Origin of the sequence: Natrialba taiwanensis DSM 12281, from assembly GCF_000337595.1 — an archaeon.
GTDB classification, from domain to species: Archaea; Halobacteriota; Halobacteria; order Halobacteriales; family Natrialbaceae; genus Natrialba; species Natrialba taiwanensis.
Genome location: NZ_AOIL01000048.1, coordinates 1 through 115,343 on the forward strand (window position 1 = coordinate 1; position 115,343 = coordinate 115,343).

The following is a 115,343-nucleotide window of genomic DNA, read 5'->3' on the forward strand; positions in this document are numbered from 1 at the left end:
GAGAATCTTCTGCACAAAGACGCCTCTTCCGCTTCACCTCAATCGTTCTGACGACTTACCCCAATGCCGTCCGTGGATTCAATAGAACCCTCTTCATCTGAAAACGAGACAACGACACGCTACTCGACCAGCCACGCAACCCGTCACAACTCCGCATCGCGGAGTTCGATATCCGCCACGAGTTCAGCCGGCGCGGCGTCCTTGCGGATGCCGTCGAGCAGGGTGAACGCTTCGTCCGGTGCCAGGAAGTGCTCCGTGACGACGCGCCCGAGCGGTGTCGGCTCGAAGCCGTCGATGAACTCGTACTGGAGGAGTTTGCCGATGGCGTGTTTCGTCGGGACATCGCCGAGCATGCGGTCGTTGAGCGCCTTCGCGGCTTTGCCGCCGACGGTGATGTTTGCGAGCGTCTCCTCGATTGCGGCGCGTTCGTCGTAGTGGGTCATCACCGACTCCATCTCGCCTTTCAGGAGGGTGAAGGCGACTTCGTCCTCGGACATCTCCATCGAGTTGTGGTAGGCACAGTCGGGTTCGACGAGGACGTAGACGGTCCCCTTGTCGTGGTAGTCGGGGCGGCCGGCGCGGCCGAGCATCTGGTGGAACTCCTGGACCGAGAGCCACTCGATGCCCATCGCCAGCGAGTCGAAGACGACCTGTGAGGCCGGGAAGTCGACCCCTGCCGCGAGCGCGGCGGTCGTGACGACGGCGGACAGCTCCTGCTCGCCGAACTGCCGTTCGACCGTTTTTCGGCGTTTGTAGTCCAGTCCGGCGTGATAGGGCGCCGAGGAGTACTCGAGCTTTCGGGAGATTTCGTGACACCGCCGGCGCGAGTTCGTGAAGATGATTGTCTGGCCCCGGTATCCCTTGGAGGATTCCGTGTCGAACTCGCGTTTGACGAGTTTGTTTTCGACGCGGACTTTCTCCTGGCCGTCGGCGAAGGTGACGTGGCGTTCGATGGGGACGGGACGCTCTTCGAACTCGATGAGCGTCGATTCGAGCGCGCCGGCAAGGTGTTCGGGGTTGCCGACGGTTGCAGAGAGGTAGACCCACTGGGCACCGTGATAGTCGTCGCGGCGCTCGGCCCGCTGCTCACACGTGTGCTTGAGTCGCGAGATGAGGCCGTCCAGTCGGTGGCCGCGCTCCTCTTCTTTTAAGGTGTGGACCTCGTCGATGACGACGGTACCGATATCGCCCATGTCCTTGCCCGTTCGCAGGGCGTGGTCAATCCCTTCGTAGGTGCCGACGATGACGTCGGCGTTGGGATCGAACTGGTTGCCGTTGTCGGTGATTCGGCTCGCCCCGACGCGAATGGAGACATCGACGAGATCGCCGTACTCCGCTTCGAAGTCCTCGTGTTTCTGGTTGGCGAGCGCGACGAGCGGCACGAGAAAGAGCATCTTCCCCTTGCCGTTGAGAACGCGGTTGATCCCGGTCATCTCGCCGACGAGCGTCTTCCCGGTCGCCGTCGCCGAGACGACCATCTGATCCTCGCCGTCGAAGAGTCCGTTCTCGACCGAAAGGCTCTGGACCGGCAGCAACGTCTCGAACCGATCCTCGAGCAACCCCTGTAGTCCTGGGTGCAGGTTCAGCGAATCCACGCGGACGGGATCGACCTCGTCGGTCGTCGCCGAGATGGTATCGAACTTCGTCAGATCCGGATCGAGTCGCCCTTGCAGCAGGTTGACGATCCGATCTAGGTCCTGCACTTCGAGCATGAGGTCCTCGAGTCGGTCCTTGGCCGCCCCCGTCACTTCCCCGCCGCCCGAGTAGGAAAGCTGGCGCTCGAGTTCGCGGCGAGCGCAGTCCTGACAGATCCAATCTGCGTCGTCTTTGACCGCCGTCTCCGTCGTAATCGGCGAGTAGCGCCCGGCGGAGGCGCAGTAGCGACAGGTCCGAACGGTCTTGACTTTGTCCGCGAGCTGGTAGCCCGACAGCATCTCGGTCAGTTCCTGGCGGCCCTCCTGGGAGGTCTGCTCGGAGATCCGAATGCGCTTTGCGCGGCGTGCGAGTTCGATGAACTCGTCGGGTTGGCGCGGCTCTTCGCTCGATCCGTCTTTGAGTCGGAATTTGGCGGGGCGAGGGCCGGCCGACGTTTCGGAGAGGCCGAGCTTCGCACGGAACAGTCGCTTGCCGTCCCGTTGGACGACGAGGAGATAGTCGCCGCCGGTTTCGTGGCAGAAGATCGTTTCGACCTGCTGGACCTGCTTCGACACGAGACGTGATACACGCGTGGCGTACTTGAGCGATTCGGACTCCGGCAGTTGTCGTCGCGCGTCAGGAAGTGAATGCACGTCGGTGTCTTTATCAGATTCGGTCGTTCCGATTCGTTCACGTCCGGCTATCCTGACCCGGTCCCACGAGCGCCATCGTTCTCCGAAGTAGTCGCAGTAATATCGGTCACCGTCTCGTTGACCGCATCGACCGCAACCGAATACGTCGTTTGCTGTCCTTCCTCTTGGAGAACCACTGTTGCAGTTGTCGTATCGAGATTTGGCGGTGTCGTTTGCCGGATTCGGATTTCGTTTTCGCTGGACGCGGTGACTTCGAACGCTGTCTGGTCGCTTTCTGCGGATCGGGGTTCTTCCCCTTCTCTGTACGACAGATCGAGTGCCACCCGCGTCGAGACATCATATTCGCTACTGTTGGCAATGAGTGACTGAACGGTCTCGTTGGTTCGAACGATTTCTTGTACGTGCGTTTCGTTCGAGATCGCTGGTTCGTCTTCGAATGCGGACTGGTTGACCGGTGGCGACTCGACCGTAATCTCGATGCCACCGTCGTTGCGGGCAATTCGGAGCCGTTCGTCTTTCTCGTCCGACATCGTGTATATATCGACTGGATCGGTGAACGGTTCCGACTCCAGAGAGACGGCTTCGTCTGTCACGTGTACTTCTGCTGCAGGGGTTCTATCGGCCGTTCCATCGATACCTGCGCTTGAGAGGACGAGAGCGAAAACCATCCCGACACAGATCAAACTCAGTATCCGAGCTGAACGGCCTCGAAGGATCGACTGAATCGTATTTCTGTCCATTATCTGCCGGTCCGCTCTCGAAGCGTGATCTGTATCTCTGTGCGAAATACTATTTAACAATTTATTTCACACGCGTTTCACTCGTGTTTCGTGGCTGTTTCAGATCGTTTCATTCCCGCTATGGATGCAGTATGTCGCTTCTATCCGCGATATTTGCCTATCAAAACGCGACAACCGTGAAATCCTCAATCTTATAATCATAATCGACTCAACCATCAGTCACGAGCAATGAAGACACGTCTCCGCCTCGGTTCCCGATTGGTTGCGGCGACCCTCGTTGTCGCAGCGTTCTTACTGTGTCTGCAGTTATTACATCCGTCACCAGTCGTCGTTTCCGTTAGCGGATCGAGTTCGGAGACGACACGCCTTCCCGGCTTTTTTGCGTATCGTGATGTCGGTGTCGTCCTCGTTACGTCGTTCGTCCTCGGTGCATGCAGTACATACCTCTTTCTCGACTGGCGGGCAGAAACGGAGCGCTCTCCAGCGGAAGACGACGCGGAGCCGACTTCAAAACAATTGGAAGTTGAAGACGAACCCGGTTCAGTAACGATATCCGACGAACTCCTCGAACGACGACACCGTGAGTGGGACACGATCGCACCGAAGCTTTCTCAAGCGGAACGAGACATCTACGAGCAGATCCTCGGCGCTGATGGCGTCCTTGAGCAGCGTCTCATCGTTGCGCAGACTGACCACTCAAAAGCGACTGTCAGCCGGAAACTCGACCGCCTGGAAGGGAAAGATCTCGTCGAAAGACGGCGTCGAGGGATGGGAAAGGTCGTGTTCCTTCGCTGAGTCCGACATCGTAACAGGTGTAACAGCTGTTTCAGTTGCTCTGCACGAGTTTCGGAACGGCTTTCCAACTATTGTTTATATGTTGTTTCTTCCAAGACTTATTTGAGGTCGGTCCGGAACTGACGAGAGTGGCAGTAGGTGACGAGATCTGGTCACGGGTTGCTGCGGTACCGGTTCGGGTCGATCTCAAGTATATTGACAACCATGAAACGAAATCGACGCTCGCTGATGCTCGCGCTAGTCACGATGATGACGCTCGCGCTCAGCGTTGGCGGTGTTGTTGCGAGCGATAGTATCGACGCCGACGTTTCGATCGTCGGTGCGGACGATGCCAAGACGGGATCCGATGACGAGTTCACGACCGAGCGAGTCGACGAGACCGACTTCGAGGAAACGTCGATATCGGTCATCGATGCTGATACGAACGCGTCCACTGATGAATCAATAGCCATCACGACCGACGACGAAACGACGGTCCTCGAACCACCAACGAACGATACCCGGACGATCGCAGCCGACGAGTTCGACGTGACAACCGTCGACGGAGACGGTGCGGACGACGCCGGTCCGACTGCAACGTACGACATTGACGGGACGATCGATCCGGGTGAGGGGACCGCATACGGTCCGCACTCGCTGGCTGCAGGTGAGTCCCTGACAGTGGACGTCTCGTGGGACGCCGCCGATTCCGATCTCTGTCTCGGTCTCATGACTCCCGATGGCGAGATCGTCTGCGCCGAAGAGTCGAACGGACAGGGCTCTGTTACCGTCGAGGTCGAGGAGTCCGGTGACTACTACGCGTTCGTCGGCAACGAGGGACCGTACACGGCCGCATATACGGGTCACTCTCGGGTCTGAAATTCGATCGCCGCGAAAAACGTCTCCGTTTTTGCGTTTTTACCGCCGAACGGCCACCGGTCCACTTTCGAGTTCGGCGTTACGACAGTTCGCCGGCGACGATATCGCCGACGCGGTCGCGGTCGAACAGTTCCTCGTCGACGCCGTAGACCTGCTGTGCTGCGCGTTCGGTCAGCACCAGGTTGACGATCGGTCCCTGATGGAGCGGGCCGCCGCGGTAGACATCGCCGTTCTGGACGGCCGTCAGCTCACTGGCGACGTTGTGGTTCTCCATGTGCGAGACGACCGTGTCGCTGAACTCGTCGGCGCTTTTCTGCTCGTGGGCGCGGATCAACAGCACGTCCGGGTCGATCTCGAGAAGCAGTTCGTAGTCGACCTCGGTTCGGCCGTCGTGGAAGTCCTCGACGTCCGTCGTCGCGAACGCGTCCTCGACACCCAGATCCTGCCACTGCTTGAAGCTCGTCCCCTCGTCGATGAGGTACGGCGAGAACGTCTCTGGCTCCTCGGCCGGCTGGGGCCACATGATGGCGACCGACGGTCGCTCGTCTTCCGGCGGGACGATATCGTCGAGTTCGTTCTGGAACTCGTCGTGGAGGGTTTCGAAGGCCTCGTAGCGATCTTCCTCCTGGAAGACCTGCGAGAGGTACTCGAAGGCTTCGTACAGCGTCAAGTAGTCGTAGTCGTGCCACTCGTAACCCCGCGAGAAGATGCTGTTGCCGAAGAAGGGCGTACCCGTGTTTTCGATGGTTTCGATGTCATCCTCGGTCCAGTTATCGGTTCGACCGCGGATGAAGTTCGGATCCATGATGAAGACATCCACGTCCTCGCTGAGTTCCAGAAACTCCTCTGTGGTCAGTTCGTCCCCCCAGAGCGAGTCCATCCCGACGTCCTCTTTGTCGATGCTCAGGCCGGGAATCTCCTCGTAATGTTGCGTGTGAAACCGCTCGGTGAGGTAGACGGCTTCCGGCGGATCCTGGCCGAGCGCGACGCCCATGCCGGCCCAGGTGCCGTTGTTGGCGGCCCACGTTTCCGGAACGCCGGAGAACTCGACGTCGCCAACTGGCGGCATTGACACCGTGTATTCGTTTTCCTGGTCGGTCTGTCCGAGGGAATCGAGACAGCCGGCCATCGCACCCACGCCGGCAATTGCACCACTGGTTCGAAGGACGGTTCGTCTCGTCCACCGTCGTTGGTCGGTCATCACGATTTAGGTGAGCCTAAAATTATAAAAGTGTTCCGAAGGTGGCCGTCTACCGGTTCGCTTCGTCGTCTCGAACGAGCGCGTCGATAGTCGGGTGTACACACCGATTCTCCCGCTCGGAGGAACTATAATCGATTATCCGGCAGCGCTTGTTTGGGCAGGACTTGGAGTTCGGGTTCGTATTTGACGGTCGCCTCGACGCCGAAGACGTCGGCGAGCAACTGTTCGGTCACGACCTCCTCGGGCGGGCCCCAGTCGTAGAGTTCGCCGTCGCGGATCGCGACGAGGTAGTCCGCAAAGCGGGCCGCCTGCGAGATATCGTGCAGGATGACGGCGACGGTGACGCCCTTTTGCTCGTTCAACTGGCGAATCGTCTCGAGGACGCGGAACTGGTGGTGGATGTCGAGGAACGTCGTCGGCTCGTCGAGCAACAGCACGTCGGTGTCCTGTGCGAGCACCATCGCGATCCAGGCCAGTTGCTTCTGGCCGCCGCTCAGTTGCCCGAGTTCGGTGTCGCAGATGTGGTCGATTCCCGCGAGTTCGATCGCGCGGTTGACCGCACGGTGATCCTCCTCGCTGACCGAGTCGAAAAAGCCGCGGTGCGGGTAGCGGCCGTGATAGACGAGGTCTTCGACGGTGATCGAACCCAGCGAATCGTTCTCCTGTGAGAGGACGCCGAGTTCGCGCGCCAGTTCCTTCTGACTGAACGAGTCGAGGTCTTCTCCGTGGATCTGAACCGTTCCCGCGTCCGGTTCGAGGTGGTTCGAGAGGGATTTTAGCAACGTACTCTTTCCGCTCCCGTTCGGACCGACGAGCGCGGTCACCGCGGCCTCGGGAATGTCGAGGCGAGCGCAGTCGACGATGGTTTCCTCGCTCGCGGGATAGCTGAGTTCGAGACCGTCGCCGACCAGTGCGCTCTCGACTGTCACGCCGTCGCTGTCGGTGATTTGCTTGTGATCGTGTTCGTGTTCATACTCCTGTGCCTGTTCTTGGTCGTGGTCTTGCTCCTCCGTCGCGGAGTGATGCTGGTGTGCCATCAGAGTTCACCCATCGATTGCTGTTTGCGCATCAGGTAGAGGAAGTACGGGCCGCCGATCAGGCCGGTGACGATGCCGACGGGAATCTGAGTGCCGCTCAGCGCGAGCCGCGCGCCGACGTCGGCGGTGACCATCAATGCGGGGCCGGCGAAGAGACAGCCGACCATCAGCCGCCGGTAATCTCCGCCCAGCGTGTTGCGGACGATGTGGGGCACGACGAGGCCGAAGAAGCTGACGATGCCCGCGACAGCGATCGCGACGCTGGCCGCCAGGATCGCGACGGCCGAGAGGAAAAACCGAACTCGTTCGACCTGCATCCCGAGCGATCGGGCGGTGGTTTCGCCCAGCATCAGGACGTTCAACTGCCGCGAGCCGGCGAGTGCAATGCCGATCGCGATGATTGCCGGCACGATCGCGATCCGAACTTCTCCCCAGCCGGTGCCCGTCAGCGAGCCCGTCAGCCAGGCGATCGCCGTCTGGACGACCCCCAGGTCGTCCGCGAAGAAGAACAGTCCCTGCTGGAGCGACTGGAAGATCATGTTGACGATGACGCCGGCGAGCACGAGTCGGACCGGGCTCGTTCCCCCTTTCCAGGCGATCATGTACACGACCACGAACGCGACCGTTCCGCCGAGGGCGGCGACCAGCGGCAGAAGATGCGAGAGCCCGCTGAAAACGACGAGCGTCGCCAGGATGGCGAATCCTGCACCGGAGCTGACCCCCAGTATGAACGGACTCGCCAGTTCGTTTCGCGTTACCGCCTGGAAGATCGCTCCCGAGACCGCAAGCGTCGCGCCGGCGATGATCCCGACGAACACTCGCGGCAGCCGGAGGTTCCAGACGACGACGCTCCCAGTGCTCATGTCCGGGAGTTCAGTGCCGAAGAGAAACGCCGACCACGCGTCGAGACTGAAGATCACCGTGGGGTTGAAAACGGCTTTCCAAGCCTCGACAAACGTCATCGAGTACTCCCCGAAACTCACCTGTACCAATCCGGCAACGACGGTGATACCCACGCTTGCCAGACAAAAGAGGACGAGCCGCCCGGTCACCCATCCCTCCCGCTCCCGGACGGCTGCATGCTCGTCAATCGACTGCGCTTCTGCCATCTGGTTTTAGGTATCCCTAAAAAGATATAGTAGTTGCGGTTGCAAAACCGTATGCCAACGACACGCAATCTTTGCTGGTCCCGGCGGCCGACGTCGGAGGCGTTGTCTGCAGTCGGGCCTGACGGGGGTTACTCCAGCAGGTCGATCTCGTCGTCGCCGTTTGGCACCGCACAGAGGAACGCGCCCTGCTCGTCGCTCTCGTTTCGGTACCAGTGGACCGTTCCCGCAGGGATTAGCAGCGAGTCGCCGGCTTCGACTTCGTACTCTTCGTCGTCAATCCCGACCGTATACGCTCCTTGCAGTACGTACTGCTCGTGTTCGACCTCGTTCGTATGCTCCGGGACTGTGGCTCCCGCCTCGAGTTCAAATCGGCGGATCGCGAAGTTCGGCGCGCCGTGCTCCTCGGCGATCAGGACACCCTTTTCGAGACCGTCTGCGGCGTCCACAGTGTCGTACTCGATTTCGTCTCCGGTACGGATCAGCGGGTCGGTCATAGCCGTCGCTTTGGTGGCCACGACTAAAACAGCATCCGATTCTCTTGTTTCCACTCGAAACCGACCGTGGCCGGACGCCTAGAGGATCGTCCCGTGTTTCTTGTCCGGCAGGTCCTTCTCGACCGTTTCGTAGAACGCAAAGCGGTTCTCGAGTTCATCGCGCAGTGAACTCGGCGGGACGATTTCGTCGATGACGACCTCGCTCGCCATCCGGTGGATGTCGATGTCCTCGCGGTACTCCTCGCGCAGTTCCTGCTCGCGCGCGGCGCGCTCGTCCGGATCGTCGATATCCGCGAGTCGGTTCGCGTAGACCGCGTTGATCGCGGCCTCGGGACCCATAATGGCGATTTCGCCGCTTGGAAGCCCGATCACGCTCTCGGGGTCGTAGGCCGGCCCGGACATCGCGTAGATCCCCGCGCCGTAGGCCTTGCGAACGACGACGGACTGCTTCGGCACTGTCGCTGAGGAAGTCGCATAGATCATCTTCTTGCCCTGCTCTAAGATGCCGTCTTTCTCGACCTGCGAACCGGCCATGAAGCCCGGCGTGTCACACAGGTACAGCAGCGGCACGTCGTAGGCGTCGCAGGTCCAGATGAACTCGGCGGCCTTCTCGGCCGCGTCGGGGAAGATCGCCCCGGCGCGGTGGTTGGGCTGGTTGGCAACGATGCCGATCGGCCGGCCGTCGATTCGGGCGAAGGCCGTGATGATCTCTTTCCCGTACTCCGGCCGGAGTTCGAGCACCGAGTCGGCGTCGACGATGCGCTCGATGACGTCGAACATGTCGTAGCCGCGGTTCGGTTCCTGCGGGACGACGGCGTCGATGCCGTCGGGCGAGAGTCGCGGTGCCGTCCCCTCGGTCTGCGGCGGCTTCTCGTCGCTGTTATCCGGCAGGTAGCCGATCAGCTTCGCCACGAGTTCGCGCGCGTGTTCCTCGTCCTCCGCGATCAGATCGGCGCTGCCGGAGTGGCGGGCGTGCATGTCCGGGCCGCCCAGGTCCTGCAGGTCGATGTCCTCGCCGGTGACCATCTCGACCATCCGCGGCGAGGCGATGGCCATCGCGCTCACGTCCCGGACCATGACGGTGAAGTCGGCGAAGACGGGCGTGTAGGCCGCGCCGGCGATACAGGGGCCGTAGAGCACGCAGATCTGGGGGACGCGCCCGGAGAGCATCGAGTGGTTGTAGTAGTACTTCCCGATGCCCTCGCGGTTGGCGAAGAAGCCGGTCTGCTGGTCGATCCGACCGCCCGACGAATCCATGAGGTAGAGGACCGGGCGGCCGGTCTTCAGCGCGCGCTGTTGCATCCGGAGGAACTTCTCGACGCCTTTCTCGGCCATCGAGCCCGCCTTGACGGTGAAGTCGTTGGCCATGAAGTGCAGGTCCCGACCCTCGAACTCGGCCGCGCCGGTGATGAGGCCGTCCGCCGGCAGGTCGTCGTCGGCGTCGAAGTTGGCGAACGTTCCGTCCTCGAACGTGATGCCGTTCGTTTTGCCACCGCCCGACTCGTCGCCGTCGCCGAACCAGAGGTCGAGCCGATCGCGCACGAACAGTTTTCCCTGCTCCGGAAGGCGCTCTTTGTACTTCTCCGGGCCGCCCTCGAGTATCTCCTCGATCTCGTCGCGCAGGAGTTCCTCGCGTTCGGTCGGTTCGAGGTCGTCCTGCTCGCTCCCTCGATCGCGACTGCGACCGGCGCTTTGTACTGGTCCCGGACCGCTGCCAGCGCTCCCGGTTTCGGTTTCGGTTCCGGTTCCGGCTCCGGTTTCGGTTCCGTTGTCCGGCGGCGATGCGCTCGCGAGGAGTTCGTCGCCCGTCTCGGGGTACAGATCGACGGTTTCGCCGAAGTGTGCAGCGAGCGCTGTCGCGACCGCCTGTATCTCGCTCTGGTCCTGTCCTCCCGTCTCCGTTACACTGAGTCTGAGTTCCATCGTCATTGCTCACTCCAGTACGATCAGCGGGTCGCCCATGTCGACCGAGTCGCCCTCGGAAACGGGAACCGCGGCGACGGTGCCGGCCCCCGGGGAGACCACGTCGTTTTCCATCTTCATCGCCTCGAGCACGCAGACCACGTCCCCGCCACCGATCTCGTCGCTGGGTTCGACATCGACCGAGAGCACGGTGCCTTGCATCTCGGCCGTGATGGCATCGCCGGCCGCGACCTGCTCGGTTGCGGCTGCGCCGCTGTTCGAACCTGAACTCGCCGATCCCGCCGATCCCGAGGGCGCACCTGCGTCGGCTCCGCCGTTGTGCGCCACCCGCGGAAGATCGTCCTCGACGAGCACGTCGAACCGCCGCCCGTCAATCTCGACGACGAGTTCGTGTTCGCTCGCACTCTCGCCACCGCCCCCGCTTCCGGTTGCCGAGCCCCACCGCTCGACCGCCGCATCGAGTTCGTCCGCACCGACCTCGCTGTCGAGGTAGTCGGTCGTGTGCTCGCCCGCGCGGAAGGTCGCATCGTCTAGCATGAGCCGGTGGAACGGCACGATCGTCTCGGGACCCGAAATGTCGAAGTGTCCGAGTGCGCGCCGGGAGCGTTCGAGACACCGCTCGCGCGTCGGCGCGCGAACGATCAGTTTCGCGATCATCGAGTCGTAGTCGCCCGCGATCTCGTCGCCCTCGGTAACGGCGTCGTCGACGCGCACGCCGAGCCCCCCGGGCGGAACGTAGGTCTCGAGTTCACCCGGAGTCGGCGCGAACTCCGCGGCCGGATTCTCGGCGTTGATCCTGAACTCGATGGCGTGGCCGTTGATGTCTACATCCGCCTGCGCGTCGGGGAGTTCCTCGCCGGCCGCGATTCGAAGCTGTTCCCGGACGATGTCGATCCCCGTCACCTCCTCGGTGACGGTGTGTTCGACCTGAATCCGGGTGTTGACCTCCATGAAGTAGAACTCGCTGTCTTCGACGAGGAACTCGACGGTGCCGGCGTTCGTGTAGCCCGCTTCGCGGACCCCGCGGCGGGCGGCCTCGCCGATCGCTTCGCGCAGCGCCCCGTCGAGTGCGGGACTCGGCGCTTCCTCGATGACCTTCTGATGACGGCGCTGGAGCGAGCAGTCCCGCTCACCGAGGTGGAGCACGGTGTCGTGCTCGTCCGCGAGGATCTGCACCTCGACGTGCTTCGGAGACTCGAGATACTTCTCGACGTAGACGGTCGCGTCGTCGAAGTAGGCCTCGCCCTCGCGTTTCGCGCTCTCGAGGGCGTCTTCGGCTTCGTCCGCGCTGCGGACGATCTTCATCCCGCGACCGCCGCCACCGCCGGCGGCCTTGATCGCGACCGGGTAGCCGAACTCGTCGCCGAGTTCGCGAACCTCTGCGGCGGAGTCGACGGGGTCGCTCGTTCCGGGGACGACCGGCACGTCGGCCGCCTGCATGACCTGTCGGGCCGTCGTCTTATCGCCGAGGGCTTCCATCGCCTCGCTCGGCGGACCGACCCAGGTGATTCCCTTTGCGTCCTCGACGCGGGCGGCGAACGCGGCGTTTTCGGCGAGGAAGCCGTAGCCCGGGTGGATCGCATCCGCGCCCGCCCGGTCGGCGGTCTCGAGGATCGCCTCCTGGTCGAGGTACGATTCGCTCGCCGGCGCGGGGCCGACGTTGTACGCCTCGTCGGCGAACTCGACGTGGCCGGCGTTGCGGTCCGCGTCGCTGTAGATCGCGACGGTCTCGATGCCGAGTTCTTCGCATGCTTGCATGACGCGCACGGCGATTTCGCCGCGGTTCGCAACGAGTAGTTTGTCGAACATGCTAGTAGATCAGTAGGACTTCGGGAATCCGAGCTGCTGGCTGATGTGGTTGTACGCCATCTGCTGGGAGACCGGTGCGAGCCGGGTCAGGTTGATCTCTCGCCACCAGCGCTCGACGTCGTACTCCGTGGCGTAGCCCCAGCCACCGAAGGCCTGCATGGACTGCTTGACGGCCTCGATGCCGGCTGCGACAGCGGTCGCCTTCGCAACGTTAGTCTCGTAGCCGCACTCCTCGCCCTGATCGTAGCGCCAGGCCGCCTTCTCACGCATGAGTGCGGCGGTCTCCATCTGCGCGTAGGCCTTCGTAATCGGGAACGAGACGCCCTGGTGGGAGCCAATCGGCGCGTCGAACACCTCCCGCTCGTTGGCGTACTCGATCGCCGTGTTTGCGGCGAGTTTGCCGATCCCCGTCCCCGCCGCGGCGAAGCCGATTCGTTCGGGGTTGAGCATGTCGACCAGCACCCACCAGCCGTCGTCCTCGTCGCCGAGCATGTTTTCGGCAGGGACGCGGACGTTCTCTAAGAAGACTTCACAGGACTTCGAGTAGTTGATCCCGTGCTTCTCGATCGGCGAGACGTCGATGTTCGGGTCGTCCATATCGACGATGAACAGGCTGATCCCGTCCGTCCCGCGGTCGACCTCCTCGCGGGGCGTCGTCCGCGTGACGATGATCATGTTCTCGGCGCGATCCGAGAACGTGATCCAGGCCTTCTGGCCGTTGAGGACGAACTCGTCTCCATCTTTTTCGGCCTTCGTTGCCACGTTCAGCGTGTTCGTCCCCGCCTCGGGTTCCGTGATCCCGATCGAGAAGTTGCGCTTCCCGTTCGCGATGTCCGGGAGGTAGGTCTCCTTTTGCTCCGCAGTACCGTACTCGCGGATGCCGACCGCGGCCATCCCCGCCGTAAGGACCAGGTACCAGGTTCCGGCCATGCCACAGCCCTCGGCGCAGAGGGTCTCCATCGCCAGTCCCATTTCCTGCATCCCCATGCCAGCACCCTCGTACTCCTCGGGGATCAACAGGCCGTGAAAGCCTGCGTCCGCGAGTTCAGCCCAGAAGGCTTCGGAGAACTCGCCCGCTCGTTCTTTCTCGCGCCAGTGCTCGGGTCCGTACTCGGCGGCGACGTCGGCCGCCGTCTGTCGGATCATCTCGCGTTCCTGCGTGGATTCGAAGTTCATGGTGTTCTTCGTTGTGTCTGATTTCGTCGTCGCTGTCTCGCGTCGATTGCGGGTCTCGGTAGTTGTTCCTCAGGACCCGCCATCCGCTGCTTGCTCCTTGCGACTCGTTACTTGCTTCTCGCTACTCGCTACTCGCTATTCGGCCTCCGCAGCCGCCTCGTCCTGTAACTCCGTCCGTCGAATCTTCCCCGTCACCGTCTTGGGCAACTCCTCGCGGAACTCGACCTCGCGAGGGTACTCGTGGGCGGAGAGTTCGGACTTGACGTGGTCCGTGATCTCGTCTTTGAGCGATTCCGAGGGCGTCGCGTCGCCGCCCGGCACCACGTACGCCTTCACGATGTTGCCGCGCTCGCGGTGGGGCTTCGGGACCACGGCCGCCTCCGCGACTGCCTCGTGCTCGCCGAGCGAACTCTCGACCTCGAAGGGGCCGATGCGGTAGCCCGAGGAGAGGATCACGTCGTCCGCCCGCCCCTCGAACCAGAAGTAGCCGTCTTCGTCCTTGTGCGCGAGGTCGCCCGAGAGGTACCACTCGCCGCCAGCCGTCTCGTCTGGCGAGGATCGCATCGTTTCACTCTGCTCACCGCCGTCGGGACCGTCAATGAAGCAGTCGGCCGTCTTGTCGGGCTTCTCCCAGTACTCGGCGAAGAAGCAGGGGTAATCCCCGCGCTGGGCGATCTCGCCGGTCTCGCCGGGGTCGAGCACCGCGCCGGTTTCGGGATCGACCACGTCCGCCTCGATGCCGGGCAGCGGTTTCCCCATCGATCCCGGCCGGACCTCCATCGTCGGGTAGTTGTTGATGATCATGTTCCCCGTCTCGGTCTGGCCGTAGGTGTCGTGGATGGTGACGCCGAGGGTCTCCTCGCCCCACTCGACGACGCCGGCCGAGAGCGGTTCGCCGATCGACAGCGCGTGGCGCAGGTCGAGTGCCGTTCCCTCGAGAACGGTTTCGTTCTCCCGGAGCATCCGGTAGGCCGTCGGCACCGAGAAGAGGACGCTAATCGGGTAGGTGTCGAGCAGGTCGGCCCACGTCTCGGGGTCGAACTCGCCCTCGTAGGTGAACAGGGCGGTGCCCCGGAACCAGGCCCCGAGGGTATTGATGGGGCCGGTCAGCCAGCCGAGGTCGCCCGTTGACCAGTACAAATCACCCGGCTGGAGGTCGGCGGCGTAGCGCTGCGTCGTGGCAACGCCGACAACCCACCGGTGTTTGTGCAGGACGCCCTTCGCCAGTCCGGTCGTTCCGCTGGTGTAGTACAACAGCGCGTCGTCCTCGCCGCTCGTCTCGGTCGTCTCGTACTCGCGGCTCGCTCGCTCCATGGCCGCGTGGTAGCTCACGTCGCCGCGGCGCAGCCCCGTTCCGTCGTCGCTGACGACGATGACGTGCTCGACCGACGGCGCGTCTTCGAGCGCGGCCTCGACGGTGTCTCGGTTGTCGGCGGTCGTGATGATCGCCTTCGCGTCGCAGTCGTCGAGTCGGTAGGCGATGCCGTCCGGCCCGAACCGCTCGTTGACACCGCCGAAGACGGCACCGCGTTTCAGCGTCCCGACGAGCGCCACGTAGTGTTCGGGAATCCGTGGCAGATACGAGAAGACCCGGTCGCCGCGCTCGATCCCGAGTTCAGCGAGGAGATTCGCGAACCGGTTGGTTCGCTCGGCGAGTTCCCAGAAGGAAAGCGTCGTCAACTCGCCGTCCTCGCCGACCTGGTAGAGCGCCACCTTCTCCTTGTTTTCGGCGTGGCGATCACAGACCTCGTGTGCGATATTTATTCGCTCCGGGGCGTCCCAGTCGGCTTCCTCGTAGCTGTCGTCCCACGAAAACGCCTGGCGCGTCTCGTCGTAGGCCGGCAGGTTGTGGTCTGCTGGCATACTCCGAAGCGGTTACTCCGGTCGTGATAACTGTTCCGGTAATTTTTGCGCCATCGAGCGGAACAATGAATTGTGTTCATTGCCGAGCAGCCAGCATACCCCGACGCCCGCTTGCGTAAACAGTTTCGTATACGCAAGACTCGACCGCAATTGCCCGCAAACTGATCACGAATCGAACTCGCAGAATCGGGTCGACGCTACTCGTCCAGTCCTCCCACCGATCCAGCACTGACGGCACACGCTAGCTCCCGGAGTCGCTCACTTCTTCGAACGCACCGTCGGACTCGAAGCCGAGTTCAGCCCATGAGTCGCGAACCGCCGTGCGAATCTCCGGCGGATAGGAGTCGGTGACCGACACGCGCGGCGCGACGAACTCGTCCTTCCAGCGGGGGTCCCAGGTGGCATCGACGTACAGTCGCGCGCCCGTCTCGTCGTCCCGGCTGTAGGTTGGCAGCCGGGCGGCCGGGGCGTCGGCTTCGCTGAACAGCCAGTCCCGAGAGGGGTGGGCTTTGACCCAGCTATCGCCGAGCACTTGCCCGAGATTTCGCGGCCCGGTTTCGGTGTCGACGACGATCACCTTGTCGAAGCAGTCGGACAGCGAAAACAGCAGGTTCGCCAGTTGCCACTCGAAGCCGGCGTAGAGGATTTCCGAGGCGACCAGACAGAGCCCGAGTCGCCCCTCCGCCGGGAGCAACAGCCAGTCGACCGGTGACACGCCCCAGTAGCTGTTGACCCGATCGTACAGCGTCGCCGACAGCGAGAGCGCCGCCAACTGGAGGTCGTCCGACAGTGCCGCTCCGAGCGGCGTGTACGGCACGACAGGGTCCTCGCGGGAGAAGACGGCCTCGGCGTTGATCGTCAGCGTCGTACTCGGGACCAGGTGCTCCCAGAACTCGCGCTTCTCGGACCGGGTGTCGGGCTGGCGGTCCGCAACGGCGGTCTCGATGATGACCTCCGCTGAACTCGGGACGACGCCGCCCGCGGTGGGAATGAGCGGGACCGTCGCACCGACGCCGCGGTCCTCGATCGGCGTCGCGAGCCGGTCGGTGATCGCAAGCAAATGCGCCGCCGCGAGTGCTTCCGATGGGACACCGAGCGCGATCGTGGCGGACACGCCCGTTGAGAGCCGATCGTGGGCGGCGATCGCCTCGGGAACGCGGGCGCGGATCGTCCGTCCGTCGAGGATCGTGCCATGAATCGGTGCCCAGTACGATCCCGCGTCGGTGCCGATCGAGAGCACGCCGAGCGTGAACCGCGGCCAGGCCTCGTCTGGCGGCGTCGGCAAGTCCAGTTCCCGCACGCCGAGTTCAGTCGCCGCGGCGGCGCGCTCGACGTAGGTCACGTCGCGTTCTGCCCGTCGCTCGCCGAGTGCGAGCAGGGTCTCGAGTACGTCGACGTACGCCGGATCGCGGTCGACTCCGAGGCCGAGCCCGAGACGGGTCCAGGGATACTGGCTGCGGGGCTGTCCCCGCGTTCGACCGCGCGTCTGGTCGATACCGCCGTAGACGCCGCTCGCGAGTTCAACGCCGGCTCGCCCATCGGTCGTCAACTCGATCGCGGGACCGTCGGCTCGAAGCGCCTCCGCGGCGACGACCTGCGGGGAGAGATCATCGGGTCGGTCGAGCGCGCAGCAGTCGTCGGTTCGACGGAGGAACTCGAGGTGATTCCGGAAGGCGGTCATCGGTTTGATCGCTGGGTTGTGGTCTCAGTGTCGGTGGTAGTGCTGGTGCTGGCGTCGGCGCGGATGTCGGTGTCTGTGTCGGTCACACAGTGGGGCTCGATCGTCACATCGACGCCGGCCGCCGAGAGCAGGTCGCGGGCACGCTCGCGGTCCTCAGGTCCGCCGATCGCTCGCATCGGTCGGTCTCCGTCCGAACATGCATCGACGTACGCCTTCGCCGTCTTCGACTTCGAGGTCCCGACCGCTGCGTTGCCTTTCTCTTCAGGCGTCTGGTAGATGTTCAGGGGCACCTTCGGCATCCGCTCGACGCCGAATTGGTGGAAGTCCGCCGCCGGATCGGCGTGCAGCGCGAGCGCTTCCACCACCGCGCGCGAGTTCAGTGGATTAACATCGGCGTCGACGAAGACGAAGAAGTCGATGTGGAGCATCCCCCAGGTCGTGAAGATGAAGTTCGCGAGTTCGTGCAGGTAGCCCGCGTAGGGGCGGTCCGTCGCGATCACCCAGACCGTCCGCTCGGTGAACGGCCAGGGGGCAGCCATCGCCACGTCATAGCCCGCGGCGCGCAGTCCGAGGGTTGCGTCCGGCCCGCCCGCTGCAACCTGGAGCGAACTCGTCGAGTTCTCGGCATCGCCGACGCCCGATCCGGCCACACAGAAGGGGAGATACGGCTGCTTGCGGTGGGTAATCGCGTCGACTGCGAGGACGGGCATCGATCGCCGCGGGCCGTTGACGTAGCCGAAGTAGTCGCCGAACGGCCCCTCGTCGAGGCGTTCGTCCGGCAGCACGCGGCCCTCGATGACGAGTTCGGCCGACGCCGGGACGCGGAGGTCGTTCGTCTCGCAGGGGACGAGGTCGACCGGCGATTCCTGGAGGCCGCCGGCGAACGTCGCTTCCTGGCGGCCGACCGGAATCCACATCTCGCTTGCGGCCGTTACGGCTGGCGGCGCACCGACCGTGAGCGCGACCGGCATCGCCTCGCCGCGGCGCTCGAACTCGTAGTAGTAGCGATTCGGCAACTGTTCGCCGGCGAGAAACAAGAGACTCGCCTGCGAGCGGCCGTGGATCATCGCGCGGTGGCGCGACCACCGGCCCCACGCGCCGTCCTGATCGGGCGCGACGAGCGTCGTCAGGGTCGCGTACCGACCGCCGTCTTGCTGGTGGATGTACGGCCAGGGGAACTCAAGCAGGTCGGCCGCCGAGCCGGTTCGGATGACTTCCTTGCAGGGAGCCATCGCCGGATCGACGACGGCCGGTTCGCGCTGGTCTGCGAGTCGATCGATCACCCGTTCGTAGTACGCCGGTCCCGACAGCCCCGCCGGATCGGACAGTTCGAACGCCCGCGCGAGGTGCTCGAAGACGCGCCCGCGCGGCCCTCGGTAGGGATCGCCGACGAGGCGGGCGTCCGCGCCGTCGAACTCGACGGTTTCGAAGATCGGAATCCGCTCGTCGGTGGTGTTCGCCCGCATCGTAATCGCGCTCGCCTCGAGATCCCACGAGACCGACGTCTGGATCTCGTTGACCGCGCCGGCATCGGTGAGCAACCGCAGAAAGTCTCGAAACGTCTCGGCGGTCATCTGGCCCCGGATCGGTCGGTTTCCGTCTCCTGCTCCGTCACCACGACGGCGGGCTCGTCGGCGTCTGAGCCGGTGTTGCTATGGTTCGCATCCGCGAGCGCCTCCCGCAACGGATCCGCGTCGTAAGCCGTCCGGATCTCGTCGTAGGCTTCGAGCACCGCCGGATCGCGGTCGGCGAGGTGCTCGAACAAGATCGCTCTGACGGCCGCCGACGTCGACTCGTAGCGGCCGGTCTCGACGAGATACCGCAACAGAACCGTCAGATCGTCGGACCGGGTGTTGACCACGTTCGAACGCTCGCGCTGTTCGCGCGCGAGTCGCTCGAGTTGCTCCCTCTCGACCGCCTCGTCGACGAACTCGACGTACCACTGTTCGGTCGTGTTCTCGTGCGGCCCCCTGACGACCGACAGCGGCTCCGGGTCGTCGAGCCGAGCCGACTCCCTCGCGACGTGAACTCGCGCCTCGAAGATCTCCTTCGTCTCCGGGTCGCGGATCTGAAGGTGCGTTACGGTCTCGTCCGCCACCGTCTCCGGCAGATGCTCGTCGGCGGTAATGTACTGGTTCGCCATAGTCGAGTGGATTGGATCGTAGCCGCGTGTGCGACGCGATCCGCAAGTGAACTACCTCGGGAGTACAGAGCCGAGCGAGATAAAAGGTCGCGTTCACGTCTGTGCGGGGACGCTCGTCTGTCGCTTGCAAGCGCCGTCGCTCACCGGAAGTAAAATACTGCAGTCAAGTGCCGATACCGTACGAATCCGCCTTACAGGCGCTCGACGTTCGTCGCGCGCGGGCCCTTGGGGGCCTGCTCGATCTCGAACTCGAGTTCCTGTCCTTCCTCAAGGTCCGGGCCGCCGATGTCTTCCATGTGGAAGAACACGTCGTCGTCCGCGTCCTCAGTCTCGATGAATCCGTAGCCGCCAGTGTCGTTGAAGAAATCAACGGTTCCTTGCGCCATTGCCTCTAAAGAGAACGCCCCTGTATGCATAAACCCTGCGACTCGACGGATCTCCGGATAGATCGTTCGTACGTCCTCTTTTGGCGAGTTCAGACGAATCGCGGATGCTCCGATGCCCTGGTGCGGTGAACTCGAGTACAGTCGCCCAAACGCACTCGCCGTCTTCGAGACGGTGGTTCGGTATCGGACGCTACCAGCACAAACGGACAGGCCAACCGCGTCGTAGCACCTCGTCTCGAACCCGATAGCGCTTCATCGCCCTCGCTTTCGATTCGACTGGCCAACCGATACCGCGTCGCAGAACGCGGGTCGCCTACGTACTCCGGGACTGAAACTATATGCTTTGGGAGTGCTACCATTTGACATGGACGGGGTCTTAAACGAAACAACGAACACTGTTCACAAGCACAGGACCGGCCGCTCCGACTTCAGAACACACTGCGGCGCGACATCGCACGTTACTCACGACCGACTCCGCCTCGTCTCGATCGACCGGACGACGACGGACCGAAACGTCTCCCGGTGTGGTCGCTGTTTCGCCGATGCAGGCGGGTACTAACCGAGTCGCTGCTGTCCTTCTCTTCGAGTCGAGAGCGAGACGTGCGAGGCCGGCTCGAGACCGGCGAGCGCCGGTCCGTCGGACTCGGACCCGGACCCGGTCCGCGGGACGCAGGCGAAGTCCCTTATATTCGCCGGTCGAAACGACGCGGTATGTCCGAGTACGAGCTCGACGCGGTCGACCGGGAGATCCTCTACGCGCTCCAGGAGGAGGCCCGGAACCTTTCGTCCGGCGAGATCGCCGAACGGACCGACGCGTCCTCGAGTACGGTCCGCAAGCGCATCCAGCGCCTCGAGTCGGAGGGCGTCATCAAGGGGTACAGCGCCAATATCGACTACATGAAGTCCGGGTATCCGATCCGGATGCTCCTCTTCTGTACGGCGCCGATTCCGGACCGAGGCGACTACATCGACGACACTCTGGACATTCCCGGCGTCGTCTCGGTGCAGGAACTGGTAACGGGCGAGGAGAACCTCCTCGTAACGGCCGTCGTCAAGAACGACCGGGACATCACGCCGATCGCGCAGGAGATTTCGGACATGGGCCTGACGATTACCGACGAGGTGCTCGTGCGCAGCCACGAGTCGACCTCGTTCGACGAGTTCTCCGCGGAGTGACCGCACCGGTGCGGATTCCCGGCTCGATTTTTATACCACCTCTTCTCGCCCGCCTTCGACGATAATGGCGGGTGAGCGGCGTCTCGGTCGTGCCAGCGCGACTGGCCCTCCGGATCGTCGTCGGATCGGCAGGTTCGTTCACGGCACTTTTTGCGGCAGACCATGGTGTTCACTCACACGGTATTTGACGAACGATTTGTTCGAACAGCAGGATATAATAACCAGGGTGTTCAAAGAGCTGGTAACGCGACCAGACGGATCGACCCGTATGAACGCCCGCGCTGGTCGAAGGTGATACTCGACACATGACCGACGAACGCTCGATCGACGCCGTACAACTCTCGGAACTGACGACGACGGACGATTCGGTCGTCCCCCGGGCGTCGACGCGGCTGGTTTGGGCGCTGTTTCTCTGTAGCGTCGGCGTCCTCGCGCTGACGGTCAACCGCGGCGAGCCGTGGACCGGCGTCGACTACGTGGTCGTCGACGGCCTGACCGCGGTGCTGTGGATCGTGGTCACCTTCTTCAGCGGCATCGTCCACAGCTACTCCCGGCGCTACATGGCGGGCGACCGCGACCTCGAGCGCTTTTTCGCCCGCGTGCTCGGGTTCACGCTCGTCGTGATGGCGCTGACCGCGGCCGATCACGTCGCGCTGTTCGCGGCGGCGTGGCTCGCGATGGGGCTGCTGATGGCCGGCCTCATCGGCCACGTCCGCGACTGGGAGCAGGCCCGGGCCGCCGGTTCGCTTGCGCGTCGCTACTTCGTCGCCAGCAGCGCGGTACTCGCCGGCAGTCTGGCGCTGCTGGCCTGGGACACGGGAACGACATCGATCGCCGGCATCCTCGGCGGCCTCGAGGAGGTTTCCGCGACGGTCGGCCTCGTCGCCGCCAGCGGGATCGTCCTCGCGGCACTGATCCAGTCGGCGCTAGTCCCGTTCCACGGGTGGCTGCTGTCCTCGATGACGGCGCCGACGCCGGCCTCGGCGCTGATGCACGCCGGCTTCGTCAACGCGGGCGGCGTCCTGCTGACCCGCTTCGCGCCGCTGGTTTCCGACCACCTCGCGATCATGTCGGCCGTCGTCGTCCTCGGCGCGGTCAGCGCCCTGCTGGGGCAGGCGATGTTGCTCGTCCAGACGAACGTCAAGCGCAAGCTCGGCAGCTCGACGATGGCCCAGATGGGCTTTATGATCCTCCAGTGCGGTCTCGGCTTCTTCGCGGCCGCGATCGCCCACCTGATCCTTCACGGCTTCTACAAGGCCTACCTCTTCCTCTCGTCGGGTGCCGCTGTCGAGGAGGCCGCGCCCGCATCGACGGCCAAACACGCCGGCCACACCGAGTTCGGCTTCGCGAGCGCCGCCGTCAGCCTGGCGACGGCCGTCGGCGGCGGCGTGCTCTTCGGCGCCCTCACCGGGAAGGCGACGGGCCTGGCGTTCGACAGCGGGACGATCCTGACGCTCGTGGTGGTCCTGACGACGCTGACCGCAGCGCGGGACATCCTCAACCGGACGACCCTGCCGCGGGCGGTTCGGTTCGTCAGCGTCCCGCTGGTCGTTCTCACCGCGATCGGCGGCTACGCCCTGCTGTACAACGCGATCTCGTCGGTGGTCCCCTCGGCGATGACCCACACGTCGACCGACGTGACGATCGCCCACGGCCTCGTCGTCGCCCTGTTCGTCGGGGCCTACCTCGCGACTGAACTCGGGTGGCACCGCTCGAGTGAGCGCCTCTACGTCTCGCTGGTGAACCTCTCGCAGCCCGATTCCGCGACCGTGCTCACGACCAAGGAAGAGTACAACGATGTCTAAGCAGCCTTCCCAATCCGAACTCGAACGCGACGCCCAAGCCGAACAGATGCTACAGCAATCCGATCAGGTGACGGACCGCCTCGAAACTGGCCCCGACGCCGATCAGGACCCCATCGCCGCGACGATCGAGCGCGCGGTCGATCGGGTCGGGGCCGTCTGGCCGCTGTATTCGTTCGTCACGGCCAACCCTCTTTCGGGGTTCGAGGACCAGCCGTTCCATCGAGCCGTCGCCGACGGCGAGCGCCTGTTCGGCGGACGGGGGTATCCGCACCCCGACATCTTTCGCACGGCCTGGGAGCGCGGCCAGATCGATCCCGACGTGCTCGCTGTTGAACTCGAGGCCCACGGGATCGATCGCGATCCTGAGGCCCTCCTCGAAGAGATGGCCACGGCCGAAGCGGAGCGCGACGCCGACACTGAGTCCGACGAGGCGACTGAGATCCTTGACCGCGTGCTCTCGAAGTGGCTCGCCGCCTTCCTCGACGAAGGGCAGGCCAAGTGGCCGATGCCGAACCGCGAGGAGGGGTTCTATGCCGCCTGGCGCTCGGTGGTCCCCTACGACGGCGACGTGCCCGGCTGCGACGACTCGTCGGACCTCCCGGAGACGGCGACCGAGGCGCTCGAGTCGGTCCTCGACGAGTATCCCGAAGGCCGGTGGATCGACATCGCCGAGCACCACTTCTCCGCGCTGCCGGGCTGGACCGGGTTCATCAAGCAGCGCGTCGACGACGACACCGACCCCTGGCAGTCGACGTATCCGATCACGCTGCGCGAGTACCTCGCGGTGCGGCTGACGCTCGCGGAGTTGCTGGACGCGCCGATCGAGCCCTCGAGCGACGACGAGCGCGGCGCCGATGCTGGCGACGAGAGTGAGGGTGAGGACGAGGTGCCCCCGCTCTCCGAACGTTGGCTGACCGCCTGGGAGAAAAGCTATCGCGAGCGCCTGCTCGAGCAAATCGACGGGTCGGTGACCGACCCTGCTGACGCGGGCGAGTCATCGCGGCCGGCCGCCCAACTGGTGTTTTGCATCGACACGCGCTCGGAGATCATCCGCCGTTACATCGAGGGGCAGGGCCGCTACGAGACCCACGGCTACGCCGGCTTCTTCGGCGTCCCGATGCGGTACCGCGGCTACGACGCGACCGCCGCCGTCGACGCGTGTCCGCCGATTGACGACCCCGAACACCGCGTGGTCGATCGGCCCGACGACGAAGAGACGGTGACGAAACGCGACCGCTGGACCGGCCTCGCGACGGCGACCCGGAAACACTTCAAGCGGCTCAAGGCTAACGTCGTCGCCGCCTTCCCGTTCGTCGAAGGCGGCGGCGCCGCGTACGGCTCGGCGATGGCCGCGCGGACGCTCGCCCCCTCGGCGATCGCCTCGCTCGAGAACGCCGTCGAGGAACGTGTTCCGAGCCAGCACGAGTTCTGTTCGCCCGCAATCGACCACACCGATCACGATGACCACGCCCACGCGGACCACGACCTTCCGCAGGGCATGCGCCCCGAGGAGAAGGTCGAGTACGCGGAGAACGCCTTCGCGCTCATGGGCTGGACGGAGTTCGCCCGCCTGGTCGTTTTCACCGGCCATGCGAGCGAGACGACGAATAACCCGTTCGACTCGAGCCTCGACTGCGGGGCCTGCGCCGGCAACCCCGGCGGCCCGAACGCACGCGTGCTCGCCGAAATCTGCAACGATCCGGACGTGCAAGCCGAGCTTCGCGAGCGGGGGTTCACCATCCCCGAGGATACGGTCTTCCTCGCGGGCGAGCACAACACGACGACCGACGAGATCACCCTGTTCGCCGAGGGTGTCCCCGAGAGCCACCGCGAGGACCTCGAGCAGTTGCGGGCCGACCTCGAGCGCGCACAGGCCGGTGCGGCGGCCGAGCGCCTCGAGTCGATGACCGACGATACCGATGTCGACTCCCGGGAGGCCGTCGCCGAAGTCGAACGGAAGGCAGCCGACTGGGCGGAAACCCGCCCCGAGTGGGGGCTGGCCGGCAACGCCTCGTTCGTCATCGGCCCGCGCGAGTTGACCGACGATGAGAACTTAGACGGCCGCGCGTTCCTCCACTCCTACGACTGGACGACCGATCCCGAGGGCGAGGCGCTGGAGGCCATCATGACCGGGCCGCTGGTCGTCACCCAGTGGATCAACAACCAGTACTACTTCGCGACGGTGGACAACGGCGTCTACGGCAGCGGCTCGAAGGTCACGCAGAACCCGCTCGGCAACGTCGGCGTCGTGCAGGGTAACGGCGGCGATCTGATGACCGGTCTCCCGCTCCAGTCGCTGCAGCGCTCCGACGACGAGCCGTACCACCAGCCGCTCCGCCTGACAGCGGTCATCCACGCGCCCCGTGAGCGTGTGACCGACATCCTCCGTCACCACGAGGACGTCAAACGGCTGGTCGACAACGGCTGGATCGGCGACCTGACCGTCATCGATCCGGAGCGCGATAACGAGGCGTTCCACTATCGGGGCGACCTCGAGTGGACGGCGCAGTCACAGACGGCACTGTCGGCCCGCGATCAGGGACAGGGACGGATTTCAACGGCGGCGCAGGATTGATCCGTTGCTTACTGAGCGCTGATTGCTGACTCTTTTTCTCCGTCTTGTCTTCCTCGGTGTTACTCCGCCGTTACAGTTCCTCGCGCTTCTCGAGCCGGTGAATCGTAATCGAAACGAAGTGGACGAGCACGAAACGCAGGAAGCCGACGCGAAGCCGTCCAGCTCTCGAGGCCCCTCTCACCCCCGTCGATTGCAGCACCGGCACTGACTTCCGCGAGCCGGCATTTCATCCGTCGCCGACCGCTACGGCTCAGTATGGCAGAAACCAGACAGTGGCGACTCGCCAGCCGCCCCACCGGCGAACCGACTCTCGACAACTTCGAACTCGTAACCGTCGACCGTCCCGAGCCCGGTCAAGGCGAGGTCCTCGTCCGAACGCTGTACCAATCCGTCGATCCCTACATGCGCGGTCGAATGCGCGACGCCGAATCCTACGCCGAGCCCTGGGATGTCGGTGACCCGATGCAAGCCGCCATCGTCGGCGAAGTCCTCGAGTCGAACCACGACCGATTCGACTCGGGAGATGTCGTCACGGGCGATCTCCTGTGGGCCGAGCACGCCGTTGCAGACGGGGACGAACTCCGTCCCGTCGATCCCGACCGTGGCCCGGTCTCGACCGCCCTCGGCGTCCTCGGCATGCCCGGCGTGACTGGGTACTTCGGCATGCTCGATGTCGCCGATCCGTCCCCCGGTGACACCGTCGTCGTCTCGGCCGCCGCTGGCGCAGTCGGTTCCGTCGCCGGTCAACTCGCCCGTCTTTCGGGTGCGCGCGTCGTCGGAACCGCTGGCAGCGACGACAAAATCGACTGGCTCACCGACGATCTGGGATTCGACGACGCGATCAACTACAAGGAGGTCGACGATCTTGGACAGGCGATGGCCGAAGCGTGTCCCGACGGCGTCGATGCGTACTTCGACAACGTCGGCGGCCCGATCACGGACGCCGTCTGGCGGCTGTTGAACGTCGACGCCCGTGTCGCGGTCTGCGGGCAGATTTCGACCTACAACGCCACTGACGTGCCGACCGGACCGCGAAAACTCGCCAAGTTGATCGAAACCCGCGCACACGTCGAGGGGTTCCTCGTCGGCGACTACGACGACCGCTGGGACGTAGCCCTCGATCGGCTCTCGACGTTCATCGCAGACGACGACCTCCGCTACCGTCACCACGTCGTCGACGGGTTCGAGAACGCACCCGATGCGTTCCTCGGTCTGTTCGAGGGCGAGAACATCGGGAAACAACTCGTCCAGGTTGCTGAACTCGACGCCTAGAGGCGGAAATCCGTCGGCGAACTCCGACAGGGATTTCAAACGGTTATTCTCCTCCCATTGTTCGATGCTGAGTCAGGTGTGCATCGCTCGCTCGACGACTCATACAGATTATTGGAACGAGTTCCCCGCGCAACCGCAGACGTGTCGCGGGTGCGCCGGAAATAACTGACAGGACAGCAGTCCGTGTCAGTCAGTCAACCCGTATCCGATCTTGAACAGATAGACGTCGAGCGCGAGGACGCCTGCGGTGAGCACGACCAGCACGCCGAGCGAGAGTAGCGGGGCGAACTCGCTGGCGGCGGCCGGCATGACTTCGAACATGTCGGAGTGGCCGAGCAGCCCGTACCGGACGCTATCGACCATGTAGACCATCGGGTTCAACAGCGAGACGGCCTGCCAGATCGGCTCGAGCATGGTCAGCGAGTAGAAGACCGCGCCGAAGAACACCAGCGGGCGAAGGATGAACTGGTTCATCACGGTGAGATCGTCGAAGTCGCGAGCGATCAGCCCGCCGATGATCCCGAAACCGGCGAAGAGCGCGGCGATAACGACCATCGTCACGACGAGGAACACGGCGTGTTCGACGGTGACCGGAACGAACAGAGCGCCGATGACGGCGACGATGACGCCGACGATCAGCCCGCGGACCGCACTTGCGGCGACGTAGGCGACGACCATCTCGACGTAGGACAGCGGCGAGGTCAACGTCTCGTGAATATACTCGTTCCACCGCCCGTGGAAGATCGAGAACGAGGCGTTCTCGAAGGCATTGGAAATCACCCCGAGAACGACGAGCCCCGGGATGAGAAAGAGGATGTAGCCGATGCCGTCGACTGGTTCGTCGATGCGCCCGCCGAGAATCACCCCGAAGACGGCGAAGTAGAGCACGTTCGTAATCGCTGGCGGCATGAACGTGTTCTTCGGCCGGCGGACGAACCGCAATACCTCGCGCTTGAAGAGCGCGCGAAAGCCGATGGAGAACATCAGGCAACCCCCTCCTGTTCCCGCTCGGAGTCGTACTCCCCGTCGGGTTCTCGGTCGGTCACCGCTTCCTGCGTTCCACCTGTCCGGCCATCGTTGCGTTCGGATTTCGGCCCATCGGCAGTGTCGGTAGCTGCACTCGGTGCATCCGATCGGGTCACCGAGCGGTCATCCTGTCTCGTCATGTCGACGAAAATCTCCTCGAGCGACGTGCGCGAAATCTCGAGATCGGCGATCTCGTAGCCCATCGTCTCGAGTTCACTGAGCAGTTGCGGGGCGGTCGAGCCGCCGTCGTCGACGCGGACTTCGAGGCGGTCGCCGGTGACGGTCGCGTCGTGGGCGTACGCGCCGAGGTCGTCCGCGACGGTGGCTTCGGTGTCCGGCGGCGACTCGAGGCGTACGTCGACGGTGTCGGTGCCGCGCTGTTTGAGTTCGTCCGGCGTGGCGACCGTGACCTTGTGGCCCTCGTTCATGATCGCGACGCGGTCGCAGAGGCGTTCGGCCTCCTCGATGTAGTGGGTTGTCAGGAGGATTGTCGTGCCTTCATCGTTGAGTTCGGTGACGAGGTCCCAGAGGTCGTGGCGCAACTGCACGTCGACCCCGGCCGTCGGCTCGTCGAGAATGAGGAGGTCGGGTTCGGTGACGAGCGCCCGCGCGAGCAGGAGTCGTCGTTTCATCCCGCCCGAGAGCCAGTCGAATCGCTCGTTGCGCTTGTCGTAGATGCCGACGCGCTTGAGTACCTCGTCGGCCCGTTCGGCGGCCTCGTCCTCCGAAATACCGTGGTAGCCGGCCTTGTGCATCAGCACTTCCTTGATGGGGAAGAATCGATCCACGTTGAACTCCTGTGGCGCGAGTCCGATGGCGTCGCGCGCCTGGCGGTAGTCGTCCTCGACATCGTGGCCGAAGACCCGCGCCTCGCCGCCGGATTTGCGGACGAGGCCGACCAGCGTGTTGATGAACGTCGTCTTGCCAGCCCCGTTGGGGCCGAGCAGGCCAAAGAACTCGCCCGACTCGACGGTGAGTGAGAGTTCGTTCAGCGCTCGGAGATCACCGTAATCCTTCACGAGATCGACAGTATCGATGGCCGGTGGCATCGACACATCGTCGGCCACGGCTGCGGTTAAGAATGTTGGTCTCGGCACGGGAGACGGGGTTTTAGCGGGAGAACGGGGTGTCAGTCCGCACGCTGTGTCTGTGAGAGTCCGACGGCACCGCTCTTCTGGACGATATCGAACGCGGTCATGACGTCGGACCGCGAGATCAGGCCGACGAGATCGTCGCCTTCCTGTGGCTCTCTCGACTCCGTGACGGTCTCCGTGGAGCCATCGGTGCCGAGGGGCTGGGTTTGGGTTCGTGTCGGCGACTGTCGTTCGACGACGAGGAGGCGTCCGATATCGTGCTCTCGCATCCGTTCGATTGCGGTCATCGCGTCCGAGTCTGCCGAGATGGTCTGGAGATCCGTCGTCATGATCTCCTCGACCGTGTAGGCGTCGCGCTCGACGGGTTTGATCTCGCGGGCGTCCGAGAGCGTCACGAGGCCGACCAGCCGTCCGTTATCGAATCCGCTCGTGTCGATGACCGGATAGCCCGTGTGCCGTTCGCTGAACATCCGCTGCACCAACTCTGCGACCGATGTCTCCGGCGATACGGTGTGAAGATTGCCTGCGGGGGTCATGATGTCGGCGACGGTCACGTCCTGAAAGGCGGCTTTCATCGTCACCTGCTGGGCCTCGCTCGAGGCCGCGATGTAGACGAAGAAGGCGATCCCGATGAGGATGATATTGAACTGAAGCAGACCGAACAGCCCCATCAGAACCGCGAGGAACTTCCCGATGCTCGCGGCCTGCTGGGTCGCTTGCGCGTACGGTCTCGACCGGGCGAGAAACGCCCGCAACACGCGTCCGCCGTCCATCGGGAACGCCGGCAACATGTTGAACGCGGCGAGTGCGATATTCAGAATTGCAAGATACGCAAGAACGAACCGCGCGCCGTCGAATCCGACCGGCGTCACGGTAAAGAGCACAAAGGAGCCGACGCCGACGAGAACCGAGACGATCGGCCCGGCGATCGAGATTGCGAACTCCTGTCGCCAGTCCTCGGGCATCTCGGTAAACGATGCAATCCCGCCGAACAGCCAGAGCGTAATCGAGTCGATCGGAAATCCGTACCGCCGGGCCGTCAGCGAGTGCCCGAGTTCGTGTAACACGACGCCCACGAACAACCCGAGCGCCGCTGCGAGACCAAAGAGCCACGGATTCACCCCGGACGTGATGTACCCGATGTCGATTCCGGCACCGAGGGTTGTGTTCAGGATGTCCGAAACATCACTGATCTGGGACCCGATGAGGTACGCAAACAGCGGGAGCACCAGCAAGAACGTGATATCGAGTTTGATCGGTATTCCGAAGAGAGAGCCGATCCGGAAACTCCTCAACATGCCTTGTATTACCCGCGGCGGAACCTTAAAGACGCCGCCGAATTCCACCGACTGTGGCGGTTCCTGTCGCGGCATTCGATCCGCGACTCGCACTGTCGCTGGCCCCGACCGAGCCGTCGTTTCGAACCTCTGATAGATTGACCCATCGGACGACGTACCGATACTGAACTCGAGCGCGTGCTTCGAAGGCTTTATCCGGACGGTAGGCCTGCGTTTTCGTAAGTAATCACAACCATGTCCGACAAACCCGCCTCCATGTACCGGGAAATCAGCAAGCCAGCCTACACGCGACGCGAGTACATCACTGGCATTCCCGGCTCGAAGATTGCACAGCACAAGATGGGCGACCTGCAGGCAGACGCCGAGGATTACCCCATCCAGATTAGCCTCATCACGGAAGAGGAAGTCCAGCTCCGCCACGGTAGTCTCGAGGCTTCCCGGCTCTCGGCGAACCGCCACATGCTGAAAAACGCCGGCGAGGGCAATTACAAGATGATCCTGCGCAAGTTCCCCCACCACGTCATCCGGGAGAACAAGCAGGCAACTGGCGCGGGTGCAGACCGTGTTTCCGACGGGATGCGCCAGGCGTTCGGGAAGATCGTCGGTACCGCCGCTCGGATCGATCAGGGCGAGCGCATCTTCACGATCTGGTGTGACGTCGACGACGCCGAGTTCGCCAAGGACGCGCTCCGCCGTGCGTACAACAAGATCTCGCCGCCGTGTCGCGTCGTCGTCGAGAAAGGCGAAGAGCAGCTGATCGCGTAAACCGAAGTTTTGCTCTGCGGACGCGGCTTCGCCGCGCCCTCGGCAAAAATTCGATTAAAAGCACTTCTCCTTCCGTTGCCTCACTCCAGATAGTCGTTCGTCCACAGCAGTCGTCGGCCCGCTCGTTCGCTCGGCTCACTCGCGGTCGGTAACGGTGTGATTTCTCCTCTTCCTCCGAGTCGCACTCTCGCCACAGAGTTCGTTCAGGTCGCAGTCTCGAGCAGCTTTTTACCGCTTCCATCCTGACTCCCGAGCATGATCGATCTCGCGGTCGCCAACGACCAGGAGACGTTTCAGCGGATGCGCGACCCGCTCGCCGAGCGCGGCGTTCGCGCCCATCACGTGCCCGTGAGCGAACGCGTCGTCCCGCTCGGAGACCCGCCGTGGTCGCCCGACGAGTTCAGCGCTGGCTTCGTCTATCCGGGACGGATGATGGAGGGTGGCGTCGCCGACGCGCTGCTCGACGTGGCGTGGCTCAACGACCGCGACGCCGTGCTCACCTCGCGGAACAAGGCCGACGTGCTCGCCCGGCTCGACCGGGCCGGGCTCCCGGTCCCGCGGACGGAGTACGTTTCGAACGACGTGTCCGAGACCGAACTGACGGCCGTCTTCGATCGGTTCGAGCCGCCGGTCGTTGTCAAACCGAACTCGACGACGCGGGGCGTCGGCGTCGCGAAGGCTCACGACCTGGATTCGTTTCTCGGTATCTGCGACTACCTTTCGCTGGTCCACGACTACCGGGCGACCGACGACCGCTCGTTTCTCGTCCAGGAGTTCCTCCCCGGGGCGACCGACTACCGGGTGATGGTGCTCGAGGGAGAGTACGCGGGGGCGGTCGAGCGTCGCCTTCCCGACGACGCGATTTCGTCGGGGCAGTGGAAACACAACGTCCACCGGGGGGCGGAGGCCACCGGCGTCGACCTGCCGGAACCGTGGCGTGAACTCGCCGAGTCGGTTGCGCGGGCGCTCGAGATTCCGTTCGTGGGGGTCGATTTACTTGTCACGGGTGAGGCGGTCGTCGTCAACGAAACGAACGCGCGGCCGACGATCGACGAGGAGACGAAGTACGAGCCGGACTTTTACGATCGGCTTGCGGCTGCGATTCGTTCGCGGGCGCGAGCAGCCGACTGACGTGTTCTCGAGCAAGCGCGTGTCTTTTCCCTGTGCTGTTCTCACGCTCTCTTGTTCTCTTGCTACTGCTCAGAGATGTCGATACTCGATGAACGCTGAACGATGAAGGACGAGGGGGATAGTGGGCGGCTGAAGCGTCCGTCTGACCGCGAGTGATACTTACTCGAGACTGATTCCCGAGGACTGCTCTGCGGGATCGAAGACGACCTCGAGAACGCCGTTGTTGTAGGTTGCGGAGGCCGTGTGTTCGTTGACGCGCTGGGGGAGGGTGATACGTTCGTCGTACTGACGGTGGTCGCTGCCGGCGGAGATGGTCAGCGTCTTGCCGTCGCACTCGAGATCGATATTCTCCTTTTCGACGCCGGGGAGGTCGGCGATGACGCGGAGTTCGTCGTCGGTCTCGTGGATATCGACGTGGGTGTCCATGCCGAAGCCGCTGTCGATGTCCCGAGAGGTGTTGAAGTTGACGTTCGCATCGCTGTTGTTCATCATCTCGTTCATCATCCGCTCGATCTCACGAAAGAGGTCGTCGAAGGGCTCGTCGCGGTCGTCTCTTCGCATAGGGACTTGTAGTGGCCGGTGCGGGAAAAACTTTCTGTCGGAACTAGTTGTTTCGGATACGTAATTGCAAACCCAGTATCGGCCATAATCCTACGCATGATTCTCTGAACTCATTTCACACCCCATAGCTGATCTGAGTGTTAGGACGACCCTCTCAAATGCCTATTTGAAGCGTATCTATACTGGGAGGGTGTGTTTGGAATGCTATTGAGGCAGAATGACTCACACGGCCACAATTACTGTGGCACTGGTAGAGAAAAATATAAACATACTCAGTTTTGATCCTCTCTATGGACGTTGAAGAGACAATCTTGTCTATTATCGCATTCACACTTGCATTTAATACTCTAGGAACTAGCAATATTTATTCTGAATTATTATTTCTCTTTCTCTCTATCGGATTATTCTTTCTCATAATATTTGGGATCGTGTCGTCATCTTTGGGTTATTTTCAAAACAGGAGTTAACGAATCGGTTACCGGTGGATATCAACACTATCTCTGAGCCATAGAACGCTATCTGGAATAGAATGTCCGACCGTAGAATTGTACCAAGAGAAATCGCAAAACCAAGAGAGAACGTTACAGTCCGATTCCGAGCGCCTCGTTGGTCGTCTGGATGCTTTCCTCGGCGTCGGCGCTGCCGGTGACTGCCCGGATCGCGTCGACATTCTCGGGGACCACGTCGCTTTCCTGGTGAATCCCCTGGAAGAGATAGAGGTCGCGGCCGACGGTCGAGATGGACTCCTCCCAGACGGCGTTCTCCCAGATGTCGCCGCGCGGACGGCCCGCATCGAGGGCGTACTCCTTGAGCTTGCCGCTGCCGTCGATCGACATGTGTTCCGGGATCAGGAACAGGCGCGACTCGTCGGCGAACAGGTCGCGAACCTCGGCGGCGTCGACCGCCTCCTCGAGCGTGACGTTGAGGCTGTGCATGTGCATCAGCGTCGCCGGCACCTTCATTCCGAGTGTGTCGATGTCCAAGTCGTCGAAGATCGTCTCCACGTCGGGGCCGTGGTGGGACGGAATCGTCACTGGGTCCGGGAGGATGTCGTTTATCGGGCCGCGGGAGGTCTGGCCGGGGTCGCCGCCGCGCCGGACGAGCGTCGCGCGGACCTTCTCGACGCCGAACGCTTCGCGAAGCGGCGCGATGACACGCGAGAGGCCGGTCGTGTTACAGGAGACGACCCGGACGTGATCGGCGTCGACGGCGTCCTCGAAATTCGAGCGCGCGTTGAAACTGGTGTCGACGAGTTCAGCGTCCTCGCCACCCTGATAGAGCGCGGGCGTGTCGTACTCTTCGTACAGCGATTTGTTCTCGGCACCGATACCGGAGGGGGTGGCGTCGACGACGATGTCCGCGGCGTCGACGAGTTCGGCGACGGGTCCGGCGATGTCGAGGCCGGCGGCCGCGAACTGGTCTTCGCGTTCCTCGATGGCGGCGTAGAGGGGGAACCCCTTGTCGATGGCCGTTTCGGCCTCGAAGTTCGGCCGCGTCTTGGCGACGCCGAGGACTTCCATGTCGGGCTGGGCCCGGACGGCGTCTGCGACGCGTTTGCCGATGGTACCGTAGCCGTTGATCGCGACCTTGATCATTGTCTGTATCCGGCAGTCCACTACCGAGTCGGATAACCGTTTCGAGGCTTCTCGAGGGATTTTTACTCGGTTGAGAGTTTCCGAACGACTTCGATCGTGGCTCAAAAGCGGAGTCCGTACACGGCGTCTCGAGTGCCGACGTACGCGAGTTCGCCGACGGCGTGACTCCAGATGTCGGCGATCGGCACCGCCGAGTGATTTTCGCCGCCGAACGCGTACCGGTGGATCGCACCGGCGGTCACGACGTACACCGAGCCGTCGGCGGTCGAAATTGAGCGGGGTTCCGTTTCGGTTGTCGTTTCCATCTTTGCTGCCCCCTCAGCGCCGCCGAGTGCAGTCGACCACCGTTCGTCGCCGTCGAGCGCCAGCGCGCGCAGGGTTGCGGGATCGGAGTCGGCGCTGTCAGCGATGTAGATGCGCTCGTCGCCGTCAGTTTCGGCTCCTGCAACGATGCGGATCGTCCGATCGGTGTCGGCACCGGCGTCGGGTTCGTCACTCCAGCGTTCCGTTCCGTCCGCGGCGTCTATCGCGAAAAGGTCGTCTCCGCGAACGACGAAGACGGTTCCTCGGGCGACGGCGCGGAGTCGCTTCACCGAGTCGAGTTCGGTCGTCCAGCGTTCGGTGCCGTCGTCGGCCGAGACCGACCCCACACGCTCTCGCGTCGTGAAGTAGACGGTATCCGTGACCGTGAGCGACGAGAGCCGGTTCCCGGCGTCGTAGCGCCACCGTTCGTCGCCGTTCGCGAGGTCGAACGCGTAGAGGGTCTCGTCGGCGGTGACGTACGCGACGCCGTCCGCGACGGTTTCGACCGTCGGACTCGTTGGTGCGGGGTCGCCCGCGTCCTCGCCCTCAACCGAGACGGTCCACCGTTCGTCGCCGCTGTCGCGGTCGAATCCGCGGACGGCCCCGTCGTCGCTGCCGACGACCAGCAGTCCGTCGGCGAGACGCGGCCGGTGATAGACGCTTCCCGTTTCGCCCGTCCAGCGTTCGGTACCGTCGTCGTCGAGCGCGTACACTGACCCCGAGCCGCTACCGATCGCATCGTCGCCGTAGCCGGTGTAGACGAACTCGTCGACGACGGGTGCCGTGTACGAACTGTACCCGCCCGTTCGTCCGAAGCGCCACTCGGGTTCGCCGGTTGCGGCATCGAGAGCGAGGACGCCGCCGGTGCCGTCCATGAAATCCTCTTGTCCGTAGAGAATGCCGTCTCGAACCGTCTCGACGCTGCCGCCGGTATCGTACCTCCAGGCGATCTCGTCGTAGTCGTCATCTTTGTCGATCCCGTCGTCACCGTTCGGCGCACCGTCTGCCGACGCGTCGAGACACCCTGCAACGGCGACGGTACCGACCGCCCCGGCCGCGCCGACGGCACGGAGGACACCTCGGCGAGTGAACTCGTCCATACGGTGATCGTCGCGAGTCGTTCCTATAACTATCTGCCAAGGTGAAATGTTCGTTGTAGCGGTTCCAAGAGGGACGTTTGGCGTCGGCGACGGCGTCGTCGCACCGGCGGCCGTAGCCGATCGGCTATCGAGTTCGCCAGCGTGGAACCGCCGGAGGGGAAGACATATTCGCCCGCCGTGCCCACGCTGAGGTATGTCCGCTGCTGACTCCGATCTTCGCGGCCCGGCCGAAACGGCCGTCGAACAGTGTCTGGCGCTCGAGCCGGACGAATCCTGCGCGATCATTACCGACGACAAGCGCGAGCCGATCGGCGAGACCCTCTACGAGGTGGCGAGCGAGATCACGGACGACGCGGTGATCGTCCGCTACCCGCCGGGAGAAACCCACGGCAGCGAACCGCCCACGCCGGTCGCGGCCGCAATGGCCGGCGCGGACGTTGTCCTCGCCCCGACGACCAAGAGCCTGAGCCACACCCGCGCCCGCACCGAGGCGAACGAGGCCGGCGCACGCGTTGCCACGCTCCCCGGCATCACCGAGGAGGTCTTCACCACCGGCCTCGACGCCGACTACGAACTGATCGCCGACCACTGCGCCGACGTTCGCGAACAGGTCGACGGCGCGGACGAAATCCGCGTCACCGCGCCCGCAGGAACCGATATCACGTTCGGCATCGGCGACCGCGAGTTCCACTCGGACACCGGCATCGTCCACGAGGCCGGCGTCATGTCGAACCTCCCCGCGGGTGAGGTGTTCGTCAGCCCCGAGACCGCGACCGGCACGTTCGTCGTCGACGGGACGATGATGCCCCACGGCCTGCTCGATGACGGACGGACCCTCTCCTTCGAGGTCGAGGACGGCTTCGTCACCGACATTTCGGACGACGACATCCGTGAGACGGTCGAGAACGCGGCCGAAGACGTGGGCGACTCCGCCCGCAACCTCGCGGAACTCGGCATTGGAACCAACGTCGCCGTCACCGAACTCGTCGGCTCGGTCCTGTTAGACGAGAAGGCCGGCGGCACGGTCCACATCGCTATCGGCGACGACGCGGGTATCGGCGGCGACGTGGAAGCGCCGATCCACCTCGACGGCATCATCCGCGAGCCGACGGTGTACGCCGACGGGGAAGAACTCGACCTGCCGGGACAGTAATCGGCTTCGCTCGCACATCGGTCGCCATGGACGACACGACGGACGATTCCGACGCCGAGATGGACCCGAAGACGAATACGGAGACGGACGCGAACACGGAGACGGACGCGAACGACGCTGCTTCCGCACGCGTCGACCCCGCGGACGCCTTCGCCGCGCTCGGGAATTCGATTCGCGTCGATATTCTTCGGGCGTTCCTCGAGCACCAGCAGGCGGCCACGGCCGCTCCGGTCGTCCAGTTTTCGACGCTCAGGCGAGCCGTCGGCCTCCGCGACTCCGGCCAGTTTCGCTACCACCTCGAGCAACTCCGGGGGGCGTTCGTCGAGAAGTGCGACGGCGGCTACCGGCTCACGTACGCGGGCTCAGCGGTTCTCACCGCGATTGTCGCCGGAACCTACACTGACACCGACACCGAAGCGCTCGGACCGACGCCGCTCGACAGTGCATGCGAGTTCTGCAAGGCGGCCGTCTCCGCAACCTACCGAGACGGGGTACTCACCGTCTCCTGCGAGAACGAGCATCCGCTTTTCGTCTGGGCGCTGCCGCCGAACGCGGCGGCGGCCGCGTCGATCGAAGACCTGATCGAACTCGCGACGACGCTCGCCTTCCAGTCGTACGAACTGGTCGTCGACGGCACGTGTTCGGAGTGCTATTCGTCGATTACGCCCGGGTTCGAGTTCACCGGCGACACCGGCGACGGCGACGACACCGACGACACAGCCGGACAGTCCGTCCGTTTTACCGCCGCCTGCGACGCCTGCGGCGCTGCCTGGTCCGTTCCGGTCGGATTCGCGCTTCTCACCCACCCCGAAATCGAACGGCTGTACCACCGCCAGGGTCGCCCCCTGCGAACGCAGTACTGGTGGGAACTCGAACCCGTCACGTCCGCCGTCGAACTCGAGTTGAGCGGGACGGACCCACATCGCGTTCAGTTGTCGGTCGACATCGGCGACGCGACCGTTCGGGCGACCCTCGACGAGACGGGTTCGGTCGCTGAACTCGAGTTCACGACTGACTGATACTGCCGGACAAAACTATTCACACGTCGATCGCACTCGAACGGTCGTCGGCATGAGCGACGATCCGTGAGACGCGATCGAGTGTTCACTGACTTTTGTCCGGAAGTATGAGTCGCGAAAGATGCCGGAATAGTTATAGAAACGTTCTTCGCCAAACGTTGATCCCGACTCGGTCTGTGTGGAGCAGTATGGCAATACGACATCCGGTCGATTCGGATGCGGGGGCTGATCCGGGCCGGCTGAGGGCGATCATGCGTCGCCTTCCCGATCCGATAACCGTCTCGCTACTCGGATTTCTATCGGTTCCCGGCTACCTGTTCGACTCGCTTGAGGAGCTCAAGCTGTTCGCACTCTTCTTTCTGGCGGCCTTCTGGCCGATTCTTCAGTTGATCCCCGGACTACTCACGGGTGCGGGTTCGGGTTCGGACGGCGACCGGACTGATCCGGCACCGAGAGACTGGCTCGAGACGGACGACCGGGGAACGTCCCTTCGGATGGTCGTTGCAATGCTCCTGATTCAGTTCCAGCCCGTGCTGTTGGTCACCGGGATCGGACAGATGGCCGGCCAGTTGCCGGTCCTTGCGCGGTATCGAGGGAGCCTGCCGTCGCCTGCGGACCACGAGAGCGAGGTTGACTACCGGCTGCCGTTCGAGGGGACCTGGACGGTCATCAACGGGAGTCCGGACCGCGAGTATTCACACTCCTGGGGGCTGTACGCCCAGCGGTACGCCTACGATTTCGTGATCGCCGACGAGGACGGCCGAACGACCGATGGGGACCGAGGGCCGCCCGACGAGTTCTACTGCTTCGGGGAGCCGATCCTCGCTCCCGCCGACGGGACCGTCGTGAGCGTGCGAAACGATTACCGCGATTACCACCGGACCGACGGCTGGCTGGACCCGCTCCAGCGGAGCATCCTGGGGAACAACGTGATCATCGAACACGCCGGCGGCGAGTACAGCGTTCTGGCTCATCTCGAGCGCGGCAGCGTCGCGGTCGAACCGGGCGAGCGCGTCGACCGGGGCCAGCGGATCGCCCGCTGCGGGCACTCGGGGAACTCGACGGAACCGCACCTCCACTTTCACGTGCAGGATCACCCGAATTTCTTCCTCGGGGCCGGGTTCCCGGTGCAGTTCGCGAACGTCAGAACGGCGCACCCGGACGCGGAGTCGCGTTCACACGAGCGCGGATACGTCCACGCGGGCCAGCGGGCGACGCCTATCGGCGACGAAACCGAACCGGCGGAGGATGGCTGACAACGATCAACTGACGACTGGCGACGACTACCCACCCGAGACAGTCGGCGAGAATGCCCGCTGCTATCGAGTACTCGGACCGATTCGCGGTCCAATCGTCTTTTAGGCACGTAGCGTATACGACGTGCTATGAACGATATTCCGGAGCGGATTCCGACGGCGTGCCCGTCGTGCTCGCCGGACCTCGAGACGGTCCACGAGGTCCTCACCGAAGGCGGCGGCACCCTCACCGTCCGCTGTAGCGAGTGCAGCCACGTCCACAAGATCCAGCCCGAACGAGAGCGCGAGGTCACGCTCGATGTCGTCGTCTCCCAGGACGGCGAGTCCTTCTCGGCGAACGTCACTACCCCCGAAGACGAACCCGTCGAAGTCGGCGACGAGTTCATCCTCGAGACCGAGGCCGTCCTCTCGACGGTCCGCGTCACGAGCGTCGAACTCGAGGGGCACAAACGCGTCGAAGAGGCCCCGGCGGACGAAATACAGACCGTCTGGACGCGCGAGGTGGACAACGTCTCGGTCAGCGTGACGATCCACCCGCAGGACGGCTCGCGGGACGACAGCCGAAGCATTACGGTCCACGTCCCGGGCGACTACGAGTTCGAGGTCGGCGAGATCGAGGAGTTCGGCGACGACGAGTTCGAGATCGATGCGTTCGTCGTCCGCGATACGGTTCAGGGGTATCATCGCGACCGATACGAGATGGAAGGCGATACGGTGCCCGCAAAGGACACGAAGCGGGTCTACGCGTACGATCAGACGACGAGTGCGTGGTCTGCCTGGTAGCCTAGAAGACGGTGGCGCGATTGTCGCCGGCTCCATCGGTTCGTTCGGTTTCGTTCGGCTCCATCCGGCTCCATCGGATCTATTCGGGACCGTTCGATGACGAACCACACAAAACGCGTTGAGACATCTGTTCTGCACACGGCCAGCACGTGCGCCCGTCATTCTCTTGCTCGCGAGCGACGACACACAACCATGACCCCGTTCGATCGCTTCGGCCGTAACGGCCGCAACGACCACAATGACCCCTACGACTACGAGACCGCCCGCAAGCGCCTGGTTCGAACCGTCGCCCGCCGTATCGACGACCAGCGCGTGCTCGACGCCCTCGAGTCGGTCCCGCGTCACGAGTTCGTCCCCGAGAATCGACGCGAAAGCGCCTACGCCGATCGGCCCCTGCCCATCGGCGACGGCCAGACGATCAGCGCCCCGCACATGGTCGCGATCATGGCCGCGCGGCTCGATCCCGATCCGGGCGACGACGTGCTCGAAATCGGCACCGGCTGTGGCTACCACGCCGCCGTTACCGCCGACCTCGTCGGCGCGGCCAACGTTTACAGTGTCGAATTCAGCGCTGAACTCGCCGAATCGGCCCGAGAAACCCTCGCAGAGATCGGCTACGGTGATGTGTCCGTTCGCGTCGGCGACGGTCGCGAGGGATGGGCCGAACACGCCCCCTATGACGGGGTCTATTTCACCTGTGCGACGGCGTCGATACCCGACCCCGTGATCGAGCAACTCCAGCCTGAGGGAGTGATCCTCGCGCCGATCGGATCCGGTCGGCAGACGCTCGTCGAGGCGACGAAACGCGCGACTGGGTCCGGAGAATCCGGAACCGAGGCGCTCGACCGAACCGAACACGGGGCGGTTCGATTCGTCCAGATGCGCGGCTGATCGTTCGGTGACGGTGCTCTTTATGGATGGACGAGGCGAGTACCTTGAGGTCGTCCGAGACGGCGTCCGCGAACCGATCGCAGTGCCGCAGCGCAAGCGCGCCATTCATACTCGTTCGTCGGATACGTCGACTATGGACCCCGCGGTACTGCGAGAGGACATGGTCGACGGACTCGAGTCCCCGGCCAAGGACGTCCTCCAGAACGAGGCCGTCGCCGTCGCCATGCGGGACGTGCCCCGCCACGAGTTCATCGACGACGATCGCACGGCCTACGCCGATCGCGAGCACGAAGTCCTCGGGACGCGCGTGCTCGCGCCGAGCACCGTCGCTCGACTCTTCGACGCACTCGCGCCCACCGCCGACGACTCCGTCCTCGTCATCGGTGCCGGTGTGGGGTACACCGCCGCCCTCGCAGCTGAACTCGTCGGCGAGACGAACGTCCACGCCGTCGACATCGCGCGGCCGCTCGTGATCGAAGCCCGACGAAACCTCGCGGATGCGGGCTACGACGGCGTGCTCGTCGACTGCCGGGACGGCGCGGATGGGCTTCCCGAGTACGCCCCGTTCGATCGCATTCTGCTCGAAGCCGCCGTCGTTTCGCCGCCGCGTGCCCTGGTGGAGCAACTGGCTGCGGACGGGCGACTGGTCGTTCCACAGGGAACCCAGCAACAGCGACTCGTCGCCGTCTCGGCCGACGGGTCGCGCTCCGAGCGAGGTCCGGTTTCGTTCGATCCGCTCCTCGTCGACGGGGAGCAACTCGGCGCTATCGAACGAAATCGGACGGCTCGTGAGGACCGCGAACACGCCCGTCGGCGCGCCGAGTCCAGACGAGGCTGGGAACAGGACTGGATCGAGTGGGATCGCGCGGTCGATCACTGACACTGTTGTGTTCGCCAGCAGGAACGATCGGCACAGTACTGGCTCAACGGTGTTCGTTGTAGTGTCACTGCGATACGGTGTGCGGAATTACGGAAAGTGGGGGGTGGGGATTAGGGGGTGGCGACAGCCTTCGCAGATCGCCACTTACGGGTACGATTGGCTGGTGGTTAAGTATGGTTTCTAGTTATGTAGGTGCTCTCTCAGAGATATACTAATTATTTAGATGAGCGACCAAGCGCCAGCGTGACGAGCTTTCGCTCCGCGGCCCGAAGGTGGTACTGATACGTCGGCGAGGATACGTCGAGCACCCCTGCAAGGTCCTCGCCGGTACTCTCCCGGGGCCACTCGAAAAAGCCGCTGTAGTGAGCCGCCTGTAACGCCTCGTACTGCTTGTCGGTCAACTCCTCTTCGAGGTGAGTATCCAGTTGTTGGGCCGATCGCGCACTCGCCGTCTCGCGGCGCGCCTCAAGTTCGGTGTCCGGGTAGCGTTCGCTGATCGCCTCGAACAGCGTGCGCGCTTCGACCTGCTTTGGCACCTCCAGGACGAGCGTCGAGGTCCCCGCCTCGGCGACCGCAGTCCGAACCGTCACGTCGTACGTTCGTAACACGTCGATAAGCGGCGTCGTCGATCCCGTCACCTCGAAGAGCGTCTCGTCGTCGCCGTCCGAGACGACCGAACAGGTCTCGATCACTGCCCACTCGTCCGCAACCGGGCGGAGATCCACCGACGACGGCGCACTCACGAAACAGACGAACTCGCCGTTCGGTCGGTCGATCACGCCCGCGACGGTAAGCGGTTCGTCGATACGGGTCGTCAGCCGGTTGAAAAGCAATCGGGGGTCTCGACACTCGAGTTCGAGTTCGAGCCGACTGTCCGTAAGCATCGCCCGCGTTCGTTCGACCGAGTGAATCGCGTGGCCGATGGTCTCGCCGAGTTCGGCAAGCACCTCGCGCTCGGCGTCGCCGATCTCGTCGCCGCCGCCGATGTGGACCAGGAGTGCGCCGAACTCGCGTTCGCCGTCCGTGAGCGGCACGGCGAGGACACGCTGGAAGCCGTAGGTGAGCGCCTCCGCTCGCCGTTGCTCCCAGGGCTCGGCTTCGAGTACGTCGCGAACGACACAAGGTTGTTCGGTCGCGAGCGTCTGCCGGATCAGCGCCACTTCTGGAGCCTGGTCGCTCGCCTCCCGAATGCGATCCATGTACGCCGCATCGACGCCGGTCCAGGCCGTCGGCACCGGTGGGTCGTCGCTTGCGATCCAGGCGAATCGGTAGCGGTCGGTGTCGGCAAGCCGTTCACAGACGGTCGATTCGATCCCGCTGCGTGTCGAGGCTTGTGCGACCCCGTGGTTGATCTCACGGATAATCTCGTTGATGTGGTTGAGCCGCGTCAACTCCTCGTTCTGGCGGGTCAACGTCCGGTCGTGCTCGCGGAGCAACTGTTCGCGTTCCGCCCGATCGAGCGCCGCTTCGGTATTCGCCGCCAGTATCTCGACGACTTCGGCCGTCGTCTCGTCGAACGATTCCGCGTCCGTCCCCGCAACTAACGCTCCGTGCGAGCCGAGCGGAACGACGATTTCGCTTCGCTGAACCAGCTCGGTCTTCAAAATCCCGCCCGACCGCGTACACGCCTCGTACCGGGTCGTCGTCCCCGCCGAGAACGCTTCCCAGACGAGGTCGTCTTCGCGCGGGGCTTCGATTCCGGAATCGACGACCCCGCACACCTCCTCGGCCGACGCCGATACGACGGGGTCGAGCACCCGCGCCGTCGACTCGAACGCGTACGCCGCAGCAGCGACCACACCTCCCATCTCCGCCGCCGTCTCGACCGCCGTCTCGTAAATTCCCGCCTTCGTTTCGGCCCGCATCAACTCCCGCGTCGTCTCGTGGAGCGTCGTCACCGTCCGCTCGTAGCGGCGCTCGCTCTCGCGCAACTCCGTCTCCGCCCGATACTGGGCGACCGCGTTCGTAATCTGATTCGCGAGCAACGTATACTGTTCCTGGCCGGTCCCCTTCTGCAGATACTGGGTCACACCCGCATCGATCGCCTCGCTCGCAACCGCCTCCGACCCCCGTCCCGTAAAGAGCACAAACGGAATCTCCGGGTCGTCCTCTCGAACGCGCTCGAGCAACTCCAGTCCCGTCAAATCCGGCATCTCGTAATCGCTGACGATACAGTCGACATCGCGCCGCTCGATGAACTCGAGCGCCTCCTCTCCGCTCGTTGCTGCCTCGACGACGAGTTCAGATCGTTTGCGTTCGAGCATCTCTCCGGCGAGGTCGGCGAATCCTGGCTCGTTGTCGACGACGAGGACGGTGATCGACTGTGACATTGTCCTGAAGGGAGGGAATCTAGCTAGTATTATTGGACACTCTCGAAACAAGTACTAAATAGATACTGTTTGTGACGCAGTAGCGGACGTTCACTCGTTTCCGTCCGCAGACTCCTCTCTCCGCTTCTCATATCTCGCCCGTAAATACGTACTCTTCTGCCCAGTTTATCGATGGATGATCGATTTCAGCCTCGAATCGAAGCTCCATTTTCTGTTCGGTGGAATCGGTTGCATCGATCCAATAGAACGTGTCGTTTTCGGGGTAGTAGACGAAGAACGCGTCGATTTTTCCGTGGTATCCATCCTCATGATACGTGCCATTGCGCGTCGTTTGAGTGTGCGTATTAAACCGAAACGTGTTCGTTTTGTTTTCCCATCCCGTTTTACATTGGATGCGATAGATCTCTCCCTCGTCATCAACGAGTAAGTCGTATTTATCGTTATCTCCGAACGGGACCGAAACGCTATATCCACACGAAAGGAGGGTTGCTATTGCTCTGGCTTCTGTCTCGTCTCCAATATCCTTTGAATTCCGCACAGCGTAGTTGATTCTCAATCCGATAAAAATAATCGCAGCGCCGCCGTCCGAGCTCAGCGGTTCTCTACCACTTCGACCGCTAACCTGCGGCCGAGCCCAATTTATCCGCGACCTCCTGAACTCGCTGGTTCAAATCCATCGAGTGGTCCACTTCTGGACGAAGAGAGATACTACGCAGTGTTCATTGAACTTGTTCTCGGAAGAAGACGCCCGAGGCGGGATTTGAACCCGACAGAGACGTTCCGGGCTGCGGTCTCACTCTGTTCGACCGGTCCGGGCGTGCGACTCTTTGTTTTCAAATCCCGATTCTGTCGCTCTTCGATTCAGTGTGTTCGCGACACGGCTATACCGGTCGCTTACGAAGTTGAAATCGAAGAAAACGCCCGAGGCGGGATTTGAACCCGCGTCACAACCGTGACAGGGTTGTATGATGGGCCACTACACCACCCGGGCTTGCAACTCTTGGTTNGCGTCACAACCGTGACAGGGTTGTATGATGGGCCACTACACCACCCGGGCTTGCAACTCTTGGTTTCCCGGTGAGAGTATTAAGGGTTTTGTTCTGCACCCGCCATCATGTGGTCATTCGGACATCTACGAACTCGCCGCTGGTAAATCCTACCTCGCACACGGAACCATGGTTGACATCAACAACATCCAGTAGATGAGAAAATTGACTGGAATCCGAAACGAGTTCAGGCGACTCGACTGTCACGGGCTGGCGATCCGTCCGGACGAATGCGTGACTCATCGCGTAGATCAGCAACAGATATTGAATCATACGCGTTGCTCGTCGAATTTGTTCGCGAAAGAGAACGCCCGAGGCGGGATTTGAACCCGCGTCACAACCGTGACAGGGTTGTATGATGGGCCACTACACCACCCGGGCTTGCAACTCTTGGTTNGCGTCACAACCGTGACAGGGTTGTATGATGGGCCACTACACCACCCGGGCTTGCAACTCTTGGTTTCCCGGTGAGAGTATTAAGGGTTTCCAATTGAACGCGCCGTGGTACGGGAAATCGGGACACAACTACCCGTGACTTTCGATTATTGTGTGGGTTCTTCACATGACCCACAAGGAATTTAACTGAGAATCGGCTATTCACGAGTGTGATCGGTTACTCCGGTCAGGTCCGCCCGGTCGAACAGCGACGCTTCTGAATCAAGTTAGAAACCGTTAAATGCCTGCCGCCGCTACGTAGCTGTAGTATCTCGTGACAGCCGCTTCTCTCCCAATAGCGCACACGCACATCAATACATGGTAGACGTAAGCCAACACGAACTCGTGCCGGACCACTCCATCCTCGAGGAAGAGACGCTCGAGGAGGTCCTCTCCGAGTACGACATCGACCGCACAGATCTGCCGAAAATCAAACGGACCGATCCCGCAATTCCAGACGAGGCGGAGCTCGGCGACGTCATCAAAATCGTCCGCGACTCGCGTACAACCGATCAGGCAGTCGTATACCGACTTGTGGTGGAATAAATGGCAATGGAACTCAACCGCGAGAAACGACGGGACATCTCACGCGAATACTTCTCGAAGGAACGGCTCGCAGAACATCACTACCGCTCGTTCAACTCTTTCCTCAACCGGGGGATGCAGGAGGTCGTCGACGAGAAGGAAACCATCGATACGGACATCGGCGACAAGGAAGGCGAAGAACCGGTCCACGTCGAGCTTGGTGACGTGCGTGTCGTCACGCCCCGCGTTCGGGAGGCCGACGGCTCCGAAGAACTCCTCTACCCACAGGAGGCCCGCCTCCGAAACATCACGTACTCCGCACCGGTCTTCATGGAGATGTCGATCGTCAAGGGCGAGGAAGGCGACCAGCGAGTCGTCGACTCCACGGAGACGAAGATTGGCCGGATGCCGATCATGGTCGGCTCCGATAAGTGTAACATCGCCGGCTTCTCGGACGAGGAACTGATCGAGATCGGCGAAGATCCGGCGGACCCCGGCGGATACTTCATCGTCAACGGCTCCGAGCGCGTGCTGATGACCAGCGAGGACCTCGCGCCGAACAAGATCCTCGCCGAATACGACACCAAATACGGCGACGAGATCCAGGTCGCAAAGACCTTCTCCCAGCGCCGTGGCTACCGAGCGCTCGTCCTCTGTGAACGAACTCGTGACGGCCTGCTCGAGGTGAGCTTCCCCTCCGTCTCCGGCTCTATCAACTTCGTGACGCTCGTGCGTGCCCTCGGCCTCGAATCGGACGAAGAGATCGTCCACAAGGTCTCGAACGACCCCGAGGTCGTCAAGTACATGCTCGAAAATCTGGAGGAGGCGGACGTCCAGACCGAGGAGGGTGCCATCGAAGAACTCGGAAAACGCGTCGCCTCCGGCCAGGGCAAGAACTACCAGCTCAAACGAGCGAACTACGTTATCGACCGCTATCTCCTGCCGCATCTCCACGAGGACGGCGTCGAGGAAGAAGACGTCCGAATCAACAAAGCTCACTATCTCTGCCGGATGGCCGAGGCCTGCTTCGAGCTCGCGCTCAACCGTCGTGAGGCGGACGACAAGGACCACTACGCCAACAAGCGGCTGAAGGTCTCCGGCGACCTGATGAAAGACCTGTTCCGGACGGCGCTGAACAAGCTCGCACGCGACGTGAAGTACCAGCTCGAGCGCGCCAACATGCGAAACCGAAACCTGTCGGTCTCGACGGTCGTCCGCTCAGACGTGCTCACCGAACGTCTGGAGCACCCGATCGCGACGGGGAACTGGGTCGGCGGTCGCTCCGGCGTCTCCCAACTGGTGGATAGAACTGATTTCATGGGGGTTCTCTCACACCTTCGCCGCCTGCGCAGCCCGCTCTCGCGCAGTCAGCCACACTTCGAAGCGCGAGACCTCCACGCGACCCAGTGGGGTCGCATCTGTCCCTCCGAGACGCCGGAGGGACCGAACTGTGGGCTGGTCAAGAACTTCGCGCAGGCGATGGAACTCTCCCAGAACATCGAGGACGAGCAAGCGCTCAAACGTGAACTCGCCTCGATGGGGGTCGAAGGGATTCCCGGTCTCGAAGGTATCGAACGAACGACATCACCGGCAGACGACTAATCAATCATGAGCAGCCAACAACGAGACGCCAAGGTCTACGTCAACGGGTCGCTGGTGGGAACGCACCCGAACCCGCACGAGCTTGCAGCACAGATCCGCGAAGCACGACGAATCGGCGACGTCAGCGAGATGGTCAACGTCTCGGTCAAAGAACGCACCCGCGAAGTGATCGTCAACGCCGATGCGGGCCGCGCTCGCCGCCCGCTACTCGTCGTCGAAGACGGCGAACCACGCATCTCTGACCAGGAGATCCAAGCCCTCCAGAACGACGAACTCGAGTTCGAGGATCTCGTCGATCACGGCTACATCGAGTTCATCGACGCCGAGGAGGAGGAGGACATCTACGTCGCCGTCGACGAGGACGATCTAAACGAGGATCACACCCACCTCGAAATCGACCCGCAGCTCATCTTCGGGATCGGTGCGGGGATGATTCCGTATCCGGAACACAACGCGTCGCCGCGGATTACGATGGGGGCGGGGATGGTCAAGCAGTCGCTGGGGCTGCCCTCGGCCAACTACCGAATTCGGCCGGACACGCGCCAGCACCTGCTGCACTACCCGCAGCTCTCGATGGTCAAGACCCAGACGACCGAGCAGATCGGCTTCGACGACCGGCCCGCGGCCCAGAACTTCGTCGTCGCCGTGATGAGCTACGAGGGATTCAACATCGAGGACGCGCTCGTCATGAACAAGGCCTCGGTCGAGCGCGCGCTCGCCCGCTCGCACTTCTTCCGGACCTACGAGGGCGAGGAACGACGGTATCCGGGCGGTCAGGAGGACCGCTTCGAGGTCCCTTCCCAGGACGTCCGCGGCGCACGCGGTGAGGACGCCTACGCGCACTTGGACGAAGACGGCCTCGTCAACCCCGAGACGGACGTCGACGAAAACAGCGTCCTGCTCGGCAAGACGAGTCCGCCGCGATTCTTAGAGGAGCCGGACGACATGGGCGGCCTCTCGCCACAGAAACGACGCGAGACCTCCGTTACCATGCGCTCGGGCGAGTCGGGTGTCGTCGACACCGTCACGCTGATGGAAGGCGAGGACGGCTCGAAACTCTCGAAGGTTTCCGTGCGCGACGAGCGCATTCCTGAACTCGGGGACAAGTTCGCATCCCGCCACGGACAGAAGGGCGTCGTCGGCCACCTCGCACCCCAGGAGGACATGCCCTTCACCGAGAACGGCGTCGTGCCGGACCTCATCGTCAACCCGCACGCGCTGCCGTCGCGGATGACGGTCGGGCACATCCTCGAGATGATCGGCGGCAAGCTCGGCGCGATGGAAGGACGGCGCGTCGACGGGACGCCCTTCCTCGGCGAGGACGAGTCCGAACTCCGCGACGGGCTGGAGGATGCCGGATTTAACTCCGCCGGGAAGGAGACGATGTACTCCGGCGTGACGGGCGAAAAAATCGAAGCCGAGATCTTCGTCGGGATCATCTTCTACCAGAAGCTCTACCACATGGTCTCGAACAAGCTGCACGCTCGTTCGCGCGGGCCGGTGCAGGTGCTGACCCGCCAGCCGACCGAAGGGCGGGCCCGCGAGGGCGGCCTCCGTATCGGGGAGATGGAACGCGACGTCTTCATCGGTCACGGTGCCGCGATGACGCTCAAGGAACGACTGCTTGACGAGTCCGACCGCGAGTTCATCAACATCTGTGGGCAGTGTGGGATGAGTGCGGTCGAAAACGTCGAGCAACGACGCGTCTACTGTCCGAACTGCGGCGAGGAGACGGACATCCATGAAATCGAGATGAGTTACGCGTTCAAGCTCCTGTTGGACGAGATGAAGGCGCTTGGTATCGCACCGCGACTGGAACTGGCAGACGCTGTCTAAAACAATGCGAAACAGTACACCAAAAGATATCGGATCGATCAACTTCGGGCTGATGGAGCCCGAGGAGTACCGGGAGATGAGCGCGACGAAGATCATCACCGCCGACACCTACGACGACGACGGCTTCCCCATCGACATGGGGCTGATGGATCCACGGCTCGGCGTGATCGACCCCGGTCTGGAGTGCAAGACCTGCGGGAAGCACTCGGGGTCGTGTAACGGCCACTTCGGCCACATCGAACTCGCCGCGCCGGTTATCCACGTCGGCTTTACGAAGCTCATTCGCCGGCTCCTGCGTGGCACCTGTCGTGAGTGCTCGCGCCTGCTGCTGACCGAAGACGAACGCGGCGAGTTCCGCGACCAGATCGACGAATCGCGAAAGCTCGGCCGGGACTTGAACGACGTGACGAAGGCCGCGATTCGGCAGGCTCGAAAGAAGGATCGCTGTCCGTTCTGCGGCGAGATCCAGTACGATATCGACCACGAGAAGCCGACCACCTACTACGAGGTCCAGCAGGTCCTCACCAGCGAGTACTCCCAGCGCATCGCCGGCGCGATGCAGGGCGACGAGGAGGAAGGCATCGAGCGTACCTCGCCTGACGAACTCGCCGAGGAGACCGATATTGAACTCTCGCGGATCAACGAGATCCTCTCGGGATCGTTCCGCCCGCGCGAGAGTCAGCGCAAAGCGATCGAGAAGGCGCTGGATATCGACCTCACGGAGGAGGACACGAACAAGCTGATGCCAAGCGACATCCGGGACTGGTTCGAGGCCATTCCGGACGAGGACATCGAAGTGCTCGGCATCGATGCCGAGCGCTCGCGCCCGGAGTGGATGATCCTCACCGTCCTCCCCGTCCCGCCGGTGACGGCGCGACCGTCGATCACGCTCGACAACGGCCAGCGCAGCGAGGACGACCTCACGCACAAACTGGTTGACATCATCCGGATCAACCAGCGGTTCATGGAGAACCGCGAGGCCGGCGCGCCACAGCTGATTATCGAGGACCTCTGGGAACTGCTGCAGTACCACGTCACCACCTTCATGGACAACGAGATTTCGGGGACGCCGCCGGCCCGCCACCGCTCGGGTCGGCCGCTCAAGACCCTCTCGCAGCGCCTGAAGGGGAAGGAGGGTCGATTCCGCGGCTCGCTGTCCGGGAAGCGTGTGAACTTCTCTGCACGGACCGTCATTTCGCCGGACCCGACCCTGAGCCTGAACGAGGTCGGCGTTCCGGACCGAGTCGCAAAGGAGATGACCCAGACGATGAACGTCACGGAGCGAAACTTAGAGGAGGCTCGTCGCTACGTCTCCAACGGGCCCGAGGCCCACCCCGGCGCGAACTACGTCCGCCGACCCGACGGTCGCCGACTGAAGGTCACCGAGAAGAACTGCGAGCAACTCGCGGAGAAGGTCCAGGCCAGCTGGGAGGTCAACCGTCACATGGTCGACGGTGACATCGTCATCTTCAACCGCCAGCCGTCGCTCCACCGGATGTCGATCATGGCCCACGAGGTCGTGGTCATGCCGTACAAGACGTTCCGGCTGAACACCGTCGTCTGCCCGCCGTACAACGCCGACTTCGACGGCGACGAGATGAACATGCACGCGCTGCAAAACGAGGAAGCTCGTGCAGAGGCCCGCGTGCTCATGCGAGTTCAGGAGCAGATTCTCTCGCCGCGCTTCGGCGAGAACATTATCGGGGCCATTCAGGACCACATCAGTGGGATGTACCTCCTGACTCACGACAATCCGCGGTTCAACGAGACGCAGGCGCTCGACCTGCTGCGTGCGACCCGGATCGACGAACTGCCCGAACCGAGCGGCATCGACGACGCTGGCGAGCCGTTTTGGACCGGCTACGATGTCTTCTCCGAACTCCTGCCGGACGACCTGAACCTCGAGTTCATCGGCACGGTCGGCGACGAAGTCGTCATCGAGGACGGCCAGCTGATCGAGGGAACGATCGCCGAGGACGAGGTCGGCGAGTTCGGCGGCGAGATCGTCGACACCATTACGAAGGTCTACGGCAACACGCGCTCGCGGATCTTCATCAACGAGGTCTCGACGCTGGCGATGCGTGCGATCATGCACTTCGGGTTCTCGATCGGCATCGACGACGAGACGATCCCGGAGGCGGCACAGGAGCGCATCGACGAGACGATCGAGGACGCGAACGATCGCGTCGAGGAACTCATCGAGGCCTACGAGCGCGGCGAACTCGAGTCGCTGCCGGGCCGGACGCTCGATGAAACCCTCGAGATGAAGATCATGCAGACGCTCTCGCGTGCCCGCGACAACGCCGGGAACATCGCCGACGAGCACTTCTCCGACGAGAATCCGGCGGTCGTCATGGCGAACTCCGGTGCGCGTGGGTCGATGCTCAACCTGACCCAGATGGCCGGTGCCGTCGGCCAGCAGGCGGTTCGCGGCGAGCGGATCAACCGGGGGTACGAGGATCGTACCCTCAGCCACTATCAGCCGAACGACCTCTCCGCGGAGGCACACGGCTTTGTCGAGAACTCCTACACCAGCGGTCTGACGCCGCGAGAGTTCTTCTTCCACGCGATGGGTGGCCGCGAGGGCCTGGTCGACACGGCAGTCCGAACCTCGAAGTCGGGCTATCTGCAGCGGCGGCTGATCAACGCGCTCTCCGAACTCGAAGCGCAGTACGACGGCACGGTTCGGGACACGAGCGATACGATCATCCAGTTCGAGTTCGGCGAGGACGGCACCTCGCCGGTCAAGGTTTCCTCGGACGACGACAACGATATCGAGGTCGCCCAGATCGCGGATCGCGTCCTGGACTCGGAGTTCGCCTCCGAGGCCGAGAAAGAGGAGTTCCTCGGCATGAAACGCCAGCCGACGAACCTCTCCGAGCACGCGGATACTCGCTTTGCCGAGGAAACGGAGGTGCCCTCGGATGACTGAGGTCGACTACGCCGTCGACGACGACACGATCGCCGTCGTCGAGGACGCCGACCTTCCGCGGCGACTCAAGGACGAAGTCTACGAAACGCTGGAGGACCGCGGCGACGCGACCGTCGAAGACGCGGACGAACTCGCGAAGGCGGTCGAGGCACGCTACATCGACACCCGGGTCGAACCGCTCGAACCCGTCGGGACCGTCTCCGCACAGTCGATTGGGGAGCCGGGGACGCAGCTAACGATGAACACGTTCCACTACGCGGGGGTCGCAGAGATCGACGTGACCCAGGGGCTGCCGCGACTGATCGAACTCGTCGACGCCCGGAAGACGCCGGATACGCCGATGATGACGGTGTATCTCGAGGACGAGTACGCGACCGAGCGCGAGAAGGCCCACGAAGTCGTCTGGAATATCGAGGCGACGAAGATCCTCGCGCTGGGTGACGTGTCGACGAACGTTGCCGACATGCGCGTGCAGATTTCGCTCAACGAGGAGACGCTCGACGAGCGCCTGATCACGCCCGATGAGGTGGCTGAAATCATCGAGGACAACCTCGGCGTGAAGGCGATTCAGAACGGTACCGAGATCGAGTTCGGTCCGGAGGAGCCGTCCTACCGTGACTTGCTCCAACTCGTCGAGGAACTGCGGGATATCACGTTCAAAGGGATCGAGGAGGTCTCCCGCGTTGTCATCCGCCGCGAGGAACTGGAGGAAGGCGACGAGCAGTTCGTCCTCTACACCGAGGGGTCTGCCTTCGGCGACGTGCTCGAGATCGAGGGCGTCGACGCCTCGCGGACGACGTGTAACAACATCCACGAGATCCACCGCAACCTCGGCATCGAGGCCGCTCGCGAGGCCATCATCGAGGAGACGAACAACACGCTCGCAGAGCAGGGGCTCGACGACGTGAACGTTCGTCACCTGATGCTCGTCGCGGACATCATGACCAATCGCGGCGAGATCGAGTCGATCGGTCGCCACGGCATCTCTGGATCGAAAGACTCCGTCCTCGCACGGGCGGCGTTCGAGGTGACGGTTAATCACTTGCTGAACGCAGCGATCCACGGCGAGATCGATGAACTCGACGGTGTCGCGGAGAACGTCATCGTCGGCAAACCGATCAAACTCGGGACCGGCGACGTCGATCTGCGGATGGGATCGATCAATCCCGGACCCGGCGGCCAAGCAGACTGATCGATGGCGGTAACCCTCGACGACGACGCCCGGCAGTATCTCGAGACGTTCGAGGAGGTGACGGGTGCAGACGGCATCGACTGCATTATCGACACCGGGGCTGACGGCGCACGAGTTCAGTTGACGATCGTCGTCGCGAGCGGTCAGTTGGGCGAGGCGATCGGGCCCGACGGACGGACGGTAACGCAGTTTCAGGAGCGTATCGGCCTGCCGGTTCGGCTCGTCGAAAACGCCGACGATCCTGAGGCATTCGTTACGAACGCGTTTGCACCCGCAACGGTGTACAACGTGACGATCAGCGAGAACAACGATACGGTCGCCTACGTCGAAGTCGCCGATTCCGACCGCGGCGTTGCGATCGGATCGAACGGTCGCACGATCGAGACTGTTCGTCGACTCGCCGCTCGACACTGCGGGATCGACGACGTACAGCTTATTTGAGCGGTCCCGGTCGTCTCCCGGTTGTTTCGGTATCTGCCTTCTTCATTGAACTTCTCCTGTTGAAGCCTCTCTGTTGAACTCGCGGGTGACCCGTTCAGTGACAGTGAATGAAACGAGTGGCCGAGACACTCGGCACAAGCGGCTGGGTTGACGCCGGTCTCTTCGGTTCTGATTCGGCTGTTTGGTCGACGATATCTAAGTAGGCGTATGTATCTAGTTCGGTGATAGTCATTACTGTATAGTGTTGTACAAGTAGTTTTTGGCTACGAATATCATAACCAAAACAGTAAACAGCGTTCACTGAGACGGAGTTCGTATGCCGGGTACGAACGATTCCCCTGCCGAAGAGCGTGCCGTAGATGAACTCGATATTGCGCCGGAGAACGGATGGAACGCGCTGTATCTCGACGGAGAGTGGGTTCCGGCCGGTGACCGAGACCCGATCGAAGTCGAAAATCCTGCGACGCGGACAACCCTGACGAGGGTCCCTTCGAGTACCGAGGACGATGTCGACGAGGCGTACGCGATCGCGGACGAGGCCCAGGCAGCATGGGCGAATCGACCGCCGCAGGAACGTGCCAGGATCGTTGCGGATGCCTGTGCGTTGCTGGGTGAGTACGCTGCGGACCTTGCAACACTGTTTGCAGTCGAGTGCGGGGGTGTCCAGCTGAAAGCTGACTTCGAGACGCAACTTGCCCAGGGGACGATGGAGGTCGGATCCGGACTGGCGATGCGCGACGGCGGCCGCCGCAAGGAGTCGGTGACGCCGGGCAAGGAGAATCTGCTCGTGCGCGAACCCGCCGGCGTCGTCGGCGTCATCACGCCGTGGAACTTCCCGCTGTATCTCTCCAGTCGGGTCGTCGCACCGGCTATCGCGCTGGGCAACAGCGTCGTGCTAAAGCCCGACGAGCACACCCCGCTGACGGGCGGTCTCGTACTTGCGAAGGTCTTCGAGGAGGCCGGACTGCCGGCGGGCGTCCTGAACGTCGTCCCTGGCTACGGCCACGAGATCGGCGACCACTTCTCGGGTCACCCAGTCCCATCAGTGATGGCGTTTACCGGGTCCTCGGAAGTCGGGCGAGGCGTCGGCCAGCGCGCCGTCGGCTCGTACACGGAACCGGCGCTGGAACTGGGCGGCAACAACGCACACATCGTGCTCGAAGACGCCGACGTAGAGCGTGCGATCGATGCTGGCGCGTTCGGCTCGTTCACTCATCAGGGTCAAGAGTGTATCTCGATCAACCGTCACCTGATCCACGAGTCGCTATACGACGAGTACGTCGCAGGGCTTGCCGACCGCGCCGAACAGCTTCCTATCGGCGATCCGCGCGAAGAGGGGACGCTCGTCGGGCCGGTCATCAACGAGAGCCAGCGCGACAAAATCGTCGGATTCCTCGCGGAGTCAATCGAGCGCGGCGCGACGGTCGAGGCCGGCGGTAACCACGACGGATTGTTCATCGAACCCACGGTGCTCTCGGATGTCACGGCCGATATGCCGGCCGCTTGCAACGAGCACTTCGGGCCAGTCGCCCCGGTTATCCCGTTCGAGACCGACGAGGAGGCGGTCCGAATCGCCAACGGCACCGACTACGGGCTGTCGGGATCGGTTCACTCAACCGATGTCTCCCGCGCGCGTGACGTGGCCGATGCGTTAGAGACTGGAATGGTCCACATCAACGATCAGCCGCTGAACGACGAACCCCACGTCGCCTTCGGCGGTGTCGGTGCCTCGGGCATGGGTCGGTACAACGACGAGTGGATCATGGACACCCTGACGACGCTGAAGTGGATCTCGATTCAGCGCGAGCCGCGCGAGTATCCGTACTGACTTCGACTTCAAACCCGAATTAGAATTCGAACCCGTACTCGGCTATATCCACTCGACGCGATACTCACAGTGCTGGCCGCCCTCCGATCGACACTGATCGCCGACCTCCTCAACCGTGACGTGGCTGTCGGCAAATTTCTTCGCCACACCCTTGATAAGTCCCTTGTCGAACTCGCACGGATACGGGTTCTCACAGATCATCACTCCCTCGTTCGATCCCGCTTGCTTGAACTCGTAGGACCCGATGTCCGCACCGCGGTGGTTCTGGGTATACGCCTGATTGATCCCCGGTAGCGCGTTCTCGACCTCGGACAGTTCTGGCGGAAATTCGACGTGCTCGGGGACGTTTCGACCCATATTCCGCATCCTGACATCGCCGTACTCATCGCGCATATCGTACAGTGCGGCGAGTGGGATTTTGAGTGAGTACCACTCCTCGCCCTCGATGTCCTCGAGGCCGTGCTGGGCGAGTTTGGTAGTCACCTGTTTGCCCACGAACGTCGAAACCGATTCGCCGGCAGCGATATACGACTGCGGACTCCGTCCGATCACCTCCGCATCCTCGAGTGATCCCTCGTACCCGATCCGATCGTGCACCGTTGGCAGTTCATCATCTGATTGTGAGCTACTGTCACTAGAACCGAGAAGTCGGCTAATCCATGAATTGGCGAGAAGTACTGTATTGAGTGTCATACTGGTTGCAGAATGTGACCCACCTAACTAATAGCTTCTCGTTACTCATACGATTTTGTTCATATCCGCGAAACTGTCACCAAACGAGAATTCACCGGAGCGACTGCCACTTCGTGTACGGCGGCTTCGATCTGGCACGGCGACTGGCGCCGTTCGGGAACCTCCAGTCTGCCGAGGCCCGCTAATCGACGCTCGAGCGCTAACTCGAGTTCACGAAACACGCTCAGATCCGGCGAGCGGGGTACATCGAGCGCTCTCGTGGCGTAACGGCGGATCGAAACAGGGATGCTTAAGTGTCTTCGTCGGATAGCGACGGACACTATGGCAAACGGCAAGTACGCCGCGCGTAAGCTCAAGAAGGACCGCCAGAATCAGCGGTGGTCTGACTCTGACTACGCGCGCCGCGCTCGTGGACTTCGCGAGAAGTCCGACCCTCTCGAGGGAGCGCCCCAGGCACGAGGTATCGTACTCGAAAAGGTCGGCATTGAAGCCAAGCAGCCCAACTCGGCGATCCGAAAGTGCGTCCGCGTGCAGCTGATCAAAAACGGCAAGCAGGTCACCGCGTTCTGTCCCGGTGACGGCGCAATTTCGTTCATCGACGAGCACGACGAAGTTACCATCGCCGGTATCGGTGGGGCGAAGGGTCGTGCAATGGGTGACCTCTCCGGCGTCAACTACAAGGTCGACAAGGTCAACGGCGTCGCGCTGAAAGAACTCGTTCGCGGAAACGCGGAGAAACCGGTGCGATAACCATGGCGGCAGAAGATCAACCCGACCCGGACGCCCCGGCAGGCGGTACAGATGTCGGCGCACAGCTCTTTGGCACGTGGGAAATCGACGAAATCGCCTACGAGGACCCCTCGACCGAGCGCTACATCACCGTAACGCCAGTCGCACACACCGCCGGTCGCCACGCCAGCAAGCAGTTCCAGAAGTCCCAGATCTCCATCGTCGAGCGATTTATCAATCGTCTCATGCAGACCGAGGAGAACACGGGCAAGAAACAAAAGACGCTCAGCTACGTCCGCGAGGCGTTCGACCTCATCCACGAGCGCACCGAGGAGAGCCCGATCCAGATTCTCGTGACGGCCGTCGAGAACGCAGCGCCGCGCGAGGAGACCGTCCGCCTGAAATACGGTGGCATCTCGGTCCCCAAGGCCGTCGACGTCGCGCCCCAGCGCCGCGTCGATCAGGCGCTGAAGTTCCTCGCCGAAGGCGTCCACAACGCCTCGTTCAAGACGTCCACGTCGGTCCCTGAGGCCATCGCCTCTCAGCTCACCGGCGCAGCGAACTACGACGTCCAGACCTACGCGGTCAGCCAGAAAGAGGAAAAAGAGCGCGTCGCGGCGGCCGCTCGCTAACGCCGATCGAGCCGTTCTTCTCCGTCGATTTCGCTACCCCTCACAGTTACATCTGAACTCGAGCAGCGCGACTCTCCTCTGAAGAACTCCGCGCGGAAAACATCCATTAACTTACAGAAACTGCGATCAGGGAACGACTAAACGGGACGCCACGCGACGATAGAATAGTGCTGTCCCCCGTCGATCGGCTTCCGAACACGACGATTCTGACATACTACGGCTACAAGGCGACCGACTCGGTCGGCTTCATCTGGCCGGTCTTCACGCTTTTTTTGCTCTGGAACGACCTCTCGTTTACCCAGATCGGGCTATTGAGCGCCATTTCCGCCGTGCTCGTCGTCCTTCTCGAGGTCCCGACCGGCTACGCTGCTGACCGCATCGGTCGCCGGAACGCCCTCGCGCTCGGAATGATGTCGATGACCGCATCAGTCGCCGGATTCGTCGTCGCCGATGCGTACTGGCAGTTCGTCGTCCTCTACTCGCTGTGGGCCGTTTCGATCGCGTTTCAATCGGGAACCGCTGACGCCTGGTTGTACGAGACGCTCGCGACGGACCTGCGCAATGACGACAACGACGACAACAGCGGAAACGGCGACAACAACGAGTTCACTCGCGTGCGCGGTCGCGGCGGGGCGATCTACGAGTACACGTCGGCGATGACGATGATCGCCGGCGGACTGCTCTACGTCGCCCATCCGACGTATCCGTTCATTGCATCGGCGGCGTTGCACGCCTGCGGGATCGGTATCGTTCTTTCGTTCCCGCAGAACGCACACGGTGGTGAGACGATTGCGACGGACCGGGTCGGCGTTCGCGAGTCGCTGTCGATCATCCGGACGGACCTGCTTTCGGGGTCGTTGCGCCCGTTCGTCGCCTTCATCGCGCTGTTTTTCGCCGTCGTCAACGCGGCGGATTCCTTCATCCAGCCGATTGCGGAGACCGTACTCGGTCGGGTACTCGATTCGATGGCAGTGATGGGTGCGAGCGCGGGCGGCGGGACGGGTGCTGGCACAGCGATTGGGGTGACTGCTGGACTCCCAGAGCCCGCACTCCTGGGCGTGCTCTACGCCTGCTTTGCCGTCGTCAGCGCGATCGCGAGCGATAGCGCGGCCCGCGTTCGTGAACTCGCCGGGATTCGTGTAGTGCTTGTCTGGGTACCCGTCGCCGTCGCAGTGGCGCTTGTCGCGCCGGCGGTTCTCCCGCTGCTTGCAATTCCGGTGTTCGTCTTTCTGAAAGGGGCCGCTGCGCTATCGAAGCCGCTGGTCACCGCGTACGTCAACGATCGAATCGGGTCGACCGGACGCGCAACCGTCCTGAGTGCGATGTCGATGTGTTATGCGGTCGTCCGGGCCCCGTTGAAGCCAGTTGCGGGGTACGTCGCCGATCTCACCGGTCCGCTCGAAACCGTGGCGTTGCTCGGCGGATTCTTCCTGGTCGGGGGAGCGACGCTCTCGCTTGTCTCCGCTCGGCGCGTCGTATCCGCCGAGCGTCACACGACGCCGTCCGAACGCGCGTGATTGGCTCCGGCCGCCGTGAACCCACGGACGAGTGGCCATCAGTCCGCTGCAGGGCCGCTCATCGAGACATACGAGCGCGTCGCGTCGACGAGCGCCTTCCGATACGTGCTCGAATCCGTCTCCCGCCCGAGTTCACGAAAGCGTCGCCTGAAGCCGTCGAAGTCGACCTCGGGGGCGTCCATGGCGGCCGCGTGGGCGAGATCGTACAGTCGGTGCGTGTGCGCGTCGTCGACGAGGTCGTGGCGCTCCGCGAGTGCGAGTGCGAACGCCGCGTTGACGGCCGTGATCTCGGGATCGGCGCTCGGTGAGAGTCGTCGCAATCCCGGCCGCGACGGCGTGTCCGGGCGGTTCGCGACGGCCATTGCGAGACCGGACTCGAGAAAGGACAGAAGTTTCTCGCCGGGGCCGACCGAGAGCGTGATGTCGTCGGCGTAGATGTCTTTCATGTGATTCGCGATCTGGTAGCAGTGAGAGAGTTTTCGCTGTTCGACACTCTTGCCGGCGAGTGCGAGATAGAGGACTTCTTCGGTCGATTGGGTGTGCGAGGGATGTTCCTGTTCGTGTCTGGCCATGTGGGCGAACTCGTGGAGGGCGAGTTCACGGGCCATCGCGCTGGAGGCGGCCTGTCGGGAGATGTTGAGGACGTGGCGGTCCTCGTAGTGGCCGGCCCAGGTACGTTCGTCGGGGTCATCGCGCAAGCGCACGTAGACTGGTCGTGAGAGGTCGTGTTCGGTCTCGAAGAGATCTCGGGCGCTGAGAAAGGGAGAGGTCGGACCGGGACCCTGGATACGAATGTCCATGTGCAAAGATAGCAAGGGATGGGCAGGTATGTCTCTTACGCCGGGTGGCAGTCAGTGGAACTCGAGTGCAGAGCGGGCCGCGACTGCCGGCCCTCTTAGTGCATGTTATTCACTCACGCAAAATGGATATTCAACGGCACGAACGGGGATACGCGTCGGATTCTGCCGCCGACGAAACACTACCCTTTTGACCCCGCTACCGGTATTGGGGGGTATATGGGCCGACGTAAGAAAATCGTTCAAGAGTGTGAACGGTTGATGGACGACCCGGAGAACATCCGGAACATCGCCATCGCCGCTCACGTCGACCACGGAAAAACGACGCTTACCGACAACCTGCTGGCTGGTGCGGGCATGATCTCCGACGAGACTGCCGGCGAGCAGCTTGCGATGGACACCGAGGAAGACGAGCAGGAACGCGGAATCACCATCGACGCGGCGAACGTTTCGATGACCCACGAGTACGAGGACACCAACCACCTCATCAACCTCATCGACACGCCCGGCCACGTCGACTTCGGTGGCGACGTGACTCGCGCGATGCGTGCGGTCGACGGTGCGCTCGTCGTCGTCGACGCCGTCGAAGGGGCCATGCCCCAGACCGAGACCGTCCTGCGACAGGCACTCCGCGAGGGCGTCAAGCCGACCCTGTTCATCAACAAGGTCGACCGCCTGATCTCCGAACTGCAGGAGGGTCCCGAGGAGATGCAACAGCGTCTGCTCTCGGTCATCAGCGACGTCAACGAACTCATCCGCGGCATGACCGAGGACATGGACGACGTCGACGACTGGACCGTCTCCGTCGAAGACGGCACTGTCGGCTTCGGATCCGCCCTGTACAAGTGGGGCGTCTCCATGCCGTCGATGCAGCGAACCGGCATGGACTTCGGCGAGATTATGGAACTCGAGCGCGCGGACAAGCGCCAGGAACTTCACGAGCGAACGCCGCTGTCGGACGTCGTGCTCGACATGGTCTGTGAGCACTTCCCGAACCCCATCAACGCCCAGCCCCGTCGTATCCCGCGCATCTGGCGCGGCGACGCCGACTCGGATCTCGCTGAGGGCATGCGCCTCGTCGACGAAACGGGAGACGTCGTCCTGATGGTCACCGACATCGGGATCGACCCCCACGCCGGCGAGATTGCCGCGGGCCGCGTCTTCTCCGGCACGCTCGAGAAGGGTCAGGAGCTGTACGTCTCCGGTACCGCCGGAAAGAACCGCGTCCAGAGCGTCGGCATCTACATGGGTGGCGAGCGCGAGGAAGTCGACCGCGTCCCGGCGGGGAACATCGCCGCCGTCACCGGTCTCAAGGACGCCATCGCCGGTTCGACCGTCTCGAGCGTCGACATGACGCCGTTCGAATCGATCGAACACATCTCCGAGCCGGTCATTACGAAATCCGTCGAGGCCCAGAACATGGACGACCTGCCGAAGCTCATCGAGACGCTGCGACAGGTCTCCAAAGAGGACCCGACGATTCAGATCACCATCAACGAGGATACCGGCGAACACCTCATCTCCGGCCAGGGTGAACTCCACCTCGAAGTCATCACCCAGCGCATCGAGAAGAACCAGGGCATTCCCGTCAACACCGGCGAACCGATCGTCGTCTACCGCGAGCAGCCCCAGCAGGCAAGCGCCGAAGTCGAGGGCATCTCGCCGAACCGCCACAACCGCTTTTACATCTCTATCGAACCGATGACGAACGAACTCGTCGAGACGATCCAACTCGGCGAGGCTTCGATGGACATGCCCGAGCAGGAACGCCGCGAGGCCCTGCAGGACGCCGGCATGGACAAGGATACGTCCCAGAACGTCGAGCACATCCACGGGACGAACATCCTCATCGACGACACGAAGGGTATCCAGCACTTGAACGAGACGATGGAACTCGTCATCGAAGGGCTCGAGGACGCACTCGATAACGGCCCGCTCGCCAACGAGCCGGTTCAGGGGACGCTGATCCGCCTGCACGACGCCCGACTCCACGAGGACACCATCCACCGCGGCCCGGCACAGGTTATCCCGGCAACCCGCGAGGCCGTCCACAAGTCGCTGATCGACGGGCAGATCAAGATGCTCGAACCGATGCAGGACGTTCGTATCGACGTGCCTAACGACCACATGGGTGCCGCCTCGGGCGAAATCCAGGGCCGTCGCGGCCGCGTCGACGACATGTACCAGGAAGGCGATCTGATGGTCGTCGAGGGTATCGCCCCCGTCGGCGAGATGATCGGCTTCGCCAGCGACATTCGCTCCGCAACCGAAGGCCGCGCCTCCTGGAACACGGAAAACGCCGGCTTCGAAGTCATGGCCGACTCGCTCCAGCGCGAGAAGATCATGGAGATCCGCGAGCGCAAGGGCATGAAGCTCGAACTCCCACCGGCCATCGACTACATCTAAGCGCCTTTCTTTTCGACCGACGCCGTCGGTCTTTCTTGCTGTCTTCTGTCTCCGAACGGTCGAGTCACACAGACACACAGCAACAGCGGAGCCGCCACACCATGTTCCGGTCGCCCGACCGGCGACCACTATCTTCGCAACTCACGAGTTCCGCCGGGCTGGTCGACCACCGAAAACGAGAGACAATCGCCGAACGCAGAGCCGCGATAGCCCGGTTAGACGTCCGTGTCCTCGTTCGCTCCGTCTCCGTCTCCGTTTCCGTCTCTCACCCGCCGCACGTGAACCCCCTCGCGGGTCACCGTCACATCGCAACCGCTGTACGGAAACGAAAACTCGGCCTCGACCGCCGCACTCGTCTTCTCGTACGTCTCGTCGATCTGCGTCGGGTCGATAACCGTATACAGCGGCTCGAGTTCAAGGACCGGCGTGTTCGTCAGTGCGGCGACGGCCCGAACGATCGTCTCGCTCGGGGGTTGGTCATCAGTGAACTCGTGGGTCGATTGAACGGTTGCTGGCGGCGGTTCGTCGTCACCGCCGGATCGTGAAGTGTCGGTCATGGTTCGAATGGAAGTTCGCCCGTGAAGTGGTCGCTCTGATAATCGAGGTGGTCGAGACGTGGTCCGAGCAGTTCCCGGACGAGGACGACGAGCGGATTGGTTGCCCCCTCGCCGATCATTGCGGTTTCGGTGGGTTTGATTCCCGTCTGGTCCCCGTTTTTCGTGTTGTGCGTGGTTGCAGTTTCGATTTCAGTCTTGGATCCGGTCTCCGTGTCAGTTGTCGCTGCGCCATCGGACGGTGGCTCTTCTTGCAGCGAGAGCAACACCTTCTCACGGTCTGCCACGATGAGACGATTGAGGCGTGGATACCGCGATAGCTTGTTCATCCAGTCTAGCTGTGGCTCCCAGATGGTCGTTTCCGGAACGTTATTCCGGAAGAACCGCCTGACATCGGGATTCTGCGACCGGGCATAAAAGTTCACCCCGCGCTCGATCGCCCGCGTCGTGTGCGGAAGACAGCCCTCATCGAGCAGGCCGGCGGACGTATAGATGATGAAGAGTTCATCGTCGGCTTTGTCCGCCAGTTCGCGGCTGTAGTCGTCGATCGCCGCCTGGGTCTCGAGTATGCCGATCGTGTCGGGGCCACGCTTGCCGCCGAATCGCGAGAGGAACTCGTCGAGGAGAGTGAACTCGAGCCATTCGGGGTCGATGATGGCGTGGTCTCGGGTGGTAACGACGTTCGCCTCGGGGTCGTATGCGACGAGTTCAGCGTCGGCGAGGCGGGGTAAGCGGGCGTGGTGCAGGGAGAGGCGCGTGGAGTCGAGACGGCAGTCGTAGGTTGTTGCGTCGACGACGGCTGCGTCGCGAGAAACGAGTCGGTCGGCGAGCGATGCGACGGAGAGCGGTCGGGATGCGTCGTCGAGAATCGTCAGAATCGCATGGTTGTCCGGGTTGGCGACCAGTCGGATGACTCGTTCCTCGTATGACGCCATAGCCATGCGTTCGGTTGTCTCGCAGTTAAACGTGACCGGTCGTTCGATGTTGGAGTCAACGCTCCGATTGGTATTGGAAACTCGTTCAAGAGACGGTGGTGTTTTCCGCTGTTAGTTCGTTCCGGCGGTTCGTTTGGGTGTCGCGAGTGATGCTGTGGGTGTGGTTATGAGTGTGGTTGTGGGTGTGAGTGTGGGTGTGGATACGCGTTAGGAGTTCCAGCGGCATCGGTTCGAGCGGTTCCGATCGCCGTCAGCGAGCCGTTACTCTCGCTCGCCGGCACCGAGTGCGCTCTCGCCGACTTTCTCGTGGCCTTCGATGCGTTCTTGGCCGCCCATGTAGGGACGCAGCGCCTCGGGGACCGTGACGGTGCCGTCTTCGTTCTGGTAGTATTCGAGAATGGCCACCATCACGCGGGGAATAGCGACGCCGGAGGCGTTCAGGGTGTGGAGGTACTCGGCCGACTCGTGGCGCTCCGGGCGGTAGCGAAGGCCGGCGCGGCGGGCCTGGAAGTCCTCGAAGTTCGAGGCGGTTGAGACTTCGAGCCAGCGACCACCTTCGTCGGGGCCGTCGTCCATGTCGTCCGCGGGGGCCCAGACCTCGAGATCGATCTGCTTGGTCGCCTTGAACCCGAGGTCGCCGGTACAGAGTTCGAGCACGCGGTAGGGGAGGTCGAGGCGTCGAAGGACTTCCTCGGCTTCGCCGAGGAGGGTTTCGAGCCGGTCGTAGCTCTCCGCGGGTTCGACGAAGTTGACGAGTTCGACTTTGTTGAACTGGTGGACGCGGACGATACCGCGGGTTTCGGTGCCGTGTTCGCCGGCTTCGCGCCGGAAGTTCGGCGTGTAGGCCTGGTGTTTGAGCGGGAGGTCGTCCGTGAGGAGGATGTCGTCGGCGTACATGTTGGTGACGGGGACCTCGGCGGTGGGGCAGAGCCAGAGATCGTCGTCCTCGTAGGGTTCGTCGTTGCGGCCGCCGAGCCGGTAGGCGTCGTCGGCGAACTTGGGGAGTTGGCCGGTGCCGCGCATCGACTCGCTGGTGATCGGGACCGGCGGGACGATGTCGACGTAGCCCTGTTCGCGGTGGACGTCGAGCATGAACTGGATAAGCGCGTGTTCCAACCGTGCGCCGTCGCCCTTGAGGAAGTAAAAGCCGGAGCCGGTGGTCTTCGCGCCGCGTTCCTCGTCGATGATGTCCATGTCCTCGCCGAGGTCGTAGTGGGGAACGACATCGCCGGGAACCGCACGGAGGTCGTCGAAGCCCCAGCGTCGGTCCTCGACGTTGTCCGACTCGTCGTCGCCGATCGGGACGCTCTCGTGGGGGAGCTGCGGGATTTCGAGCAATCGCTCGTCGAGTTCGTCGCGCAACTCTGTGGCTTCGGCCTCGACAGCCTCGATCTCGGCTTTGAGTTCCTTGGATTCCTCGATGGCGGCTTCTCGCTCCTCGTCTTTGCCGTCCGCGACGAGTTCGCCGATGCGGTCGGTGATTTCGTTGCGTTCGTGGCGGAGTTTGTCGCCGCGGGCTTTGAGTTCGCGCCACCGTTCGTCGAGGTCGATGAGGCTGTCGAGGTCGATGTCATCGCCTCGGTGGTCGAGCGCCTCGCGAACGGTCTCGGGCTGTTCGCGAAGAAGGGTTCGATCGATCATTGCCCGTGGCTTCTGTGTGGCCGTCCAAAACCGTATCGGAAGGCGGCGTGCGATTCCGTGATAGCTGTGACGGGACCGGCGGGAAACGTTTTTTTCGACGCGGCGGGTTTGTCGACGTATGGACCCGTTCGAGGGGGAGACCGCGGCGGTGTCGGTCGAGTACGAGCCCCGTAGCGTCAAGGATATCCTGGTCGAGATGAAGGATACGGCGGAGCTGTTGATCGATCTCTCGTACTCGGCCGTCTTGCACCGCAATGACGACCTCGCGCGGGAAGTGCTGCGCTTAGAAGAGCGCATGGACGTCCTCGAACTGCAGGCGCGGATGAGCCTCATGATGGCGGTTCGAAATCCTGACGATGCGGAGCAACTGGCTCCCGTTCTGGGGATCGTCGCCGCGGCGGGCGACATCAGCGACGCCGCGGGTGACATCGCGAAGATCATCCTGGAGGAAGTCGGGTTGCCGGAAGCGATGCGGGCGGCACTTCCCGAAGCGACCGAGACGCTCGTTCGGGGCGTCGTCTCGCCGGACTCCGCGTTCGCCGACCGCACGCTGATGGACATCGATCTGGAGTCCGAGACCGGCGTCCGAGTGATCGCCCTTCGGCGCGGCAACGAGTGGTTGCTCAATCCCGGCCCGAACACGACGGTCGCGAGCGACGACGTTGCGCTCCTTCGCGGCCCGGATACGTCGATCGAATCGGTCTACGAGACGCTCACCGGCACGCCCTACGAATCCCCCGCAGTCGACGTTCCGGACATCGACGACCTCGAACGGGCGGTCGACACCATCGTCCACATGAAGAACCTCTCCGAACTCGCCGTCGATCTGGCTTACAGCAGCGTGCTGTTCGACAGCGAGGCCCTCGCCGAGGAGGTCCGCAATCTGGAGGTCGAAGTCGACGCGATGGAGTCTCGGTTCGAAGCCTGGACGCTTCGAGCGGCCGCCGACGCCGACGACCCGGTCGTCCTTCGAGGACTCATCCAACTCGGCAACAGCACGGAGGTAATCAGCGACGCTGCGGTCGACATTAGCGAGGGCGTCCTCCGCGATCTCGATGTTCACCCGGTCGTCCAGATGGCCGTCGAGGAGAGCGACGAGATCATCACCCGCGTCCCGGTCGAGTCAGAGAGCACCCTCGACGGCGCGACCGTCGTCAGCGGCGTCCCCGACACCGATTCGACCATGTCGGTGATCGCAATCCGCCGCCCCGACGAGGGCTGGTTGCTCGTCGGCGACTCTGACGCGACGCTGCGGGCCGGCGACGTGTTGATTTCGAAGGGGACCCGAACGGCCGCGGCGGCGTTCGACGACCTGTCTCAGGCGTGAGCCGATCGGGCGAGCTGATAGTTTCAGCCGTGTTGTAACGAACTTCCGGCAAGTCGAAACGACGATCGACGAGGCAAACGAGAACCAGTCGCGGCAGGTCGATGCAATCGGACTGGAAATTTCGACGCTTGCAGACTCGGAACGGCCGTAGACCACGGCTAAACGGGTCCCAGCGCGGTGACGAGCCACGCGAGACCGATTCCCGCGAGTGCGAGGCCGAGATTCGCACCGGCATTGCCGACCGCGAGCAGCCGATCGCCGCGTTCGTACAACTGTACCGTTTCGACCGAGAACGACGAAAAGGTCGTGAACGCCCCGCAGAGACCGGTTCCGAGTAACTGCAGGACCGACTCGGTCGCACCCGCAAACATCGCAAGCGCGAAGGCAAAACTGCCCACGACGTTCACCAGCAGCGTCGGCCAGGGGAATCGGTCGCTCGAGAGCCGTTGATACACGCCGTAGCGCAACACCGCACCGATCGCACCGCCGGTTCCCACGATGTGTGCAGGTTCGGGATCGAACGCGACCGCTGCGATACTGACTTCCGGGACGGATACCGACGCGAACGGTCCGCCGATCGCCGTCCAGAGTTCAGCAAGTGACGCCACGGCGGTCGCGCTCATACCGTCTCACCGCCGGTTGTCGCGGCGGCCGGATCGCCGAGTCGGCGGGCGAGTTCACGGCCGGCGAGGACGCCGGTAAAGCCGAGGCCGTAGTTGCCCAGGACGATGGCGACGAGCAGGAGGGGGGTGGACGCGAGTGCGGACTGGATGGCGAACGTGCTGTAGGTTGTCAGCGAAGAAAGGAAGCCGGTCGTGAAGACGACTCTCGATTTGCGTGCGACGAGGCCGGTGTATTGGGCTTCGTAGACGAGAAATCCGAGCACGAAACTGCCGATGACGTTGACGAGCAGGACAGACTGGACGTCGGAGAGCAGGCCCATCGCGAAGTACCGGAGATTCGCGCCGGCGAAGCCGCCGACGGTGATCAGTGCGAGCGTTTCGAGTCGAACGAGGGGGTGGGGCTGGGATGCTGCCATGGCTGCGTAGTGGCAGGGACCGTCAGCCGGCGATCGGTGCCAGCGGTTGGGTCGGGCGGGCCCCATCGCCCGAAGGGGACGGTTACCGCGTTTAAACCGTGTCGTGATTCGAACCGTCGTTGCTAGGCGGTCGTTTGCACAGATTGATGAGCGTTATGACCTGCGAACGTGTCGTCACATCCTGACGGGGGCGGTCGGAAGGAAAAGACCCAAGGTTAGACTGGCTCTAAACCAACCATGGACAGTGTCGAGGACGAGCGACGCGGGTTCCGACGGGCATCGTGGGTCAACGTCCTCGGCAACGTCGCGAAAATCGCAGTCGAAGGGGCTGCGGGACTCGTCTTCGGGAGCGTCGCCCTGCTCGCCGACGCGGCACACTCGATCGCGGATCTCATCGCCAGCGTCGTCGTCTACATCTGGGGACAGAGTTCGTACGACGAACCCGACGACACCCACCCCCACGGACACGACCGGATCGAACCGCTGACGGCGCTGTTCGTCGGTGCCGTCATCGCACTCCTCGGATTGAACCTGCTCTATCGTTCCGTCGAGGGACTGCTCACCGAGGTCGACGTCACCTTCAGCCCGCTGTTGCTCGGCTCGCTCGGCTTCGCGATCGTCGATATGTACCTCGTCTACCGGTACACGGTCGCGGTCAACGCAGAACTCGACTCGCCCGCCCTCTCGGCGCTGGCGGCGGACTGTCTCAACGACATCTACACGTCGCTGGCCGCCGTCGTCGGCATCATCGGCGTCGCGTTCGGCCAGCCCCAACTCGACCCCATCGCAGGCGGACTCGTCAGCCTGCTGGTCGTCTACCAGGGCGTCGAAATCGGTCGCGAAAACGTCGACTACCTCGTCGGTGCCGCCCCGACGCCCGAGAAGCGAACGGCCGTGCTCGACGTGCTCCGATCCCACCCCGACGTGCAGGGCATCCACGATCTGACCGTCTTCTACGACGGTCCCGTCCTCGAAGTCGAAGTCCACGTCGAGGTCGACGGCGAACTCCCCTTCCGGCGCGCCCACGACATCGAATCTGAACTCGTCGATCAGCTCCGCGGACTCGAGGATGTCGGCGACGCGCACGTCCACCTCGACCCGTCCGGCATCGGCGAGTGGAAGGACCAGCCGGACGAACTCGAACGGTAATGCCGGAGTGCTGGGACACGAGCTTTTATCCCGTCCGCCGACGGGCTTCCGGTATGGACATCGGTGACGTTCGCGAGGTGACCGCCGGCGACTGTTCGGACCTGTACTACCTCGATACCGGCATGTACGAGACGGGCGGCTACGGAGCCGTCTATATTCTAAACGATGATCGGCCGGCCATCATCGAAACCGGCATCGGCACCAACCACGACCTGATCCTCGACGCGCTCGCCGAACTCGACATCGATCCCGCCGATGTCGAGGTCGTCACGATGACGCACATCCACCTCGATCACGCAGGCGGCGCTGGCTTTCTCGCGGAGGCCTGCCCGAACGCCGACATCTGTATCCCCGCCGCCGGCGCGAGCCTGCTCGCCGACCCCGGCAAACTGGTCGCCGGCACGAAAAACGCCGTCGGCGACCAGTGGCAGTTCTACGTCGAGCCGAAACCCATTCCGGAGGACCGAATCGTCGACCTCGAGGACGGCGACGCGATCGACCTCGGCGACCACGAACTCCGCGTTCACGCCGCGCCCGGCCACGCGTTCCACCAGGTGGTCTTCGAAGACCCCGCGAACGACGCCGTCTTCACCGGCGACGCCGCCGGCATCTGGATTCCCGATCGCGAGGAAATCGTCGAAACCTCCCCGCCCTCCGATTTCGACCTCGAGCAGTGTCTCGAAGACGTTGAACTGCTCGCCGAGATCGACCCCGACGTCCTCCTCTATACGCACTTCGGCCCCCGATACGTCGGCGACGACGCCGAACGCGCACTCGAAAACTATGCGACCGTCCTCACCGAGTGGGTCTCCGCAGTCGAGGCCGCGCGCGCTGAACTCGACGCCGACGAGGACGTGATGGCCCACTTCGCGTCCGCGACCGAGAAGGGCGAGGCCTGGAACGAGCAGAAAGCAAGCGCCGAGGCGGCGATGAACGTCCGCGGCGTTATCGGCTATCTCGACAACCGAGAGTGATACTGCCGGACAGAACGACATGAAGATCGGTCGCTCCGCTGCGGTCGTCTCTACCGGTGACGGCCGCGAATTCGCAACTGACTTCGCAGTGACTTCTGTCCGACAGTATAAACACCCGGCTGCGCGACGGTTCCATCGCTTCGAGTTCAGTTCCCGAATCCGCTCGTTTCCGGGACGGTCGACGCTCGCACCTGAATAAACGAATCGTCGAGTGAAACCAGTTTCATCACGTTTTATCGCACAGGAACGACTCTGAACGGATATGAACTGGCGGGACACCGAACGCGAGTACGACGACGAGGTGATCGGGACCACGACGCTCGGTCGGCTGTTCGAGAACTCGGCAGAACGGAACAGAGACCGGCCTGCCCAGCGATACAAGGGTGGCATCTACGGTCGTTCGCTCACCGGCACCGACTCGGACGCCGTGCTTCCGCCGGCCGAACCCGATGCCTTCCGGGCGATTTCCTACGCCGAGATGCGTGACATCGTTCGGAATCTCGCCGCCGGCTTTCGCGATCTCGGCGTCGAATCCGGCGACCGGGTCGGTATCTTCAGCAACACTCGCATGGAGTGGGCCCAGACCGATTTCGCGCTGCTCGGGGCCGGCGCGGTCGTCACCACCGTCTACACGAGTTCGTCTCCCGAGCAGGTGTCGTACTTGCTCGACGATCCCGACGCGGACGGCGTCGTCGTCGAGAACCAAGAACTGCTAGAGCGGGTGCTCGCCGTCGAGGACGAACTCGAACTCGAGTTCATCGTGTCGATCGACGAGTTGCCGGGGGCGGCGTACGACGACCGGGACGACGTGCTGACGCTCGCGGAGCTTCACGATCGCGGTGCCGCGGTGTTCGACGCCGAGACCTACCGGGAGTGGGTCGACGAACCCGCGATGGACGATCTGGCGAGTCTGATCTACACGAGCGGGACGACCGGGCAGCCGAAGGGCGTCCGGCTTACCCACGGCAACTTTCGGGCGAACGTCAATCAGATCCGCAAGCGCTTCGCGCCGCGGCCGGACAGAGACGCGGACGTGCCGGTTATCGACGCCGAGAGCCAGGCGATGTCGTATCTGCCGCTGGCGCACGTCTTCGAGCGGACGGCGGGGCACTTCCTGTTGTTCGCAAGCGGTGCCTGTGTCGCCTACGCGGAGAATCCGGATACGCTCCAGGAGGACTTCAGTATCGTTCAGCCGAACACGGCGACCAGCGTCCCGCGGGTCTACGAGAAGATTTACGATACGATCCGCGAACAGGCGAGCGAGTCGCCGGTCAAAAAGCGTCTCTTCGAGTGGGCGACCGATGTCGGCGTCGCGTACCAGCGTGCCGACTCGCCCGGCCCCGTGCTCGCGGCAAAGCAGGCCCTTGCGGACAAACTGGTCTTCTCGACGGTTCGCGAGGCACTGGGCGGCGAAATCGAGAGCCTGATCAGCGGCGGCGGCAGTCTCTCACCCGAACTCTGTCGGCTCTATCACGCGATGGGGCTCCCGATCTTCGAGGGCTACGGCTTGACCGAAACCTCGCCGGTCATCGCAGTCAATCCGCCGGACGACCCGCGGATCGGGACGATCGGTCCGACGCTGACCGACGTCGACATCTCGATCGACGAGAGCGTCGTCGACCAGGACGCCTTCGACGATCCGGGGGCAGTCGGCGAACTCCTCGTCCGCGGACCGAACGTCACCGAAGGCTACTGGAATATGCCCGCAGCGACCGACCGGGCGTTCACCGAGGCTGTGGCCGATGACGCCGCTGAGACTCTATCTCAGCCCGACGGCGGCGCTATACTCGATACTACGGATGACTCGACCGCCGAGCAGTGGTTTCGCACCGGCGATGTCGTCCACTTGCGTGGGGACAACTATATCGAGTTCCGCGACCGCGTGAAACAACTGCTCGTCCTCTCGACCGGCAAGAACGTCGCTCCCGGTCCGCTCGAGGACGCCTTCGCCGCCAGCGAGGTTATTGAGCAGTGCATGGTCGTCGGCGACGGCGAGAAGTTCATCGGCGCGTTACTCGTCCCCAACATCGAGCACATCCGGACGTGGGCGGACGAACAGGGCATCGACCTGCCCGACGATACCGACGCGCTCTGCGATGACGAGCGCGTTCACGAGTACGTCCAACGGGAGGTCGACCGGGCGAACGACGGCTTCGAAAAACACGAGACGATCAAGCAATTTGAACTCGTTCCGGTCGAGTTCACCGAGGAGAACGAGATGTTGACGCCGACGATGAAGAAGAAGCGCCGCGTCATTCTGGACCGCTTCGGGGACCGAGTGGACCGGATCTACGAGGACGCGTGAATCGGCGGTTACGACCGTTCGAGTGCCCGTGTCCGTGCCCGTTCCGGCGTCGTGTTATCAGCTAATACGGTCCCGTACGTCCGCCCTGATTCGGTCCATCACCGCCGTTTCGGTTCCGTCGGGGAACGCCAGATGATGGAAGTCGTTCATGATCCGGATCATCGCTAACGTCTCGTAGAGCGGTTCGGGCGCTGAAACGTTTTCAGCACGGGTGGGCGTGGTCGACCGATACCCGGACAGCATTGCATTGCGGACGAGGGTCCGCCGGTCAGAGACATCGGGCAGTCCTGCGAGAAAGGCCCCGCTGTAGAGGTACGCGGCGAATTCGAAATCGAAGGCCGGCGGTACGGCGAGCGTGTACCCCCAGTCGAGCATCGCGGTAATCTCGCCCGTTTCGGGATCGATGAGGAGGTTGTGGAGTCCGTGATCGTTTCGCCCCAGGACGGGTTCGAACGGCCCGTCGAGTTCATCGATGCCCGTTTCGACCCACCGGCGGAGTTCGGGTGTGAGATCCGAAAACCGGGAGTCTGCGTGCCGGTCGAGTTCACGATCGGCGTAGTTGCGCAGTGCGGTTGGCCACGCTTCTCGCGGGGTACCGATGGTCAGGGTCGCCGGATCTCCGGCAGGCTGGCCGCCGTCGAGTTCGGGGCCGTCGTGGCGGACGTGTCCGAACCGATCGACCGCCGAAACCGCGTGCAGTTCGGCCAGATACTCGCCGGTTTCTCGAGCGAGTCGCCGGAGCGAGGCGTCTTCGAATCGGCACACGCGCTCGTAGGCGACTTCCTCGCCGGGCAGTGCGTGCATGAGATAAAACGGCGACGGCAGGGTGTCGTGATCGTCGACGACGCCGCAGACCGGCGGAACCGGGATCGACGTGTGAGCGTTGAGAACCGCCTGAATCCGAGACTCGGTTGGAATCCCCCACGTCTGCCCGTCGGGAGTGGCTTTCAGGTATCCCTCTCGCGTCGCGTTCCCGTCGGTACCTTCTCCGCCGGAGCCGATGATGCGGTACACGGAACAAAAGCCGCGGTCGACCGCTGTTGCCCGCACGAGTTCTGGTTCCGGCTCCCGTTCGATGGATCGAAGCATCTCTTCGATGGTCGATTCCGACAACTCTTGCGCCGCTGGACCGTCGCCCATACGCGGGATTCCCGAGCTCCCGATAGAACTGTTTCGGTGGTGTGGGTTGATCTCTCACACCACGACTATCGTCCGCCGCTTCCACAATAATGTCATAATAAACTGTCCTGGATCCCCTGTACTTTCAAGAGTTCGCCGCCCCACTTGGTATAATATACCATGGATTGGCAGACTGCGGAACGCGAGTTCACGAGTCCGGTGCTGGGAATGGAGCCGCTGGGAGGGATGTTCGAGGCGTCGGTCGAGCGCCATCCGAACGCGATCGCCCAGCAGTACCAGGGCGGCATCTACGATCGCAGTCTCGCCGGGACGGCGGTCGACCCCGCCCCACACGGCGACTACGAGAGCCTGACCTACGCGGAGATGGCCGAGGTCGTCCGCGCGCTGGCCACCGGCTTCCGCGAACTCGGCGTCGAGGCTGGCGACCGGGTCGGTATCTTCGCCCAGACGCGCATGGAGTGGGCCCAGACCGATTTCGCACTGCTCGCCGCGGGCGCGGTCGTGACCACCGTCTACAAGAACTCTTCGCCCGAGAAGGCACACTATCTGCTCGACGATCCCGGTGCCAGCGGCGTCGTCGTCGAGAACGCGGCCGTGCTAGAGCGGGTGCTCGCCGTCGAGGACGAACTCGAACTCGAGTTCATCGTGTCGATGGACGAGCTCGGCGGTGCGGGCGAGGACGCGGTAACGGACTGCTACACGCTCGCCGAGGTCTACGAACTTGGAGACGAGCAGTACGATCCGGATGCGTACGAGGAGTGGCTCGCAGCACGCGACCCGGACGACCTGGCGAGCATCATCTACACGAGCGGAACGACGGGGAAGCCGAAAGGTGTCATGCTCACCCACCGGAACTTCCGGACGAACGTCAATCAGGTCTACCGGCGCTACGGCCCGCGGCCGGACAAGGACGCGGAGACGCCGGTCATCGACGAGAACAGTACGCTCGTCTCGTACCTGCCGCTGGCGCACGTCTTCGAGCGGACGGCGGGGCACTTCCTGTTGGTCGCCGCGGGGGCGACCATCGCCTACGCCGAGAGTTCGGACACGCTAAAGGAGGACTTTCGCACGGTCCAGCCGACCGGGGCGACGAGCGTCCCGCGGGTCTACGAGAAGATTTACGACGCGATTCGGGAGGAAGCCACGGAGTCCCCGATCAAGGAGCGCATTTTCGACTGGGCGACGGACGTGAGTCGAGCCTACTATCGGGCGGACGATCCCGGACCGATCCTCGAGTTCAAGCTCTCGGTCGCGGACAAACTGGTGTTCAGCAAGGTCAAGGAAGCCCTCGGCGGGAACGTCGAGATGCTGGTCAGCGGCGGCGGGTCGCTCTCCGAGGATCTCTGTACGCTCTATCACGGCATGGGACTGCCGATTTTGGAGGGATACGGGCTCACCGAAACCTCGCCCGTCGTCACGACGAACCCGCCGGAGGAACCGAAAATCGGCACTGTCGGACCGGCGGTCATCGACTGCGACGTGACCGTCGACGAGTCGATCGTGCCGGACGGCGACGCCGCCAGCACGCCCGGCGAAACGGGCGAACTCCTCGTCCGCGGACCGAACGTCACCGAGGGCTACTGGAACAAGCCGGCGGCGACCGATCGGGCGTTCACGGCGGACGCGCCGGGGGAGGGTGCGAGCGACGCCGACCGAGACGGGAGCGCGTCCGAGACCGACGCGGACGACGAGTGGTTCCGCACCGGCGACATCGTCACCGTCCGCCCCGACGGCTACATCGAGTTCCACGAGCGAACGAAGCAACTCATCGTCCTCTCGACCGGCAAGAACGTCGCGCCCGCGCCGATCGAGGACACCTTCGCCGCGAACGAACTCGTCGAGCAATGCCTGGTCGTCGGCGACGGCGAGAAGTTCGTCGGCGCGCTCATCGTGCCGAACATCGACGCCCTCGAGCGGCGTGCCGAGACCGAGGACGTTGCGCTGCCGGACGATCCGGCAGCCATCTGCGATCACGAGTGGGTCCGCGAGCGGATCGACCGGGAGATCGAGGTCGTCAACGAGGACTTCGAGGCCCACGAGACGATCAAGGAGTTCCGACTCGTACCGATCGAGTTCACCGAGGAAAACGAGATGCTGACGCCGACGATGAAGAAGAAACGCCGGGAAATCCTGGACGCGTTCGCCGACGAGGTGAACTCGATCTACGCCGAGGAATCGACGGAGCAGGCTCCGGAGGCCTGAGACGGACTGCTGTCAGTCAGTTCCGGCGCACCCGCGAACTCCTGCGAGTGCACCGGGAAATTCGCCTGAAGATCGGTACCGCGGACCGTCTGAAACGCGACCGCTGTTCCGTTTCGCGGATGGCGGTAACCACACGCCTCGTGGCGGCGCAATCCAGTGCTCGTTATGCGTCCGCCGAGATCGGTTCTTCGACGGTCTTCTTGTTCTCCAGGTAATCGACAATCGTGAACTCGACGGATTCGGGGGTCTCCTCCCCGACTGACACGCGAACGAGAGCGGCTGGAAAGGCCAGTGTGTCATCGCCTTCGGTCGGATCGTCACCGATCGCTGTTGCGGTTCCGGTGAGTGTGTCGGACGTTCTGTCGAGTTCACGGACGCGGATTCCGAGGAAGTCCCGTTTCGGCCAGACCGACGTCACGTGGACGAGAAGTTCGGTGTCGAAGTTCGTTTCGTCGACGAACGCGCGACTTGCAGGCGTCTCGCCGTCGTAATCGGCAACCGAAAGCGTTCGATGGACGGCCGCGCTCGAGTCGAATACGTCGAGTTGTCCCGTGGTTGCGCTGTCGAATTGCAGCGATGACCCGTGTCGAACCCCCAACTGCTGGATGTCGTACTGGACGGTCGTTTCGGCGGCTACCGGAGGTGGGTCTTCGCCGCCGGTAGTCGGCAGCGACGACTGGAGACAGCCGCCGGTGATGGAGAGCCCGATGCCGGCAGCAGCGAGGAAATGACGGCGGTGCATACTCGAATCTCACCGCGTGCGATAAACAATGCTGGGATAGGTCAAACGGGTATTGTACCATCCTGTCGCCTCAGAGACCGATCGAAACCACCACAAAGACCGCCTCAGAGAACGACTGAAACCACCGCAAAGAGGATGAGCACCCCGGTGATATCACAGACGTTCGTGACGACGGGAATCGTCGTGTCGTCAGGGTCGTAGCCGAGCCGGTAGGAAGCGTAGACTGCGGTCGTACTGACGATGATGACCCAGACGGCAAGAAGCATCCCGCTGGTGACCGTGATCACCAGCAGCGGGGCCAGCCCGAGCTCGCCACCCAGAAGGTGTCCGATAGCCCAGGAGGCGATACCGAGCAGGACGAATACCGTCCCCGCGAGACCGACGATCGCCCCGACGGTCGCTCGCAGATCCGGATTGGTCGGCGAGAACTCGAACGTCCCCAGGTGCAACTGTGTCGAGAGGCGGGCACACATGATCGAGCCCAGGTTTCCGGCGGTCCCGATCATCACCGGGACCAACACGAGCAACGCGGGGTTCGTCAGCAACGCCTCTTCGAAGGTCTCGAGGACGGTTCCCGACACCATCTGCAACACCGACAGGACGGCCAGGAGCGGGACGAGCGTCGTGACGATATTCCGGATCGTCCAGTCGCCGATGTGATCTCGCCCGAGTTCATCGCCGGCGTGGGCTTCGTCGGCGCTCACAGTAGTGCCTCCGTCACGGCGATCCCGACCAGCAGGAAGAAGACGCCGAACACGTCACCGACGGTCGTCACGACGGGGCCGATGACGTTGTCGGGGTCGAGGCCGCGGCGATAGCCCTTGAAGATCACGGGAAGCAAGACGCCGAGCATCGCGACGGCACTCAAAAGAGCGGCGACGAAAAGGATGATTACGAGTTCGAGCAATGCAGCCTCCCGTCCCAGGGCCAGCATTACGGCCCAGGTGAGCACGGCGATAAACAGCGAGACGATCATGCCGTTCAGGAAGGATGCGATGATGGCGTTTCTGAGCCGCCCGCTCCACTCGAAATGTGGGTCGAGCAGTCCCTGGTGGAGCCCGCTCGAGAGTCGCGCCCCGAGCGAGCCATAAACCCCGCCGCGGGTGGCGAGAAAGGCCGGTAACAGCAACAGCAACCCGGGAACGCGGCTGATTCCCTCACGCATCGTTTCGCTGCCGAGCAGCGTGCCGGCAAACAGGCCCGCGACGAGACTGACGAGGATCACTGGTAACGCCTGCCGATAGATGTCGACGGCGGAGTCGTGGCCGGTCATTATCGAATTCGTCCAGTGCCGATACATTAAGCATTGGCTGATTCGACGGACTCGCCGTTCCAACGGTGATACCTGTGTCTTCCCCACTGACAACGTACCGGTACCGTTTTGCCACCGCACGTCCCACGGTATCGAGTATGAAGCACGTCCGGGGGCCACTGTGTACGATCGATGTCGGGGAACAGACGAGCGAAACCGAACAGATCGATGACCTCCTCGAGTCGGCAATCGGCGGCCGCGCGCTCGGGACGAAACTCGCTCACGCTCGCATCCCGTTCGACGCCGACCCGCTCGGGGCGGACAACAACCTGTACTTCGCGACCGGCCCGCTCCAGCACGCGACCATGAGCTTTACCGGCCGCATGTCCGCAACCGGCGTCTCGCCGCTGACCGACGGCCTGCTCTCCTCGAACGCCGGCGGCTTCCTCTCGCGTAACTTCACCGCGACCGGCTACAGTGCCGTCGAGATCACCGGCGAAAGCGACGACCTCGTCATCGTCCACGTCACCGACGACGGCGTCTCGTTCGAAGCCGTCCCCGAACTCGAAGAAGCGACCGTCCCCGAAACCTGCGCCTACATCGACGACGAACACGAACTCGGTTCGGAGCACACCGTCGTCGTCGGTCCCGGCGGCGAGAACGAAGTCCGCTTCGCCTCGATCATGACCTCCAAGGAGCGCGCGTTCGGCCGAGGCGGCCTCGGCGCGGTGCTCGGCGCGAAGAACGTCAAGGCGATCACCTTCGACGGCGACTCCACCCGGGAGGTCGACCTCCCGGCACTCCAGATGGAGATCCACGGCGAGGCTGCCCAGTCCGACAGCCCGATGCGCGACCAGGGAACGACCTCCGTCGCAACGTACGCAAACATGGTCGAGGCCCTGCCAACGCGGTACTTCTCCGAACTCTCCTACGAACACATCGACGACATCAGCGGCGACCGCGTCGAGGAGAAAAAGTACAAGAAAGGCACCTGCTCGGCCTGCGCGTTCGCCTGCAAGCTCCCCACGAAAGACGAGGAGACCGGCCTCGAGACCGAAGGCCCCGAATACGAGACCCTGATGGCCTTCGGATCGAACTCCGGCGTCGACGACATCGTCGACGTGATGAAATCGAACAAGCTCTGCGACGAACTCGGCCTCGACACGATCTCGGCCGGCGACGTCGTCGCCGCCTATCTCGCCAGCGAAGACGAGTTCGGTGACGCCGACCTCATTCACGAAACCGTCGAGAAGATCGCCTACCGCGAGGGAATCGGCGACACACTCGCTGAGGGCGTCGCCCGCTGTCACGACGAACTCGGCGTCGACAACTGGTCGGTCAAGGGCATGGAGTTCGCCGCCCACGACGGCCGCACCCTCAACGGCCAGGGCCTCGCCTTCGCGACCTCGAACCGCGGTGCCGACCACATGTACGCCGAGTTCTACCCCTACGAGTACCCGCTGGTCGACGCCGACGACGCCTTCGACAAGGCGGGTCTCGAGAACAAGCCGCCGAAGCTCGTCGAACTCGAGAACATCAACGCGATCAAGGACAGCGCCGTCCTCTGTAAGTTCTCCCGGGACTTCATGACGACCGAGCGGTTCGAGACGCTACTCGACGCCGACTACGAGGAACTGCTCGCGATCGGCAGTGAAGTCGTCGCCCTCGAACGCCACTTCAACAACCAGCGCGGCTTCGACCGGGCGGACGACACGCTGCCGTACGACATTCCCGACTTCGAGCAGGGACTCGACGAGTACTACGACGAACGCGACTGGAACGACGACGGGACGGTTCCCGCGAGCGAACTCGAGACGGTCACGACGGGAACGGCGACCGCTGACGACTGAGCCGCCGCGACGCCGTTACTCCGCCGCCGCTATGGCGCTACTTCGGACCTGAACTCGATCGGTCGTTTTCATCGGCGTCCTCGTCGGTCCACTCGCCGACTTCGCCATCCGGCGTGAGTCGGTCATCCCCGCGGGACCGAAGCGGCGTGTCGTCGGCCCGAGAGGAATGGATATTGAAGTTGTTTCCCCGGTAGGGATCCGTTTCTGGATCGTAGTCGAGTTCACTGCGCTCGAAGAGGTAGATGAAAAAGCCAAAGAGCGGGAGCACGGCGGTGATCGCCGCCCACTTCGCGGGGGGCTCCAGCCCAACCTTCCCGGCGTCGTAGTAGGTGAACACGATCAGCCCGACGTGCCAGGCGAGGGGAATGCCGACGACGATGGCCAGGAGCAGCGGGTCCATGGGATGGCCGATGTACGTGCCCGAGGGTTGTAAATCGACTGTCGGTGCTCGCGACCGCGTTGCGTTGCTCTGTTCGATTTCGGTTTGGTCTCGATCTCAATCCTGGTCTTCTCTGTCTCGTACCGATTCCAGCGCCCGTTCACGTTCGAGCGACCGAAGCGTCTCGAGTCGGTCCTCGGTCGGCGGGTGGGTCGTAAAGAGTCGCCACTTCAGCCGGTCGAACCACTGGTACGACGGCTCGATGTCGCCCTCCGGGCCGAGACGAATATCTCGACTCCCCGGATCGGCTTCCAGCGGCAGAATCGAGAGCGACGAAACGCTTTCGACCGCTCTGAGGTCCCGGGTCGGCGTCGCTTGGATTCGATTATCGAGGGTGGCCAGGGCGGTTGCGAGAACCGCGGGCGACCCCGTCACTTCGGCGGCCGCGCGGTCGGCGGCGCGCTCGCGAACGCGAGCGAGAACGGCCGTGATCGTTCGTCCAGCGATCCAGACGACGTTCGAAATGAACAGCAACGGAACGATGACGATCGACGCTGCTCCCTTGCCTGCCGGTTCGGGAAGGCGCGTTCGCAATCCCGCCGCGAGCACCACCGGAACCGAAAGCGCCGTCATCACCATCGCATCCCTATTTTTCACGTGGGCGAGTTCGTGTGCGATCACCGCCTCGAGTTCATCCGCATCGAGCGCATCGATCGTGCCCGCGGAGAGTACAAGGTGAATCGCGTCCGGCCGGTAGCCGACGACCATCGCTTCGGGTGCGTGACTGTCAGAAATCGCGATCGTCGGTACGGGCACGTCGAGCATCGTTGCGACCGTCGTCGCCGTCCGGTACAGTTCCGGTTCCGTGTCGCTGTCGACCGGCGCGGCTCCCGCGAATCGTTCGACCGTCGAAACTTGGGTGAACTCGAGGGCGGCGATACACGCCAGTAGACAGACGCTGATCACCGACGCCGTCGTCACCGGTTTCTCGACGCCGACGATTGACAGGATCCCGTAGAATACGCCCCAGATGCCGGCGATGAAGCCGATCAGGACGAATCCGAGCAGCGCAAGCGAGACGACCATCCGCAACTGGAGCAGTCGGCGGTTGGATGTCGTCATCGTCGGTCGAGGTCCCAATGTACAGTAGCCGGGCGGTGTCGATGGGAGAACCGATCCAGTGTATCCATATCCGAACGGAACCTGTCCGCAACAAAACGTGTGTCGGTCCGGCGCGATACTCGGCCGGCAGACGAACCGGTGGTCCTGGACAACACCCGAACGAGTTCACCCGGCTTAGTTCACGTCGAACTCGATCGCTGCACCCTGGCCGAAGCCGACACACAGCGTCGCCAGTCCGAGGCCGCCGCCGCGCTTCTGGAGTTCGTTGATCAGCGTCACTGGCAGGCGCGCACCGGAGGCACCGAGCGGGTGGCCGATGGCGATTGCGCCGCCGTTGACGTTGAAAATCTCGGGGTCGATGCCGAGTTCGTCGCGGGAGTAGATCGACTGGCTGGCAAAGGCCTCGTTGAGTTCGACGAGGTCGTACTCGTCGATGTCGCGGCCGTTGCGCTCGAGCAGGCCCCGCGTTGCGGGGACCGGGCCGATGCCCATGACGGTCGGATCGACGCCGGCGACGTTGTTCATGCCGATTTCGGCCATGATCTCGAGGTCGTGGTCCTCGGCGAATTCCTCGCTCGTGACCAGCAGGGCGGACGCGCCGTCAGAGATCTGGGAGGCGTTGCCGGGCGTGACGGAGCCCTCAGACTTGAAGACGGTCGGCAGTTCTGCGAGTTTCTCGGCGGTCGTGCCGGGACGCAGGCCCTCGTCTTCCTCGACGGTGCCGTCTTCGGTTTCGATTGGGACGATTTCGTCGTCGAAGCGGCCTTCCTCGGTAGCCTCGACGGCGCGCTGCTGGCTGCGGGCGGCGTACTCGTCCTGCTCCTCGCGACTGACGCCGTACTCTTTGGCGACCTTCTCGGCGGTCATCCCCATCTGGAGTTCACCCATGTTGTACAGTTCGGCCATCTTCGGGTGGACGTTCGGGGTGTTTTCGCCCATCGGGACGCGGCTCATGCTCTCGACGCCACCGGCGATGACAGCGTCGCGGTTGCCGGCGGCGATGGCGTCCGAGGCGGAGATGACGGCCTGCATCGAGGAGGCACACCAGCGGTTGATCGTCGTCGCCGGGACGCTCTCGCCGAGTTCAGAGAGCAGGGCAATGACACGGGCCAGATTGTTGCCCTGCTCGCCGCGCTGTTGGGCGCAGCCCCACATCAGGTCGTCGACGTCCTCGCCGGAGAGGCCGGTTTCGGCCAGGATGTCGTCGATGAGCGGGACCGAGAGGTCTTCGCTGCGAAGATCGGCGTACACGCCATCCTCTTTGCCCTGTGGTGTCCGCACGGCCTTGACTACGACTGGCGTCTGTGGCATACAGTACCGAAGATCCTTAACGGACTTAAATCCGGTCGAACTCCGAAGGATGCGGACGGAGTTTATCCGGACGGCACCGACTGACCGCCTTCTACCGGCGGTGTCGCCGTCGAGAACAACCCTTATCTCGCGCGTCTCGGAATACACGGCTATGGACGAGGACGCACCGAACGAGCGACGAGAACTCGATCGATCGACCGCGGCTGATGAGTCCGCCACCACCGCCGTGACAGCCGACGACGCAGCCGGGTCCGCATCCCGCTCCGAAACGGAAACAGAAATGGAAACGGAAACGGAATCGGAATCCGCCGGAACCGAATCGAACTCCGCCGGAACCGAATCGAACTCCGCCGGAACCGAATCGAACTCCGCCGGAACCGAACCCGCTGCAACCGACTCCTCCGAACCCAACTCGAATCCTGACGACACGTCAGCCGGCTCCATGCCGGGCGTTCCGGACACCGAACCCGAAGAATCCGACATCCCTGATGATGTCCAGAAATACGCCCGCTTCAAGAAAATGGACGGCGCACAGTACGACCGCGTCAACGAGTTCCTGCGCGACCGGACCTACATCACCGCCCGCGAGTGGGCCATCGCCCGCCTCTGTGCCGACTTCCGGACCGAAACCGGCGTCGAGATGACCAAGATCGGCGAGAACCTGCCCGAACTCGTCCCGTTCATGACCGACACCTACACGCCCCAGGCGGTCAACCAGGCCCGCTCGTCCTTCGAGGATAAGGTCCGCACCGCCGGAGCCACCTTCCTCTATGGCGCGATGTGTGACTTTTTCACCGCCGAGGAACTCGACGACGTGATGTACGAATCCACGGAAGTCGCGAAATTCCTGCTCGAGGTCGAGGGCGTCGACCTCTCCGTCGAAGACGAACTCGAGGCCGAAGAGCGTATCTCGAGCGTAATGCGGGAGGTTCGAGCGGCGAGTGAGGAACTGCGAGCGGAAGACGACTCGTAAACCACCGCCAAACGGTGAAAGCGATCGAGTTCACTCGGCCGACCGGTGGTGCGGTCGGAACGAGCCGGGATGTCGTGACTGTTGTGGCAACAGGAACTATCCGGCCCTGATGGTAATCACCGTGGAATACTGTTTTTGCTATTGGAACAGTCAGGTAGCAAATTCGATACTATCCACCGGCGTCTGAGAGTGGGACGTGCATGGCTGAATATCCCGCTGGCGGTGATGGGCACGCGCCAGCACGGCATTCCGAGGCGGAATCGACCGATCGTTCTTCGACCGGATCAACTGACGCTGGCGTCACGCGTCGACAAACATTACGCGCGGGCGGTGTGCTCGGTGCAGGGGGTCTCCTCGGCGTTCTCGGCGTTGGCACCGACCGCGCGGCAGCGGCGTGTGACCGGCCGGACGACGTGATTCACCTCGACTACGACGACTACGATAGCTGGGACGACATCTACCGGTTGTCGAACGGTGACAGCGAGACGCTCGACCTCGTCACCGATCCGGTCTACTCCGAGAACACCGCATTGCAACTGCAGGTTCGTGAGGGTAACCACTGGGGCGCGAGCATGCACTACGACTTCGAGGACGGCCTGTTCGAACTCACCGGCCGCGTTCGGTTCGGGCTCGACACTGGATGGGGAATGGCCGGCCGCTACCCGGCGAACTGCCGGCTCTGGAACTGTGCGATGGCACTCGGCGGAGGCAGCGCTGGCGGCGGTATGCCCACCGGTTCCAACGGCTGGAGTAACCGGATGTACATCACCAATCGGGATTCCGATCCCGAGGGCCCGTTTTACCTCCTCTCGCACACGTACCACCTCGATCAGAACCAGGACCACGACTTCATCATGGATGGCGAGGAGTACGCCTACGGGCAACCAGAAATCGTCCCCGGAAACTGGTACGAGTTCAAGTATTACGTCTGCGTGAACACGATCACGAACGGCGTGGCGAATCCGGACGGCATCGTCCGCTACTGGCTCGATGACGAACTCGTCTACGAGCGAACGAACTTCCGGTTCACGGAGGACCACGACGACAACATCATTGACTCGAACGGGCCGGCCGGACACTACGGCGGCCGATACGAGGCACCACAGAACCTCTATGCGTACTACGACGATCACTCGATGGCGCTGAACGGTCGACTCGATTCCGGTCCCTGCTGAGACGGACTGCTGTCGGTCGGTTGTGGCGCACCCGCGCCTCGCGCTGCGGTTGCGCCGGGAAATCGGTACGGCAGACCGTCTGAGTCTGATTCGCGGCCGGTGTCCGCTGAGTCGGTTGCCCCGAGTCGCACGGCGACGCGCGGACGACGTTTACAGTGACGGGTGTCGCGAGAGACGGGGCAGTCCTGATCGGGTCACGTCATTCGGCCGTGTTCGGTTGCATCTCGGCCGGCGACACCGACGAAACGTGCTCGTTCGAGACGGCGTCGCCGATGGGGGCACGAATCTGTGCGTCGTCGATGGCCTCTTCCAGCGTGTAGACGGTAGTCGTTGGAACGTTACCGAACGAGCCGATCGGCTGTGTGTGCGTTTCTATTGTCACGTCGGTGAACGCGATATGGAAGTCGAGTGCGATGTGTTCGACGGACCACTCGCGGCGGATCTGTTCCATTACTTCGGAGAAGGACGATTCGTGGGGTCGCGTTTCGGGCGTCCCCGCGAACGAGATATCCGCTTCGAATTGGGTCGGTAAACTGTTCGGTTCGATTCCGTCGTGTGGACCGGGATTCTGGGTACCGCGGTCGCCCTCCAGTTGCGGGGCAGACGCCTTCCAGAGGTGAGTCCAGGTCGGATCCGCAACGGAGTCGGTACGCCGTGGAGTATCACGCAATTCGGTCGGCCCGTTCGTCGTCTCCCCGTTCTGTTTGTAAACGACACACTGCAATTGAAGGTTCCGTGCGGGACCGTTCCCTCGATTCTGGAGTGTTACGTGGAGTGTATTTTGCTCGGCACCGACCGCTTCGAGGTCGATAATCGGCCGGTGGTTCGCCTTCAGAAAGGCCGTTTGTTGTTCCATTAGCTCCGCCTGCGTCTGCTGGATCGACGCCATGAGATCCTGTATCTGGTACGTCCGCCAGAACAGGAACACGAGTATGACGACGAAGACGATCGTGAGAATATCGGCAACGTCGATGAGAAAAAACCCGTCAGGGAGTGCTTGTGCGGGGCTCATTCTCGTTGCGAGTTCGGCCGCCCCCTCGAGGCGTCCCATCGCTCGATTCGTCTCGATTGCCCCATCCCCCCAGGTCCGTGTCAGTGTCATGCGTCGGATCATGATCCTCCGGATGCGATTCGGTACTGTCCGGTCGCCGTGCGTTTCTGTGTGGTCGTTGGCAACGATCCCCGTTCGCTGCCGCCGAAAGCGCGATTATCGACTATCGACCGTTGTATCCGCTCCCGCGTGCGAGTCAGGTCCGAACCGATCGCTGATCGCGTTTTTTACCCATCTAATTGTAAATGTAGCGGCCAATTGTCTGGAAATACATACTTTGAGATCCTGGATGTCTGATCGAGATTCGTCCGGCGATCCCCGTCCCTCGCTTTCGTTTCCAGGCCTCGTTTTCCGTCAATTTCGCTATTTCGACCGCCTACGTCACCGCACTGACCGTCACGTTTGCCGAGTCTTCTTCACCGATAAGCGCATCCTCGAACCGCGCTCGGACGACGCCGGAATCGACCTGGCCGTCTGCGGCCGCGACCGTTCCGACTGACTCGGGATCGAACGCCACGTCGAGTTCGTCATAGACCGCAGCGAGAACGGCTGCGAGTTCATCGCGGTTGTCGACGAGGACGATGCCGGCAGTGACCGCCGCGTCCTGCCGGACGCGTTGGGCGAGCCCGACGAGCTTTTGTAGTGAGCCGCCCGCCGCTCGCGTCGAAATCGAGTGCGAGCCGGGACAGAACGAGTTCGACGGTTCGCCGCGGACTGTCTCGCAGTCCAGTTCCGAGAGCGCGCGCTCGACGGCCGCGGTGAGCCGTTCGTAGCGCTCGTCGGTCCCCTGCCGGAAGTCCGCAACGGGGTCGGCGCGAGCGAAGGCGAGCGTCGTCTCGCCGTCGTAGGCGACCGCACGGCCCCCGACGTCCCGTTCGACCGATGGAAAGCCGCGTTCGTCCGCGAGTTCGCGACCGCGGTCGTATCCCTCCAGCCGGCGATCCCGGCGGCCGAAGGCGACCTGCCGGTGGGGCGTCCAGACACGAACCGCGGACTCGCCGTCGGCCGCGATCTCGAGCAGGCGTGTGGTCACCCGCCGATCCGCGTCGATCGTCTCGGCACGACCACGGAGCACTCGCATACACAGCCCGTTCGTGTCGACGCACCTAAACAGTCCCGCTGCACAGAGGAACATGACCAGGTGAACTCGGCCGATGGCCGCCACAGCTTCCGTTACACTCCCCGAATCGGTACTCGCCCAGTACGCCCGCTTCTCGCTCTATAACTCGCCGTATCCCGCACACGACGCCGGCTGTGCGATCGACCTCTACCCCGAGCCACCCCGCGATGGCCGGACAACCATCGCGCCGAGTCCTGTCTCCGGGACCGTCCGCGAGACGCGAACCGTCCGCGCACCGCAGCAACCCTATGCCGTCGAGCACGACCACCTCGTCCTGATCGACTGTGACGGCCCCGACGATTGCGCCGGATTGACCGCTCGGCTCCTCCACGTCGACCCAACGGTCGCGGCCGGCGACCGCGTCGACCGCGGCGACTCGCTCGGCGAACTCGTCCGCGCCGGGTTCTTCGCCCCGTGGGTCGATAACCACCTCCACGTCGGCTTTCGCGCCCCCGAACAGAACCCCTATCGCGCATCGGGGTCGCTGCCGCTCGAACTCGGCGTCGATCCGCAACCGCTCGACTGGGACGGCACGGGGATGGTCGTCGCAACCGGCGAAACCTACGCTATCCTCAACGAGCCGGCACACCCGAACCCGGGTGCCGAGTTCGTCGGCGTCCGCGCTGACACCGGTGGGCCGACCAGCTTGAGCCGGTCCTCGTCAGAGTATCACTCCAACGGCGGCGTTCTCGACGGTGGCCTACCGCACTACGACGGCGGCGGACTCCTCGCGAGTTCGGCATCAGATGTCGGTGCAGAGACAGGTGTGAGTGTAGGTGCAGATTCAGCCGCAGCTGAACTCGTCTCGCTAAACGAGGACCGGCTCGGCGTCCGCTCTGCTGACGATGGACGATCAATCGCGTGGGACGACGTGGCCGTCACGGCGAACGGGGAGCCGATAACGGGACTGTCGCTGTTCTGTGCGCGCGATTCGGAGTTCGGTGTGAAACTCATTTGTCCGGAACAAGCGTTCGAGATCGGCGACGCAGTGCAGGTTCGCGTTCGACCGGAACGGTAAGCGACGGATCGCTCGTTTCCCGCGGAAGCGGTTCGCCGCCGAGCGATCGAAATATTCGCCACGAGAGAAACACCAAAGCGCAGTCATCAAGACAGTTGGTGACAGAGCACAGGGCATGACCGACGACACCGCAGGCGCGACGAGCGACTACGACGCGATCGCACAGTTCCTCCAGCAGTACATCGACGACCACCAGGACTTCCTCTCGTGGATCGGCACGTCCGTCGACAGCGTCGGTCCGGGCTCGATGACCATCTCCATTCCCTACGACCAAAAACTGACGAACGTCCGCCCGGCACCCGCAACCGATTCCGACCAGCGCCCCGATATCCACGGCGGCATCGCCGCCACGCTCATCGATACTGCCGGCGGCCTCGCGCTCCGAACTGAACTCGAGCAACCCGTCGAATCCTCGATCGCGACGATCAACCTCAACGTGAACTACCTCCGGCCGGCAACGGGCGATCTGACGGCGACGGCAAACGTGGTTCGTGTCGGCGGTACCGTCGGCGTCAGCGAAGTGACCGTCGAGAGTACGACGCCCGATGGCGAAACCAGGGAGGTCGCGACGGGCCAGGGTTCCTATCGCGTGTTCCGTCAGGGATCGGACTGAGTCTGCCGGTCGCGCTCACGAGTTGTCTCTCGCGAGTGCAGCCAGACCCGACCGTAGCGATACCGACCGAGTGTGGCTCGTTGTGGCTCCTGGTTGCGTTACGCTACCATCCACAGTCGAAGCCCCAGATAACACATGATGAGCCCGAACGTGCCGGCGTAGAGGAGTTCACCGCTCGTCGCCGAGGCCACCAGCGCGACTGCGTTGAGGAGTATCCCGAGGACGTACATCGACTGCAGGCGACGCGAATTCAGTTCCATGCGGAGGGATTCGAAGGGGGGAGTAAAACGCTCGTTGCTCTTGTTCGTGTTCTCGTTCTCGTTCTTGCTTTTTCCCTTGGCCCTTGCCCTGGTCGCGCAGGCCGGTGGTCGAACCTTCGCGCCGCGTCACGCCGCGTCGAACGTCACGTCCTCCCGGGTGAGGACTTCTCCGAACAGCCAGTCGGCGTGCTCTAAGGCGTACTCGCGGTGGTCGTCCTCGATCGCACCGATGCAGTCTTCGATCATGAGCGGGCGGAAGTCGCGCAGGCCGGCGCTGCCGCCGGTGTGGAGCACGCAGACGTTCGCGAGCGTGCCACAGATGACCAAGTCGTCGATGCCGCGGGCGTTCAGCCAGCCCTCGAGTTCGGTGTTGTAGAAGGCGTCGTAGGTGTGTTTTTCGACGACGTGGTCGTCGGGACTGACGGTGAGCCCGTCCACGATCTCGGCCTCCCAGGAGTCCTCAAGGACGTGCTCGCCCCACTGGGCGAACTCGTCGTAGTAGTGTGTGTCCTCGAACTGTTCGGGCGGGTGCACGTCCCGAGTGTAGACGATCCGCGCGCCGGCGTCGCGGGCGCGGGCGACGAGTTCGGCGATGGGGTCGATGACGCTCTCGCTACCTGGTGCGTACAGCGTGCCGTCGGGATGGCAGAACCCGTTTTGCATGTCGACGACGACGATCGCCGTGCGCGTCGGATCGAGGTCGAGGGTCATGGGTGTCCCTACGAACGCGCTCGCAAAAACGTTCGCGACGGTTGTCCGTGATCGACGCCGGATGAGTGTGATCTTCCGATGAAACGGGTCGACCACCGACCGTCGTCCTTTTGCCGGTTGCTTTCGTACGACTGACTATCCTATCCCGATGAACTCGACGCGCACACGGCTTCTGGGCGGTCTGGCTGTTTTCGCACTTCTCGTCCTCGTGGTTGCCGGTGCCGGCGGCTTCCTGCCGTTCGCCGTCGGTCCCCCTTCCGACTCGGATGAGAACGGGCAACCGAACTCCCCGGCGACGGACGACCGGCCGGCCGATCCATCGACTAACGACACGATCGGCTACGTCGACGGCTACTGGTACGACGACGAACTCCCCGTCGACGACCGCGACAACCAGACGCTCGCCGAGGGTGAACTCGACGCCGTCATCTCGCGATCGATGGCCCGTGTCGAGGTCATTCGAAACCTGACTTTCGAAGAGGACGTCTCGGTCGATGTCGTCTCCCGCGAGGAATACCGGAACGAACAGACCGAAAACGGCAGCGTCTTCGCGAACGCCACCGGTGCCATGCGACTGCAACAGAACGTCAACTACGAGGCGCTGTTTATGGTGGATCGGAACACCGATGCCACGGATGCCGCCGAATCGCTATACGGCGGGTCCGTCAACGGCTACTACGACCCCGAAACCGAACAGATCGTCATCGTCTCCGAGAGTTCGGGAACGCCGACGCCTAACGAACCCGTGCTCGGCCACGAACTCGTCCACGCGCTGCAGGACCAGCAGTTCGGACTGAGCGGCTACGAGCGCGAGACGATCGATCAGGACAACGCCGTGAACGGACTTATCGAGGGCGACGCCTCTTGGGTCGACAGCGAGTACGAACGCCGCTGCGGCGAGGCGTGGGCCTGTCTCCAGCCCGAACGCGGCACGCCCGGCCAATCCGACCTCAACTGGGGACTCTACCTGACGATCTATCAGCCCTACGACGACGGCCCGGATTACGTCGAGTTCTTGCTGGAGCAGGCCACGGACGAGGCGGCGTGGGAGGCGGGCGAGTACGACTGGGAGGCCGTCAACGCGGCCTACGACGATCCGCCGGCGAGTTCGGCGGAGACGATTCGGCCGAGCGAGGAACGCGACCCCGCCTCCGTCGAGGTCGCGGACCGATCGTCCGAGGGGTGGCAGCAACTCGAGGTCGACGGCGCGGTCGCCAACGAGACCGTCGGCGAAGCCGGCATGGTCTCGATGTTCACCGCCGACGCGTTCGAGTGGGGCCGCCAGCCCGTGATCGAGCAGTCCGACTTCCTCGAGTCCAGCATGGGCTATGACTTCGACCAGCCCGAGACCGACGGGTGGGCCGGCGACGAACTCGTGACGTACGTGACCGACGACGCCGCCGATGCCGCCGCCGGCGGTTCGAACGAGACGGTCGACGACGCGGTCACCGAAACGGGATACGTCTGGCGGACCGAGTGGACGACGACCGACGACGCCGAGGCGTTCGCCGGTGCCTACCTCGAACTGCTTGCCAACCACAATGCCGAACCGGTCGACGACCGCCAGAACACCTACGAGATCGAATCGGACTACCCGGGAGCGTACTATCTCGACGTGAGCGGCGAGACGGTGTCGATCGTGCGCGCGCCGTCGGTCGCTGAACTCGACGCCGTCGAGGACGGGGCCGCACCCGCTGGCGATGATACGATCACAGCTAGCACCGGTGGTACCGGGGATGACGATTCCTCCGCTTCGGACGACGACCAGTCGCTCATCGGCGCGCTGATCCCGGATAGCGGAGTCGGTATCGGAGCCGTCGCCCTCGGGTCGGTTCTCGTCCTCGCGACTGGCGGCTGGGTCGTTCTACGTCGAACGCGTGTCGTTTCCGTTACCGCGTTCTCGCTCCTGCTTTCGCTTCCGTTCGGGCTCTCGCTTCCGATCGAGCCGTCGATTCAGCGTCCCGCCTCGCCGCCGTGAGCGCCGGAGACGGGTAGCTTTTTTGCTCCCCGGAGGAAATCGACGCTATGTCAAACCCGTTCGGAACCATTCCCCCTGCTGCGATTCTCGAGGGGACCGCGACGGACGCCTACTTCGAGCGAACCCACACGACTCTCGAGCACGCGGGCAAGAACCCGCACGTCGTCGCCGAAGTGACCGCAGACCAGTTCCCGACCGGCGAGTTCGACGTCTTCACCGGCATCAAAGACGTTGCAACGCTCTTTGAGGGTTGTGCCGTCGATGTCGACGCTCTTCTTGACGGGCAACTGTTCGATGGCGGCCCCGTTCTCCGCATCGAGGGTCCGTACCGCGAGTTCGCCGCACTCGAGACCTCGCTGCTCGGCTTTCTGTCGCAACCGAGCGGCTTCGCAACGGCCGCACTCGAAGCGCGACTGGCCGCGCCGGAGTCGTCCGTCCTCTCTTTCGGCGCTCGCCACGTCCACCCCTCGATAGCATCGACGGTCGAACGCGCGGCGCTGCTCGCCGGTCTCGACGGGTTCTCACACGTTGCGGCGGGAGACATCCTCGATCGCGAGGCGAGTGGCACGATGCCCCACGCGCTCATGTTCTGCTTCGGCGAGGGCAACCAGGCCGCGGCCTGGGAGGCCTTCGATGAAGCCGTCCCCGAGGACGTGCCCCGAATCGCGCTGGTCGATACGTTCTGGGACGAAACGAGCGAGAGCCTGCTGGCCGCCGAGACGCTCGGCGACGACTTAGACGGCGTACGCATCGACACCACGGGTTCGCGCCGCGGCGACTTTCGGCACATCGTCCGCGAGGTGCGCTGGGAACTCGACGCCCGCGGCTACGAGGACGTCGACATCTTCTGTAGCGGCGGGCTCGGACCGAACTCGATCCGCGAGTTGCGAGACGTTGCGGACGGCTTCGGCGTCGGGAGTCACATCACGGAGGCAGCGTCGCTGGACTTCAGCCTCGATATCGTTGAGCTTGAGGGCGACCCCATCTCCAAGCGGGGCAAACTCTCGGGCGTAAAGGCGGTCTACCGGACCGCCGACGGCGGTCATCACGTCGCGCTCGCTGATAGCGACGCGCCAGACGACGCCGACCCGCTGCTCGAACCGCTCGTCCGCGACGGCGAGATCGTTCGCGAGTTCGATCTCGACGAGGCGAGCGAGCGCTGTCTGGCGGACGCGGACGCGGTCGGATTCGAAGAATCGGAAGCGTAATCACGCGCTCTCGGAAATCGGTTAGTAGAATGACTGAACAGTCCTCCCCGCCGCACATCGAAATCACGAACAAACTCTTCTTCAAACTCGTCGTCATCGGTTTCGGTGCCGCCTTTTTCAACGGATTCGTCCTGCTTTTTGCCGGACTGATCGGCCCGTTCGGCCCGCTCGCTTTCATTTTCCTCTTGCTCGTGAACATCCCCGTCCTCTGGCTCGTATTACACGCGTTCTTCGCGGCGATCGACGAACTGCTCAAGGCGAACCGTCACTCTCCGGCGCGATCATCCGCGGAGCACGGCGAGTAGCCCGCGAAGCGTCCTCGGCGGGACGGTTTCGTTCGAACTCGACGCCGATTTCAAAACTGAACTCGCAGCGGCCGCGCTCATCGTCTCGGCGGCTTCGATGAACTGAACTCTCGTCGGTGCCATTGCACGACGGACTGCCGTGGCCGTTCGAGACCGTCGATATGATCGTCGGTACAGCGGTGACAATCTCTGCACGAGAAGCGTTCGCGACGCGTCGCTGTTCGGATGCGGTTTCTTCCGTGAAGACGACGCCTGCTCAGAGTTCTTCGATGCTGCCGTCGGCCTCGCGCTCGCGGAAGACCTGGCCCTCGAAGAGGGTGACGACGACGTCGTCGTCCTGCCAGGAGTTGGGGGCGAGCTTGGCCTTTCGACAGGTCCGGTCGAGATATTCGCGTGCGCTCCAGCCGTGTTCGACCGGCACCGTCGGGTAGAGCCAGCCGCCTTCGCCGCCGTCGATGGCGACTCCGTGCGTGCCGAGTTCGAGATCGGCGATCGGATCGTCAGTGAGGATGACGTTTCTCACCGCACAGACCGAGACGGTGAGGTTCGGCAGTTCCGAGGGGCTAATCTCGGAGCCACACGAATCTTCGCTGGCTGCTTCGATGGCCGCGTCGACAATGACGTGGCCGAGCTGTTCGCCCGAACGGTAGCCACCGGCACAGCCACGCAGGCTTCCGCGGCCTCGCGTGGACTCGAGTCGAACGAACGCACCAGTTCGCTCGTAGAAGCTTTCTCGCATACTGCCCGGTTGTTCTCGTTGCCCGTGTTCGACGTAGGATTCGACGGATTCACGCGCGAGTTCAACTGCACGTGCACCGTCTTCGTAGGAGAGGTTGACGCCCTGTCCCTGGGACATACAGATGTACATAGGGATAGTCGTCCTAAAACGCTTCCATTCCGTTTCGAGAGGCAGACCAGTGCTGTGACCCGCGAGAACGGCGTCGTATCGGCGGGAATCGGGACGATTCCAACCGAGGGACTTATTCACCAGCGGGACCTACAATCGGTGGAGAGAGAGCCTGGCTGCCGCGGCGGGTGAGTCGGTAACGACTCGCCAGTTGACTGCGGGCACCGATCGGTGACCCGCGACGAACGTGACTCCTCCTGTCGGGAGGGGCCACGCCCGCGAGGAAAGTCCCCCCACCTGTTCGGGCAGGTGACTGGACGCAAGTCCAGAGCGGGAGACCGCTGGCTCTGGAACAGAAACGACACGTCTCGGTCCGACCGATGATGCGTGCGACCCCGACCGCGAGGAAGGGCAGTTGACCCGCAGAGGGTGTGCAGTCTGGCCGTGGTTCGAACCCACGGGTCGCGACGGTTCGTGGTGTCCCATTGGGAGATCACACGGCAGACGGCTCGTGCCGTCGACCGCAAACGACGCGACCGGCTGCGCTCAGACGACCGAGGACCGATGGAACGGCGAATCCTCACCGGTGCAAGTCCGTGCCGTGGTAGCCCGAACAACGCGGCCGCGCCGCAACGGCACGGATGCTCAGCCGAATGCCGGGACGAACAGAAGGGGGCTTACTCCTCTCACCGCTTTTCACCGCACAGCACCGCCTGTCTTGGGTGAGAGTCTACAGCAGCCATCGCAACGGCGATGTCATGCCTCTATTACGCGTCAGATTCCAGATACCAGAGCCAAGGCTCGCGGTTTCGCGTTTCGCGGTTCTGACAGTATCCGTCTCACTCCGTCTGGTGGTTCGCTTTTACTGTCAACTTCTGCCCGTGACGAGTAATGATCACAGTAAAGCCCTCGTATCCGAACGAAACCCGCGTCTCCGGATCCGCTAGGTCGCTCTGTGAACCAAAGAGCGCATCGAGTGCGTCAGGATCGATCACCTCGTAGAGCGGCACGAGTTCGGTTGGGTCACAGTCGGCAGCCGTCGACACGGTCTCGATGGCGGCAAGCGATGCGGACCGTGAGAGTTCGAACTCGCGGCGGACGGTGGTCGACGATGCGGTACGTGCATTTTTCTGCTGTCCCAGTTCCGAGTCCATCCCACTTCTTGGAAGAACGGCCACACCATCTTATAAAAGTCTGTCTAAATCCCGTCCGGTTTCTCTCCGTTCTACTAATCACCATTGGGGATTACCTAATCAAACGACATATCTCTTCTCTTCAATGGTAACCTGAAATCGGTGCTATCGGCTCCGAAAACTGCTCCATCGGTATCGGGTGAACGTGATGAAAGACGGATATGTCGGGTAACACAGGGCTGCGTCCCGGTGTGGTGGAATTGCAGACTGCCTACTGTACCGATTTCCCGGCGCAGCCGTGCCCCCGGCGGTTGCGCCGAAACTGACTGCCATCAGTCCCTATCGGAGCCGTTCCGACCACTCGCGTCGTTCGTTTCCGGATTCGAACGTGGCTACTGATCTCCGCGTACCGATTCTGCGTATCGATTTTCGCCACGTGCTGCCCGCTACGCTCGCGATATTGTACTGAAGAGAAGCGTCCTGACGGAGATTTGAACTCCGGTCCCTGGCTCCGCAAGCCAAGAGGATAGTCCACTACCCTATCAGGACTCATCTCTTCGTAACCCGGTGATCATTAAAGCCCTTTCGAAAGTGACCGGGAAACGGGCCTGGTTCGGTCGATTATGCCTGGTTCACTCACTCATGATTCGGGGCGGGTAGCTTCGAGTTCACGTTCTAGACCGCGCTCAGTACCACCAAGGAGTGGTAGAGGCCGGACCGCGAGTTCAAGTACGGAGACGAGTCCAGAGAGGGGTACAGATGGAGATCGTCACAGTCCGGGGGNACCAAGGAGTGGTAGAGGCCGGACCGCGAGTTCAAGTACGGAGACGAGTCCAGAGAGGGGTACAGATGGAGATCGTCACAGTCCGGGGGTATCGATATCGATTCCGGTCCACGACTGGGGAGTCAGGTTATCGAGCGCGCACACGACGAATGGACAACGCTTATGCGCGGGCTACTCATGCACGAGCATAGAATGAGCGACATCGAGGGCGTCTATGAAGACCTCGAGGCCGACATCTCTCTGGAGGAGTTTCGCGAGGCCGTCGAGGACAAAGTCGAGCAGATGGGGGGACTCGCGGACGAGGAGACGGCGGCGATGCTGATTGCTCACGAGGTCGGCGATCGCGAGGTCGGGGGCATCGCCGATATCGAGCCCGGCATGAAGGAAGCGAAGTTCGTCGCCAAGGTGCTCTCGATCGGCGAGCGCCGCACCTTCGAACGCGACGGCGAGGACGAGGACGGCCAGGTCGTCAACGTCGAGGTCGCTGACGAGACCGGTTCCGTCCGCGCGGCCTTCTGGGACGAGCACGCCGACGCTGCCATCGAGGAACTCGAAGACGGTCAAGTCCTGCGGATCAAGGGTCGCCCGAAGGACGGTTTCAGCGGCGTCGAAGTCAGCGTCGACGAGGTCGAACCGGATCCCGACACCGAAATCGACGTGCAAGTCTCGGACACCTACACCGTCGAGAGCCTCTCGCTCGGCCTGTCGAACGTCAACCTCGTCGGACTCGTCCTCGACACCGACACTGTTCGTACGTTCGACCGCGACGACGGCTCCGAGGGAAAGGTCTCGAATCTCGTCCTCGGCGACTCGACCGGCCGCGTCCGCGTCACGCTCTGGGATGACCAGGCGGACCTCGCGACCGAACTCGAGGCCGACGAGACCGTCGAGGTCGTCGACGGCTACGTTCGCGAGCGCGATGGCTCGCTCGAACTCCACGTCGGCAACCGGGGGGCAGTCGAGACGGTCGACGCCGATATCGAGTACGTCCCGGAAAGCACGCCGATCGAGGACCTCGAGATCGGCCAGACGGTCGATCTCGCCGGCGTCGTTCGATCGACGGACCCGAAGCGGACGTTCGACCGCGACGACGGCTCCGAGGGCCAGGTCAAGAACGTCCGCGTCCAGGACGCGACCGGCGACATTCGCGTCGCGCTCTGGGGCGAGAAGGCGGATCTCGATATCGGTCCCGGCGACGAGGTCGCACTCGGCGACGTCGAGATTCAGGACGGCTGGCAGGACGATCTTGAGGCCTCCGCCGGCTGGCAGTCGACGATCACGATCCTCGAATCGGAGTCCGACAGTGCCGGCGGTCCGAGCGCAGCTGGCGACGAGAGTTCAGCGAGCGACGAAAACGCGGGACTTTCCGCGTTCGCGGACGGCGCAGCTGCCGACGACGCTGTGACGACCGATGATGAAAATGACACTTCCGGGGACGAGGACGGCCGCGCGACCGCGGACGAGGACGAGAACGAGGACGAGGCCGGAGCCACCGACACCGGCGAGCCATCGGACGGCGACGAACTCGAGTTCACCGGCGTCGTGGTGCAGGCCGGCAGCCCGGTCGTGCTCGACGACGGCGAGACGACGATGAGCGTCGAGACCGAGGCCGATGTCGGCCTCGGCGAGGAAATCACTGCGCGGGGCGTCGTTCGGGAGGGGCGACTCGACGCAAACGACGTGTTCTAGGCAGTCCTCGCCTCGCGATCGGCGAGGAAAAGCGTTAAGGGAGTTAGCTTCGCCTAGCATGATATGAACGTCGAACTCCCGTTCGCGCCGGTGGATACGATTATCCGGCGAAACGCGGGTGATCTTCGGGTGAGCGCCGACGCGTCGGCCGAACTCGCTGCCCGGATTCAGGACCGCGGGAGTGACCTCGCGACCGACGCTGCCGACCGCGCCACTGCGGACGGACGGAAGACGCTGATGGCGTCGGATTTCGAGGTCGAAACCGTCGTCGAAAAGGACGAACTCGAGTTGCCGGTTGCGCCGGTCGACCGGATCGCGAGACTGGAGATAGACGACCGCTACCGGGTCTCGATGGACGCTCGCGTCGCACTGGCGGACATTCTCGAGGATTACGCGGACAACGTCGCGGGTGCGTCGGCGATCCTCGCCCGCCACGCGGATCGGCGAACGATTATCGACGACGACATCGAGACGTACTTCTCGCTGTTCGAGTGAGTGTGAGATGCAATTTGGCTACAGCGAGGTCTGCCTCGCACACGATCCCGGTTCGCGCCACCCGGAGTCTTCGGACCGGCTACGGGCGATCAGAGAGCGGCTGAAGAAAAAACACGGCGTCGCGTACGTCGAGGGCGATCCCTGTTCGCTCGACGAAATCGCGGCCGTTCACGATCGCGCGTACGTCGAATCCGTCGAGTCGTTTTGCGCCGATGGCGGCGGGAACTGGGACCCCGATACGACCGCCGTCGAGGACACCTGGGATGCGATTCGGTACAGCGCCGGCCAGGCCTGTTGGGCCGTCGATGCCGCGTTGTCGGGCGAAACGGGTCGTCAAACGCCGTTTTCGATCGGTCGGCCGCCGGGCCACCACGCCGTCACGGACGACGCGATGGGCTTTTGCTTCGTGAACAACGTCGCCGTCGCCGCCCAGCACGCCCTCGACCACGACGACTACGACGTCGACCGCGTCGCAATCGTCGACTGGGACGTTCACCACGGCAATGGCACCCAGGATATCTTCTACGACCGCGACGACGTGTTCTTCGTCTCGATCCACGAACAGGGGCTCTATCCCGGCACCGGAGATATCGACGAAACCGGTGCCGGCGACGCCACCGGGACGACGATGAACATCCCGATGCCCGCCGGAACGGACGACGCCGGCTACCTCGCGGCGGTCGACGGCCCGATCGCGGCCGCACTCGAGTCGTTCAACCCCGACCTCTTACTCGTCAGCGCCGGGTTCGACGCTCACCGTCACGACCCCATCTCGCGCATCCGCCTCTCGACCGAGGCCTACGCACTGCTGGCCGACCGACTGCGAACGCTCGCCGCCGACACCGACGCGTCCCTCGCGTTCGTCCTCGAAGGCGGCTACGGACTCGATGTCCTTGCGGACAGCGTCTCGATCGTCCACGAGACGTTCGACGGCCGCGACCCGATCCAACCCGACGACGACGAACTCGACGAGCAGGTCGTCTCGGTGCTCGAAGACGTTCTCGCGGCCCACGACTTAGCTATCGACCTGTAAGTCGTCGCGTTTCGTCATCACCGCTACCAGCGACCAGTCGCGTCCTCAGGGCTCCGGCTCGAAATACGCCCGCAGTTCGCGTCCGAACTCGCCGAGTAACGCCGTCACCTCGTCACCGACCAGCACCTCGTACCCCGATTCGAGTTCAGTCTCGACGTGTGCGCCGAGTCCCACGTCGAACAGTCGCTCGCTCTCGAGGAACGCCTGCGCGCTCGTGAACTCGCGCTCGCGCTCGGTGACGTACCGGTCGCCGTCGATGAACGGTCCGTACGCATCCGGATCGTCCGCGTAGGTTTCGTAGAACCCTTCAGCGTGGGCCCGCACGTGGACCGGCGGGCCGTCGTGGCGCTCGACTGCCGGCCGCTCCGCGACCTCGAGTTCGCCGAACACCGCGGCGGTCTCATCCGCGAACGTCGTCGTCCGGAAGACGTCGAACCCGCGGTCGTCGAGCCCCTGCGTGATGCCGTCGCGGGACTTCCGGAGTTGCGGGTAGAGCTGATCCGCGACCAGGTCGGGCGCGTCGAACCGAACGGCGATCGGCGTCGTTTGCCGCGCCGTCAGGTGCTCGCAGAGTTCGGTTTCGGTCAGCGGGTCGGGGTCGTCGGCCTCGAAGAACGCGAGGGTCGGCGCGTCGATGAACTCGCGGGCGTAGTGCTGGAGGCGGGCGACGTTCTCGGGGGAACAGACGGCGGCGACGTTTCGCTCGGGATCCGTGGGGTCGATGACGATGAGGGGGTCGGCGAACGTTTCCCGGCCGTGATCCTCGGGGTCGAGTTCGACCGGCGGTTGCCAGTCGGCGGCAGCCGCAAGGAGTGGTCGGAAGCCGCCGTACTCGCAGATGAGCAGTTCCGTCAGGTAGCCGCTGAAGCCACGGGTTCGGAGGTCGCTGCCGTAGGCTCCGATCCCCTTCAGGAACTGTTTTGCGACGCGCACGTCGGCCGCGAGGGCGTCGTCGAGTCGGTGCTCCAGATACTGCGTGTGGAAGGGCGTCCGATCGACGGCCGAGCGGATTTCGGTCGCGGATTCGAGGCGAAAGCACGGGACCACATCGATATCGAACTCGTCGACGGTGCCCGTGACGTAGGGGTGCTCGGCGTACTCCTCGTGGCCCTCGGGGAGGGTGACGTGGCCGACGCCGAGACCGTACTCCTCGAGCGTCTCCCGGTCGAGTTCGGGCGGAAAGCGGACGAAGATATCGATATCGCGGTCGCCGCTGATCCAGGTGTCCCTGGCCGTCGAGCCGACCCGTATCACGTCGGCGTCGGGGCAGCGGTCAGTCGCCGCGTCGGCGGCACGGGTGGCGAGGCGGTTCGCGACTTCTTGTAGCCGTTCGCGTTCCGCCTCGTCGGGGTCGACGCGATCCCGGACGGCGGCGACGACGCGACTGAACTCGTCCTGTTTGCTGATTTCGTCGTGTCTGTCGGGACCAGTGTCGCGTTCGTCGGGGGATGCATCTGAGCCTGAACCTGCGTTTGGATCTGAGTCGGACCCCGAATCCGTTTTGGATTCGTCGACTGCATCGTCGTCGCTCATTTGCGCGCAACTACTCGTGCGGTGCGTGAAAGGGTGTCGAACCGCCGGAAGCGAAAACGAAAGCCCTATCAAAAGAACACGCCAATCACGAATTGAGCCGAAGTAGCTCAGATGGTAGAGCACCTCGCTGTTAACGAGGTTGTCCCAGGTTCGAGTCCTGGCTTCGGCGTTCGAATTTTTCAAGCCACTCGGAACGCATAGCGGACTGTTTGCGCCGTTTTTCACCCGTTACTCGCGAGTTTTGACGAGATAGATTGCGGTGGCTCCGTGAGTTACCGTTCTTCTTCCGGTTACAATCCGTCTCGGATCTCTGTACGTCCTCATATCAAATAATTGATCTGATTATCGAAATATACTTATCACATACTGTGAACACCTAGGAGCAATGTCGAATGGAAATAGCGGTACGAGACGTAACTTCCTGAAAACAGCGGCCGTCGGATCCGCCATGGTTCCACTGGTCGGTACAGTGATCGCCAGCGAGGGAGAGCAGGAGCGAAAGCGGGGCGTCTCCGGGTATTCCCTTTCGGCGAGCGGGTCGAGGGATACGTCGGGTGATACAATCTCGGAGGAAGAACGGGAACGGATTCGAACTCTCATGACGGAGATCGGGGACGGAGATTCTACGCAGACTCTGCAACGTTCTCGGGAGACGTCCGACGAGGCGTCCTCGATGGAGTCGGAGACGATCGATATCCTCCAGGAAGATCCGACGGATGCTCCCGGAAATCAGGTCTGGAGCGAATCAACGAGCGTCTCGGATACGACCGCCACGGGTGCGTCTCTGGTCGATGCGGACTACTACATGACCTGTTACAAACCAGCCATCTATGACGAGGATGGCAACCGCTATCTCATGTGGTACGCCTGGGGTGGGCTCCGACCGCAGGACCGCGCTGCCTGGACCGGCAATCTGGAAAACGCGCGAGTCGAGATCGAACTCACGTCGGATAACGGTGACATGGTCCGGTACAAACCCGGTGGTGACCGAGACCGACACGGCTACGAAATGGACATGTCGATGGAAGTCTCCGGGGAACCCGGCGGTGTCGGCGGTTCAGCCACGCTCTCGGGTTCGTTCACGATCGGGGGCGGGACCGTCCGTCCTCATCGGTCGAAGATGGATATGGGTGCGACACGTTCTGTCCCGCGTTCGAAGGGCAGACCGAGGCCACGTGTGAATTGCTAGGCATGTGTGTGGGCAAGATGGACCCATCAGGTGGAACCGTAACGTGGGATTGGGAGGTTTCCGTCGATGGAGACAGATACAATAAGTGTCCCGTCGCGTGCTAAATTATCGATGAACACCACGGTCCCGAGACGGAAGATCCTGCAAGCCGCTCCGATAGCCTCAATTGCCGGATTAAGCGGCTGTCTTGGATCAACGATCGGGTCGACGAGCGACGATAGCGGACCGAGCTGTACGATGTTCGATCAGGACGGCGAGAAAAACCCCCCACTACGGAACACGAAGATCGTGCCATGGGACGGGGAGAGAGCAACACTCCGGGTGACGCTTGTCGCCGCAGAGTTAGAAGAAACGGGTGCGAAGTGGATCAACGTCTATGAGCCCGAGATGGACGCATCGAATCCCAAGTACGCGATTCCGCTTAGCGTGGGCGAAACCGGACCGACGAACCCCAGTGAAGACGGCGTGGTCGTGTACAAAGAGCAGACGATCGGTGCCATGCCAGTCGGCGGCCGGTTCCGGGTCGAAGTCACGGACGGCGATGCTGTCCTCGCATGGCAAGAGTTCAGCTACGACTGCTCCGGTGAGTCGGAACAGGACTGACGGCTTGGGACAGGCCTCCCATCCGCTGGGAGGCGAGTTCCGATAGTAACGGCGGACGTCTCTTCCTACCATGCTTTCGAAGAGGGTTCTACTGATCGGATAGATCGGTCTGGCCGCGCTCTCTCTACCGGTCTTGCCCGCCGTTCGGAGGACAGCAATTATCGCACTCCGGCGAGACAGATTGATATGACTATGCCACCCAGTGAACGCCACGACGATACCGCCGAGACGACAGCTCGCCGCCAGACCGACGACCACGGGCACGATACTATTGACCCGCTATATATCGCGATCGTGACGGTCTCGAGTTCGCGCGCCGAGGCGGCGGCCGATGACTCGAACGCTGCGCCGGACGATCCGGGCGGCGACACCGTACAGGAGTGTTTCGAGAACGCGGGCCACAAGGTGCGAGAACGGCTGCTTGTCCGGGACGATTACGCCGCGATCCGGACGGCGGTTCGCGGGCTTGTCGCGCGCGACGATATCGACGTCGTGCTCACCACCGGCGGGACGGGCGTCACCGCGGATGACGTCTCGCCGGAGGCGACGGCATCGCTATTCGAGCGCGAGTTGCCCGGATTTGGCGAACTCTTCCGGTCGCTCTCGTGGGACGAGGTCGGCACGCGGGCGATGGCATCGCGCGCGACGGCGGGGATCGCGGTCGATACGCCGGTGTTCTGCTTGCCCGGGAGCCAAAGCGCCTGTCGAACCGCCTGCGAGGACCTGATCGTTCCCGAAGCGCCCCACCTCGCAGGGCTTGCCACGCGCCATCGCGTAGAGTGAGAACCGACGAGACGAATCCGGTCGCTGTTCACTTTCACTCCGGTGGCGGCACTTTAAATACCATCGGGCGCGAATGGACGTATGCCTCCCAGTGAAACCAAGGAGGAGGCGTGACACAATGAGCGACGTACGACAGCACGCGGACGATATCCACGACCAGTTTTCGGACCACCTCGACGTAAGCGTCGAGGACGTCGAGGAGCGCCTGGCCACGCTCGTCGACGAGTACAAAGTGCCGATGGACGAGGCGCGCCGAAGCGTCACTAACCACTACTTGGAGGAGGCCGGCCTCGAGCGCGATGACCTCTCGAGCGGCTCCAGCGAGGCGGTGAACGTCGAAGACATCGAGGAACCCGAGGAGTGGGTCGATCTCACGGCGAAGGTCATCGAACTCTGGGACCCACGAAGCGATTCCGTCGCCCAGGTCGGCCTGCTCGGCGACCCCACGGGGACGATCAAGTTCACCAAGTGGGCCAAATCCGACCTGCCGGCACTCGAGGAAGGCGGCGTCTACTCCCTCCAGAACGTCGTCACCGACGAGTACCAGGGCCGGTACTCGGTCAAACTCAACAGCACGACTGTCATCGAAGAACGCGACGAGGACATCGAGGTCGGCGACGACACGAGCGAGATCGAGGGCGCGCTCATCGACATGCAAAGCGGCAGCGGCCTCATCAAGCGCTGCCCCGAGGACGACTGCACCCGAGTCCTTCAGAACGGCCGCTGTAACGAACACGGCGAGGTCGAAGGCGAGTTCGATCTCCGAATCAAAGCCGTCGTCGACGACGGCCTCGACGCCCACGAAGTCATCTTCGACAAGGACGCCACGGAGAACCTGACTGGGCTCTCCCTCGAAGAGGCCAAGGACATGGCGATGGACGCGCTCGATACGACCGTCGTCGCCGACGAAATCGCAGCCGACATCGTCGGTACCTACTACCGCATCGAGGGACCGACCTTCGGCCGCTACGTCCTGGCCGACGACGTGACTGAACTCGACGGGCCGGCGGATGCGGAGGAACTGCTGATCAAAGCGAGGTCGATGTAATCATGAGCCAGGCAGAACTCACCCGCGAAGTCGCCCGGCGCGTCTTCGCATCGGAATTCAACGACTCGACGTACACGTTCAAAGAATCCGACGACGAGCGCGCGCCGAACTTCGCCCTGCTCCCGACGGGCGATCGCGCAAACCGCGTCTTCGTCGTCGGGACGCTCACCGAAACCGAGGACGTCGGCGAGGACAGCGAGTACTGGCGCGGCCGGGTGGTCGACCCGACCGGGACGTTCTTCGTCTACGCCGGCCAGTACCAGCCCGAAGCGGCTTCAATGCTGCGCGAGACTGAACCACCAGCCTACGTCTCGGTCGTCGGGAAACCGCGGACCTACCAGACTGACGACGGCTCAGTCAACGTCTCTCTGCGACCAGAATCGATCGCCGTCGTCGACGCCGCGACTCGTGATCGCTGGGTCGTCGAGACAGCAGACCGAACGCTCGACCGCATCGAAGCCGTCGAGGCGTGGGAAGCCGAACAGGAAGCGCCCGAAAGCGGCTCGACCGCACCGACGAACGAGTACGCCCAGATGGCTCGCGATCAGTACGACTCGCCGGTCGTCAACTACCGGAACGACGTGATTCAGGCCCTCGAACAACTCGAGGAAAACGAGGCGACTGCCTGACCACGGCCCTCGGTTTTCACTCTTTTCCTGCTTGCTTCCAGCCAGCCACAACACCCACAATACGGCACGGCGCGTACTGTCGTCTGACGAACCGTTAAGTGGACCGCCCCGTGACGTACTGACGAACACGCATGGGCAACAAGAACAAGACGATCTCGTTTCGCGTCAACGAGGATGCGTTCGAATCCCTGCAGGATATCGCCGAAGAGCGCGATATCTCGTTGTCGGCCGTCTTCCGGGACTACGTCGACCAACTCGTCGACCACGACGGCCAGGTCACGGTCGTCCCCGAGCACGAACTCGCCGTCCGGTCGGCCAGCGAAAACGGCGACGACGGCGACCAGGCTGATCTCTCGTTCCCGCCAACCGTCGAAGTACCGAAGCGATTCATCCGCGAGCACGAACGACTTGAACTCGAAGCCGAGCACTTGCGAGAGCAGTTAGACGAGTACAAAGCGTACGTCACCGATCTGCAGGACCGACTCGACGACGAGCAAGACGAGGTGCTCCTGCTCGATGATCTCGACGACTTCGAGACGGGAGAGCAGTCAGATGATACCAACGCGTATCAGTTCCGGTGAGAAAAGCGGGCTGACAACGCTCGTCTCTGCCTCTTGAACTGCAATCCGCACGGAGCACAGAGCACGGAAGCAACGTGGCCAATAGCCGGTTTTACGCCCGTATACGGACTGCGTCGGTTCGATTCCTACCGTGACAGGTCTTGCTTTTCCTGCCGAATCTCGTCACGTTTGTCCACAGCTCCATCGACGTTCGCGAGGTGTTCGGCAGCCTCCAGCGTTCGAACCCCGCTATCGAGAAACGAGAGCACGTCTCCAGGATAGGCATAGACCATGTAATCGTCGGTCATCACGTCGACGATGGCATCGGGACCCAGACCCTGCGCGCGCAGATCGAGTAGGTACTGGATGAATTTTCGCTCCGGACACCCACAGTAGGGATTGTTGTCACACTCACAGTCCAGGAAATCCTCGGTGAACTCGAGAACCCGATCACGAGTGGCGTCGTCGAGCTTCTCGAGGCCCTCTCCCTGAAAGAGCATATCGAGTGTTGCACCCTTGAACGCCCCTTTGGGAATATTCGTCTCGAGTTGCGAACTGAGCTGGCGATGGTTCTTGACGTATATTTTGTCGGTGATGGCCACGCGTTGGCCCTCCTATGGGTGCATGGCCGAAAAGCGTCTCGGTCGCGTTCCCTAGACAGCATCGGCCACGTGCCTGGACCGGAGGACTTGCTCCTATCGCAACTTCTGAGTGTTTCTCGTCTCTGTCGCTAAGCGCTGAGTGCTGTGAGCGCCCCTCTCGCGGTAGCTACTACCATGATCACGCACGCGAGTCGTAACGTATTTCAGGCCAACCGGACCTACATCAGTGTGCAAGCGTGTCCGGGTTGGGGTAGTGGTTATCCTTCAGCCTTGTGGAGGCTGAGACGCGGGTTCGATTCTCGCACCCGGACTTTTTCATCGCGTCTCACTCGCAGTCGAGTTCAGCTCGCATACCGAGTCTGTGCGATACTGCAACTCGAGTACACGCGACACCGGAGTTTGCCCCGTTGGACGCGCCTCCGCCATCTTTGACGCTACTGAACTCGAGTGCTGATACGGTCTGCGGTACCGATTTCTCGGCGCAACCGGAGGACGGGCCGCGGGTGCGCCGGCACTGACTTCCCGCAGTCCGTATGAGATGGTATAGCACACAGTAAGCAGGCCCGCTTCGTTGGTTCCCTTCGACCGTTATAAGTTATTGTCACTATTGGTGATGTTTTCTGGTCATCTCCATATTTTGATATAATTCTGTTTGTTTTCTTGGTGAAGCGTATTGTCGCTGTGGCTCAGCAGGAATGAGTCGAGAAAGAACGGTGTAATCGATGGTATCCTTCATCCTAGTTGCATTTTCATAGATCCCACTCCTGATTCCAGAGAGACCCCTCTCGAAAAACGATTTAAATTTGATATTGTTAGACAATAGATATAAACAGATATTATTGGGAAGTTTGATATACAATATATCGTGACTGTATGGTATGGATCGATATCCAGTTCCTAACGAAGACAGTCCTGCGGGCGTCCTCGATAGTCGTGCAGAAGCACTGCTGATCGATGCACTGGTAGTCGCACTCGTCTGCGGTATCCTCGGATACGGCGGCGGGACGATTATGCTCGGCAGTTCCCTGGGTGGTCTCGGCGGACTCATTTTGGGGCTCCAATTCGTCGCTCCGGTCGTTCTTTTCGTCTACCAGATCCTCTTTGAGGGCTACTATGGGCAGACGATCGGCAAGCGAGCGCGGGGAATCGTCGTCGTCAAAGATGACGGGTCTCGCTGTACGTGGATTGCGGCAACCCTCCGGAACGTTCTGCGTGTCGTGGATATACTTCCACTCTTCTATCTCATCGGTATCGGAACCGCATATCTCTCCTCGAAACACCAGCGAGTCGGCGATCACGCAGCCCGGACGATCGTCGTCTCGATCGACGAGTAACGTCTCGTCTCGACCTGAACAGCTTGTTTTCGATAGTTCGCGACGCTTGTCGACGGTTCGAACAGCAGTCTGCCAGCCACTGCTGACACGCGTATTATTCCGGACAGCACGTTTTGATACTCCATCGCATACGTCTGTGCATGCAAACGGACCGACTCGACGGCCTGCTCGATGAGACTCATCGCAATGCTACTTCCGGATGGATCATCGTCGTCGTCCTCTGCATGCTCGCGACGATCCACGCGTTCGAGTCGTCCTTCCGGTGGTTCGTCTTTACGGGGCTCGCCGTCGCGATTGTCCTCCTTCCTGCGGTGTCCCATCGCGACCCACGCGTGATGCCACCCTGGGAACTGCTCGTGTTCGTTGCGGTTCCAGTCGTCGATGCGACGATACTGGGAGAGACGTTTCTGACGTCGATCGCCGTTTACATCGCCGTCGCTGCCGTTGCACTCGTCGCCGTCACCGAGATCCACCGATTCACCGCTGTTCGCATGACTCACTCGTTTGCGATTGCGCTCGTCGTAATTACGACCCTTGCAGTCGCCGCAACGTGGAACGTCGCCCAGTGGACGTCCGCACTCGCGTTCGGAACGCCCTCCATCGACGCCGGCCGTTCGGCGGACGCAGCCAACCACGCGATGATGATGGACTTCGTGTACGCCACGATCGCCGGCTTCCTCGCCGGTATCGTCTTCAACCGATACGCGATGCGATCGACACCCTCCGACGGCGGATTTCCGCCTTCACGTCCCGTCGACTCCGTCGACGACCATTCCCCATCCGAATCGGCCCCACAAAACGCGCCCGACTCGCCCTCCGAAAGCGATACCGTCCCACCGTTTCTCCGCAGCCGCCTCGACGCCTCCGACCAGACTATCAGGCGATTCTCCCGACTTCTTCAGCTCGCTCTCGGCTTTCTGTTCCTCTACGGCCTCCTCACTCTCGATGCGACGACCATCACCAATGCCGGCATCGCACTCGCCATCACGGGCCTTCCGGCACTTCTCGAACGCGACCTCCGCCTCCCGCTCGAACCTGAACTCGTCCTCTGGATCACCGGTGCGGTCTTTCTCCATGCACTCGGTTCAGCAGGGCTGTACGGCTTCCTCGGGCCATGGGACAGCCTGACTCACGCCGTCTCCGCATCGATCGTTGCCGGGACGGGTTATACGGTCGTTCGAGCCATCGATCTCCACACCGACGACATTTACCTTCCCCCGAGAATGCTCTTCGTCTTCATCCTGCTGTTCGTGCTGGCCTTTGGCGTCATCTGGGAACTCATGGAGTTCGCCCTCGGTCTCTTTGCCCAGTGGTTCGGCTCCGAACTCGTCCTTGCCCAGCACGGTATCTCCGATACGATCGGTGATCTCTTCTACGATCTCGTCGGTGCTATTGTCGTCGCAATCTGGGGCTCGGTATACCTTCCCGATGTGTCCCATCGTCTCGTGTCACGCTTCGACGAGTGATTGTGGGCCACTATCTGGAGTGTTGCCCTCAAATTTGACCGTCCATAGACTCACGAACTGGCTGGAACCGTTGGTCTCATCCAATGCCGTACGTTTCGAATCTCAATCGTGTGGAAACCCGCCGCCCCCGATTTGGACTCCGCGAACTCTCGCCACTGCTCGGCGTTCTCGCCCTCAGATCCGTTCGCGTTCCGTCCCTGAACTCACGAGCGAACTCGTTGCAAACGGATGCCGCCTCCCGGATTGTGAACTACTCCTGTGAACTCGCTTGCTTGCAGAACCTCGGTCTAGTTCAAACCCACTCGGATCGCTTTCGAACGGTTCACGAAGTTGTTCGCCGTGAGAAGTGTTGCCTCCCGGATTTGAACCGAAGGAAGACGGTCGCTCTCGCTCTGCTCGAGCGCTGCGACTTCCAGGGTTCAGAAACCGCTTGGCATCGTTTCTGTGTCTCCTCACTCCGTTCGTCGCCGCAGAATATGCCGCCTCCCGGATTTGAACCGGGGACAGCTCGATCTTCAGTCGAGTGCTCTCCCAGTCTGAGCTAAGGCGGCGCGCACTTGCATCTCCGGCCATGACATAAAAAAGGATTTCGAATCGCATCCAGTCATTACGTATATACTGTGACACTTCTGCCCTGATCCGCTCATCACTAGTAGGCTATCCAACACTCTATAATGGTCGGAATACAGTCTCCGATGGCTCGGGGTAACGCCCGTCTGTTGGATATATAGATATTCAAGACACGTTTTTCCGCACTCGTGGGTAATATCATGTTATGGGGGCACTTACCTCGAGCCAAGCGGAGTCCGACCTCTCGGCGGACACTATCCTCGAATTACTGGCAAACCGTCGCCGTCGGTACCTCCTGTATGCCCTCCGTGGCCAGGATAGTCCGATCGAACTCTCGACACTCGCAGAACGGGTCGCCGGTTGGGAACACGATGTTCCCCCTGAAGAGGTCGCAAAGAACGAATACAAGAGCGTCTACGTCTCCTCTGTTCAGTGCCACGTCCCGAAACTGGCTGACGCCGGCGTCGTTGACCACGACGAAGAGAACCACACCGTCGTCCTCGCGGACAGTTTCGACCAACTCGAACCGTACCTCCGCATCGTCGTCAAGGACGAACCGGAGAACTCGACACTGTACGCTGCCCTCGAAACCGAGACTGGTGAGGGATTCTTCAGCCAAATTCGCGAGAACGTCGCTCGCTTCAAGCAGTAACTGCGCTTCTTGTGACACCACTCTGCCCGCTTCATTGTCTCCTATCGAGTTCAGTCAGAACGGCGGACTTCGCTCGAATCACAGCGTTGAACTCGCGAGTATGAACAGCCCTCGTTACCACATACTGCTCGCGGGTTTGCTCGCAGCAGGAAGTGGGCTCGGGCGGATTCGAACCACCTGAACTTCGCTCGCAGTTGCTCGCTTGTTCCGTAGTTCAACCCGCCACTCGCGTCACAGTACTGTCGCTCACGGCTTGTTCGCGGCAATAATAGTGGGCTCGGGCGGGTTCGAACCACGGTCGGAGCAAGCTCCTCCCTGATTAGAACCCGCCCTCGGAAACAGTTCTGTAACTCACTATCGTTCGTCCCAGAAATGGGCTCGGGCGGGTTCGAACCACCGACCTCGGCCTTGTAAAGGCCGCGTCATGACCAGCTAGACCACGAGCCCGCATCCGGAACAAGTCCCCCCGTCCGAATAACCTTTACTTTCTCACGCTGCACTGTCGGTATGGCTTTCGAGCGCGCCTGGAAGGGGTTGCTCGTCATTATCGCCCTCTTACTCGGCGGCTTCCTCGCCGTGCAGGCCGGTATCGTGTCGGCACCGTGGGCGGCCGACCAGGCGACGGTACACGTTCTCGACGCGGACGACGAGCCGAAGGCGACGGTCGAGGCTGAAATCGCCGACAGCGCCACGGAACGGTATACCGGTCTGAGCGATCACAACTCGCTCGAGTCGGGCGAGGGGATGCTGTTCGTCCATGCGAGTGAAGGCGAGCAGACCTACGTCATGCGAGAGATGGAGTTCGATATCGATATTATCTTCGTCGGTGCCGATCACGAAATCACGTCGATCGAGCACGCCCGAGCGCCGGAATCGGGGGAAGACGGTGAAGACATCCAGTACACCGGCCAGGCCAAGTGGGTCCTCGAAGTGCCGCGCGGATACGCGACAGAGACGGGGATCGAGGTCGGTGACAGGATGGTGATCGACGAAGAGTGATGTCGACGAGTTCACGGAGTGGGGTGCGTTTCGAGTGGCGTGATCCGTTTCCGCGGTGAACGGTCCGCTCGACCGTGGTGTTTCGATTCGTAGGAAATGCTTATTGCTGGCCGTCCATTCAAGCGAGTGTAATGAGTGGTGTCGACTGGGACGATGACGACCCGTTCGAAGAGCAACGGGAGAACATCGATAGTCCCATGAAGCGGTTGCTCTTCGAGTACGGCCGGCCGTACTGGGGTTCCGTGACTGCCGGTATTATCGGGAGCGTGCTGGCGCGGTTGCTCGATCTGATCCCGCCGATCTTGCTCGGGGTCGCGATCGACGCGATTTTCCTGCAAGACAAGCCGTTTAGCGTTCGGTTCGTGCCGGATGGGCGGCTTCCGACGGATTCGACCGGCCAGTTTACGTTCACGGTTGTCATCATCGCCCTGTCGTTTCTCGTCGGCGCGGCGTTTCACTGGGTCCGCAACTGGGGGTTCAACTCCTTCGCACAGGATATCCAGCACGACGTGCGGACCGAGACGTACGACAAGATGCAGCGCCTTGATATGGAGTTTTTCGCCGACAAGCAGACCGGCGAGATGATGTCCATTCTGAGCAACGACGTGAATCAGCTCGAGCGATTCCTCAACGACGGCCTCAACTCCGCGTTTCGACTCGGCGTGATGGTCGTCGGTGTCGGCGTGGTGCTCTTTACGATCAATCCCCAGCTCGCGCTCATTTCGATCGCGCCTGTGCCGTTGATCGCCGCGTTCACCTACGTCTTCGTCAAGAAGATCCAGCCCAAGTACGCCGCCGTTCGTTCCTCTGTCGGCAACGTGAACTCCCGACTCGAGAACAACCTCGGCGGTATTCAGGTGATCAAGGCGAGCAACACCGAGGGGTACGAATCCGAGCGCGTCGATGACGTTTCCCGGAAGTACTACGACACCAACTGGGGGGCGATCAACCTTCGGATCAAGTTCTTCCCCGGGCTCCAGGTCCTCTCCGGAATCGGGTTCGTGCTCACCTTCTTCGTGGGCGGCTATTGGGTGTTTCAGGGCGCGCCCGGCCCGTTTACCGGCACGCTCGATGTCGGCGAGTTCGCCACGTTCATCCTCCTCACGCAGCAACTCGTCTGGCCGATGGCCCAGTTCGGACAGGTGATCAACATGTACCAGCGCGCGGAGGCCTCGAGCGAGCGCATCTTCGGCCTGATGGACGAAACGGGCCGTATCGAGCAAGACGCTGACGCCGAACCGCTCGATATCGAAGCGGGTCACGTCGAGTACGACGACGTAACCTTCGGCTACACCGACGAGGAGACGATCATCGACGATATCTCGTTCGACGTGCCCGGCGGTGAGACGGTCGCGCTCGTCGGCCCGACGGGGGCGGGGAAGTCGACGGTACTCAAATTGCTGTTGCGCCTGCACGACACGGACGAGGGGGCGATCCGAATTGACGGGCAGAACATCCGGGAGGTCTCCCTTTCCAGTCTCCGCCAATCGATGGGATACGTCGGTCAGGAGTCCTATCTCTTCTACGGCACCGTCGAAGAGAACATCACCTACGGCACCTTCGACGCAGACCGCGAGGAAATCGTCGCGGCGGCCAAAGCCGCAGAAGCCCACGACTTCATCGAGAACCTTCCGGACGGCTACGACACCATGGTCGGTGAACGCGGCGTCAAACTCTCGGGCGGGCAGCGCCAGCGGGTCGCCATTGCGCGGGCCGTGCTCAAGGACCCGGACATTCTGATCCTGGACGAGGCCACCAGTGACGTCGACACGGAGACCGAGATGCTCATCCAGCGGTCGATCGACGAGCTGACGGCGGACAGAACGACGTTCGCTATCGCACACCGCCTCTCGACGATCAAGGACGCGGATCAGATTCTCGTTCTCGAGGGTGGTCGGATCGTCGAACGCGGCACGCACGACGAGCTACTGGAAAACGGCGGTCTCTACTCGCACCTCTGGGGCGTACAGGCCGGCGAGATCGACGAACTGCCACAGGAGTTCATCGAGCGAGCCCAGCGGCGACACGCGCGGACGGAAATCAACGACGACTGAGTCCGAGTCCTCTCGGTTCGCCTCCGAGGGACGCCCTTAGAACGACTCCTGTCCGCTCTGTCCCTCCTGATCCGGCGCGCCCTCGTCCTGTCGCTGTTCGCCGGTCGCGGGCGGCGTCCGGTCGCTGTAGTTTTTCCGTCCGATCGCCTCGTCGCTGACCATGTTCATGATCGCGCCCTCGACCGCGTCGGCCGACTCGTACTCGTCTTCGTTCAGCGGGCCGATCACGTCCTCGAGCGTCGTCGTCTCCTCGCCCATCTCGAGTTCTTCGTCGCCGAATTTCTCGAGGAGTTCGTCGTGGCCGATCGGGTACTCCTGGGATTCGAGGTCGTCGGCCAGGTCGCCCAGTTCGACGCCGAGTTCGCGGTTGTCGTTGCTCATAGTGGCATTTCACACATGATTCGGAAACCGGTTGACCTTGCGTTCGCCACGCCATGTCCGGTCACACCACCGACGGTTTCATGGTCGAACGGGAAGCCTACTCACGCATGGACCTCGCTTCCGCCACGTGGACCGACGTTCGCGACCTCGAATCCGAACTCGCGGTCGTTCCCGTCGGCAGCACGGAACAGCACGGCCCGCACGCACCGCTCGGGACGGACGTTCTCACTGCTGAGGCCGTCGCCGACGCCGGACTCGAACGCGTCGATCGAGCGGTCATCCGCACGCCGGCGATCCCCGTCGGCATCGCCGAGGAGCACCGCCAGTTCCCCGGGACGATGTGGGTCTCGCCGGACACCTTTCGAAGCTACGTGCGCGAGTCCGTACAGAGCCTGGCTCACCACGGAATCGAGCGCGTCGTCCTCGTCAACGGCCACGGCGGCAACGTCGATGCCCTCCGAGAGGTCGGCGCGCGACTCACGCGCGACGGCGACGCCTACACCGTCCCGTTCACCTGGTTCGAGGCCGTCGGCGACCACTCCGCAGACATGGGTCACGGCGGGCCGCTCGAGACTGCACTCCTGCGTCGGGTCGCACCTGAACTCGTCCGCGAGGAGCGGATTGAGACGGCCCGCGATGGCGCTGCTGACGGCTGGGGCGAGTGGACGAGCCACGCAAATCTGGCCTACGACTCGGCCGAGTTCAGTGAGAACGGCGTCGTCGGCGATCCGGCCGCGGGTGAGAAAGAGCGAGGCGAGGAACTGCTTGAACTCGCAGCCGATTCGTTGGCGCGGTTGCTCGACGCGGTAGCTGAACGGGACGTGTCGCGTCCGGACAGCCGATAGCGCGTCGGCCGGGCTTCGTTTTCCGCTTACTCCGCGTCGTCTTCGCTTTCTTCGTCGTCGGCAGTCGCTTCGTCGTCCGTCTCGTCACCCTCGTCGCCCTCGCCGGACTCAGTCTCGTCGGGCGGTCCCGCGTCCTCGAGCGTCCCGCGGAGTGCTGGGATCGTCGAGGTGAGGTCGCCGACCTGCTCGCCGGCGTCGCCGATGTCCGTGATCGTTTCCTCGAGCGCCTCGATCTCTTCCTCGAGGTCGGCAGCATCTTCGAAGGCGTCGGCGCGTTGGCCCATGGTGAACCACTTCTTTGCATCCCGGAGGTGGGACTCGGCGTCGCCGGGGTCGAGCGCGGAATTGAGGGCGTTGAGAACGCCGAGGACGTTGTCGGCGTCGGCTTCCCAGACGTCGTCCGCGTCGGGGAGTGCGTCCCAGGCGTCGGCAAGCGAGGATTCGACATCCTCGCGCATCTCGTTGGCTGCTTCGCCGAACAGTTCCTCGTCGTCGCCGAGCGTCGCTTGGCTCATGTCACCACGTTCACGCCGACTGAGGTTAAAAGATCGCCCGAAAGTGAAAGTGAAATTGGGGAGAAGCGAGTTGGTATCGCCTGAACGGCAGACGGGTTTCGAAAGGCAGGTCGTTTGTCGGATGCTGTTTGGGACGCGTCGAACTACGTGTCGGATTCGCGGCCGTCGACAGAGACGAGTTCCATCAGCGGATAGCCGTCCTCCATGGCCATTCGGGTGACGACCTCGCGGCCCTCGTAGTCGACGACGATTTCGACTTCGAGAAAGCGACCGGTGAGTTCGGTGTAGTCGGCCGTCGACTCGGCGAGTTCGCGTTCGAGTTCGTCAGTGCGAACGTCGACGGTGACGGCGCTGCAGTGGGGCTGGTTTTCGATCGATTCCTCCATCGCGCGTGCGAGGCTCGGGGCGCTGCCGGGCGAGACGGGGGTGCCGGCGAACTGGTGGTAGAGCGAGCCAAATTTAATTCCAGCCTCGAAGCAGGCGGTCTGGGCGGCCGTCGGCGTCGTGGAGTCGTCAGTCTCGGCGTCGTCGGTCATGACCGTGTGCTCGCGGGCCGGGAGGAAGGGCGTTCCGATCGGCGCGACGGGGCGGTGGTCGGGTGGAGCGATGCGAGGTCGCGGCGCTACCGATCCAGAACCGCATGGTTCTTATCGACGCTTTCCCTCCCATCGTACGAATGGCACAGTCGGTCCTGCTTACCGGGGCTGCGGGGCGCGTCGGAACGGCGATCCTCGCCGACCTCGCGGACGAACACGAGTGGCGGCTGATGGATCGCGACCCGATGACTGACGACCATCCGGGCGAGTTCGTCGTCGCGGACATCACTGACGAGGAGGTTGTCCGTGAGGCGATGGACGGCGTCGACGTGGTGATCCACCTCGCAGGCGACCCGCGACCGGACGCGCCTTGGGACAGCGTCCTGACGAACAACATCGACGGCACGCAGACGATCTTCGAGGCCGCCGTCGACGCCGATGTCGAGAAAGTCGTCTTCGCCTCCTCGAATCACGCCGTCGGCGCTTACGAGACCGAAGAACGGACGCCTGACCTGTACCGCGCCCACGACGACTACCTGTTAGACGGTACCGAACTCCCGCGACCGAGCAACCTCTACGGCGTTTCGAAGGCCGCGGGCGAA

103 protein-coding genes, 7 tRNA genes and 1 other RNA gene (1 of these 111 running past the window's edge) are annotated in these 115,343 nt (G+C 62.9%); 58 read left to right on the top strand and 53 right to left on the bottom strand.

Annotated elements, in window-relative coordinates; all coding sequences use genetic code 11:
• Positions 1–143 precede the first annotated feature (143 nt).
• Positions 144–2,210: a DEAD/DEAH box helicase gene (locus C484_RS12145; protein ID WP_006826227.1), complete on the bottom strand. Its 2,067-nt coding sequence runs from the start codon at positions 2,208–2,210 to the stop codon at positions 144–146.
• Positions 2,211–2,335: 125 nt separating this feature from the next.
• Positions 2,336–2,881 (bottom strand): hypothetical protein, encoded by a 546-nt coding sequence (locus C484_RS12150; protein ID WP_239640976.1) that lies wholly within the window; start codon positions 2,879–2,881, stop codon positions 2,336–2,338.
• A gap of 375 nt (positions 2,882–3,256) precedes the next feature.
• On the opposite strand from C484_RS12150, the gene C484_RS12155 reads away from it, so the two are divergent.
• Together C484_RS12155 and C484_RS12160 are read left to right on the top strand one after the other, a co-directional pair.
• A complete protein-coding gene (locus tag C484_RS12155) occupies positions 3,257–3,823 on the top strand; it encodes a helix-turn-helix transcriptional regulator (protein WP_006826229.1) in 567 nt (188 codons plus the stop codon).
• Between the two features lie 204 nt (positions 3,824–4,027).
• Positions 4,028–4,681 carry a hypothetical protein gene (locus C484_RS12160; RefSeq protein WP_006826230.1) on the top strand — a complete coding sequence of 218 codons (654 nt, stop codon included), beginning with the start codon at positions 4,028–4,030 and terminating at the stop codon, positions 4,679–4,681.
• A gap of 79 nt (positions 4,682–4,760) precedes the next feature.
• On the opposite strand, the gene C484_RS12165 is transcribed toward C484_RS12160, so the two are convergent.
• From C484_RS12165 to C484_RS12220, 12 genes are all read right to left on the bottom strand, one after another.
• Complete coding sequence (locus tag C484_RS12165) at positions 4,761–5,882, bottom strand: ABC transporter substrate-binding protein (protein ID WP_006826231.1); 1,122 nt, start codon at positions 5,880–5,882, stop codon at positions 4,761–4,763.
• 125 nt (positions 5,883–6,007) lie between these two features.
• On the bottom strand, positions 6,008–6,919 hold the full coding sequence (locus tag C484_RS12170; protein WP_006826232.1) for an ABC transporter ATP-binding protein: 912 nt from the start codon (positions 6,917–6,919) through the stop codon (positions 6,008–6,010).
• On the bottom strand, positions 6,919–8,028 hold the full coding sequence (locus C484_RS12175; protein WP_006826233.1) for a FecCD family ABC transporter permease: 1,110 nt from the start codon (positions 8,026–8,028) through the stop codon (positions 6,919–6,921). Before C484_RS12175 ends, C484_RS12170 begins: the two co-directional genes overlap by 1 nt.
• Positions 8,029–8,156: 128 nt before the next feature.
• Positions 8,157–8,522 carry a cupin domain-containing protein gene (locus C484_RS12180; RefSeq protein ID WP_006826234.1) on the bottom strand — a complete coding sequence of 122 codons (366 nt, stop codon included), beginning with the start codon at positions 8,520–8,522 and terminating at the stop codon, positions 8,157–8,159.
• Between the two features lie 78 nt (positions 8,523–8,600).
• Complete coding sequence (locus C484_RS12185) at positions 8,601–10,451, bottom strand: acyl-CoA carboxylase subunit beta (RefSeq protein ID WP_006826235.1); 1,851 nt, start codon at positions 10,449–10,451, stop codon at positions 8,601–8,603.
• 3 nt (positions 10,452–10,454) lie between these two features.
• Entirely contained in the window at positions 10,455–12,254 is a 1,800-nt protein-coding gene (locus C484_RS12190) for an acetyl/propionyl/methylcrotonyl-CoA carboxylase subunit alpha (RefSeq protein WP_006826236.1), read from the bottom strand.
• Positions 12,255–12,263: 9 nt separating this feature from the next.
• Complete coding sequence (locus tag C484_RS12195; protein ID WP_006826237.1) at positions 12,264–13,430, bottom strand: acyl-CoA dehydrogenase family protein; 1,167 nt, start codon at positions 13,428–13,430, stop codon at positions 12,264–12,266.
• Positions 13,431–13,565: 135 nt separating this feature from the next.
• Positions 13,566–15,293, bottom strand: coding sequence for an acyl-CoA synthetase (locus C484_RS12200; RefSeq protein WP_006826238.1), 1,728 nt, complete (start codon positions 15,291–15,293; stop codon positions 13,566–13,568).
• Positions 15,294–15,534: 241 nt separating this feature from the next.
• Positions 15,535–16,974 carry a UbiD family decarboxylase domain-containing protein gene (locus tag C484_RS12205; protein ID WP_006826239.1) on the bottom strand — a complete coding sequence of 480 codons (1,440 nt, stop codon included), beginning with the start codon at positions 16,972–16,974 and terminating at the stop codon, positions 15,535–15,537.
• Positions 16,971–18,548, bottom strand: coding sequence for a UbiD family decarboxylase (locus C484_RS12210; protein WP_006826240.1), 1,578 nt, complete (start codon positions 18,546–18,548; stop codon positions 16,971–16,973). Before C484_RS12210 ends, C484_RS12205 begins: the two co-directional genes overlap by 4 nt.
• Positions 18,545–19,117, bottom strand: coding sequence for a hypothetical protein (locus tag C484_RS12215; protein WP_006826241.1), 573 nt, complete (start codon positions 19,115–19,117; stop codon positions 18,545–18,547). The genes C484_RS12210 and C484_RS12215 overlap by 4 nt, the downstream gene beginning before the upstream one ends.
• A 191-nt stretch (positions 19,118–19,308) precedes the next feature.
• Positions 19,309–19,503: a cold-shock protein gene (locus tag C484_RS12220; RefSeq protein ID WP_006826242.1), complete on the bottom strand. Its 195-nt coding sequence runs from the start codon at positions 19,501–19,503 to the stop codon at positions 19,309–19,311.
• 364 nt (positions 19,504–19,867) lie between these two features.
• On the opposite strand from C484_RS12220, the gene C484_RS24355 reads away from it, so the two are divergent.
• From C484_RS24355 to C484_RS12245, 5 genes are all read left to right on the top strand, one after another.
• A complete protein-coding gene (locus tag C484_RS24355) occupies positions 19,868–20,062 on the top strand; it encodes a hypothetical protein (protein WP_006826243.1) in 195 nt (64 codons plus the stop codon).
• Positions 20,063–20,214: 152 nt separating this feature from the next.
• Positions 20,215–20,679, top strand: coding sequence for an Lrp/AsnC family transcriptional regulator (locus C484_RS12230; RefSeq protein WP_006110605.1), 465 nt, complete (start codon positions 20,215–20,217; stop codon positions 20,677–20,679).
• Positions 20,680–20,984: 305 nt separating this feature from the next.
• On the top strand, positions 20,985–22,484 hold the full coding sequence (locus tag C484_RS12235; protein WP_006826244.1) for a proton-conducting transporter transmembrane domain-containing protein: 1,500 nt from the start codon (positions 20,985–20,987) through the stop codon (positions 22,482–22,484).
• On the top strand, positions 22,477–25,059 hold the full coding sequence (locus tag C484_RS12240; RefSeq protein ID WP_006826245.1) for a DUF2309 domain-containing protein: 2,583 nt from the start codon (positions 22,477–22,479) through the stop codon (positions 25,057–25,059). Before C484_RS12235 ends, C484_RS12240 begins: the two co-directional genes overlap by 8 nt.
• Positions 25,060–25,314: 255 nt before the next feature.
• Positions 25,315–26,331, top strand: coding sequence for an NADP-dependent oxidoreductase (locus C484_RS12245; protein ID WP_006826246.1), 1,017 nt, complete (start codon positions 25,315–25,317; stop codon positions 26,329–26,331).
• A gap of 186 nt (positions 26,332–26,517) precedes the next feature.
• On the opposite strand, the gene C484_RS12250 is transcribed toward C484_RS12245, so the two are convergent.
• The 3 genes from C484_RS12250 to C484_RS12260 all read right to left on the bottom strand — a co-directional run bounded on the left by C484_RS12250 (position 26,518) and on the right by C484_RS12260 (position 29,749).
• Positions 26,518–27,315, bottom strand: a complete 798-nt coding sequence (locus C484_RS12250) for an ABC transporter permease (protein WP_006826247.1) — start codon at positions 27,313–27,315, stop codon at positions 26,518–26,520.
• Complete coding sequence (locus C484_RS12255) at positions 27,315–28,406, bottom strand: ABC transporter ATP-binding protein (RefSeq protein WP_006826248.1); 1,092 nt, start codon at positions 28,404–28,406, stop codon at positions 27,315–27,317. Before C484_RS12255 ends, C484_RS12250 begins: the two co-directional genes overlap by 1 nt.
• 80 nt (positions 28,407–28,486) lie before the next feature.
• Positions 28,487–29,749, bottom strand: a complete 1,263-nt coding sequence (locus C484_RS12260) for a site-2 protease family protein (protein ID WP_006826249.1) — start codon at positions 29,747–29,749, stop codon at positions 28,487–28,489.
• 234 nt (positions 29,750–29,983) lie between these two features.
• Between C484_RS12260 and C484_RS12265 the strand changes: the two genes are divergently transcribed.
• Positions 29,984–30,514, top strand: a complete 531-nt coding sequence (locus C484_RS12265) for a 50S ribosomal protein L16 (RefSeq protein WP_006110598.1) — start codon at positions 29,984–29,986, stop codon at positions 30,512–30,514.
• 255 nt (positions 30,515–30,769) lie between these two features.
• Positions 30,770–31,645, top strand: coding sequence for an ATP-grasp domain-containing protein (locus tag C484_RS12270; protein WP_006826250.1), 876 nt, complete (start codon positions 30,770–30,772; stop codon positions 31,643–31,645).
• A gap of 159 nt (positions 31,646–31,804) precedes the next feature.
• On the opposite strand, the gene C484_RS12275 is transcribed toward C484_RS12270, so the two are convergent.
• The 3 genes from C484_RS12275 to C484_RS12285 all read right to left on the bottom strand — a co-directional run bounded on the left by C484_RS12275 (position 31,805) and on the right by C484_RS12285 (position 35,204).
• The gene (locus tag C484_RS12275; protein ID WP_006826251.1) at positions 31,805–32,206 is read right to left on the bottom strand and encodes an Hsp20/alpha crystallin family protein; all 402 of its coding nucleotides are present in this window, start codon (positions 32,204–32,206) and stop codon (positions 31,805–31,807) included.
• Between the two features lie 581 nt (positions 32,207–32,787).
• Positions 32,788–33,801 (bottom strand): type II glyceraldehyde-3-phosphate dehydrogenase, encoded by a 1,014-nt coding sequence (locus C484_RS12280; protein ID WP_006826252.1) that lies wholly within the window; start codon positions 33,799–33,801, stop codon positions 32,788–32,790.
• Positions 33,802–33,902: 101 nt separating this feature from the next.
• The gene (locus C484_RS12285; protein ID WP_006826253.1) at positions 33,903–35,204 is read right to left on the bottom strand and encodes an outer membrane protein assembly factor BamB family protein; all 1,302 of its coding nucleotides are present in this window, start codon (positions 35,202–35,204) and stop codon (positions 33,903–33,905) included.
• 193 nt (positions 35,205–35,397) lie between these two features.
• Here C484_RS12285 and C484_RS12290 point away from each other — a divergent pair, with 193 nt between their 5' ends.
• The 6 genes from C484_RS12290 to C484_RS12315 all read left to right on the top strand — a co-directional run bounded on the left by C484_RS12290 (position 35,398) and on the right by C484_RS12315 (position 41,186).
• Complete coding sequence (locus C484_RS12290; RefSeq protein WP_006826254.1) at positions 35,398–36,357, top strand: aminopeptidase; 960 nt, start codon at positions 35,398–35,400, stop codon at positions 36,355–36,357.
• Between the two features lie 26 nt (positions 36,358–36,383).
• Complete coding sequence (locus C484_RS12295) at positions 36,384–37,376, top strand: winged helix-turn-helix domain-containing protein (protein ID WP_006826255.1); 993 nt, start codon at positions 36,384–36,386, stop codon at positions 37,374–37,376.
• Between the two features lie 188 nt (positions 37,377–37,564).
• Positions 37,565–38,632, top strand: a complete 1,068-nt coding sequence (locus C484_RS12300; RefSeq protein ID WP_049915409.1) for a M23 family metallopeptidase — start codon at positions 37,565–37,567, stop codon at positions 38,630–38,632.
• A 129-nt stretch (positions 38,633–38,761) separates the two neighbouring features.
• Positions 38,762–39,415 (top strand): HVO_0476 family zinc finger protein, encoded by a 654-nt coding sequence (locus C484_RS12305; RefSeq protein ID WP_006826257.1) that lies wholly within the window; start codon positions 38,762–38,764, stop codon positions 39,413–39,415.
• 192 nt (positions 39,416–39,607) lie between these two features.
• Positions 39,608–40,306, top strand: a complete 699-nt coding sequence (locus C484_RS12310; protein ID WP_006826258.1) for a protein-L-isoaspartate(D-aspartate) O-methyltransferase — start codon at positions 39,608–39,610, stop codon at positions 40,304–40,306.
• A 133-nt stretch (positions 40,307–40,439) separates the two neighbouring features.
• Positions 40,440–41,186, top strand: a complete 747-nt coding sequence (locus C484_RS12315; RefSeq protein WP_049915433.1) for a protein-L-isoaspartate O-methyltransferase family protein — start codon at positions 40,440–40,442, stop codon at positions 41,184–41,186.
• A gap of 215 nt (positions 41,187–41,401) precedes the next feature.
• Here C484_RS12315 and C484_RS12320 read toward each other — a convergent pair whose 3' ends face one another.
• From C484_RS12320 to C484_RS12340, 4 genes are all read right to left on the bottom strand, one after another.
• Complete coding sequence (locus C484_RS12320) at positions 41,402–43,516, bottom strand: bacterio-opsin activator domain-containing protein (protein ID WP_006826260.1); 2,115 nt, start codon at positions 43,514–43,516, stop codon at positions 41,402–41,404.
• A 127-nt stretch (positions 43,517–43,643) separates the two neighbouring features.
• On the bottom strand, positions 43,644–44,054 hold the full coding sequence (locus C484_RS12325) for a group I intron-associated PD-(D/E)XK endonuclease (RefSeq protein ID WP_006826261.1): 411 nt from the start codon (positions 44,052–44,054) through the stop codon (positions 43,644–43,646).
• Positions 44,055–44,434: 380 nt separating this feature from the next.
• Positions 44,435–44,507, bottom strand: a tRNA-Asp gene (locus C484_RS12330).
• Between the two features lie 363 nt (positions 44,508–44,870).
• A tRNA-Asp gene (locus tag C484_RS12340) sits at positions 44,871–44,943 on the bottom strand.
• 372 nt (positions 44,944–45,315) lie between these two features.
• Here C484_RS12340 and C484_RS12345 point away from each other — a divergent pair.
• The 7 genes from C484_RS12345 (at position 45,316) to C484_RS12375 (ending at position 55,353) form a co-directional block, all read left to right on the top strand.
• Entirely contained in the window at positions 45,316–45,543 is a 228-nt protein-coding gene (locus tag C484_RS12345; protein ID WP_006110585.1) for a DNA-directed RNA polymerase subunit H, read from the top strand.
• The gene (locus C484_RS12350) at positions 45,544–47,124 is read left to right on the top strand and encodes a DNA-directed RNA polymerase subunit B'' (protein WP_006826263.1); all 1,581 of its coding nucleotides are present in this window, start codon (positions 45,544–45,546) and stop codon (positions 47,122–47,124) included. It begins immediately after the preceding gene.
• Between the two features lie 6 nt (positions 47,125–47,130).
• A complete protein-coding gene (gene rpoB, locus C484_RS12355; protein WP_006826264.1) occupies positions 47,131–48,960 on the top strand; it encodes a DNA-directed RNA polymerase subunit B in 1,830 nt (609 codons plus the stop codon).
• A gap of 4 nt (positions 48,961–48,964) precedes the next feature.
• A complete protein-coding gene (locus C484_RS12360) occupies positions 48,965–51,892 on the top strand; it encodes a DNA-directed RNA polymerase subunit A' (RefSeq protein WP_006826265.1) in 2,928 nt (975 codons plus the stop codon).
• Positions 51,885–53,084 carry a DNA-directed RNA polymerase subunit A'' gene (gene rpoA2 / locus C484_RS12365; RefSeq protein ID WP_006826266.1) on the top strand — a complete coding sequence of 400 codons (1,200 nt, stop codon included), beginning with the start codon at positions 51,885–51,887 and terminating at the stop codon, positions 53,082–53,084. Before C484_RS12360 ends, rpoA2 begins: the two co-directional genes overlap by 8 nt.
• Before the next feature lie 3 nt (positions 53,085–53,087).
• Positions 53,088–53,525: a NusA-like transcription termination signal-binding factor gene (locus C484_RS12370; RefSeq protein ID WP_006826267.1), complete on the top strand. Its 438-nt coding sequence runs from the start codon at positions 53,088–53,090 to the stop codon at positions 53,523–53,525.
• Between the two features lie 316 nt (positions 53,526–53,841).
• A complete protein-coding gene (locus tag C484_RS12375) occupies positions 53,842–55,353 on the top strand; it encodes an aldehyde dehydrogenase family protein (RefSeq protein WP_006826268.1) in 1,512 nt (503 codons plus the stop codon).
• Positions 55,354–55,395: 42 nt separating this feature from the next.
• Here C484_RS12375 and C484_RS12380 read toward each other — a convergent pair whose 3' ends face one another.
• The gene (locus C484_RS12380; RefSeq protein WP_006826269.1) at positions 55,396–55,950 is read right to left on the bottom strand and encodes a 4-vinyl reductase; all 555 of its coding nucleotides are present in this window, start codon (positions 55,948–55,950) and stop codon (positions 55,396–55,398) included.
• Positions 55,951–56,367: 417 nt separating this feature from the next.
• Between C484_RS12380 and C484_RS12385 the strand changes: the two genes are divergently transcribed.
• From C484_RS12385 to C484_RS12395, 3 genes are all read left to right on the top strand, one after another.
• Entirely contained in the window at positions 56,368–56,796 is a 429-nt protein-coding gene (locus C484_RS12385) for a 30S ribosomal protein S12 (RefSeq protein ID WP_004267302.1), read from the top strand.
• A gap of 2 nt (positions 56,797–56,798) precedes the next feature.
• Positions 56,799–57,407 (top strand): 30S ribosomal protein S7, encoded by a 609-nt coding sequence (locus tag C484_RS12390; protein WP_006826270.1) that lies wholly within the window; start codon positions 56,799–56,801, stop codon positions 57,405–57,407.
• A gap of 167 nt (positions 57,408–57,574) precedes the next feature.
• Positions 57,575–58,924 (top strand): MFS transporter, encoded by a 1,350-nt coding sequence (locus C484_RS12395; RefSeq protein WP_006826271.1) that lies wholly within the window; start codon positions 57,575–57,577, stop codon positions 58,922–58,924.
• Positions 58,925–58,962: 38 nt separating this feature from the next.
• On the opposite strand, the gene C484_RS12400 is transcribed toward C484_RS12395, so the two are convergent.
• Positions 58,963–59,724, bottom strand: a complete 762-nt coding sequence (locus C484_RS12400; protein ID WP_006826272.1) for a DUF5781 family protein — start codon at positions 59,722–59,724, stop codon at positions 58,963–58,965.
• A 216-nt stretch (positions 59,725–59,940) separates the two neighbouring features.
• Here C484_RS12400 and C484_RS12405 point away from each other — a divergent pair, with 216 nt between their 5' ends.
• Positions 59,941–62,127 carry an elongation factor EF-2 gene (locus C484_RS12405; protein WP_006826273.1) on the top strand — a complete coding sequence of 729 codons (2,187 nt, stop codon included), beginning with the start codon at positions 59,941–59,943 and terminating at the stop codon, positions 62,125–62,127.
• 215 nt (positions 62,128–62,342) lie between these two features.
• Here the strand turns inward: C484_RS12405 and C484_RS12410 are convergent, their stop codons facing one another.
• From C484_RS12410 to serS, 3 genes are all read right to left on the bottom strand, one after another.
• Positions 62,343–62,684 carry a HalOD1 output domain-containing protein gene (locus C484_RS12410; protein WP_006826274.1) on the bottom strand — a complete coding sequence of 114 codons (342 nt, stop codon included), beginning with the start codon at positions 62,682–62,684 and terminating at the stop codon, positions 62,343–62,345.
• A complete protein-coding gene (locus C484_RS12415; RefSeq protein ID WP_006826275.1) occupies positions 62,681–63,616 on the bottom strand; it encodes a DUF7344 domain-containing protein in 936 nt (311 codons plus the stop codon). The genes C484_RS12410 and C484_RS12415 overlap by 4 nt, the downstream gene beginning before the upstream one ends.
• A 261-nt stretch (positions 63,617–63,877) precedes the next feature.
• Entirely contained in the window at positions 63,878–65,257 is a 1,380-nt protein-coding gene (serS, locus tag C484_RS12420; protein WP_006826276.1) for a serine--tRNA ligase, read from the bottom strand.
• A gap of 118 nt (positions 65,258–65,375) precedes the next feature.
• On the opposite strand from serS, the gene C484_RS12425 reads away from it, so the two are divergent.
• A complete protein-coding gene (locus tag C484_RS12425; RefSeq protein ID WP_006826277.1) occupies positions 65,376–66,584 on the top strand; it encodes a potassium channel family protein in 1,209 nt (402 codons plus the stop codon).
• A 158-nt stretch (positions 66,585–66,742) separates the two neighbouring features.
• Here C484_RS12425 and C484_RS12430 read toward each other — a convergent pair whose 3' ends face one another.
• Together C484_RS12430 and C484_RS12435 are read right to left on the bottom strand one after the other, a co-directional pair.
• Positions 66,743–67,207, bottom strand: a complete 465-nt coding sequence (locus tag C484_RS12430; protein ID WP_006826278.1) for a fluoride efflux transporter FluC — start codon at positions 67,205–67,207, stop codon at positions 66,743–66,745.
• Positions 67,204–67,623 carry a CrcB family protein gene (locus C484_RS12435; RefSeq protein ID WP_006826279.1) on the bottom strand — a complete coding sequence of 140 codons (420 nt, stop codon included), beginning with the start codon at positions 67,621–67,623 and terminating at the stop codon, positions 67,204–67,206. Before C484_RS12435 ends, C484_RS12430 begins: the two co-directional genes overlap by 4 nt.
• Before the next feature lie 237 nt (positions 67,624–67,860).
• Between C484_RS12435 and C484_RS12440 the strand changes: the two genes are divergently transcribed.
• The 3 genes from C484_RS12440 (at position 67,861) to C484_RS12455 (ending at position 72,051) form a co-directional block, all read left to right on the top strand.
• Positions 67,861–68,772 (top strand): cation diffusion facilitator family transporter, encoded by a 912-nt coding sequence (locus C484_RS12440; RefSeq protein WP_006826280.1) that lies wholly within the window; start codon positions 67,861–67,863, stop codon positions 68,770–68,772.
• A gap of 53 nt (positions 68,773–68,825) precedes the next feature.
• Positions 68,826–69,746 (top strand): MBL fold metallo-hydrolase, encoded by a 921-nt coding sequence (locus C484_RS12445; protein WP_006826281.1) that lies wholly within the window; start codon positions 68,826–68,828, stop codon positions 69,744–69,746.
• A 262-nt stretch (positions 69,747–70,008) separates the two neighbouring features.
• A complete protein-coding gene (locus tag C484_RS12455; RefSeq protein ID WP_006826282.1) occupies positions 70,009–72,051 on the top strand; it encodes an AMP-dependent synthetase/ligase in 2,043 nt (680 codons plus the stop codon).
• A gap of 57 nt (positions 72,052–72,108) precedes the next feature.
• On the opposite strand, the gene C484_RS12460 is transcribed toward C484_RS12455, so the two are convergent.
• Positions 72,109–73,191 carry a phosphotransferase family protein gene (locus C484_RS12460; RefSeq protein WP_006826283.1) on the bottom strand — a complete coding sequence of 361 codons (1,083 nt, stop codon included), beginning with the start codon at positions 73,189–73,191 and terminating at the stop codon, positions 72,109–72,111.
• 159 nt (positions 73,192–73,350) lie between these two features.
• On the opposite strand from C484_RS12460, the gene C484_RS12465 reads away from it, so the two are divergent.
• Complete coding sequence (locus C484_RS12465) at positions 73,351–75,393, top strand: AMP-dependent synthetase/ligase (protein ID WP_006826284.1); 2,043 nt, start codon at positions 73,351–73,353, stop codon at positions 75,391–75,393.
• Positions 75,394–75,556: 163 nt separating this feature from the next.
• Here the strand turns inward: C484_RS12465 and C484_RS12470 are convergent, their stop codons facing one another.
• From C484_RS12470 to C484_RS12480, 3 genes are all read right to left on the bottom strand, one after another.
• A complete protein-coding gene (locus C484_RS12470) occupies positions 75,557–76,135 on the bottom strand; it encodes a hypothetical protein (protein WP_006826285.1) in 579 nt (192 codons plus the stop codon).
• Between the two features lie 104 nt (positions 76,136–76,239).
• The gene (locus C484_RS12475) at positions 76,240–76,839 is read right to left on the bottom strand and encodes a magnesium transporter (protein WP_006826286.1); all 600 of its coding nucleotides are present in this window, start codon (positions 76,837–76,839) and stop codon (positions 76,240–76,242) included.
• Positions 76,836–77,408: a magnesium transporter gene (locus C484_RS12480; protein WP_006826287.1), complete on the bottom strand. Its 573-nt coding sequence runs from the start codon at positions 77,406–77,408 to the stop codon at positions 76,836–76,838. Before C484_RS12480 ends, C484_RS12475 begins: the two co-directional genes overlap by 4 nt.
• A gap of 137 nt (positions 77,409–77,545) precedes the next feature.
• On the opposite strand from C484_RS12480, the gene C484_RS12485 reads away from it, so the two are divergent.
• On the top strand, positions 77,546–79,237 hold the full coding sequence (locus C484_RS12485; RefSeq protein WP_006826288.1) for an aldehyde ferredoxin oxidoreductase family protein: 1,692 nt from the start codon (positions 77,546–77,548) through the stop codon (positions 79,235–79,237).
• Positions 79,238–79,274: 37 nt separating this feature from the next.
• Here C484_RS12485 and C484_RS12490 read toward each other — a convergent pair whose 3' ends face one another.
• The 3 genes from C484_RS12490 to C484_RS12500 form a co-directional block, all read right to left on the bottom strand.
• On the bottom strand, positions 79,275–79,637 hold the full coding sequence (locus tag C484_RS12490) for a hypothetical protein (RefSeq protein WP_006826289.1): 363 nt from the start codon (positions 79,635–79,637) through the stop codon (positions 79,275–79,277).
• Between the two features lie 96 nt (positions 79,638–79,733).
• Complete coding sequence (locus tag C484_RS12495; protein WP_006826290.1) at positions 79,734–80,738, bottom strand: M48 family metalloprotease; 1,005 nt, start codon at positions 80,736–80,738, stop codon at positions 79,734–79,736.
• A 174-nt stretch (positions 80,739–80,912) separates the two neighbouring features.
• Positions 80,913–82,049 (bottom strand): thiolase family protein, encoded by a 1,137-nt coding sequence (locus C484_RS12500; protein ID WP_006826291.1) that lies wholly within the window; start codon positions 82,047–82,049, stop codon positions 80,913–80,915.
• A gap of 151 nt (positions 82,050–82,200) precedes the next feature.
• Here C484_RS12500 and C484_RS12505 point away from each other — a divergent pair, with 151 nt between their 5' ends.
• Complete coding sequence (locus C484_RS12505) at positions 82,201–83,022, top strand: DUF5806 family protein (RefSeq protein ID WP_193364813.1); 822 nt, start codon at positions 82,201–82,203, stop codon at positions 83,020–83,022.
• A 332-nt stretch (positions 83,023–83,354) separates the two neighbouring features.
• A complete protein-coding gene (locus C484_RS12510; RefSeq protein ID WP_006826293.1) occupies positions 83,355–84,197 on the top strand; it encodes a hypothetical protein in 843 nt (280 codons plus the stop codon).
• 199 nt (positions 84,198–84,396) lie between these two features.
• On the opposite strand, the gene C484_RS12515 is transcribed toward C484_RS12510, so the two are convergent.
• Together C484_RS12515 and C484_RS12520 are read right to left on the bottom strand one after the other, a co-directional pair.
• On the bottom strand, positions 84,397–85,299 hold the full coding sequence (locus C484_RS12515) for a hypothetical protein (protein WP_239640978.1): 903 nt from the start codon (positions 85,297–85,299) through the stop codon (positions 84,397–84,399).
• A 325-nt stretch (positions 85,300–85,624) separates the two neighbouring features.
• A complete protein-coding gene (locus C484_RS12520; RefSeq protein WP_006826295.1) occupies positions 85,625–86,329 on the bottom strand; it encodes a lipoyl protein ligase domain-containing protein in 705 nt (234 codons plus the stop codon).
• Between the two features lie 73 nt (positions 86,330–86,402).
• On the opposite strand from C484_RS12520, the gene C484_RS12525 reads away from it, so the two are divergent.
• Both C484_RS12525 and C484_RS12530 read left to right on the top strand, forming a co-directional pair.
• Positions 86,403–87,386: a hypothetical protein gene (locus C484_RS12525; RefSeq protein WP_006826296.1), complete on the top strand. Its 984-nt coding sequence runs from the start codon at positions 86,403–86,405 to the stop codon at positions 87,384–87,386.
• A gap of 115 nt (positions 87,387–87,501) precedes the next feature.
• Positions 87,502–87,999, top strand: coding sequence for a PaaI family thioesterase (locus C484_RS12530; RefSeq protein WP_006826297.1), 498 nt, complete (start codon positions 87,502–87,504; stop codon positions 87,997–87,999).
• A 98-nt stretch (positions 88,000–88,097) separates the two neighbouring features.
• On the opposite strand, the gene C484_RS23690 is transcribed toward C484_RS12530, so the two are convergent.
• Positions 88,098–88,259, bottom strand: coding sequence for a hypothetical protein (locus C484_RS23690; RefSeq protein ID WP_006110546.1), 162 nt, complete (start codon positions 88,257–88,259; stop codon positions 88,098–88,100).
• Positions 88,260–88,385: 126 nt separating this feature from the next.
• A complete protein-coding gene (locus C484_RS12535; RefSeq protein ID WP_049915440.1) occupies positions 88,386–88,970 on the bottom strand; it encodes a cysteine hydrolase family protein in 585 nt (194 codons plus the stop codon).
• Positions 88,971–89,118: 148 nt separating this feature from the next.
• Between C484_RS12535 and C484_RS12540 the strand changes: the two genes are divergently transcribed.
• From C484_RS12540 to C484_RS12550, 3 genes are read left to right on the top strand one after another with little or no spacing between them, the layout of a single operon-like run.
• Positions 89,119–90,948 (top strand): Hvo_1808 family surface protein, encoded by a 1,830-nt coding sequence (locus C484_RS12540; RefSeq protein WP_006826299.1) that lies wholly within the window; start codon positions 89,119–89,121, stop codon positions 90,946–90,948.
• 47 nt (positions 90,949–90,995) lie between these two features.
• Entirely contained in the window at positions 90,996–92,156 is a 1,161-nt protein-coding gene (locus C484_RS12545; RefSeq protein ID WP_006826300.1) for a nicotinate phosphoribosyltransferase, read from the top strand.
• A 29-nt stretch (positions 92,157–92,185) separates the two neighbouring features.
• Positions 92,186–92,461 carry a hypothetical protein gene (locus tag C484_RS12550; RefSeq protein WP_006826301.1) on the top strand — a complete coding sequence of 92 codons (276 nt, stop codon included), beginning with the start codon at positions 92,186–92,188 and terminating at the stop codon, positions 92,459–92,461.
• On the opposite strand, the gene C484_RS23460 is transcribed toward C484_RS12550, so the two are convergent.
• Both C484_RS23460 and C484_RS12555 read right to left on the bottom strand, forming a co-directional pair.
• Positions 92,438–92,584, bottom strand: coding sequence for a hypothetical protein (locus C484_RS23460; protein WP_160164246.1), 147 nt, complete (start codon positions 92,582–92,584; stop codon positions 92,438–92,440). The two genes, C484_RS12550 and C484_RS23460, sit on opposite strands and share 24 nt — an antisense overlap.
• 133 nt (positions 92,585–92,717) lie before the next feature.
• Positions 92,718–93,317 (bottom strand): TIGR00296 family protein, encoded by a 600-nt coding sequence (locus C484_RS12555; RefSeq protein ID WP_006826302.1) that lies wholly within the window; start codon positions 93,315–93,317, stop codon positions 92,718–92,720.
• 253 nt (positions 93,318–93,570) lie between these two features.
• Here C484_RS12555 and rnpB point away from each other — a divergent pair.
• Positions 93,571–93,996: RNase P RNA component (rnpB, locus tag C484_RS12965), an RNA gene on the top strand.
• A 151-nt stretch (positions 93,997–94,147) separates the two neighbouring features.
• Here rnpB and C484_RS12560 read toward each other — a convergent pair.
• Together C484_RS12560 and C484_RS12565 are read right to left on the bottom strand one after the other, a co-directional pair.
• On the bottom strand, positions 94,148–94,462 hold the full coding sequence (locus C484_RS12560; protein WP_006826303.1) for a HalOD1 output domain-containing protein: 315 nt from the start codon (positions 94,460–94,462) through the stop codon (positions 94,148–94,150).
• A gap of 455 nt (positions 94,463–94,917) precedes the next feature.
• A tRNA-Arg gene (locus C484_RS12565) sits at positions 94,918–94,990 on the bottom strand.
• A gap of 427 nt (positions 94,991–95,417) precedes the next feature.
• On the opposite strand from C484_RS12565, the gene C484_RS12570 reads away from it, so the two are divergent.
• The 3 genes from C484_RS12570 to C484_RS12580 all read left to right on the top strand — a co-directional run bounded on the left by C484_RS12570 (position 95,418) and on the right by C484_RS12580 (position 98,442).
• The gene (locus C484_RS12570; protein WP_006826304.1) at positions 95,418–96,914 is read left to right on the top strand and encodes a single-stranded DNA binding protein; all 1,497 of its coding nucleotides are present in this window, start codon (positions 95,418–95,420) and stop codon (positions 96,912–96,914) included.
• Positions 96,915–96,977: 63 nt separating this feature from the next.
• A complete protein-coding gene (locus C484_RS12575) occupies positions 96,978–97,409 on the top strand; it encodes a histone family protein (protein WP_006826305.1) in 432 nt (143 codons plus the stop codon).
• Positions 97,410–97,416: 7 nt separating this feature from the next.
• Positions 97,417–98,442, top strand: a complete 1,026-nt coding sequence (locus tag C484_RS12580) for a histone deacetylase family protein (RefSeq protein WP_006826306.1) — start codon at positions 97,417–97,419, stop codon at positions 98,440–98,442.
• 45 nt (positions 98,443–98,487) lie between these two features.
• On the opposite strand, the gene cca is transcribed toward C484_RS12580, so the two are convergent.
• On the bottom strand, positions 98,488–99,975 hold the full coding sequence (gene cca / locus C484_RS12585) for a CCA tRNA nucleotidyltransferase (RefSeq protein WP_006826307.1): 1,488 nt from the start codon (positions 99,973–99,975) through the stop codon (positions 98,488–98,490).
• Between the two features lie 96 nt (positions 99,976–100,071).
• On the opposite strand from cca, the gene C484_RS12590 reads away from it, so the two are divergent.
• The 7 genes from C484_RS12590 (at position 100,072) to C484_RS12620 (ending at position 104,808) form a co-directional block, all read left to right on the top strand.
• Positions 100,072–100,144 (top strand) — tRNA-Asn (locus C484_RS12590).
• 216 nt (positions 100,145–100,360) lie between these two features.
• A complete protein-coding gene (locus C484_RS12595) occupies positions 100,361–101,164 on the top strand; it encodes a twin-arginine translocation signal domain-containing protein (protein ID WP_152422708.1) in 804 nt (267 codons plus the stop codon).
• A gap of 111 nt (positions 101,165–101,275) precedes the next feature.
• Positions 101,276–101,767: a hypothetical protein gene (locus C484_RS24360; RefSeq protein ID WP_239640979.1), complete on the top strand. Its 492-nt coding sequence runs from the start codon at positions 101,276–101,278 to the stop codon at positions 101,765–101,767.
• Positions 101,768–101,953: 186 nt separating this feature from the next.
• Positions 101,954–102,550: a MogA/MoaB family molybdenum cofactor biosynthesis protein gene (locus tag C484_RS12605; protein ID WP_006826310.1), complete on the top strand. Its 597-nt coding sequence runs from the start codon at positions 101,954–101,956 to the stop codon at positions 102,548–102,550.
• Positions 102,551–102,668: 118 nt separating this feature from the next.
• The gene (locus C484_RS12610) at positions 102,669–103,598 is read left to right on the top strand and encodes a hypothetical protein (RefSeq protein ID WP_006826311.1); all 930 of its coding nucleotides are present in this window, start codon (positions 102,669–102,671) and stop codon (positions 103,596–103,598) included.
• A 2-nt stretch (positions 103,599–103,600) separates the two neighbouring features.
• Entirely contained in the window at positions 103,601–104,227 is a 627-nt protein-coding gene (locus tag C484_RS12615) for an RPA family protein (protein WP_006826312.1), read from the top strand.
• Between the two features lie 131 nt (positions 104,228–104,358).
• On the top strand, positions 104,359–104,808 hold the full coding sequence (locus C484_RS12620) for a hypothetical protein (RefSeq protein ID WP_006826313.1): 450 nt from the start codon (positions 104,359–104,361) through the stop codon (positions 104,806–104,808).
• Positions 104,809–104,933: 125 nt separating this feature from the next.
• On the opposite strand, the gene C484_RS12625 is transcribed toward C484_RS12620, so the two are convergent.
• Positions 104,934–105,389, bottom strand: coding sequence for a DUF5814 domain-containing protein (locus C484_RS12625; RefSeq protein WP_006664953.1), 456 nt, complete (start codon positions 105,387–105,389; stop codon positions 104,934–104,936).
• Between the two features lie 239 nt (positions 105,390–105,628).
• Between C484_RS12625 and C484_RS12630 the strand changes: the two genes are divergently transcribed.
• The 3 genes from C484_RS12630 to C484_RS12640 all read left to right on the top strand — a co-directional run bounded on the left by C484_RS12630 (position 105,629) and on the right by C484_RS12640 (position 108,189).
• A tRNA-His gene (locus tag C484_RS12630) sits at positions 105,629–105,700 on the top strand.
• A 567-nt stretch (positions 105,701–106,267) separates the two neighbouring features.
• Entirely contained in the window at positions 106,268–106,723 is a 456-nt protein-coding gene (locus C484_RS12635) for an RDD family protein (RefSeq protein ID WP_006826314.1), read from the top strand.
• A gap of 140 nt (positions 106,724–106,863) precedes the next feature.
• Positions 106,864–108,189: a hypothetical protein gene (locus C484_RS12640; protein WP_006826315.1), complete on the top strand. Its 1,326-nt coding sequence runs from the start codon at positions 106,864–106,866 to the stop codon at positions 108,187–108,189.
• 477 nt (positions 108,190–108,666) lie between these two features.
• On the opposite strand, the gene C484_RS12645 is transcribed toward C484_RS12640, so the two are convergent.
• Positions 108,667–108,740: transfer RNA gene (locus C484_RS12645), tRNA-Phe, on the bottom strand.
• A 224-nt stretch (positions 108,741–108,964) separates the two neighbouring features.
• Here C484_RS12645 and C484_RS12650 point away from each other — a divergent pair.
• Entirely contained in the window at positions 108,965–109,411 is a 447-nt protein-coding gene (locus C484_RS12650; protein WP_006664923.1) for a DUF7344 domain-containing protein, read from the top strand.
• A 373-nt stretch (positions 109,412–109,784) separates the two neighbouring features.
• Here the strand turns inward: C484_RS12650 and C484_RS12655 are convergent.
• A tRNA-Val gene (locus tag C484_RS12655) sits at positions 109,785–109,858 on the bottom strand.
• 60 nt (positions 109,859–109,918) lie between these two features.
• On the opposite strand from C484_RS12655, the gene C484_RS12660 reads away from it, so the two are divergent.
• Positions 109,919–110,410, top strand: coding sequence for a DUF192 domain-containing protein (locus tag C484_RS12660; RefSeq protein ID WP_006826316.1), 492 nt, complete (start codon positions 109,919–109,921; stop codon positions 110,408–110,410).
• Between the two features lie 131 nt (positions 110,411–110,541).
• Positions 110,542–112,464, top strand: coding sequence for an ABC transporter ATP-binding protein (locus C484_RS12665; RefSeq protein ID WP_006826317.1), 1,923 nt, complete (start codon positions 110,542–110,544; stop codon positions 112,462–112,464).
• 36 nt (positions 112,465–112,500) lie between these two features.
• On the opposite strand, the gene C484_RS12670 is transcribed toward C484_RS12665, so the two are convergent.
• A complete protein-coding gene (locus C484_RS12670; RefSeq protein ID WP_006826318.1) occupies positions 112,501–112,845 on the bottom strand; it encodes a DUF5789 family protein in 345 nt (114 codons plus the stop codon).
• A 107-nt stretch (positions 112,846–112,952) separates the two neighbouring features.
• Between C484_RS12670 and C484_RS12675 the strand changes: the two genes are divergently transcribed.
• On the top strand, positions 112,953–113,690 hold the full coding sequence (locus C484_RS12675; protein ID WP_006826319.1) for a creatininase family protein: 738 nt from the start codon (positions 112,953–112,955) through the stop codon (positions 113,688–113,690).
• A 26-nt stretch (positions 113,691–113,716) separates the two neighbouring features.
• Here the strand turns inward: C484_RS12675 and C484_RS12680 are convergent, their stop codons facing one another.
• Positions 113,717–114,205, bottom strand: a complete 489-nt coding sequence (locus C484_RS12680; RefSeq protein WP_006826320.1) for a DUF5790 family protein — start codon at positions 114,203–114,205, stop codon at positions 113,717–113,719.
• A 143-nt stretch (positions 114,206–114,348) separates the two neighbouring features.
• On the bottom strand, positions 114,349–114,741 hold the full coding sequence (locus C484_RS12685) for a dihydroneopterin aldolase family protein (RefSeq protein ID WP_006826321.1): 393 nt from the start codon (positions 114,739–114,741) through the stop codon (positions 114,349–114,351).
• Between the two features lie 140 nt (positions 114,742–114,881).
• Between C484_RS12685 and azf the strand changes: the two genes are divergently transcribed.
• Positions 114,882–115,343, top strand: the 5' portion of a protein-coding gene (gene azf / locus C484_RS12690) for an NAD-dependent glucose-6-phosphate dehydrogenase Azf (RefSeq protein WP_006826322.1). Its footprint extends 282 nt past the window's final position; the window shows 462 of its 744 coding nt (coding positions 1–462); the start codon lies at positions 114,882–114,884; its stop codon lies beyond the right edge, outside the window.

Coding starts and splice junctions, on each gene's coding strand:
- C484_RS12595 (WP_152422708.1), top strand. CDS start 100,361: ATGTCGAATGGAAATAGCGGTACGAGACGTAACTTCCTGAAAACAGCG.
- C484_RS12305 (WP_006826257.1), top strand. CDS start 38,762: ATGAACGATATTCCGGAGCGGATTCCGACGGCGTGCCCGTCGTGCTCG.
- C484_RS12255 (WP_006826248.1), bottom strand. CDS start 28,406: ATGCCACCGGCCATCGATACTGTCGATCTCGTGAAGGATTACGGTGAT.
- C484_RS12260 (WP_006826249.1), bottom strand. CDS start 29,749: ATGTTGAGGAGTTTCCGGATCGGCTCTCTCTTCGGAATACCGATCAAA.
- C484_RS12405 (WP_006826273.1), top strand. CDS start 59,941: ATGGGCCGACGTAAGAAAATCGTTCAAGAGTGTGAACGGTTGATGGAC.
- C484_RS12540 (WP_006826299.1), top strand. CDS start 89,119: ATGAACTCGACGCGCACACGGCTTCTGGGCGGTCTGGCTGTTTTCGCA.
- cca (WP_006826307.1), bottom strand. CDS start 99,975: ATGAGCGACGACGATGCAGTCGACGAATCCAAAACGGATTCGGGGTCC.
- C484_RS12370 (WP_006826267.1), top strand. CDS start 53,088: ATGGCGGTAACCCTCGACGACGACGCCCGGCAGTATCTCGAGACGTTC.
- C484_RS12235 (WP_006826244.1), top strand. CDS start 20,985: ATGACCGACGAACGCTCGATCGACGCCGTACAACTCTCGGAACTGACG.
- C484_RS12220 (WP_006826242.1), bottom strand. CDS start 19,503: ATGGCGCAAGGAACCGTTGATTTCTTCAACGACACTGGCGGCTACGGA.
- C484_RS12570 (WP_006826304.1), top strand. CDS start 95,418: ATGAGCGACATCGAGGGCGTCTATGAAGACCTCGAGGCCGACATCTCT.
- C484_RS12165 (WP_006826231.1), bottom strand. CDS start 5,882: ATGACCGACCAACGACGGTGGACGAGACGAACCGTCCTTCGAACCAGT.
- C484_RS12550 (WP_006826301.1), top strand. CDS start 92,186: ATGACTGAACAGTCCTCCCCGCCGCACATCGAAATCACGAACAAACTC.
- C484_RS12195 (WP_006826237.1), bottom strand. CDS start 13,430: ATGAACTTCGAATCCACGCAGGAACGCGAGATGATCCGACAGACGGCG.
- C484_RS12520 (WP_006826295.1), bottom strand. CDS start 86,329: ATGCGAGTGCTCCGTGGTCGTGCCGAGACGATCGACGCGGATCGGCGG.
- C484_RS12620 (WP_006826313.1), top strand. CDS start 104,359: ATGGGCAACAAGAACAAGACGATCTCGTTTCGCGTCAACGAGGATGCG.
- C484_RS12160 (WP_006826230.1), top strand. CDS start 4,028: ATGAAACGAAATCGACGCTCGCTGATGCTCGCGCTAGTCACGATGATG.
- C484_RS12375 (WP_006826268.1), top strand. CDS start 53,842: ATGCCGGGTACGAACGATTCCCCTGCCGAAGAGCGTGCCGTAGATGAA.
- C484_RS12530 (WP_006826297.1), top strand. CDS start 87,502: ATGACCGACGACACCGCAGGCGCGACGAGCGACTACGACGCGATCGCA.
- C484_RS12605 (WP_006826310.1), top strand. CDS start 101,954: ATGACTATGCCACCCAGTGAACGCCACGACGATACCGCCGAGACGACA.
- C484_RS12360 (WP_006826265.1), top strand. CDS start 48,965: ATGCGAAACAGTACACCAAAAGATATCGGATCGATCAACTTCGGGCTG.
- C484_RS12240 (WP_006826245.1), top strand. CDS start 22,477: ATGTCTAAGCAGCCTTCCCAATCCGAACTCGAACGCGACGCCCAAGCC.
- C484_RS12455 (WP_006826282.1), top strand. CDS start 70,009: ATGAACTGGCGGGACACCGAACGCGAGTACGACGACGAGGTGATCGGG.
- C484_RS12445 (WP_006826281.1), top strand. CDS start 68,826: ATGGACATCGGTGACGTTCGCGAGGTGACCGCCGGCGACTGTTCGGAC.
- C484_RS12410 (WP_006826274.1), bottom strand. CDS start 62,684: ATGACCGACACTTCACGATCCGGCGGTGACGACGAACCGCCGCCAGCA.
- C484_RS12320 (WP_006826260.1), bottom strand. CDS start 43,516: ATGTCACAGTCGATCACCGTCCTCGTCGTCGACAACGAGCCAGGATTC.
- rpoB (WP_006826264.1), top strand. CDS start 47,131: ATGAGCAGCCAACAACGAGACGCCAAGGTCTACGTCAACGGGTCGCTG.
- C484_RS12400 (WP_006826272.1), bottom strand. CDS start 59,724: ATGGACATTCGTATCCAGGGTCCCGGTCCGACCTCTCCCTTTCTCAGC.
- C484_RS12295 (WP_006826255.1), top strand. CDS start 36,384: ATGGACGACACGACGGACGATTCCGACGCCGAGATGGACCCGAAGACG.
- C484_RS12515 (WP_239640978.1), bottom strand. CDS start 85,299: ATGACACTGACACGGACCTGGGGGGATGGGGCAATCGAGACGAATCGA.
- C484_RS12310 (WP_006826258.1), top strand. CDS start 39,608: ATGACCCCGTTCGATCGCTTCGGCCGTAACGGCCGCAACGACCACAAT.
- C484_RS12190 (WP_006826236.1), bottom strand. CDS start 12,254: ATGTTCGACAAACTACTCGTTGCGAACCGCGGCGAAATCGCCGTGCGC.
- C484_RS12250 (WP_006826247.1), bottom strand. CDS start 27,315: ATGTTCTCCATCGGCTTTCGCGCGCTCTTCAAGCGCGAGGTATTGCGG.
- C484_RS12170 (WP_006826232.1), bottom strand. CDS start 6,919: ATGGCACACCAGCATCACTCCGCGACGGAGGAGCAAGACCACGACCAA.
- C484_RS12425 (WP_006826277.1), top strand. CDS start 65,376: ATGGACCCGTTCGAGGGGGAGACCGCGGCGGTGTCGGTCGAGTACGAG.
- C484_RS12385 (WP_004267302.1), top strand. CDS start 56,368: ATGGCAAACGGCAAGTACGCCGCGCGTAAGCTCAAGAAGGACCGCCAG.
- C484_RS12490 (WP_006826289.1), bottom strand. CDS start 79,637: ATGGACCCGCTGCTCCTGGCCATCGTCGTCGGCATTCCCCTCGCCTGG.
- C484_RS12680 (WP_006826320.1), bottom strand. CDS start 114,205: ATGAGCCAAGCGACGCTCGGCGACGACGAGGAACTGTTCGGCGAAGCA.
- serS (WP_006826276.1), bottom strand. CDS start 65,257: ATGATCGATCGAACCCTTCTTCGCGAACAGCCCGAGACCGTTCGCGAG.
- C484_RS12215 (WP_006826241.1), bottom strand. CDS start 19,117: ATGGCGAACCAGTACATTACCGCCGACGAGCATCTGCCGGAGACGGTG.
- C484_RS12245 (WP_006826246.1), top strand. CDS start 25,315: ATGGCAGAAACCAGACAGTGGCGACTCGCCAGCCGCCCCACCGGCGAA.
- C484_RS12435 (WP_006826279.1), bottom strand. CDS start 67,623: ATGGCAGCATCCCAGCCCCACCCCCTCGTTCGACTCGAAACGCTCGCA.
- C484_RS12265 (WP_006110598.1), top strand. CDS start 29,984: ATGTCCGACAAACCCGCCTCCATGTACCGGGAAATCAGCAAGCCAGCC.
- C484_RS12480 (WP_006826287.1), bottom strand. CDS start 77,408: ATGACCGGCCACGACTCCGCCGTCGACATCTATCGGCAGGCGTTACCA.
- C484_RS12580 (WP_006826306.1), top strand. CDS start 97,417: ATGCAATTTGGCTACAGCGAGGTCTGCCTCGCACACGATCCCGGTTCG.
- C484_RS12500 (WP_006826291.1), bottom strand. CDS start 82,049: ATGCCACAGACGCCAGTCGTAGTCAAGGCCGTGCGGACACCACAGGGC.
- C484_RS12230 (WP_006110605.1), top strand. CDS start 20,215: ATGTCCGAGTACGAGCTCGACGCGGTCGACCGGGAGATCCTCTACGCG.
- C484_RS12430 (WP_006826278.1), bottom strand. CDS start 67,207: ATGAGCGCGACCGCCGTGGCGTCACTTGCTGAACTCTGGACGGCGATC.
- C484_RS12205 (WP_006826239.1), bottom strand. CDS start 16,974: ATGACCGCCTTCCGGAATCACCTCGAGTTCCTCCGTCGAACCGACGAC.
- C484_RS12345 (WP_006110585.1), top strand. CDS start 45,316: ATGGTAGACGTAAGCCAACACGAACTCGTGCCGGACCACTCCATCCTC.
- C484_RS12635 (WP_006826314.1), top strand. CDS start 106,268: ATGGATCGATATCCAGTTCCTAACGAAGACAGTCCTGCGGGCGTCCTC.
- C484_RS12660 (WP_006826316.1), top strand. CDS start 109,919: ATGGCTTTCGAGCGCGCCTGGAAGGGGTTGCTCGTCATTATCGCCCTC.
- C484_RS12390 (WP_006826270.1), top strand. CDS start 56,799: ATGGCGGCAGAAGATCAACCCGACCCGGACGCCCCGGCAGGCGGTACA.
- C484_RS24355 (WP_006826243.1), top strand. CDS start 19,868: ATGGACGGGGTCTTAAACGAAACAACGAACACTGTTCACAAGCACAGG.
- C484_RS12560 (WP_006826303.1), bottom strand. CDS start 94,462: ATGGACTCGGAACTGGGACAGCAGAAAAATGCACGTACCGCATCGTCG.
- C484_RS12575 (WP_006826305.1), top strand. CDS start 96,978: ATGAACGTCGAACTCCCGTTCGCGCCGGTGGATACGATTATCCGGCGA.
- C484_RS12675 (WP_006826319.1), top strand. CDS start 112,953: ATGGACCTCGCTTCCGCCACGTGGACCGACGTTCGCGACCTCGAATCC.
- C484_RS12685 (WP_006826321.1), bottom strand. CDS start 114,741: ATGACCGACGACGCCGAGACTGACGACTCCACGACGCCGACGGCCGCC.
- C484_RS12525 (WP_006826296.1), top strand. CDS start 86,403: ATGGCCGCCACAGCTTCCGTTACACTCCCCGAATCGGTACTCGCCCAG.
- C484_RS12300 (WP_049915409.1), top strand. CDS start 37,565: ATGGCAATACGACATCCGGTCGATTCGGATGCGGGGGCTGATCCGGGC.
- C484_RS24360 (WP_239640979.1), top strand. CDS start 101,276: ATGAACACCACGGTCCCGAGACGGAAGATCCTGCAAGCCGCTCCGATA.
- C484_RS12210 (WP_006826240.1), bottom strand. CDS start 18,548: ATGACCGCCGAGACGTTTCGAGACTTTCTGCGGTTGCTCACCGATGCC.
- C484_RS12640 (WP_006826315.1), top strand. CDS start 106,864: ATGCAAACGGACCGACTCGACGGCCTGCTCGATGAGACTCATCGCAAT.
- C484_RS12670 (WP_006826318.1), bottom strand. CDS start 112,845: ATGAGCAACGACAACCGCGAACTCGGCGTCGAACTGGGCGACCTGGCC.
- C484_RS12270 (WP_006826250.1), top strand. CDS start 30,770: ATGATCGATCTCGCGGTCGCCAACGACCAGGAGACGTTTCAGCGGATG.
- C484_RS12505 (WP_193364813.1), top strand. CDS start 82,201: ATGGACGAGGACGCACCGAACGAGCGACGAGAACTCGATCGATCGACC.
- C484_RS12440 (WP_006826280.1), top strand. CDS start 67,861: ATGGACAGTGTCGAGGACGAGCGACGCGGGTTCCGACGGGCATCGTGG.
- C484_RS12285 (WP_006826253.1), bottom strand. CDS start 35,204: ATGGACGAGTTCACTCGCCGAGGTGTCCTCCGTGCCGTCGGCGCGGCC.
- C484_RS12485 (WP_006826288.1), top strand. CDS start 77,546: ATGAAGCACGTCCGGGGGCCACTGTGTACGATCGATGTCGGGGAACAG.
- C484_RS12180 (WP_006826234.1), bottom strand. CDS start 8,522: ATGACCGACCCGCTGATCCGTACCGGAGACGAAATCGAGTACGACACT.
- C484_RS12460 (WP_006826283.1), bottom strand. CDS start 73,191: ATGGGCGACGGTCCAGCGGCGCAAGAGTTGTCGGAATCGACCATCGAA.
- C484_RS12280 (WP_006826252.1), bottom strand. CDS start 33,801: ATGATCAAGGTCGCGATCAACGGCTACGGTACCATCGGCAAACGCGTC.
- C484_RS12155 (WP_006826229.1), top strand. CDS start 3,257: ATGAAGACACGTCTCCGCCTCGGTTCCCGATTGGTTGCGGCGACCCTC.
- C484_RS12290 (WP_006826254.1), top strand. CDS start 35,398: ATGTCCGCTGCTGACTCCGATCTTCGCGGCCCGGCCGAAACGGCCGTC.
- C484_RS12545 (WP_006826300.1), top strand. CDS start 90,996: ATGTCAAACCCGTTCGGAACCATTCCCCCTGCTGCGATTCTCGAGGGG.
- C484_RS12610 (WP_006826311.1), top strand. CDS start 102,669: ATGAGCGACGTACGACAGCACGCGGACGATATCCACGACCAGTTTTCG.
- C484_RS23460 (WP_160164246.1), bottom strand. CDS start 92,584: ATGGCACCGACGAGAGTTCAGTTCATCGAAGCCGCCGAGACGATGAGC.
- C484_RS12555 (WP_006826302.1), bottom strand. CDS start 93,317: ATGTCCCAGGGACAGGGCGTCAACCTCTCCTACGAAGACGGTGCACGT.
- C484_RS12200 (WP_006826238.1), bottom strand. CDS start 15,293: ATGCCAGCAGACCACAACCTGCCGGCCTACGACGAGACGCGCCAGGCG.
- C484_RS12415 (WP_006826275.1), bottom strand. CDS start 63,616: ATGGCGTCATACGAGGAACGAGTCATCCGACTGGTCGCCAACCCGGAC.
- C484_RS12175 (WP_006826233.1), bottom strand. CDS start 8,028: ATGGCAGAAGCGCAGTCGATTGACGAGCATGCAGCCGTCCGGGAGCGG.
- C484_RS12665 (WP_006826317.1), top strand. CDS start 110,542: ATGAGTGGTGTCGACTGGGACGATGACGACCCGTTCGAAGAGCAACGG.
- C484_RS23690 (WP_006110546.1), bottom strand. CDS start 88,259: ATGGAACTGAATTCGCGTCGCCTGCAGTCGATGTACGTCCTCGGGATA.
- C484_RS12615 (WP_006826312.1), top strand. CDS start 103,601: ATGAGCCAGGCAGAACTCACCCGCGAAGTCGCCCGGCGCGTCTTCGCA.
- C484_RS12495 (WP_006826290.1), bottom strand. CDS start 80,738: ATGACGACATCCAACCGCCGACTGCTCCAGTTGCGGATGGTCGTCTCG.
- C484_RS12535 (WP_049915440.1), bottom strand. CDS start 88,970: ATGACCCTCGACCTCGATCCGACGCGCACGGCGATCGTCGTCGTCGAC.
- C484_RS12315 (WP_049915433.1), top strand. CDS start 40,440: ATGGACCCCGCGGTACTGCGAGAGGACATGGTCGACGGACTCGAGTCC.
- C484_RS12470 (WP_006826285.1), bottom strand. CDS start 76,135: ATGCACCGCCGTCATTTCCTCGCTGCTGCCGGCATCGGGCTCTCCATC.
- C484_RS12465 (WP_006826284.1), top strand. CDS start 73,351: ATGGATTGGCAGACTGCGGAACGCGAGTTCACGAGTCCGGTGCTGGGA.
- C484_RS12275 (WP_006826251.1), bottom strand. CDS start 32,206: ATGCGAAGAGACGACCGCGACGAGCCCTTCGACGACCTCTTTCGTGAG.
- C484_RS12185 (WP_006826235.1), bottom strand. CDS start 10,451: ATGACGATGGAACTCAGACTCAGTGTAACGGAGACGGGAGGACAGGAC.
- C484_RS12350 (WP_006826263.1), top strand. CDS start 45,544: ATGGCAATGGAACTCAACCGCGAGAAACGACGGGACATCTCACGCGAA.
- C484_RS12650 (WP_006664923.1), top strand. CDS start 108,965: ATGGGGGCACTTACCTCGAGCCAAGCGGAGTCCGACCTCTCGGCGGAC.
- rpoA2 (WP_006826266.1), top strand. CDS start 51,885: ATGACTGAGGTCGACTACGCCGTCGACGACGACACGATCGCCGTCGTC.